The organism is Streptomyces sp. Je 1-369, assembly GCF_026810505.1.
Taxonomy (GTDB): domain Bacteria; phylum Actinomycetota; class Actinomycetes; order Streptomycetales; family Streptomycetaceae; genus Streptomyces.
The window spans coordinates 5,807,379-5,922,721 of the sequence record NZ_CP101750.1 but is presented as its reverse complement, the minus strand read 5'-3'; the positions used below and the strand labels follow the sequence as shown (position 1 = coordinate 5,922,721).

At 71.1% G+C, this 115,343-nt stretch carries 84 protein-coding genes, 1 pseudogene and 1 riboswitch (2 of these 86 cut by a window edge); of the genes and pseudogenes, 40 read left to right on the top strand and 45 right to left on the bottom strand.

The window, feature by feature from the left end:
* A protein-coding gene (locus NOO62_RS27010; protein ID WP_268773430.1) for a multifunctional oxoglutarate decarboxylase/oxoglutarate dehydrogenase thiamine pyrophosphate-binding subunit/dihydrolipoyllysine-residue succinyltransferase subunit crosses the window boundary here: on the top strand, nt 1-2,555 show its 3' portion. It extends 1,279 nt beyond the left edge of the window; the window shows 2,555 of its 3,834 coding nt (coding positions 1,280-3,834); its start codon lies off the left edge, out of view; it ends in the stop codon at nt 2,553-2,555.
* Between the two features lie 130 nt (nt 2,556-2,685).
* Entirely contained in the window at nt 2,686-2,868 is a 183-nt protein-coding gene (locus tag NOO62_RS27005; RefSeq protein ID WP_003961784.1) for a DUF6104 family protein, read from the top strand.
* A gap of 39 nt (nt 2,869-2,907) precedes the next feature.
* Here the strand turns inward: NOO62_RS27005 and NOO62_RS27000 are convergent, their stop codons facing one another.
* Nucleotides 2,908-3,717 carry a hypothetical protein gene (locus NOO62_RS27000; protein WP_268773429.1) on the bottom strand — a complete coding sequence of 270 codons (810 nt, stop codon included), beginning with the start codon at nt 3,715-3,717 and terminating at the stop codon, nt 2,908-2,910.
* Between the two features lie 169 nt (nt 3,718-3,886).
* On the opposite strand from NOO62_RS27000, the gene NOO62_RS26995 reads away from it, so the two are divergent.
* On the top strand, nt 3,887-4,795 hold the full coding sequence (locus NOO62_RS26995; RefSeq protein ID WP_268773428.1) for a DUF4097 family beta strand repeat-containing protein: 909 nt from the start codon (nt 3,887-3,889) through the stop codon (nt 4,793-4,795).
* A gap of 1 nt (nt 4,796) precedes the next feature.
* On the top strand, nt 4,797-5,867 hold the full coding sequence (locus tag NOO62_RS26990) for a helix-turn-helix transcriptional regulator (protein ID WP_268773427.1): 1,071 nt from the start codon (nt 4,797-4,799) through the stop codon (nt 5,865-5,867).
* A 28-nt stretch (nt 5,868-5,895) separates the two neighbouring features.
* On the opposite strand, the gene NOO62_RS26985 is transcribed toward NOO62_RS26990, so the two are convergent.
* Nucleotides 5,896-6,858 (bottom strand): zinc-binding dehydrogenase, encoded by a 963-nt coding sequence (locus tag NOO62_RS26985; RefSeq protein WP_268773426.1) that lies wholly within the window; start codon nt 6,856-6,858, stop codon nt 5,896-5,898.
* Nucleotides 6,859-6,983: 125 nt separating this feature from the next.
* Nucleotides 6,984-8,198, bottom strand: a complete 1,215-nt coding sequence (locus NOO62_RS26980; protein ID WP_268773425.1) for an NADP-dependent malic enzyme — start codon at nt 8,196-8,198, stop codon at nt 6,984-6,986.
* Between the two features lie 555 nt (nt 8,199-8,753).
* On the opposite strand from NOO62_RS26980, the gene NOO62_RS26975 reads away from it, so the two are divergent.
* The 5 genes from NOO62_RS26975 to NOO62_RS26955 all read left to right on the top strand — a co-directional run bounded on the left by NOO62_RS26975 (nt 8,754) and on the right by NOO62_RS26955 (nt 13,196).
* On the top strand, nt 8,754-9,716 hold the full coding sequence (locus NOO62_RS26975) for an ABC transporter substrate-binding protein (protein WP_268773424.1): 963 nt from the start codon (nt 8,754-8,756) through the stop codon (nt 9,714-9,716).
* Nucleotides 9,717-9,745: 29 nt separating this feature from the next.
* Nucleotides 9,746-10,753 (top strand): amino acid ABC transporter permease, encoded by a 1,008-nt coding sequence (locus NOO62_RS26970; protein ID WP_414930892.1) that lies wholly within the window; start codon nt 9,746-9,748, stop codon nt 10,751-10,753.
* Complete coding sequence (locus NOO62_RS26965) at nt 10,750-11,511, top strand: amino acid ABC transporter ATP-binding protein (protein ID WP_321170608.1); 762 nt, start codon at nt 10,750-10,752, stop codon at nt 11,509-11,511. The genes NOO62_RS26970 and NOO62_RS26965 overlap by 4 nt, the downstream gene beginning before the upstream one ends.
* 112 nt (nt 11,512-11,623) lie before the next feature.
* Complete coding sequence (locus NOO62_RS26960) at nt 11,624-12,280, top strand: hypothetical protein (RefSeq protein WP_268773423.1); 657 nt, start codon at nt 11,624-11,626, stop codon at nt 12,278-12,280.
* 229 nt (nt 12,281-12,509) lie between these two features.
* Nucleotides 12,510-13,196, top strand: coding sequence for an AfsR/SARP family transcriptional regulator (locus NOO62_RS26955; protein ID WP_414930891.1), 687 nt, complete (start codon nt 12,510-12,512; stop codon nt 13,194-13,196).
* 28 nt (nt 13,197-13,224) lie between these two features.
* Here NOO62_RS26955 and NOO62_RS26950 read toward each other — a convergent pair whose 3' ends face one another.
* Nucleotides 13,225-14,022 (bottom strand): class I SAM-dependent methyltransferase, encoded by a 798-nt coding sequence (locus tag NOO62_RS26950; protein ID WP_268773421.1) that lies wholly within the window; start codon nt 14,020-14,022, stop codon nt 13,225-13,227.
* A 91-nt stretch (nt 14,023-14,113) separates the two neighbouring features.
* Here NOO62_RS26950 and NOO62_RS26945 point away from each other — a divergent pair, with 91 nt between their 5' ends.
* Nucleotides 14,114-14,764, top strand: a complete 651-nt coding sequence (locus NOO62_RS26945) for a CGNR zinc finger domain-containing protein (RefSeq protein WP_268773420.1) — start codon at nt 14,114-14,116, stop codon at nt 14,762-14,764.
* Here the strand turns inward: NOO62_RS26945 and sodX are convergent.
* Nucleotides 14,647-15,081, bottom strand: a complete 435-nt coding sequence (gene sodX / locus NOO62_RS26940) for a nickel-type superoxide dismutase maturation protease (RefSeq protein WP_268775794.1) — start codon at nt 15,079-15,081, stop codon at nt 14,647-14,649. The genes NOO62_RS26945 and sodX overlap by 118 nt on opposite strands.
* Before the next feature lie 144 nt (nt 15,082-15,225).
* Between sodX and sodN the strand changes: the two genes are divergently transcribed.
* A complete protein-coding gene (gene sodN / locus NOO62_RS26935; protein WP_055564736.1) occupies nt 15,226-15,621 on the top strand; it encodes a superoxide dismutase, Ni in 396 nt (131 codons plus the stop codon).
* A gap of 83 nt (nt 15,622-15,704) precedes the next feature.
* On the opposite strand, the gene NOO62_RS26930 is transcribed toward sodN, so the two are convergent.
* A complete protein-coding gene (locus NOO62_RS26930; RefSeq protein WP_268775793.1) occupies nt 15,705-16,379 on the bottom strand; it encodes a response regulator in 675 nt (224 codons plus the stop codon).
* 29 nt (nt 16,380-16,408) lie between these two features.
* Nucleotides 16,409-18,532, bottom strand: a complete 2,124-nt coding sequence (locus tag NOO62_RS26925) for a histidine kinase (RefSeq protein WP_268773419.1) — start codon at nt 18,530-18,532, stop codon at nt 16,409-16,411.
* A gap of 119 nt (nt 18,533-18,651) precedes the next feature.
* Between NOO62_RS26925 and NOO62_RS26920 the strand changes: the two genes are divergently transcribed.
* Nucleotides 18,652-19,656: a CPBP family intramembrane glutamic endopeptidase gene (locus NOO62_RS26920; protein ID WP_268773418.1), complete on the top strand. Its 1,005-nt coding sequence runs from the start codon at nt 18,652-18,654 to the stop codon at nt 19,654-19,656.
* A 173-nt stretch (nt 19,657-19,829) separates the two neighbouring features.
* Nucleotides 19,830-21,875, top strand: a complete 2,046-nt coding sequence (locus NOO62_RS26915; protein WP_268773417.1) for an elongation factor G — start codon at nt 19,830-19,832, stop codon at nt 21,873-21,875.
* Between the two features lie 12 nt (nt 21,876-21,887).
* Here NOO62_RS26915 and NOO62_RS26910 read toward each other — a convergent pair whose 3' ends face one another.
* The 11 genes and pseudogenes from NOO62_RS26910 to NOO62_RS26860 form a co-directional block, all read right to left on the bottom strand.
* On the bottom strand, nt 21,888-22,820 hold the full coding sequence (locus NOO62_RS26910; RefSeq protein WP_268773416.1) for a sigma-70 family RNA polymerase sigma factor: 933 nt from the start codon (nt 22,818-22,820) through the stop codon (nt 21,888-21,890).
* A gap of 20 nt (nt 22,821-22,840) precedes the next feature.
* Nucleotides 22,841-24,280 carry an MFS transporter gene (locus NOO62_RS26905; RefSeq protein ID WP_268773415.1) on the bottom strand — a complete coding sequence of 480 codons (1,440 nt, stop codon included), beginning with the start codon at nt 24,278-24,280 and terminating at the stop codon, nt 22,841-22,843.
* A complete protein-coding gene (locus NOO62_RS26900; RefSeq protein ID WP_268773414.1) occupies nt 24,264-25,367 on the bottom strand; it encodes an alpha/beta fold hydrolase in 1,104 nt (367 codons plus the stop codon). Before NOO62_RS26900 ends, NOO62_RS26905 begins: the two co-directional genes overlap by 17 nt.
* On the bottom strand, nt 25,364-28,201 hold the full coding sequence (locus NOO62_RS26895; RefSeq protein ID WP_268773413.1) for a thioester reductase domain-containing protein: 2,838 nt from the start codon (nt 28,199-28,201) through the stop codon (nt 25,364-25,366). Before NOO62_RS26895 ends, NOO62_RS26900 begins: the two co-directional genes overlap by 4 nt.
* Nucleotides 28,194-36,515: pseudogene (locus tag NOO62_RS26890) on the bottom strand (HAD-IIIC family phosphatase); the annotation flags it as partial. The gene NOO62_RS26895 and the pseudogene NOO62_RS26890, both read right to left, overlap by 8 nt.
* A gap of 109 nt (nt 36,516-36,624) precedes the next feature.
* On the bottom strand, nt 36,625-57,291 hold the full coding sequence (locus NOO62_RS26885) for a type I polyketide synthase (RefSeq protein WP_268773411.1): 20,667 nt from the start codon (nt 57,289-57,291) through the stop codon (nt 36,625-36,627).
* Nucleotides 57,292-57,499: 208 nt separating this feature from the next.
* On the bottom strand, nt 57,500-58,141 hold the full coding sequence (locus NOO62_RS26880) for a LuxR C-terminal-related transcriptional regulator (RefSeq protein WP_268773410.1): 642 nt from the start codon (nt 58,139-58,141) through the stop codon (nt 57,500-57,502).
* 283 nt (nt 58,142-58,424) lie between these two features.
* Nucleotides 58,425-58,643, bottom strand: a complete 219-nt coding sequence (locus NOO62_RS26875) for a ferredoxin (protein ID WP_268773409.1) — start codon at nt 58,641-58,643, stop codon at nt 58,425-58,427.
* Nucleotides 58,644-58,647: 4 nt separating this feature from the next.
* Nucleotides 58,648-59,880 (bottom strand): cytochrome P450, encoded by a 1,233-nt coding sequence (locus NOO62_RS26870; protein WP_268773408.1) that lies wholly within the window; start codon nt 59,878-59,880, stop codon nt 58,648-58,650.
* Nucleotides 59,881-60,026: 146 nt separating this feature from the next.
* Entirely contained in the window at nt 60,027-60,794 is a 768-nt protein-coding gene (locus NOO62_RS26865) for a thioesterase II family protein (RefSeq protein ID WP_268773407.1), read from the bottom strand.
* 75 nt (nt 60,795-60,869) lie between these two features.
* Nucleotides 60,870-61,808 carry an oxidoreductase gene (locus tag NOO62_RS26860; protein ID WP_268773406.1) on the bottom strand — a complete coding sequence of 313 codons (939 nt, stop codon included), beginning with the start codon at nt 61,806-61,808 and terminating at the stop codon, nt 60,870-60,872.
* A gap of 86 nt (nt 61,809-61,894) precedes the next feature.
* On the opposite strand from NOO62_RS26860, the gene NOO62_RS26855 reads away from it, so the two are divergent.
* Complete coding sequence (locus NOO62_RS26855; RefSeq protein ID WP_414930890.1) at nt 61,895-62,524, top strand: TetR family transcriptional regulator; 630 nt, start codon at nt 61,895-61,897, stop codon at nt 62,522-62,524.
* 60 nt (nt 62,525-62,584) lie between these two features.
* Here the strand turns inward: NOO62_RS26855 and NOO62_RS26850 are convergent, their stop codons facing one another.
* Nucleotides 62,585-62,899 (bottom strand): HGxxPAAW family protein, encoded by a 315-nt coding sequence (locus tag NOO62_RS26850; protein ID WP_268773404.1) that lies wholly within the window; start codon nt 62,897-62,899, stop codon nt 62,585-62,587.
* A gap of 104 nt (nt 62,900-63,003) precedes the next feature.
* Between NOO62_RS26850 and NOO62_RS26845 the strand changes: the two genes are divergently transcribed.
* Complete coding sequence (locus NOO62_RS26845; RefSeq protein WP_268773403.1) at nt 63,004-63,525, top strand: MarR family winged helix-turn-helix transcriptional regulator; 522 nt, start codon at nt 63,004-63,006, stop codon at nt 63,523-63,525.
* Between the two features lie 25 nt (nt 63,526-63,550).
* Here the strand turns inward: NOO62_RS26845 and NOO62_RS26840 are convergent, their stop codons facing one another.
* The 6 genes from NOO62_RS26840 to NOO62_RS26815 all read right to left on the bottom strand — a co-directional run bounded on the left by NOO62_RS26840 (nt 63,551) and on the right by NOO62_RS26815 (nt 69,760).
* Nucleotides 63,551-64,180: an HAD-IA family hydrolase gene (locus NOO62_RS26840; RefSeq protein ID WP_268773402.1), complete on the bottom strand. Its 630-nt coding sequence runs from the start codon at nt 64,178-64,180 to the stop codon at nt 63,551-63,553.
* A 66-nt stretch (nt 64,181-64,246) separates the two neighbouring features.
* Complete coding sequence (locus NOO62_RS26835; RefSeq protein ID WP_268773401.1) at nt 64,247-64,684, bottom strand: hypothetical protein; 438 nt, start codon at nt 64,682-64,684, stop codon at nt 64,247-64,249.
* A 193-nt stretch (nt 64,685-64,877) separates the two neighbouring features.
* On the bottom strand, nt 64,878-65,858 hold the full coding sequence (locus tag NOO62_RS26830; RefSeq protein WP_268773400.1) for a hypothetical protein: 981 nt from the start codon (nt 65,856-65,858) through the stop codon (nt 64,878-64,880).
* A 480-nt stretch (nt 65,859-66,338) separates the two neighbouring features.
* On the bottom strand, nt 66,339-67,007 hold the full coding sequence (locus NOO62_RS26825) for a GNAT family N-acetyltransferase (RefSeq protein ID WP_268773399.1): 669 nt from the start codon (nt 67,005-67,007) through the stop codon (nt 66,339-66,341).
* Between the two features lie 119 nt (nt 67,008-67,126).
* Nucleotides 67,127-68,242, bottom strand: a complete 1,116-nt coding sequence (locus NOO62_RS26820; protein WP_268775792.1) for a family 2 encapsulin nanocompartment cargo protein polyprenyl transferase — start codon at nt 68,240-68,242, stop codon at nt 67,127-67,129.
* Between the two features lie 111 nt (nt 68,243-68,353).
* Entirely contained in the window at nt 68,354-69,760 is a 1,407-nt protein-coding gene (locus NOO62_RS26815; protein ID WP_268773398.1) for a family 2B encapsulin nanocompartment shell protein, read from the bottom strand.
* 262 nt (nt 69,761-70,022) lie between these two features.
* Between NOO62_RS26815 and NOO62_RS26810 the strand changes: the two genes are divergently transcribed.
* The 3 genes from NOO62_RS26810 to NOO62_RS26800 all read left to right on the top strand — a co-directional run bounded on the left by NOO62_RS26810 (nt 70,023) and on the right by NOO62_RS26800 (nt 71,932).
* Nucleotides 70,023-70,259 (top strand): hypothetical protein, encoded by a 237-nt coding sequence (locus NOO62_RS26810; RefSeq protein WP_268773397.1) that lies wholly within the window; start codon nt 70,023-70,025, stop codon nt 70,257-70,259.
* 139 nt (nt 70,260-70,398) lie between these two features.
* On the top strand, nt 70,399-70,989 hold the full coding sequence (locus NOO62_RS26805) for an N-acetylmuramoyl-L-alanine amidase (RefSeq protein WP_268773396.1): 591 nt from the start codon (nt 70,399-70,401) through the stop codon (nt 70,987-70,989).
* 10 nt (nt 70,990-70,999) lie between these two features.
* Complete coding sequence (locus NOO62_RS26800) at nt 71,000-71,932, top strand: 1-aminocyclopropane-1-carboxylate deaminase/D-cysteine desulfhydrase (protein WP_268773395.1); 933 nt, start codon at nt 71,000-71,002, stop codon at nt 71,930-71,932.
* Nucleotides 71,933-71,945: 13 nt separating this feature from the next.
* On the opposite strand, the gene NOO62_RS26795 is transcribed toward NOO62_RS26800, so the two are convergent.
* On the bottom strand, nt 71,946-73,544 hold the full coding sequence (locus tag NOO62_RS26795) for a Na+/H+ antiporter (RefSeq protein WP_268773394.1): 1,599 nt from the start codon (nt 73,542-73,544) through the stop codon (nt 71,946-71,948).
* A 46-nt stretch (nt 73,545-73,590) separates the two neighbouring features.
* Here NOO62_RS26795 and NOO62_RS26790 point away from each other — a divergent pair, with 46 nt between their 5' ends.
* The 3 genes from NOO62_RS26790 to NOO62_RS26780 all read left to right on the top strand — a co-directional run bounded on the left by NOO62_RS26790 (nt 73,591) and on the right by NOO62_RS26780 (nt 75,534).
* Nucleotides 73,591-73,851, top strand: a complete 261-nt coding sequence (locus NOO62_RS26790; protein WP_268773393.1) for a UBP-type zinc finger domain-containing protein — start codon at nt 73,591-73,593, stop codon at nt 73,849-73,851.
* A 247-nt stretch (nt 73,852-74,098) separates the two neighbouring features.
* Complete coding sequence (locus NOO62_RS26785; RefSeq protein ID WP_030780840.1) at nt 74,099-74,512, top strand: anti-sigma regulatory factor; 414 nt, start codon at nt 74,099-74,101, stop codon at nt 74,510-74,512.
* Nucleotides 74,509-75,534, top strand: a complete 1,026-nt coding sequence (locus NOO62_RS26780) for an RNA polymerase sigma factor SigF (protein ID WP_268773392.1) — start codon at nt 74,509-74,511, stop codon at nt 75,532-75,534. Before NOO62_RS26785 ends, NOO62_RS26780 begins: the two co-directional genes overlap by 4 nt.
* 39 nt (nt 75,535-75,573) lie before the next feature.
* On the opposite strand, the gene NOO62_RS26775 is transcribed toward NOO62_RS26780, so the two are convergent.
* Nucleotides 75,574-76,032, bottom strand: coding sequence for a hypothetical protein (locus tag NOO62_RS26775; protein ID WP_268773391.1), 459 nt, complete (start codon nt 76,030-76,032; stop codon nt 75,574-75,576).
* An 80-nt stretch (nt 76,033-76,112) separates the two neighbouring features.
* Here NOO62_RS26775 and NOO62_RS26770 point away from each other — a divergent pair, with 80 nt between their 5' ends.
* Both NOO62_RS26770 and NOO62_RS26765 read left to right on the top strand, forming a co-directional pair.
* Nucleotides 76,113-77,081 (top strand): diacylglycerol/lipid kinase family protein, encoded by a 969-nt coding sequence (locus tag NOO62_RS26770; RefSeq protein ID WP_268773390.1) that lies wholly within the window; start codon nt 76,113-76,115, stop codon nt 77,079-77,081.
* Between the two features lie 316 nt (nt 77,082-77,397).
* On the top strand, nt 77,398-77,655 hold the full coding sequence (locus tag NOO62_RS26765) for a WhiB family transcriptional regulator (RefSeq protein ID WP_016639615.1): 258 nt from the start codon (nt 77,398-77,400) through the stop codon (nt 77,653-77,655).
* A gap of 209 nt (nt 77,656-77,864) precedes the next feature.
* Here the strand turns inward: NOO62_RS26765 and NOO62_RS26760 are convergent, their stop codons facing one another.
* Nucleotides 77,865-79,331, bottom strand: a complete 1,467-nt coding sequence (locus NOO62_RS26760; RefSeq protein WP_268775791.1) for a sensor histidine kinase — start codon at nt 79,329-79,331, stop codon at nt 77,865-77,867.
* Nucleotides 79,332-79,644: 313 nt separating this feature from the next.
* A complete protein-coding gene (locus tag NOO62_RS26755) occupies nt 79,645-80,283 on the bottom strand; it encodes a TetR/AcrR family transcriptional regulator (protein WP_268773389.1) in 639 nt (212 codons plus the stop codon).
* Between the two features lie 94 nt (nt 80,284-80,377).
* Between NOO62_RS26755 and NOO62_RS26750 the strand changes: the two genes are divergently transcribed.
* Complete coding sequence (locus tag NOO62_RS26750) at nt 80,378-81,142, top strand: SDR family oxidoreductase (RefSeq protein WP_268773388.1); 765 nt, start codon at nt 80,378-80,380, stop codon at nt 81,140-81,142.
* A 233-nt stretch (nt 81,143-81,375) separates the two neighbouring features.
* Nucleotides 81,376-82,161, top strand: a complete 786-nt coding sequence (nagB, locus tag NOO62_RS26745; RefSeq protein ID WP_268773387.1) for a glucosamine-6-phosphate deaminase — start codon at nt 81,376-81,378, stop codon at nt 82,159-82,161.
* Between the two features lie 116 nt (nt 82,162-82,277).
* Here nagB and NOO62_RS26740 read toward each other — a convergent pair whose 3' ends face one another.
* The 4 genes from NOO62_RS26740 to NOO62_RS26725 form a co-directional block, all read right to left on the bottom strand.
* Nucleotides 82,278-83,774: a glycoside hydrolase family 3 protein gene (locus tag NOO62_RS26740; RefSeq protein ID WP_268773386.1), complete on the bottom strand. Its 1,497-nt coding sequence runs from the start codon at nt 83,772-83,774 to the stop codon at nt 82,278-82,280.
* Nucleotides 83,775-83,782: 8 nt separating this feature from the next.
* A complete protein-coding gene (locus tag NOO62_RS26735) occupies nt 83,783-84,613 on the bottom strand; it encodes a carbohydrate ABC transporter permease (RefSeq protein ID WP_268773385.1) in 831 nt (276 codons plus the stop codon).
* Nucleotides 84,610-85,599: a carbohydrate ABC transporter permease gene (locus tag NOO62_RS26730; RefSeq protein ID WP_268773384.1), complete on the bottom strand. Its 990-nt coding sequence runs from the start codon at nt 85,597-85,599 to the stop codon at nt 84,610-84,612. The genes NOO62_RS26735 and NOO62_RS26730 overlap by 4 nt, the downstream gene beginning before the upstream one ends.
* A 95-nt stretch (nt 85,600-85,694) precedes the next feature.
* Nucleotides 85,695-86,969, bottom strand: coding sequence for an extracellular solute-binding protein (locus NOO62_RS26725; RefSeq protein ID WP_268773383.1), 1,275 nt, complete (start codon nt 86,967-86,969; stop codon nt 85,695-85,697).
* 325 nt (nt 86,970-87,294) lie between these two features.
* On the opposite strand from NOO62_RS26725, the gene NOO62_RS26720 reads away from it, so the two are divergent.
* The 7 genes from NOO62_RS26720 to NOO62_RS26690 all read left to right on the top strand — a co-directional run bounded on the left by NOO62_RS26720 (nt 87,295) and on the right by NOO62_RS26690 (nt 96,351).
* Nucleotides 87,295-88,077 (top strand): GntR family transcriptional regulator, encoded by a 783-nt coding sequence (locus NOO62_RS26720; protein ID WP_268775790.1) that lies wholly within the window; start codon nt 87,295-87,297, stop codon nt 88,075-88,077.
* Nucleotides 88,078-88,192: 115 nt separating this feature from the next.
* Nucleotides 88,193-90,331 (top strand): carbon starvation CstA family protein, encoded by a 2,139-nt coding sequence (locus NOO62_RS26715; protein WP_268773382.1) that lies wholly within the window; start codon nt 88,193-88,195, stop codon nt 90,329-90,331.
* Between the two features lie 17 nt (nt 90,332-90,348).
* Nucleotides 90,349-90,525: a YbdD/YjiX family protein gene (locus NOO62_RS26710; protein ID WP_268775789.1), complete on the top strand. Its 177-nt coding sequence runs from the start codon at nt 90,349-90,351 to the stop codon at nt 90,523-90,525.
* Nucleotides 90,526-90,635: 110 nt separating this feature from the next.
* The gene (locus NOO62_RS26705; RefSeq protein ID WP_150186131.1) at nt 90,636-90,905 is read left to right on the top strand and encodes a DUF3311 domain-containing protein; all 270 of its coding nucleotides are present in this window, start codon (nt 90,636-90,638) and stop codon (nt 90,903-90,905) included.
* Nucleotides 90,902-92,548 (top strand): monocarboxylate uptake permease MctP, encoded by a 1,647-nt coding sequence (gene mctP / locus NOO62_RS26700; protein ID WP_414930889.1) that lies wholly within the window; start codon nt 90,902-90,904, stop codon nt 92,546-92,548. The genes NOO62_RS26705 and mctP overlap by 4 nt, the downstream gene beginning before the upstream one ends.
* Before the next feature lie 93 nt (nt 92,549-92,641).
* A riboswitch (cobalamin riboswitch) is annotated at nt 92,642-92,778 on the top strand.
* 130 nt (nt 92,779-92,908) lie between these two features.
* The gene (locus NOO62_RS26695; RefSeq protein WP_268773381.1) at nt 92,909-95,329 is read left to right on the top strand and encodes a ribonucleoside-diphosphate reductase subunit alpha; all 2,421 of its coding nucleotides are present in this window, start codon (nt 92,909-92,911) and stop codon (nt 95,327-95,329) included.
* A complete protein-coding gene (locus tag NOO62_RS26690; protein ID WP_268773380.1) occupies nt 95,329-96,351 on the top strand; it encodes a ribonucleotide-diphosphate reductase subunit beta in 1,023 nt (340 codons plus the stop codon). The genes NOO62_RS26695 and NOO62_RS26690 overlap by 1 nt, the downstream gene beginning before the upstream one ends.
* Before the next feature lie 57 nt (nt 96,352-96,408).
* On the opposite strand, the gene NOO62_RS26685 is transcribed toward NOO62_RS26690, so the two are convergent.
* From NOO62_RS26685 to NOO62_RS26640, 10 genes are all read right to left on the bottom strand, one after another.
* Entirely contained in the window at nt 96,409-97,785 is a 1,377-nt protein-coding gene (locus tag NOO62_RS26685) for a cytochrome P450 (RefSeq protein WP_268773379.1), read from the bottom strand.
* Complete coding sequence (locus tag NOO62_RS26680; RefSeq protein ID WP_414930888.1) at nt 97,782-98,846, bottom strand: terpene synthase family protein; 1,065 nt, start codon at nt 98,844-98,846, stop codon at nt 97,782-97,784. Before NOO62_RS26680 ends, NOO62_RS26685 begins: the two co-directional genes overlap by 4 nt.
* A gap of 362 nt (nt 98,847-99,208) precedes the next feature.
* Entirely contained in the window at nt 99,209-99,865 is a 657-nt protein-coding gene (def, locus tag NOO62_RS26675) for a peptide deformylase (RefSeq protein WP_268773377.1), read from the bottom strand.
* 63 nt (nt 99,866-99,928) lie between these two features.
* On the bottom strand, nt 99,929-100,909 hold the full coding sequence (locus NOO62_RS26670; RefSeq protein WP_055563704.1) for a tetratricopeptide repeat protein: 981 nt from the start codon (nt 100,907-100,909) through the stop codon (nt 99,929-99,931).
* A 148-nt stretch (nt 100,910-101,057) separates the two neighbouring features.
* Nucleotides 101,058-102,329, bottom strand: a complete 1,272-nt coding sequence (locus NOO62_RS26665) for an HD-GYP domain-containing protein (protein WP_268773376.1) — start codon at nt 102,327-102,329, stop codon at nt 101,058-101,060.
* Nucleotides 102,326-103,708 carry an HD-GYP domain-containing protein gene (locus tag NOO62_RS26660; protein ID WP_268773375.1) on the bottom strand — a complete coding sequence of 461 codons (1,383 nt, stop codon included), beginning with the start codon at nt 103,706-103,708 and terminating at the stop codon, nt 102,326-102,328. The genes NOO62_RS26665 and NOO62_RS26660 overlap by 4 nt, the downstream gene beginning before the upstream one ends.
* A gap of 129 nt (nt 103,709-103,837) precedes the next feature.
* Nucleotides 103,838-104,149 (bottom strand): mycothiol system anti-sigma-R factor, encoded by a 312-nt coding sequence (gene rsrA / locus NOO62_RS26655; RefSeq protein WP_150216284.1) that lies wholly within the window; start codon nt 104,147-104,149, stop codon nt 103,838-103,840.
* A complete protein-coding gene (locus tag NOO62_RS26650; RefSeq protein ID WP_055563701.1) occupies nt 104,146-104,829 on the bottom strand; it encodes a sigma-70 family RNA polymerase sigma factor in 684 nt (227 codons plus the stop codon). Before NOO62_RS26650 ends, rsrA begins: the two co-directional genes overlap by 4 nt.
* A 231-nt stretch (nt 104,830-105,060) precedes the next feature.
* Entirely contained in the window at nt 105,061-105,714 is a 654-nt protein-coding gene (locus NOO62_RS26645; protein ID WP_268773374.1) for an alpha/beta family hydrolase, read from the bottom strand.
* A 1-nt stretch (nt 105,715) separates the two neighbouring features.
* Nucleotides 105,716-106,534: an SOS response-associated peptidase gene (locus NOO62_RS26640; protein ID WP_268773373.1), complete on the bottom strand. Its 819-nt coding sequence runs from the start codon at nt 106,532-106,534 to the stop codon at nt 105,716-105,718.
* Between the two features lie 49 nt (nt 106,535-106,583).
* On the opposite strand from NOO62_RS26640, the gene NOO62_RS26635 reads away from it, so the two are divergent.
* The 4 genes from NOO62_RS26635 to NOO62_RS26620 all read left to right on the top strand — a co-directional run bounded on the left by NOO62_RS26635 (nt 106,584) and on the right by NOO62_RS26620 (nt 110,151).
* Nucleotides 106,584-107,306: a M50 family metallopeptidase gene (locus NOO62_RS26635; protein ID WP_268773372.1), complete on the top strand. Its 723-nt coding sequence runs from the start codon at nt 106,584-106,586 to the stop codon at nt 107,304-107,306.
* 32 nt (nt 107,307-107,338) lie between these two features.
* Nucleotides 107,339-108,688 carry a 3-phosphoshikimate 1-carboxyvinyltransferase gene (gene aroA, locus NOO62_RS26630; protein ID WP_268773371.1) on the top strand — a complete coding sequence of 450 codons (1,350 nt, stop codon included), beginning with the start codon at nt 107,339-107,341 and terminating at the stop codon, nt 108,686-108,688.
* Between the two features lie 17 nt (nt 108,689-108,705).
* Nucleotides 108,706-109,716, top strand: coding sequence for a ribosome small subunit-dependent GTPase A (rsgA, locus tag NOO62_RS26625; RefSeq protein ID WP_268773370.1), 1,011 nt, complete (start codon nt 108,706-108,708; stop codon nt 109,714-109,716).
* 111 nt (nt 109,717-109,827) lie between these two features.
* On the top strand, nt 109,828-110,151 hold the full coding sequence (locus NOO62_RS26620) for a DMT family transporter (protein WP_150186121.1): 324 nt from the start codon (nt 109,828-109,830) through the stop codon (nt 110,149-110,151).
* A 37-nt stretch (nt 110,152-110,188) separates the two neighbouring features.
* Here NOO62_RS26620 and NOO62_RS26615 read toward each other — a convergent pair whose 3' ends face one another.
* Nucleotides 110,189-110,794 carry a TetR/AcrR family transcriptional regulator gene (locus NOO62_RS26615; protein WP_268773369.1) on the bottom strand — a complete coding sequence of 202 codons (606 nt, stop codon included), beginning with the start codon at nt 110,792-110,794 and terminating at the stop codon, nt 110,189-110,191.
* Nucleotides 110,795-110,932: 138 nt separating this feature from the next.
* Here NOO62_RS26615 and hisN point away from each other — a divergent pair, with 138 nt between their 5' ends.
* Together hisN and NOO62_RS26605 are read left to right on the top strand one after the other, a co-directional pair.
* Nucleotides 110,933-111,733 carry a histidinol-phosphatase gene (gene hisN / locus NOO62_RS26610; RefSeq protein ID WP_268773368.1) on the top strand — a complete coding sequence of 267 codons (801 nt, stop codon included), beginning with the start codon at nt 110,933-110,935 and terminating at the stop codon, nt 111,731-111,733.
* A 179-nt stretch (nt 111,734-111,912) separates the two neighbouring features.
* Nucleotides 111,913-112,314: a cyclic nucleotide-binding/CBS domain-containing protein gene (locus NOO62_RS26605; protein WP_268773367.1), complete on the top strand. Its 402-nt coding sequence runs from the start codon at nt 111,913-111,915 to the stop codon at nt 112,312-112,314.
* A gap of 69 nt (nt 112,315-112,383) precedes the next feature.
* Here NOO62_RS26605 and NOO62_RS26600 read toward each other — a convergent pair whose 3' ends face one another.
* Nucleotides 112,384-113,853 carry a catalase gene (locus NOO62_RS26600; protein ID WP_321170604.1) on the bottom strand — a complete coding sequence of 490 codons (1,470 nt, stop codon included), beginning with the start codon at nt 113,851-113,853 and terminating at the stop codon, nt 112,384-112,386.
* Between the two features lie 152 nt (nt 113,854-114,005).
* Between NOO62_RS26600 and NOO62_RS26595 the strand changes: the two genes are divergently transcribed.
* Together NOO62_RS26595 and NOO62_RS26590 are read left to right on the top strand one after the other, a co-directional pair.
* Nucleotides 114,006-114,422 carry a Fur family transcriptional regulator gene (locus NOO62_RS26595; protein ID WP_268773365.1) on the top strand — a complete coding sequence of 139 codons (417 nt, stop codon included), beginning with the start codon at nt 114,006-114,008 and terminating at the stop codon, nt 114,420-114,422.
* A gap of 201 nt (nt 114,423-114,623) precedes the next feature.
* On the top strand, nt 114,624-115,343 hold the 5' portion of the coding sequence (locus tag NOO62_RS26590; RefSeq protein ID WP_268773364.1) for an ABC transporter ATP-binding protein. 57 nt of this gene lie beyond the right edge of the window; only the first 720 of its 777 coding nucleotides appear in the window; the start codon lies at nt 114,624-114,626; its stop codon lies off the right edge, out of view.

Genomic DNA, 115,343 nt, shown 5'->3' with positions numbered 1-115,343 from the left:
AGGCCGCCCGCGTCTTCGAGCTGATCCACTCCTACCGCGTCCGCGGCCACGTCATGGCCGACACGGACCCGCTGGAGTACAAGCAGCGCAAGCACCCCGACCTGGACATCACCGAGCACGGCCTCACCCTGTGGGACCTGGAGCGGGAGTTCGCGGTCGGCGGCTTCGCCGGCAAGTCGATGATGAAGCTGCGCGACGTCCTCGGCGTGCTGCGCGACTCGTACTGCCGCACCACCGGCGTCGAGTTCATGCACATCCAGGACCCGAAGCAGCGCAAGTGGCTGCAGGACCGCATCGAGCGGACCCACGCCACCAAGCCCGAGCGCGAGGAGCAGCTGCGCATCCTGCGCCGGCTGAACTCCGCGGAGGCCTTCGAGACGTTCCTCCAGACGAAGTACGTCGGCCAGAAGCGCTTCTCCCTGGAGGGCGGCGAGTCCGTCATCCCGCTGCTCGACGCCGTGCTCGACAGCGCCGCCGAGTCGCGCCTGGACGAGGTCGTCATCGGCATGGCCCACCGCGGCCGCCTGAACGTCCTCGCCAACATCGTCGGCAAGTCGTACGCCCAGATCTTCCGCGAGTTCGAGGGCAACATGGACCCCAAGTCCATGCACGGCTCCGGCGACGTGAAGTACCACCTGGGCGCCGAGGGCACCTTCACCGGCCTGGACGGCGAGCAGATCAAGGTCTCGCTGGCCGCCAACCCGTCCCACCTGGAGACGGTCGACCCGGTCATCGAGGGCATCGTCCGCGCCAAGCAGGACATCATCAACAAGGGCGGCACGGACTTCACGGTCCTGCCCGTCGCCCTGCACGGTGACGCGGCCTTCGCGGGCCAGGGTGTCGTGGCCGAGACCCTGAACATGTCGCAGCTGCGCGGCTACCGCACGGGCGGCACGGTCCACATCGTCATCAACAACCAGGTCGGCTTCACCGCCGCCCCGGAGTCGTCGCGCTCCTCCATGTACGCCACCGACGTGGCCCGCATGATCGAGGCGCCGATCTTCCACGTGAACGGCGACGACCCCGAGGCCGTCGTCCGCGTGGCCCGTCTCGCCTTCGAGTTCCGCCAGGCGTTCAACAAGGATGTGGTCATCGACCTCATCTGCTACCGCCGCCGCGGACACAACGAGTCGGACAACCCGGCGTTCACGCAGCCGCTGATGTACGACCTGATCGACAAGAAGCGCTCGGTGCGCAAGCTCTACACCGAGTCCCTCATCGGTCGCGGCGACATCACCCTGGAAGAGGCCGAGCAGGCGCTGCAGGACTTCCAGGGCCAGCTGGAGAAGGTCTTCACCGAGGTCCGCGAGGCCGTCTCGCAGCCCGCGCAGGCCGACGTGCCCGCGCCGCAGGCCGAGTTCCCCGTGCACGTCGAGACCGCGATCTCCCAGGAGGTCGTCAAGCGGATCGCCGAGTCCCAGGTCAACATCCCCGACCGGGTCACCGTCCACCCGCGCCTGCTGCCGCAGCTGCAGCGCCGCGCGACGATGGTCGAAGAGGGCACGATCGACTGGGGCATGGGCGAGACCCTCGCCATCGGCTCGCTGCTCCTGGAGGGCACCCCGGTCCGCCTGTCGGGCCAGGACTCCCGCCGCGGCACGTTCGGCCAGCGCCACGCGGTCCTCATCGACCGCGCGACGGGCGAGGACTACACGCCGCTGATGTACCTCTCCGAGGAGCAGGCGCGCTACAACGTCTACGACTCGCTGCTCTCCGAGTACGCGGTGATGGGCTTCGAGTACGGCTACTCGCTGGCCCGCCCCGAGTCGCTCGTCATGTGGGAAGCGCAGTTCGGTGACTTCGTCAACGGCGCGCAGACGGTGGTGGACGAGTACATCTCCGCCGCCGAGCAGAAGTGGAACCAGCACTCCGGTGTCACTCTGCTCCTGCCGCACGGTTACGAGGGCCAGGGCCCGGACCACTCGTCCGCCCGCATCGAGCGCTTCCTCCAGCTGTGCGCGCAGAACAACATGACGGTCGCGATGCCGACCCTCCCGTCGAACTACTTCCACCTCCTGCGGTGGCAGGTGCACAACCCGCACCACAAGCCGCTGGTGGTCTTCACCCCGAAGTCGATGCTGCGCCTCAAGGCGGCGGCCTCGAAGACGGAGGAGTTCACGACGGGCGGCTTCCGCCCGGTCATCGGCGACAGCCACGTCGACCCGTCGGCGGTCCGCAAGGTCGTCTTCTGCGCGGGCAAGCTGTACTACGACCTGGAGGCCGAGCGCCAGAAGCGCGGCGTCACGGACACGGCCATCATCCGCATCGAGCGCCTGTACCCGCTGCCGGGTGCCGAGCTCCAGGCGGAGATCGCCAAGTACCCGAACGCCGAGAAATACCTGTGGGCGCAGGAGGAGCCGGCGAACCAGGGCGCATGGCCCTTCATCGCCCTCAACCTCATCGACCACCTGGATCTGGCGGTCGGCGCGGACATCCCGCACGGCGAGCGCCTGCGCCGCATCTCGCGGCCGCACGGCTCGTCCCCGGCGGTCGGTTCGGCCAAGCGTCACCAGGCCGAGCAGGAGCAGCTGATCAGCGAGGTCTTCGAGGCGTAGCCCTCGACGGTTGTACGGCGGATGGGCCCGGCCCCGAGTTCCACGACTCGGGGCCGGGCCCTCCGGCGTTCCGGGACCCGCCCGGCGCCTATCCTGAGGTGGAACGATCCGTCCGCATCAGGAGCATGAGTTGTACTTCACCGACCGTGGCATCGAGGAGCTGGAGAAGCGGCGCGGCGAGGAAGAGGTCACCTTCGAGTGGCTCGCCGAGCAGCTCCGCACGTTCGTGGACCTCAACCCGGACTTCGAGGTCCCGGTCGAGCGCCTGGCCACGTGGCTGGCGCGGCTGGACGACGAGGACGAGGACGAATAGTCGCGTCCGGTCGCGCTCCAGGGACGGGGCGCCGAGGCCTCAGGCGCTCCGCACGCGGTCGTACGCGAGTCCTGCCGCCCCCTGCGCCATCAGGAGCGCCGCTGCCGCGCCCCAGCCTCCGCTGCGGCGCTGTACGGCCCAGACCGCCAGCGGGAGGCCCGTGGCGAGCTGAGCGGCCGCCAGGGCCCTTGCCCGGGGGCCGCGCACCCAGGGACCCAGCGGGCCCTTGTCGACCGCTCCGAACTCGGCTCTGACCGCGTCCCGCCATCCGGGCCACTCGACCTGCCGCACGCCCTGCTGGACGCGGGCCACCTCGCGCAGCCGGTCCGCCGGTTCACCGGGGCCGAGACCCGACGGGAGCGTGAGGCCCGCGCGCGTGAGGACGGCGAGGAGTCCGAGCATCCTGGCCCGCGCGTCCGCCTCCGTGTCGGGGCGGGCCAGCGCCTCCAGGGACTGCATGTCCAGGACGGGGTCGAGGGCGAGCCGCGCCGCGAACGTGCGCATCGCCTCGTCCTCCCCCACGGGCGTCCCGTTGGCCAGCCACTCGTACCCGACCGTCCGCCGGAACCCCGAGGCGAGGGTGTAGCCGGAGCGGTCGCCGTCCCACCACAGGGCGAGCACGGGCCACGCCGAGCCGACGGCGAGTGCGGTGGCCCATCCCGTCAGGACACGGTCGACGGGCTCTTCGCCGTGCAGCCACGGCTTGCCCTCGGGCACGAGCACGCTCCAGTCGCGGCCGGCCTCCGCGAGGAGCATCCGCTCGCGGAGCAGCTGGGCCGCGATCTCCACGACGTCGGGTTCGGCCCGGCAGAGCAGCAGTGCGCCTGCGGAGGAAGCATCGGACGACATGACCCCACGCTAGGACAGATCTCCTCAATAGGTGCAATCAGCCCACAGGGCACCGCATGCGCTCACTCGTACGAGTTCTTGACTTCACGCCACCGCGATATATCGTGAATAACAGGAGACGCGATATGGCGCGTCGTCGCATTCGGTCCGCCGCCCAGGAGGTCAGCTCATGTCGGAGTGGTCCGTCGCCGAGCCCGTGAAGCTCACGTTCGACGCCCCCGTGACCGCACTCCACGTCCGCGTCGTCAACGGGACGGTGAACGTGGTGGGCACGGACGAGGGTGCTGCCCGTCTGGAGGTCACCGAGATAGAGGGGCCACCACTCCGGGTGACCCATGAGGACGGCACGCTGACGGTTGCCTACGAGGACCTGCCCTGGAAGGGCTTCCTCAAGTGGCTCGACCGCAAGGGCTGGCGCCGCAGCGCGGTCGTCTCCCTCGCCGTGCCCGCCGCCACCCGCGTCGAGGTGGGCGTGGTCGGCGCGGGCGCCGTGGTCTCCGGCATGGAGGGCCGCGCCGAGGTCAAGGGCGTCACCGGCGACACGACGCTGCTCGGCCTCGCGGGCCCGGTCCGCGCGGACACCGTCTCCGGCAACGTCGAGGCGCAGGGCGTGACCGGCGACCTCCGCTTCAACTCCGTGTCCGGCGGCCTCACGGTCGTCGAGGCGGCGGGCCCCTCCGTCCGTGCCGACTCCGTGAGCGGCTCGATGATCGTCGACCTCGATCCGGCGGGCACCCCGACCGACGTCGCCCTGACGAGCGTCTCCGGCGAGATAGCCATCCGGCTCCCCCACCCCGCGGACGCGGAGGTCGAGGTCGACACGGCGAGCGGATCCGTGTCGAACGCCTTCGAGGACCTGCGGGTCGGCGGCCAGTGGGGCGCCAAGCGCATCACGGGACGGCTCGGCGCGGGGCGGGGACGGCTCAGGGCGACGACGGTCTCCGGATCCATCGCGCTCCTGCGCAGGCCACAGATGGAGGAAGATCCGTACGACGCCGAGAACGACGAGAACCACGGCCCGACCAACGGCGCCGCCGATGGACCCACCGGCGGCCCGAACGACAAGAAGGTGCTCTGAGATGCCCCCCGTGTTCGCCCACGGCCGCCTGCGCCTGTACCTGCTCAAGCTGCTCGACGAGGCCCCCCGCCATGGCTACGAGGTGATAAGGCTCCTGGAGGAGCGGTTCCACGGGCTGTACGCGCCGTCCGCCGGCACCGTCTACCCCCGCCTCGCGAAGCTGGAGGCCGAGGGTCTCGTCACGCACACCACCGAGGGCGGCCGCAAGGTCTACGCCATCACGGACGCGGGCCGCGCCGAACTGGCCGGCCGCAGCGGTGAGCTGGCCGACCTGGAGCTGGAGATCCGCGAGTCGGTCGCCGAGCTCGCCGCCGAGATCCGCGACGGGGTGCAGGGCGCCGCGGGCGACCTGCGCCGCGAGATGCGGGCCGCCGCCAAGGAGGCGCTCAGCCCCGACGGTGCGGAGAGCTGGCAGCAGACCAAGGAAGAGTTCAAGCGCGCCAAGCAGGGCTGGAAGGAGCAGGCTCGGCGCGCGAAGGACGAGAGCCGCCGCGCCCGCGAAGAGGCGCAGCGTGCCCGCAGCCAGGCGAAGGACGCACAGGACCGGGCCCACGCCCAGGCGCGGCTGGCTCAGGCGGAGGCGCAGCGTATCGTCCGGCACGTGCAGGAGCAGGTGCAGGACCACTTCACGCGGGGTGACTGGCCGACGGGCGTACGGGAAGGCCTGACCGAACTGGCGAAGGAGTTCGGCGACTTCGGGACGCGGCTCGGCAAGGACTTCGGCAAGGGCTTCGGCACCCGCACCGACCCCGGCGCCACCCCCGGGGCCTCCACCACCGGGGCCTCCACCACCCGCAACGAGCCCACGTTCAGCGTCGCCCGCGAGGACCTCCCCGTGGAGTACGCGCCCGACTGGGCCAAGGAGGACACCACCGGCGACCCCGGCCGCGACCTCGACCGGCTCCTCGACCGCTTCCGCGACGACATCCGCGACGCGGCCCGCGACCACGGCGTGACGGAGTCCCAGCTCCGGGAGGCGCGCCGCCACCTGTCGCAGGCGGCGGCACACATCGGCGCGGCACTCCGCGCTCCGGCCGCGGAGGAGGCGGCGGAGGAGGCGGCGGAGAGCTGAGGGAGCCTCGCGGAGGCGAGCGCCCGGCTCAGACCTCCAGCACGATCTTCCCGAACTGCTCGCCCGACTCCAGGCGCTGGAAGCCCTCCCTGGCCCGGTCCAGGGGCAGGATCTCGTCGACCACGGGCCGCACGCCCGTGGTCGCGCAGAAGGCCAGCAGGTCCTCCAGCTCGTCCTTGGTGCCCATGGTCGAGCCGACGATCTTCAGCTCCAGGAAGAAGATGCGGGTGAGCTCCGCGTGCGAGGGGCGGTCGCCGCTGGTCGCTCCGGAGATGACCAGTGAGCCGCCCGGCTTCAGGGACTTGACCGAGTGGGACCAGGTCGCCGCGCCCACCGTCTCGATGACCGCGTCCACCCGCTGCGGGAGGCGCGCGCCCGCCTCCACCGCCTCCACCGCGCCCAGTTCCAGCGCCCGCTTCCGCTTGGCCTCGTCCCGGCTGGTCGCGAAGACCCGCAGGCCCGCCGCCTTGCCGAGCACGATCGCGGCCGTGGCGACGCCGCCGCCCGCGCCCTGCACGAGGACCGAGTCGCCGGGCCGTACACCGGCGTTGGTGAAGAGCATGCGGTAGGCGGTCAGCCACGCGGTCGGCAGGCAGGCCGCCTCCGCGAAGGAGAGCTCCTTCGGCTTGGGCAGCACGTTCCAGGTGGGGACGGCCACGCGCTCGGCGAAGGTGCCCTGGTACTTCTCGGTGAGGATGGAGCGGCCCTCGCGCGGCCCGACGCCGTGCCCCGACTGGCCGATGACGGAGTGGAGCACCACCTCGTTCCCGTCCTCGTCGATCCCCGCGGCGTCGCAGCCAAGGATCATGGGCAGCTTGTCCTCGGCGAGGCCGACGCCGCGCAGCGACCACAGGTCGTGGTGGTTGAGGGAGGCGGCCTTGACGTTCACGGTCGACCAGCCGGGGCGCGCCTCGGGGGCGGGCCGCTCCCCCAACTCGAGGCCATTGAGCGGCTGGTCACGGTCGATACGGGCAGCGTAGGCAGCGAACATGAGGCGACCCTAGGCGGGCGGGGCGCCCCGGCGGAACCACGTACGGCTGTGACACGCACCGCGCCCCCCGCCGCGTGGTGTGGCACGGCAGGGGGCGCGATCGACTGCGAACGGTGGACGTGACGTCAGCTGCGGGCGACGCCCTCCGCGCGGGCCGCGGCGGCGACCGCCGCGGTCACGGCCGGGGCGACGCGCTCGTCGAACGGCGACGGGATCACGTACTCCGCGGAGAGCTCGTCGCCGACGACGTCCGCGAGGGCGTCCGCCGCGGCGATCTTCATGCCCTCGGTGATGCGGGAGGCCCGCACCTGGAGCGCGCCCGCGAAGATGCCGGGGAAGGCCAGCACGTTGTTGATCTGATTCGGGTAGTCCGAGCGGCCGGTCGCCACCACGGCCGCGTACTTGTGCGCGACGTCCGGGTGGACCTCGGGGTTCGGGTTGGCCATGGCGAACACGAACGCGTTCGGCGCCATCGACGCGACGGCCGGCTCCGGCACGGTGCCGCCGGAGACGCCGATGAAAACGTCGGCGCCCTTCAGGGCCGTCTCCAGCGAGCCGCTGATCCCGGCCTTGTTCGTCAGCTCGGCGAGCTCACGCTTGACCGGGGTGAGGTCCTCCCGGTCGCGGCTCACGATGCCCTTGCGGTCCGCGACCGCCACGTCGCCGAGCCCCGCCGCCAGGAGGAACTTGGCGATGGCGACACCGGCCGCACCGGAACCGGAGATGACGGCCCGCAGGTCGCCGAGGGTGCGACCGGTCAGCTTCGCCGCGTTGCGCAGCGCCGCCAGCGTCACGACGGCCGTGCCGTGCTGGTCGTCGTGGAAGACGGGGATGTCGAGCCGCTCCTGGAGCTTGCGCTCGATCTCGAAGCACCGCGGCGCCGAGATGTCCTCCAGGTTGACGCCGCCGAAGGACGGGGCGAGCCGCACCACGGTCTCGACGATCTCGTCGGCGTCCGTCGTCGCGAGCGCGATCGGCACCGCGTCCACGCCGCCGAACTGCTTGAACAGGATGGCCTTGCCCTCCATCACGGGGAGGGAGGCCTCGGCGCCGATGTCGCCGAGACCGAGCACGGCGGTCCCGTCGGTCACCACGGCGACGACATTGGATTTCCACGTGTAGTCGTGGACGAGCTCCGGCCGCTCGGCGATCGCGCTGCACACTTTCGCGACGCCGGGCGTGTACGCCAGGGACAGGTCGTCCTTGTCGCGGACCGGCACGGTGGCCTGCACGGCCATCTTGCCGCCGCGGTGCAGCGCAAACGCCGGATCGAAGGGCTCGTCTGCGCCCTCGTGACCCGTACTGCTGTCGCTGCGAGGATTGACGATCTCCGCTGCCACTTGTCTGACCCCTTAAGTCTTATTCATCAGTTGAGGGTGTCCACTCCCGGTTGGGAAGTGGGCGGGCACCGCGTCCGTTCCCCGCCTGTCGGCGGAGGGAGGTACGGACACGCGAGCGCGCCGCACACGCGCCCTGGGCCCCGGATGAGGGGTGTAGCCAACCTTTGTACCCGAAGGCGGTGGGCACGGGCGAGTGACATTGGTTGCAGCATGCTCAGCAGAAGTCCCTGGAGGCCGGGACGAGCGTCACTGGGGAATGCCCGAATCATGCAGATTCTCCGAATAGGGCATTTCGCGGCCCACTGATGGGCCAATCGTCCACATCGCGAGATACGCCGGGTACCGATTGGTTAACGGTGATTCGCTCCCACCCCTTTCCCCCCTTGCCGTACCGGGATGTTGTGTTTCGCGGCGCGCCCGTTATCCGATTTTGATATCTCCGGCACCCAGAATCGGACGGTCCGAATGGCAAGATGCGGTCATCACACGAGGTCGCGACACCCGAAGGTGTGTGCCCGACCGCTCGGCAACTCCCTCATCCGCCGGAGGACCCTCATGACCGCACGCTCCATTTGTCGTACCACCGCCGGTAAGTCCGCGAAGTCCCGGATGGCCACGGTCGGCGCGATCGCGGTCGCCGGCGCGCTGCTGCTGACCGGCTGCGGTGACCAGACCGACTCCGCGAACGAGGGCGGCGGCAAGAAGAACAACGCCCCGCTCTTCGACAAGTTGCCGAAGAAGATCCAGAACAAGGGCGTCATCAAGGTCGGCACGGACGCCCAGTACGCCCCGATGGAGTTCGAGGAGGGCGGCAAGATCGTCGGTATCGACCCCGATCTCGCCGCCGCCCTCGGCAAGGAGCTCGGCGTCGAGTTCACGTTCACCTCCGGCACCTTCGACGGACTGGTCACCTCGCTGAACTCGGGCCGCCAGGACGTCGTCATGTCCGCCATGTCCGACACCAAGAAGCGTCAGCAGGGTCTCGACGACAAGGGAAAGAAGGTCGGCACGGGCGTCGACTTCGTCGACTACTTCATGTCGGGCGTCTCGCTCCTCGTGAAGAAGGGCAACCCCGAGGGCATCGAGTCCATGGACGACCTGTGCGGCGAGAAGGTCGCCGTGCAGCGGGGCACGATCTACGAGGACACGTTCAAGGCGCAGTCCACGAAGTGCAAGAAGGACGGCAAGAAGGCCATCGACATCGGCGCGTTCGAAAACGACGCCGAGGCCCAGACCCGCGTCAAGTCCGGCGGTGCGGTCGCCGACCTGAACGACTCTCCCGTCTCCCAACACATCGCCAAGACGGCCGGCGGCGGCAAGGAGTTCGAGGTCACGGGCGGCATCACGGACGCGGGCCCGTTCGGCATCGCCGTCAGCAAGAAGAACCCGGAGCTCCGTGACGCCCTCAAGGCGGCGCTCGACGCGATCATCAAGAACGGCGAGTACGAGAAGGTCCTGGCCAAGTGGCAGGTCAAGGACAGCGCCGTCAAGAAGGCCACCGTCAATGCCGGCAAGTGAGCGTCGAGCACCATTGAAGGGCAGTCACCGTGACTGACAAGTTCGACAAGGCGGCCGACGACACCGTCGGCAAGACGGCCGACGACAAGACGGTGGAAGACACTCCGCCGAAGGCGGCACCGGCCACCACGGTCGTCGACAAAGCACCCCGGCCCGAGGCCATTCGCGCCATCCCCGTCCGCCACTACGGCCGCTGGGTCAGCGGCGTCATCGTGGTCGCTCTCCTCGCCATGCTGATTTACGCGTTCTCGCAGGGCGACGTGAAGTGGGACACCGTCGGAGACATGCTCTTCGACGACCGCATCGTGGAGGGTGCGGGCAACACGCTGCTGATCAGCGTCCTTTCGATGATCATCGGCCTGGTCCTCGGCCTCGTCTTCGCCGTCATGCGGATGTCGAAGAACCCGGTGACGAGCGGCGTCGCCTGGCTCTACATCTGGTTCTTCCGCGGCACGCCCGTCTACGTGCAGCTGCTGCTCTGGTTCAACCTGGCGCTGATCTTCCCCGTCCTCAACATCCCGTTCATCTACAAGGACGAGATGACGGACGTCATGACGCCGTTCGTGGTCGCCCTGCTGGGACTCGGCCTCAACGAGGGCGCGTACATGGCGGAGATCGTCCGGGCCGGCATCCAGTCCGTCGACCACGGGCAGACCGAGGCGGCCCACGCGCTGGGCATGACCAGCACGAAGACCACCCGCAGGATCGTGCTGCCGCAGGCCATGCGCGTGATCCTCCCGCCGACCGGCAACGAGTTCATCAACCTGCTGAAGACGTCCTCGCTGGTCACGGTGGTCACCTACGTGGATCTGCTGCGGTCGGCGACGGTGATCGGCTCCACGTCGTTCGCGGTCATGGAGATGCTCTTCGTCGCATCGGTCTGGTACCTCGCGCTGACGAGCGTGTTCAGCGTCGGCCAGTTCTACCTCGAACGTCGTTACGCGAAGGGGGCGTTGCGTCAGCTTCCTGACACCCCCTGGCAGAAGGTGAAGGCGAACATGCTGTCTCTGGGCCGCCCGCAGGGAGGCGCGGCATGAACGCCATGGTGAAGGCCGAGGCCGTCCACAAGTCGTTCGGTCACGTCGACGTCCTCAAGGGCATCGACCTGGAGGTCGCCCCCCGTGAGGTGTTCTGCCTCATCGGCCCCTCCGGCTCCGGGAAGTCGACCTTCCTGCGCTGCATCAACCACCTGGAGCAGATCAACGCCGGACGGCTCTACGTCGACGGCCAGCTGGTCGGCTACCGGCAGAAGGGCGACAAGCTCTACGAGCTGAAGGACAGCGAGGTAGCCCTGCAGCGCCGGGACATCGGCATGGTCTTCCAGCGCTTCAACCTGTTCCCGCACATGACGGCCCTGGAGAACGTCATGGAGGCGCCGGTCCAGGTGAAGAAGGAGTCCAAGGCGACCGCGCGAGCGCGCGCCGAGCGGCTTCTCGACCGGGTCGGCCTCAGCGACAAGGCGGGCAACTACCCGTCGCAGCTCTCCGGCGGCCAGCAGCAGCGGGTGGCGATCGCCCGGGCCCTGGCCATGGAGCCGAAACTGATGCTCTTCGACGAGCCGACGTCGGCGCTCGACCCCGAGCTGGTCGGCGAGGTCCTCGAGGTGATGGGCGACCTGGCGGAGTCCGGCATGACGATGATCGTCGTCACGCACGAGATGGGCTTCGCGCGGGAGGTCGGCGACAACCTCGTCTTCATGGACGACGGCGTGGTCGTCGAGTCCGGTCACCCCAGGGACGTACTCACGAATCCCCAGCACGAGCGCACCAAGGGATTCCTGTCCAAGGTTCTCTGACATTGAGCCGTGTATGGCGCCGTGTATGCAGGGCGGCCCGATCATCGTTGCGGCGGTGATCGGGCCGCCCTGTTGTTTCCCCCCACCCCACTCCCCCCACGGAGGCCCACGTATGAAAGCCATGCGGAAGGCGCTGATCGTCCTGCCCCTCGCGCTGGCGCTCCAGTTCGCCGCGACCGTCGACGCCGGCGCGGTCACCAGGCACTGGACGAGCAAGAACTACTACTCCACCACCTCGCACTACTCGCAGGCCCTGAAGCGGTGCATCACCGTCCACCTCACCGGCAAGATGGAGTACCGCTGGTGGCGGAAGGTGCCCAACTCGGACCGCAAGGACATCTGGATCGACCGGGTGCGCCTGTCGAAGCCGCGCATGGGCATCATCGCCCGCACCAACTGCCACCGTGACGGGCGTCCGGCGAAGCTGACCAAGGCGACGCTGTCGCAGCGGTTCTACGACTCGAAGTGCGAGCGGACCACCGCCATCGCCGTCAGCGCGCCCTTCGCCGTGGGCGTCTCGTCCACGAAGAAGTGCGGCAGGTTCCGGGTCGCGAAGCGCTCGTCGACGTACGGCGCCAACAGCAGTGACTACTGGCAGAACAACAGCGGCCGGCCGGTCACCTTCAAGCCGGACGGGCTGAGCGCCAAGCCGTACGCCGGGCACAAGAACGTCTGCGTGCGGGCCGACGCGCTCGTCGTCGCGTACCGGAGCAACGAGTCGGACTCGTTCACCCGGCACGACAAGCTCTGCGTCGCGGCGTTCCGTTAGCCCGTTTCGTGTAGCAAACGGGTGCCTTGACGGTCACTGACGCGTGAAACAGTCCGTGAACAGGCAACCGTTCACCGGCCTCCCCCCTCTTCAGTGGGAACTGGACACTGATCATGGGGGACGCCATATGAGGTTCTTGTACCTGGGGCCTGCTCGCGTGGAAGTCGAGGCGGGCAGGCCCGCGGTATTCCGGCGCCAAAAGCCTCAACTGCTGCTGGCAGTGCTGTTGATGCGCCGTGAGCGCGCCGTCCCGACCCAAGAACTCGTCCGCGAGCTCTGGGGGGACGCCCCGCCGCGGTCGGCGCGCGCGAATCTGCACTCGTACCTGTCCAGCCTCCGCACGCTCCTCGCGGACCCCGGCGCCGCGCGCCTCAGTTCGGGGCCCGAGGGCTACCGCGTCGAACTGTGCGGGGGCGAACTCGACGTGGCGGACTTCGAAGGGCACACCGCGCGGGCCAGGGAGGCCGCGTGCCAGGGGCGTCCCGGGCAGGCCGCGGAGCTGTACACGCGGGCGCTCGGCCTGTGGCGCGGTGACGCGTTCGCCTCCATGGCGACCTCCAGGCTGCTGCGGGCCGAGACGGACCGGCTGGAGGAGCTGCGGCTCACGGTGGAGGACGAGGCCATGGACGCCCACCTCGCCGCCGGGGCCCACGCCCAGGCCGTCGGGGAGTTCCGGGAGCGGGTGAAGGAGCAGCCCTTCCGCGAGCACCGCTGGGGCGCTCTGATGCTGGCCCTGTACAGGTCGGGCCGGACCAAGGAGGCCCTGGACGCCTACCGCGCGCTGCACGCGCTGCTCGACACCGAGTTGGGGGTGACGCCCACCGGCGAGCTGCGGCGGCTGCACCAGGCCGTGCTGTCCCGCGATCCGGCGATCGCGGGGGCGCACCGTCCGCGCCGCAGCGCTGTTCCCGTGTGACACGGGTGCCTGCCGCGGGGCCTCGCGGTTACTTCAGGCCGAGGACCACCGCGTCCGACGGCGAGGCCCATACCGGCCGTGCCTCCGCGAACCCCGCCTCGCGGAGCGTGCGCGCGTGCCATTCCGCGGAGGGTGCGTCGCCGTCCGCGTGCTCGCCGTAGATCTCGAACCGCTTGGCGGTCGGGCCCGCGAGGACCGGGTCCTGGGCGGCGAGCTGCCACCACTCCTTCCAGTCCAGGACGCCCTCCGCCTTGGCGCGGTCCATCCGCCGGTGGCGGAGGGCGCTCTCCGCCGCGTTGATGCGCGGCGTCGCGGGGTCGATCATGTGGTCGGCGTTCATGAAGACGCCGCCGTCGCGGACGAGCCCGGCGACCTGGCCGTAGAGCGCGGCCAGGGGCTCGCTGAAGAGCCAGTGCAGGGCGGTGGCGGTCAGCACGGCGTCGTACGAGTCGTGCGGCAGCGCCGCGGTCCAGTCCGGGTCCTTCAGGTCGGCGGTGACGAAGGTGACCCGGTCGTCCCCGGCGAAGGTGCCCTCGGCGATGGTGAGCAGCGCGGGGTCGAGGTCGACGCCGACGCTCGTCGCGTCCGGGAACCTCTGGAGCAGCCGGTCCGTAATACTTCCCGTACCGCACGCCAGATCGAGGATGCGCGGCGCGGTTCCGACCACGGCCTCGACCATGTCGAGCATGATCCGGAAACGCTCCTCGCGGTCGGGCAGGTACCACTGCTGCTGCCGGTCCCAGCTGTCCTGCCAGGCGCGCCAGTCGGTGCCGAGCGCGGCGCCGGACTCGGTGCCGGACTCGGTGCCCGTCCCTGTTTCCGTCATCAGAACCCCTCCACTACGTAATACCCTGGTACCGAAATCGGTCATTACCGGCCGACGAGATGACCCTAGCCCGCCCTCGTAAGGACTACAAGTGGAACTGGCCTATTACTCGGACTACGCCGTACGCCTGGTCAACAGCGAGGAGCCGGGCCGCAACAAGGACGCGCTGACGTCCGTCGAGGCGATCAGGGAGCTGTTCGGACCGAGCACGCAGATGGCCCGCCGCGCCACGGACTCCGACGTCACGCGCTTCCGCTCCGTGCGGGCCAGGCTCCGGGCCGTCTTCGAGGCGGCCGACGGCGGCGACGAGACCCTCGCGGTCGACCTGCTGAACTCGCTGCTCCTGGAGTTCCCCGTCAGCCCGCAGATCTCCGGCCACGACCACCGGGACGACGACGACCGCCCGCTCTGGCACCTGCACCTGGCGGACCACCCCTCCAACGCGACGGCCGGGTACGCCGCGATCGCCGCGATGGGCCTCGCCTTCCACCTCACCGAGCACGGCGTGGACCGCCTGGGCCTGTGCGAGGCGGCGCCGTGCCGCAACGCCTACCTCGACACGTCGACGAACCGCTCCCGGCGCTACTGCTCGGACCGCTGCGCGACCCGCGCCAACGTCGCCGCCTACCGCGCCCGCAAGCGCCTGGAGACGGAACGTTCCGCGAGTACGGGGCGCACCGCGCCCAGCGCCCAGCGCGCCAGCGCGAACGGCGAGCGGCGGCCCGGCGCCGGCGGACGGTAGCGGAACCGGACCTTCCCGAGGACGAGTTCCTCGGGAACGACTCCGTAGTCCGTGCTGTCACCGCCCGCGAACGCGTTGTCGCCGAGCACCCACCAGCCGCCCCCGCGCCGCTCCTTGGCCCGCTTGACCACCAGGAGGTCCTGCTGGAAGGGGTGACACAGGACCACCACGTCACCCGGACGCACCCGCGCGCCCCACTGCACGAGCAGCCGGTCCCCGTGGTGCAGCGTCGGCACCATCGAAGGGCCCGTCACCTCCGCGGCGCCCCACGGCACGAGGGCCCTCCCGCGCTCGCTCTCCTGCGACAGCTCCGGCATCACCGGCACCTCCCCGGTCCTATCCTCCACCAGTCCCAGTCTGACCCTGGACTTTTGTCCTAAGCCCATGGGGGCCCCCGCGAAAACCCGTCTCTCACGGAGTAATGTCCCACCTGAGAAGACGATCACGAGGAGGACAGCAACATGCTTACCCGCCTGTTTGCCCCCAAGGTGAAGGTCAGCGCGCACTGCGACCTGCCCTGCGGCGTGTACGACCCGGCCCAGGCCCGCATCGAGGCGGAGTCGGTGAAGGCCGTGCAGGAGAAGATGGCCGCCAACGACGACGCGCACTTCCAGGCGCGCGCCGTGGTCATCAAGGAGCAGCGTGCCGAGCTCGCCAAGCACCACGTCTCGGTGCTGTGGAGCGACTACTTCAAGCCCCCGCACTTCGAGAAGTACCCGGAGCTGCACCAGCTGGTCAACGACACCCTGAAGGCCCTCTCGGCCGCCAAGGGTTCGACCGACCCGGCCACGGGCCAGAAGGCGCTCGACTACATCGCCCAGATCGACAAGATCTTCTGGGAGACGAAGAAGGCCTGACGCGCGGCGTCGCTTCGTTTCGCGTCGCTTCCACGTTCACTGACAGCACCCGGCATCCGCGCGGAGCCGGGTGCTGTCGGCGTTCATCGACGTCGCGCTTGTGCGGTCCGTGGTCGGGCCAGGCCCAGGTCGTACGCGAGGATCGTGGCCTGGACGCGGTCGCGCAGGCCCAGTTTGCCGAGGACCGCGTTGACGTGGGACTTCACCGTGCCCGTGGTGACGCCGAGCGCGTCGGCGATCTCCGCGTTCGTGTGGCCCGCGGCCACCAGGGTCAGGACCTCGCGCTCGCGGGGCGTGAGGGACTCCAGGAGTTCGGGGTCCGGGGCGGCCGTCGGGGACGGGGCCGTGCCGGCGAAGGCGTCGATGAGGCGGCGCGTGACCGTGGGCGCGAGCATCGCCTCGCCGGAGGCCACGATGCGGATGCCCGTGAGGAGTTCCTCGGGCAGCGCGTCCTTGAGGAGGAACCCGGAGGCGCCCGCGCGCAGGGCATCGTGGACGTAGGAGTCCTGGTCGAAGGTGGTCAGGACGAGGACGCGCGGGGCCTTCGTGACGGGCGCGGTCGTGAGCAGACGGGTCGCCGTGAGTCCGTCCATGCCGGGCATGCGGATGTCCATGAGGACGACGTCCGGGGCGAGCTCGGCCGCGAGCTGCACGGCGTGGGCTCCGTCCGCCGCCTCGGCCACCACCTGGAGGTCCGGTTCCGCGTCGACGATCGCGGCGAATCCGGCCCGGACGACGGCCTGGTCGTCGACGACCATCACCCGGATGGGGGCAGGGCTGGGGTCGGTCACAGGAGAGCTCCTTGAGGGGGTGTCTTCGACTCCATCGTGACGGCACCCTCGACTGCCGCACCGCCGGGGACCGTCACCTCTCTCAGCGCGGCCAGCAGGTCGCGCATCGCCGACAGGCCTGCCCGCGCCTCCGCCGCGACGCCGCTCAGGTCACCCGCCTCGGCCCGCGCGACCACCGCGTCGGCGTGCCGCAGGACTTGGCCGCGCAACTCCACGGCGATGCGGCGCCGCTCCTCGTGCGCCTCGGCGACCGCCGACCACACCGTGGCCGTCAGCGCGTGGTCCTCCCAGGCCCTGACACGTTCGCGCCGGGTCCGTACGGCTGCGCCGAAGCCCCAGAGCGCGGCCATCGGCGGCAGGAACAAGGTGCCGACGACGGCACCGAGGAACAGCAGGAGCCCGACGCCACCGCCGTCCTCTTCCAGCTCCGTCATGCCGTCGGCCGCCGCGAGGGCGAGGCAGGACAGGCACAGGCCGGCCGCCGCCACGGCCATGACGGGCCAGGTGACCCGCGCCGGTCCCGCGAACGCGCCGACGGCGTACACGGCGACGCACTCCGCGACGGCCCCCGCCACCACAAGGCACAGGGCCACGTCGGGCGAGAGCACCCCGAACGCGAGGCCGAGCGGCGCGAGCCAGGCCATGGCGAGGACGGCGCAGAGCACCGCCCAGGGCGCGCGGCGCCGCCACAGCAGCGGCAGCGCGTGCGCGACGGCGGGAACGCAGGCCAGGGCAGCGGCAGCAGGCTCCTCAACGACGACCGCGAAGACGGGCAGCGCGGCGGCGGTAAGGGCAACGGCCCCATCGGAGAGGTCGAGGCCGCGCAGGACACGGTGGCGCATGGCCAGGTGGTGCAGGGGGCCGGAGTGTTGTGCGGCCTCCTGGGGCCGCCGGGGGCTGTGGGGCGCGGTGGGCCAAGAGCGCTGCTGCGCGGTGGGCCAGGAGCTGTGGGGGGCGGTCTGTTGGTGGAGGGGGCTCGTGCCCGGCAGGTGGGCGCGGACCCTCCACCCGGCGCCGTCCGGGCGCGGTCCCGCCGCGAACGTGCCGTCGAGCGCGGTGGCACGCTCCCGCATCCCGAGGGTGCCCCGCCCGCCCCCGAGCCGCTGCCGCCCGGCAGGCACGCCGTCCGCCGCCCCGTCGTCCTCCACCGTGACGTCCACCGTGCCGTCGGCGGTCTTGGACAGGATGTGGATGCGTACCGTCGAACCCGGGGCGTAGCGCAGGGCGTTCGTGAGGGCCTCGCGGATGATGGCGAAGGCGGCCTCCGCCGTCGGGCCCGTCAGGGGGGTCGCCTCCGGGTCCACCCGTACGGCGGGGCGCAGGCCCAGGCGGGTGAAGCCGGCGGAGAGTTCCGTGACGCGTTCGCCGAGGGGGCTCTCCTCGTCCGCCGCCGACGTCCGCATCAGGGCGACCAGACGGTGCAGCGCCGCCGCCGTCTCGCGGCCCGTGTCCGCCGCGAAGTCGAGCGCCTCCGCCTTCAGTTCGGGCTTGCGGTCGCCCAGCCGCAGCGCGGCGTCCGCCGTGACGACCACCGACGTGAGGTGGTGGGCGCTCACGTCGTGGAGTTCTCGGGCGAGCCGCTCGCGTTCGGTGAGGGCGGCCCGGGCCCGCTCGGACTCGGCCCGCGCCAGGTCCCGCGCGGCGGTCCGCCGCCCGGCGAGCCAGCGGCGGCGGCTGCGGCCGAGGCCCGCGACGGTCAGGAAGAGCACGCAGTTGATCGCGGCCTCGCCCGCGGCCTCGCCCGCCGAGTCGAGCACCAGCCACGACCGGACCGCTTCGCAGAGCGCGAGGACGGGGCCGACCACGGCCACCGTCCGCCCGGGGCTCCGCACGGCGACGGAGTACAACGCGACCAGCACACCCAGCGCGTGCACGAGCGTCGCGTCCGCCGGGAGCGGCAGGCAGGCGAACAGGACGGCCTCGACCGTGAGCGCCGCGCCGACGGGGCGCCCGCGGCGTACGGCGAGCGCCGCGGGGAGCGCGGCCGCGGCGACGACCGCCGCCGCCACCTGGACCGCACCGGCCACCGCGGCGTCCTCGCGCAGGGCGCGGCCCGGCCAGTAGGCCAGTTGCAGGACCGCCAGCAGGACGGGCAGCAGCCAGTTACGTATTCGCTCCATATCGGGCTCGATGATACGGAGGGGGTGCGTTCTCCTTGGCGCTCTCTATCCCTGGTTGGAGTGCGTGATCGTGCGGGCGGCGGACGCGTCGGGCTGTCGCCGCGGGAATGCTTGTGTTCATGACCGCGACGCCTTTTCCCGATGCTCCGCTTCCTCCGCCGCTCCCCTACCACCGCCTCGCCCACGCCACCGGCCGCCACCAGTGGTGGCGGCCCCTGGCCGGGACCGGTCTGGTCCTTGCCGGTGCGGTCGTCGCGGCGATGGCGGTGCTGCTGGTCGGCGAGATCGTGGGCGCGGTCCTGAACCGGCCCGTCGACAAGGACGGCTTTCACGTCTGGGGCGGCATCGCGGAGACGGGCAGCGCGCTGCTCTCGCTCGCCGTGCTCACGCCGGTCGTGTTCCTCGCCGCGCGCTGGGCGCAGCGACGTCCGGCGGGCACGCTCTCGTCGGTGACGGGCGGGCTCCGGTGGGACTGGCTGGGGCGGTGCCTCACGGTCGCGCTGCCGTTGGTCGTCGCGTCGCTGGGCGTCATGCTGCTGCTGCCCGAGTCCGCGGGCGGTGGCGCGGACGGCACCGGTGGCGGTACCGAGTGGGCCGGGTGGCCGGACTTCCTGCTCGGCCTCGCGGTGGTGTGCGTGCTGGTGCCGTTCCAGGCGTCGGCGGAGGAGTACGTGTTCCGGGGCTGGCTCGTGCAGGCGGTCGGGGCGTGGTGGCGTACGCCGTGGGTGGCGCTCGTGCCGCAGGCGCTGCTGTTCGCGGCGGCGCACGGCTGGGGCACGCCGTGGGGCTTCGCGGACCTCGTGGTGTTCGGTCTGGTGGCGGGGGTGCTGACGGTACGTACGGGTGGCCTGGAGGCGGCGATCGGGCTGCACGTGGTCAACAACCTGCTGGCGATGGGCGTCTCCGCGGCGATCGCCGGTGCGCTCGCCTCCGAGGAGACGGCGGCGGACATGGGGTGGATGGCGGTGGGCGTCGACGTGGTGATGCTCTGCGGGTACGCGACACTCGTCCTGCGTCTGGCGAACCGCCGCGGGGTGGAGACGGTCGCCGAGCCGATGCCCGTCCTCGCCCCCTCCCCGACACCGGCCCCCGTCCCTGCCGGGCCCGTCTGGGGTCCACGCTGATCACCGCCCACGCACTGGCGCGGAGTTAATCGGTTGCAGGTGAGTGGCGGCTGTTGTTGGACTAGGGCCCGTCGGCGGAAGGTCGGCGTCGTCCATGGAGGAGAAGGAAATGCGGCGTTCGTGCATGTCCCACGCGAATGGAATTCCCACTCCCCCAAAGGACATGGACGTACGTGCAATCACTCCTTCCGCACACCCTGAACCTGGGCATCCTCGCCCACATCGACGCCGGTAAGACCAGCCTGACCGAGCGGCTCCTGCATGCCGCCGGTGTCATCGACGAGGTCGGCCGCGTCGACGACGGGAACACACAGACCGATTCGCTCGCCCTGGAGCGGAAGCGCGGCATCACCATCAAGTCCGCCGTCGTCTCCTTCGCCATCGACGGTACGGCCGTCAACCTGATCGACACCCCCGGCCACCCGGACTTCATCGCCGAGGTGGAGCGCGTGCTCAGCGTGCTCGACGGGGCCGTGCTCGTGGTCTCCGCCGTGGAGGGCGTCCAGGCGCAGACCCGCGTCCTGCTGCGGACGCTGCGGCGGCTCCGCATCCCCACGCTGGTCTTCGTCAACAAGACCGACCGCGGCGGCGCCCGGTACGACGGGGTGCTGCGGCACATCGCCGAGCGTCTGACCCCCGATGTCGTCGCGATGGGGTCCGTTCCCGGCGTCGGCACGCGCGACGCGCGCTTCGCCCCGTTCACCGGCGAGGACGGGGCCTTCACCGCACGGCTCACCGAGCTGCTCGCCGAGCACGACGACGCGGTCCTCGCCACATACGTCGACGCCCCGGCGTCCCTCCCGTACGACCGGCTCCGCGCCGAGCTCGCCCGGCAGACCCGGCGCGCCCTCGTGCACCCGGTGTTCTTCGGCTCCGCGGCCACCGGCGTGGGGGTGCCCGAACTGATGCGTGGCATCGCGGAGTTGCTGCCCGCTCCGCGCGGGGACGCCGACGGCCCCGTCTCCGGCAGCGTGTTCAAGGTCGAGCGCGGTGCCGCCGGGGAGAAGATCGCCTACGTACGCGTGTTCTCGGGCACCGTCCGCGTCCGCGACCGCCTCCGGGAAGGCAAGGTCACCGGCGTCAGCGTCTTCGAGCAGGGCGCCGACGTTCAGCGCGCCGAGGTCCGCGCGGGGCAGATCGGCAAGGTGCGGGGGCTCGGGGACGTACGGATCGGGGATGTCATCGGCGTACCGCGAGAAGGGGCCCGAGCCGGTGCGCGGCATTTCGCGCCGCCCACCCTGGAGACCGTCGTCACCCCGCTGCGGGACACCGACCGCGGCGCCCTGCACCTCGCGCTCGGCCAGCTCGCCGAGCAGGACCCGCTGATCGACCTGCGGCAGGACGACGTCCGTCAGGAGGTCTCCGTCTCGCTCTACGGAGAGGTGCAGAAGGAGGTCATCCAGGCGACGCTCGCCGAGGAGTACGGGCTCGACGTGGCGTTCCGTGAGACCACGACGATCTGTGTGGAGCGGGTCGTCGGCACCGGTGCGGCGTACGAGATCATCGACACGGACCCCAATCCGTTCCTTGCCACGGTCGGGCTGCGGGTGGCGCCCGCGCCGGTCGGGGCGGGGGTGGAGTTCCGGCTGGGGGTCGAGCTCGGGTCCATGCCGTACGCGTTCTTCCGTGCCGTCGAGGAGACGGTCAGGGAGACGCTTCAGCAGGGCATTCACGGCTGGCGCGTCCCCGACTGCACGGTGACGATGACGCACTCCGGCTACTGGCCCCGGCAGAGCCACGCCCACGGCACGTTCGACAAGAGCATGTCGAGCACCGCGGGGGACTTCCGGAACCTGACACCGCTGGTCCTGATGGACGCGCTGCGGGCGGCGGGCACGGCGGTGCACGAGCCGATGCACCGCTTCCGGCTCGACGTGCCGGCCGACACGGTCGGCGCGGTCCTGCCCGTCCTCGCCCGGCTGCGCGCCGTCCCGCACACGCAGACGACGGGCGGGGCCGGGGCGCCGTACCGGCTGGAGGGGGACATCCCCGCGCAGCGGGTGCACGCGCTGGAGCAGCTGCTGCCCGGACTCACGCGTGGCGAGGGCGAGTTGGAGTCCGCCTTCGACCACTACCGGGCCGTGCGCGGCGGCACGGTCCCGACGCGTGAGCGGACCGATCATGATCCGCTCCACCGCAAGGACTATCTGCTGCGCGTGGTGCGCCGGACCGGGGGCAGCGGACGGGAGGGCGCCGCCACCGCCCCCGCCGCCCGGTGACCCCGCGGAGGCTCAGGCCTCCCGCAGCGGGCGCGTCAGGAACTCCAGCCGCTCGCGGTCCGCGATGATGTCGATCTCCACGATGCGGCCGTCCACGACCGTGAGCGCGCCGAGCGAGACCGGCACGCCGCCCGGGAGGGCGACCAGGCCCGGCATGCCGTTGATGAACACCAGTTGCTGGTCCGCGGCGACCCGCGCGAACATCGCGGCCTGCCCGGCCACCGCCGCGGCACCCCGCACCACCTTGGAGAGGCCGGAGGACAGTTCGCCGGTGTCGGCGCGCAACACGACGTCCGGGTCGAGGAGTTCGAGGAGCGCGTCGAAGTCGCCTGCGCGCGTGGCGGCCATCCACGCCTCGACGACCTCGCGCTGCTTGGCGACGTCGGTCTCCGCCGCGGGCGTCGAACCCTGCACGCGGCGGCGGGCCCGGCTGGCCAGCTGCCGGGTCGTGGCCGCCGAACGCTCCACGATGGGCGCGATGTCGTCGAAGGGCACGGCGAACATGTCGTGCAGCACGAACGCGAGGCGCTCGGCGGGCGCCAGCGTCTCCAGTACGACGAGGAGCGCGAGGCCCACCGAGTCGGCGAGCAGCACTTCCTGTTCGGGGTCGGCGAGGTCGGCGCGGGTCACGACCGGGTCCGGGACGTGCGTCTCGCCGTGGCCCTGCACGGACGCGTCGAGGGAGTCCTCGCGCCGGGACTGCCGGGTGCGCAGCAGGTCGAGGCAGATGCGGCCGACGACGGTGGTCAGCCAGCCGCCGAGGTTGCGCACCTCCCCCGCGTCCGGCCCCGCTTCGGTGCGGCTCAGCCGGAACCACGCCTCCTGCACCGCGTCCTCGGACTCGCTCAGCGAGCCGAGCATGCGGTACGCCACCGCGTTCAGGCGGGGCCTGTGCTCCTCGAACCGCGCGGCGAGGGCGACTTGAGCCGATCCGTTCTCGTTCATCCTTCAATTGAACAGGAGGGTCAGGCGACGCGGTCCGCCGCCCTGGGCTCGTCGGCGGGGGCCGTCGGTCCCGGGCGTCGCATGAGGAGGACCGAGACGACGCCGAGCACCGCCGCGCAGAGCGTGGAGCCGATCGTGATGGCGGCGAAGCCGCTGCGCGACGCGTCGTCGGCGTCGCCCGCGAAGCTGGCGAACAGCGAGCCGAAGAGCGACACCGCGATGGCCTCGCTGCCGAGCCGGACCGTGTTGATCCAGCCCGCCCCCATGCCCGCCTCGTCGGCCGGTACGTGCGCGAGCGCCTCGCCGTCGACGAGCCCCGCCTGCAGCCCGAACCCGATGCCGACGACGACCATCGGCAGCGCCATCCAGACGAGCCCGGGAGCGGCGGTCGCGCCCGCGAGCACGAGTCCTGCGACCAGCAGACCGATGCTCCACGTGAAGATGGTGTGGGCGGGTGTGCCGCGGGCGGTCAGGCGGGCGGCGATCAGCGGGGCGACCAGGACGGGCAGCGTCAGGAACATCAGGTACGCGCCGCTGGCGCCCGCCGAAGCGTCGTACGCGCCCTGGAAGAACACCGGCAGATAGGCGACCGCGTTGGTGAAGGTGAACGACGCCACCGCGACCACCAGCGTGATGCCGGAGAAGCGCCTGCTGCGCAGGGTGCGCAGGCTCAGGAGCGGGTTGGGTGCGGTGGACTCGCGCCACGCGAACAGGCCGTAGCAGCCGATGCCGACGGCCGTGCAGAGCAGGAAGGGCGGCGACGCCCAGCCCGTCGCCGAGCCGAGGGCGAGGCCGCCGAGCGTGACGGTGGTCGCCGTGCAGAAGAGCGCGGCGCCCGGCCAGTCGATGCGGGCCGCGCGCCGCTTCTCGTGGGCGGCGGCACGGCGGATCAGCGGCATGCCCGCGCAGGCGACGACCAGACAGGCGAGCTGGAAGCCGTAGACGAGGCGCCAGCCGGAGAGCTGGGTGAGCAGCCCGCACAGGGACGGGCCGAACGCGAGCGAGAGGCCCGCGACCGACCCGAGGAGGGCGAAGGCGCGGGTGCGCCGTTCGCCCTCGAAGTTCGACGACACGACGGCCGACCCCACCGAGAAGACCGCCCCGGCCCCCGCCCCCGCCACCAGCCGGGCCCCGTCCAGGACCCAGTAGTTGCCCGCGAAGAGGCTGAGCGCGGAGCCCGCGCCGAACGTGAGCAGCCCGAAGAGCAGCGCCTGCCAGCGCCCGATGATGTCGGCCACCGAGCCCCAGACGAGGGTCGAGCAGGCGAACGTCAGGTTGTAGCCGTTGAGGACCCACTGCTCGCCCACCGACGAGCTGCCCAGGTCGTCGGAGATGTCGCCGAGGGACACGGCGGTGCCGGACACCGACAGCGGGACCGTGAAGATGGCGAGCAGGATGACGGGCATGAGCAGGCGCGTGCCGGGCGCCGGAGCGCCCGGCCGGTCAGGCGCGGACGTCATCGGAGACCCGGCACTCGTCGAGGAAGTCGACGATGTGGCCGAACACGTCGAGCGCGGCGTTGCGGCCGATGAACGCGTCGAGGTGACCGTAGCCGGGCACCTCCACGTACCGGACGTCCAGCTCGGGATGGCGGCGCTTCAACACGTCGTGGCAGATCTCGTTCGAGTCGTACCAGAAGCGGTTGTCGCTGCCGGAGAGCAGCATGAGCGGGGTGTCGAAGGAGCCCGCCTCGTCGAGGGCGTTCTTCGGCAGTGCGTCGTAGCGGCCGTCGCCGTCGTTGTACCGCATCATCGTGTGCGCCAGTTCGATGCTGCGCAGGTGCGGCAGTATCCACATCGGCACCGTGCCGTACAGGTCGGCGAGGCGGTCGTGGGTGACCTCGTGAAGGTTGTCGTGCTCGAAGAGCGATCCGCCGACCCCCCACGAGTCGTTGTGCAGGATCTGGCAGTTGGGGTCCTTGCACTCGGCTCCCAGCGACACCTCGGCGAAGATCAGCGAGTGCTTGGACCACATGCCGACCTTCTTGAAGTCGGTGGGGATGTTGACGAAGCGGGAGCGCAGCAGCTCCCCGCCGAAGTGCAGACGGGCCCGCGTCTTCCAGGACATCTTCGGGGTGAGGAACACGCCCTGGGCGACGACGCCGGACAGACCGGGCACGAGTCCCGCGGCCATGCTCAGGGACAGGCACATCGCGCCGATGCAGTGCGCCACGACGAGGAGTTCACGCCCGCCGATACGTTCCTTGATCAGCGAAACGGCCTCGGGAATGTCGTACAGCGCGACGTCGTCGAAGGTGTAGCGGACCCGGCCCTCGTTGTACGGCAGGCGGCAGCTGCCCCGCCAGTCGAGCAGCCACGGTTCGTAGCCCGCGTCGAGCAGGACGTCGACGAGGTTGCGGGTCTCGGGCAGCGTGAACATGTCGGCCGACGCGGTCAGTCCGTGCAGGATCAGGACGACCGGGCGGTCGGTGGAGCCGTCCTCGGGGGCGACGCGGGTGAGGCCGAGCCGGGTGCCGTCGGAGGCGGTGAAGGGGATGTCCTCGACGCGGGCGCCGAATGCGTGGTGGAGGGGCCTCAGCGGCGTCATCGGGTCTGCTCCCTTTTGATCATCAGCTTCCTGATCTTGCGTTGCAGCTTGTCCTGGTCCCGGTCGATGGCGTCCTTGCGCAGGTCCAGGAGTTCGGCGACGGCACGCAGGGACGGCTCGGCGAGGCCCATGCCGACCTGCACGAAGAACCAGGAGAGCCAGGCGAGTTTGGCGAGGCGCCGCTCCTGCGAGGTGAGGCGCGGGTCGACCTCGATGCCGTCGATCTGGTCGGGCACGTAGCTCTTGGCCGGGACCTTGACGACACCGGCGAGGCTCGCCGGTTCGTTCTCGCGGCCGATGGTGACGTCGATGGTGCGGGTCTGCTTCCAGAAGTCGCGGCTCGCGCGGGCCGTCTTCCAGCCCTCGAGCCACCAGCGTCCGCCGTCGCGGTCCACCAGGACGAGCCGGTAGCGCAGCAGCGGGTGGTCGCTGCCGTGCTGCAACGGCACGCCCTCGTCCGGGCGGACCCAGATCTCGCCCGCCTCCACGGTCAGCGGCTCCGCGTGCAGCCGCTCGCAGAACACCTCACCGCGGACGTCGATCTTCCGGTGGCGTACGACCTGGTACATGCTGGCGATCGAAAGGGTCAGCGCCATCCTGCACCTGGAGTCCCGCTCCCCGCCGACGGGACCGATCCGGCCCTTGGTCCGCTCACGGAACTGCAGGTAGGGCGGGTCCTCGCGGCTGGGAAGCCGGGCGACGCCGTCCTTCGCCATCCGCTCGAACGCCTTCAACTGCGCCTGAGATCCATACCGTTCGGCCTCCGGCAGCTTGTGCCGCGCGACGAAGCGGTCGGTGCGCTCCGAGCCCGCCTCCGGGCCGAACATCAGCGCCTCGAAGAGCTTCATGGCGGTGGGGCTGCGCAGGATGCGGATCAGGAAGTCCAGCTCGGGCACGGGGTCGGCGGCGTGCCGCTCGATCAGGTCGTCCCGCCACTCCCGCCAGTTGGCCACGCGGACGTTCATCCCGGCCAGCTTCATGTCCTTCACCAGCTGCGGCAGGGTCTCGGCGCGGCCGGTGACGTTGTAGTTCTGGCCCCACGCGGCGGGGTCGAAGACCACGGCGGCCGTCACCCTGCTGATCCAGTCGACCGGCGCGAGGTTCATGAACTTGAAGGCCGGTACGGTCCGGTACCGGGAGAACGCGCCGATCAGCCCGGTGCTGAGGTCATGCGGGTTGTACACGCCGGTACGGGTGTGCCCGCCGATCGCGCCGGGCCGCAGGAACGTGACGGTCAGACCGTGCTCACGGGCGCGCCGCAGGACCGCCTCCGCGGCCCACTTCGACTTGTCGTAACCGGCGAAGAGCCGGTCGATGTGGGCGACCGGGTCGTCCTCGCCCATCTTCTCGATGCCGACCTCGTTGAAGACGGCGACCGAGGAAATGTGGTGCAGCGGCTTGGCCCGCCCCGTCATCGCCAGCTCGGCGAGGGCCAGCGGGCCCAGCACGTTGGTCTGGCGCAGGGAGGGGTAGCCGCGCAGGAAGTCGACGGCGGCGGCGACGTTGACGATCGAGTCGAGGTCCTGGGCGAGCCCCTCCCACACGTCCCGCGCGAGCCCGAGCAACGGCTGCCTGAGGTCGGCCGCGAGAACGGTGACCCGGCGCCGCACCTCGGCGGTCCACGGCTGGTCGAACCCGGCGAGCGCGTCGGCGAGACGGCGTTCCGCGGCGGCGTCGTCGGTGGCGCGTACGAGACACACGACGTGGGCGTCGCCCTGCCGCAGCAGATCGAGGAGCAGGTGACTGCCGAGGTAGCCGGTGGCCCCGGTCAACAGAATGCGACGCGGCGCGACGGCCTCGGCCTGCCGACTGAACGGCAGCCGGTCGGCGAGGGCAAGGTCCTCAAGGATCACCTCCAGGTCTTCGTGGGCGTCGGGGTGGGTGGGGTGGGTGGGGGTGCGGATTATTACGGGGGTTATGGAGGGGGTGGGGGTGGGAGTGGCGGTCGGGATGGTGGCCGTGGGGGTGTGGGGGGTGGGGGTGGGGACGGTGGCCCTGGGGGGCGTGGGGGTGGGGACGGTGGCCCTGGGGGGCGTGGGGGCCGCGGGTGCGGGGGTCCCGGGCGCGGGGGTCCCGGGCGCTGCGGCCGCAGACGCGGGGAGCCCGGCCGTGGGGAACTCGGGCGCTGGCATCACAGGTGCTGAGGCCGCAGGCGCGGGGGTCCCGGCCACTGGGGTCCCGGGCGTTGGGGCCGCAGGCGCGGGAAGCCCGGCCGTGGAGAACTCGGGCGCTGGGGTCCCGGGCGTGGGGGTCCCGGGCGCTGAGGCCGCAGGCGCGGGAAGCCCGGTCGTGGGGAACTCGGGCGCTGGGGTCCCGGGCGTGGGGGTCCCGGGCGCCGGGGATGTCGTCGTGGGCAGGCCCAGGGACTTGGCCCAGCGTTGGGCCAGGCGGCGCGGGCGGGCGTCGGCGAAGACGTCGTCCAGCGTCAGCTGTACGTCGAGCTCCCGCGCCATCAGGGCGACGAGCTCGACAGCGTCGACGGAGGACAGACCGGCGTCGAACAGGTCCGTCTCGGAGTCGGGCGCGCCGCCGGGCAGGAAGCGGGCGGCGCGGGCCGCGATGTCGGCGGCGACCTCGGCGACGGTCCGCGCGGGGTGGCCGGCGGCGGGCTCGGGGGCCGGTGCGGTCGGTGCCGTCTGCGCGGGCTCCGCAGGACTCGCGGGCCGGGCGTCGGCGGGCCCCTGCCCCGCGGCAGGTCCGGTCGGCGGCTTCCGGAAGTGCGCGAGGAGATCCGCCGCCGCGCTCCGTCCGGGGCCCCGCCGCTCGATCGCCTCCTCCTCGGGTCGCCGGTTGACACTGCGGTTGCGACTCGTGCCGCTGGCCGCCTCAGGCATTGCTGTCCTCCGCTGCATGATCGGATGCGGGGTCCCAGGAACGGAACTCCCGAAGGTGTGCGAGGCCCACCGCCGCCTCCAGGCGGGGCGCGTCGACGTCGCCGCCGCCGAGGCGGGACACGAGGCGTCGGGCGGGAATGTTGCGGGGCGTGTTCTCGGCGATCAGACGCACCGTCGTGCAGCCGTGGGCTTCGGCCCGGTCGGCGAGCCACTGCAGCAGCCGGTCCTCGACGCCCCTGCCGAGCACGCGGCAGCTCATCATCCAGGCGACGACTTCGAGCGCGTCGCCGTCGACGGTGACGGCCAGGACGCCGATCTGCCCGTACGCGCCGAAGCGGTCCCGCGCGGTCGCCGTCCACACCTCCCCGCTCTCCCGCAGCCGCGCCAGTTCGGCGTCGTCGAGGGGGCGGGGCCGCAGGTTGAACTGGTTGGTGCGCCTGCTGAGCTGGACCGTGCGCTCGGCGGTCTCCTCGTTCACCGGCTCGATGTCGAGTTCGAGCCGGAGGTTCTCCAGGAACTCGGCGAAGCCGAGCTGTGCCCTGGCCTCGTCGCGCACCTGCTCCTGCCGGTAGAAGTCGGCCCGTGCGGAGTCCTCCGCCGTCGCGGCCCGCGGCACCATCGGCCACAGCCGGGTGATGAACTCGGCGAGTTCGTCGGCGCTCGGGCAGGTCAGGCAGAGCACTTCCGGCAACTGGGCACGGACTCCGGCGATTTCGACGGGGTTGTCGTCGAGGAAGAGGAAACTGTCGAGGCCGAGCCGCAGCTCGTCGGCGATCTTGACGATCCGGGTCCACTTGGGTTCCCAGGCGGCACTGATCGCGGCGAAGTGTTCGCGGCGCAGCGGGCTGTCGGGCCGGTCGAGGATGCGGTGCACGGTCTCCTCGTCGTTGTTGGAGACCATGGCGAGCAGCACGCCCGCCTCCCGCCACCGCAACAGCCGAGCGGCGAGCAGCGCACGGGCCCCGCTGAAGTCGACGTTCTCCGGGCCGACTTCGCCCGCGATGCCGCTCCACAGCGTCTCGTCGCCGTCGACGACGATCACCTTGGGCGCCCGCCGGCGTACCTGCTGGAGTACGTCGGCCAGGCGCAGCGCCACCAGTGCCTGGAACTCGTCCTGGAACGGCAGGTGGGCCATCGCGTCGGTGTGGGCGTCGAACACGTCCGCCACCGGGTAGTCGTCACCGGCCCACGTGTCCGAGGACAGGACGGCGATGCCGGGGACGTCCGCGAGGCGCCGCGTCACCTGCTGCTCCCAGTCGCGGAGGCGTGCGTCGTCGGCGCTCTCGGGGAGGAAGGCGACGACGAGGGGCTTACGGGTGCGCTCGGCGAGGGAGCGCAGCGCGGCCGGGTACTCGTCGGCGAGCTGGTCGAGCAGCGCGTGCTCCGGCCCGCTCGCGTCGTCCGTGAAGCGGGTGAGGTCGCCCGCCCTCAGCAGGACGAGCCCGACGGCCGTCGCACCCTGGACGAACACGCTGCCCGGGTCGTGCAGACTCGCGAGGACCTGGTGGTACGGCGCCTCCACCACGTCGAACGGTCCGCCCTCGACCCCGGCGTCCCGCACGGCGAACGACAGCATGGCCGGGAGATTGCCGAGGGCGAAGGTCGCGGCGAGGGCGAGTTGGGGGGTGGGGGCGGGAGCGGGTTCGGGGGCGGGCGCGGGTGCGGGAGTTGCTTCGGGGGTGGGCACGGATTCGAGGGCGGGAGCGGGTTCGGGGGCGGGCGCGAGTTCGGGGGCGGGGGCGAGGGGGGCTTCCGGCGTGGATGTGGCCCGGGCCTGCGTCGCGGCCGGGGCCCGCCTCGCCGGTGTCGTCGCGTCCGTCGCGAACTGTTCGGCGAGGCGCAGGAAGTCCTCGGCGAGCGACGCGCAGGACGCGTCGTCCAATACGTCCGCGTTGTACTCCAGGCCGACCTTCCCGAGGCCCGGCATCACCGTGACCATCAGGTCGAGGTCGGAGTAGCCGGTGCCCGCCGGGACGATGTGCAGGCCCTCCGCCGCTCCGGCCTGCGGCGGCATGTAGTTGAAGTAGACCTCGACGAGCGGCGCGTCCTTGCGGTACAGGCCCTCCTGGACCAGCGCGGACATCGCGTCGAAGAACGTGACGCCACGCTCAAGGACCCGGCTGAGCCGACTGTCGGTGCGCCGCAGGACGTCCTCGGCGGTGTCCTCGGCGTCGACCTGCGCGGCGTACGGGATGGGCAGCCCGAAGTAGCCGACGGCGTCGAGCGCCGACACATGCATACGGGTGTCCACGGGGACGGCCAGGACGAACCGGTCCCGGTCGCGTACCCGCGCGAGGTGCGCGGTCAGCGCGCCGAGCCAGAACGCGGCGGGCGTGATGCCGAGCCCCCTGGCCCGGCTCTCCACCCGCTCCTGGAGCTCCCGCGGCAGGTCCGTGAGGTGCATGGCCGAGCGGTACGACCGCTGCGCGGGGCGCGGCGCGGCCAGTTCGAGGTCGAGGCGCCCGGCGCCCGCGAAGTCCGCGCGCCAGTCGTCAGCCCCCGACGGCGCCCCGGACCGCGCGGCGGACCCGCTCTGGGCCTTCAGCAGCAGGTCGATGTCGCGGTTGGTGACCGCCGCGGGCGGCTCCGACCCCGCGAGCCCGGCGCCCAGGCCGTGCGCCACGAGCATCAGCGACGCCAGGTCGGACACGGCGTGGTGCGCGCCGAACACGAGGACCTGCTCGCCGGACGGGCGCGCGAGCAGCTCGAACCGCCACAGCGGTGCCGTGGCCAGGTCGAACGGCGGCTCCATCAGCGCGCACAGCCGCTCGTCCACGTCGGTGTCCTCGGCGACGTCCGACCACCGCACCAGGTCGCCGTCGAGTGAGCGGCGTACCTCCAACTGCTGGGCGCCGTCCGCGTCCTGGACGATCGCGGTGCGCAGCGCGGCGTGCCGGGCGGCGAGCGAGGCGACGACCTCGGCGAGCCGCTCCGGTGTCGTCGGCGTGGTGAGGCGCACGGCGAGTCCGATGTGGTGGGTGACGCCGGGCGTGCCGTGCTGTTCGGCGCGGAGGAGTCGTACGACGTCGCGGGTGGCGGGGTGGCGTACGACGTCGTGGACGATCTCGGCCTCTTCCTCGGCGTCGGCGTCCGCGTCGGCGTCGGCACCGTCCGACGATGCCCCTCCCCCGGCCCCTTCCATCAGCTGGTCGGCGATGGAGTCCACGCTGGCGCCGTTGAACAGTGAGGCGATCGGCAGGGACTGGCCGAAGTCCGCCTCGATCAGGCTGCGGATCTGCATGGCCATCACGGAGTCGAGGCCCTGGCCGACGAGGGCCGCGCCGGCGTCGAGTTCGTCGGTGCCGAAGCCCATCGTCGCGGCGAACCGGTACCGCAGCCGGTCCACGACCGCGTCCCGCGAGTCGAGGGAGAGCCGTCCTCCGGCGTCCGCCGGGCGTCCCTTGCGGGACGCAGCGAGGCGGCGGCGCGGCGGGTGGAGGCCCGCGAGGAGCGGGGGCAGCAGCGCGGGTTCGGTGGTGCGCAGGACGGGCTCGTTGAGGGCGGCCGCCAGGAGCAGCGCGTCGTCCGCGTCGCGGGTGAGCGCCGCGTCCAGGAGCGCGAGCCCCTGTTCGGTGGTGAGCGCGGCGATGCCGCCCCGGTTGATCCGCTCCAGGTCGGCGTCGCCGAGGTGTCCGGTCATGCCGGTGGCCTCGGCCCACAGGCCCCAGGCCAGGGAGAGTCCGGGCAGTCCGGCGCGTCGGCGCTGCTGCATCAGCGCGTCGAGGAACGCGTTGGCTGCGGCGTAACCGCCCTGCCCCGCGCCGCCGAGGACACCGGCGAGCGAGGAGAACACGACGAAGGCGGAGAGCTCCGTGCCCTCGGTCAGCGTGTGCAGGTTCCAGACGGCGTCGGACTTCGGCCGCAGTACCGCGTGCAGGCCGTCCGTGTCGATGGACTCGACGACGGCGTCACGGAGTATGCCCGCGGCGTGGATGACGGCGGTCAGCGGGTACTCCTGCGGCAGGTGGCGCAGGACGCGGGCCAGCTGCTCGCGGTCGGCGGCGTCGCAGGCGACGACAGTGACCCGGGCTCCCGCGGCGGTGAGTTCGTCGCTCAGGGCCGCCACGCCTTCGCCCGCGGGTCCGCGCCGGGACAGCAGGAGGAGGTGCCGGGCGCCGAGCCGCGCTGCGTGCCGGGCGACCTGCGCGCCGAGGCCGCTCGTGCCGCCGGTGATGAGGACGGTGCCCGTGCCGAGGGCGGTGGCGGGGGTGGTGCCGGGGGTGGTTCGGGCGTCCTCGACGCGGAGGGACGGGACGTACAACTCGCCGTTTCTGAGGGCTATTTCGGGGGCGCCGGAACGCAGTACGTCGGTGACAGTGTCCTGGCCGAGCCCGTCGGTGCTGGGCTCGGTGTCGGTGTCGGTGTCGGTGTCGGTGTCCACCAGGATCACGCGGCCCGGGTTCTCCGCGCGTGCGGCCCTGGCGAGGCCCCAGACGGAGGCCTGGGCGAGGTCGAGCGCGGCGTCGGGCGCCTCGGCTCCGGTGAGTACGGCGTGCCGGGTCAGGACGACCAGACGGGCCGACGCGGGCCGGTCCCGCGCCAGCCACTCCTGCATCCGGACCAGGGTGTCCTGGAGGACGGCCCGGGCGCGGGCGGCGTCGGTCTCACCGGCGGCGGGGGCGGCGGTGAGAGAGGTGACGGCGGCGGTGACGTCGAGGACCGTGACGTCCGAGGTGTCCGCCGCCGAGGTCTTCGCCGCCGAGGTCACCCCCGCCTCATCCACCGCGTACGGCGCCCACGTGAGGGACAGCAGTGACTGCGTACTGCCGTCCGAGGCGGCGAGATCGCCTGCGGCCACCGGGCGTACGAGGAGGGAGTCGATGCGCGCGACCGGCGTACCGGACGGGTCGGCCGCCTCCACCGTGAACGTGTCGTCGCCGGTGGGCACGATGCGTACGCGCACCTCGTCCGCGCCCCGGCCGTGCAGGGTGACCGACCCGAAGGAGAACGGCAGCGGCGTGGCGCCGTCGAGGCCGTCCACGGCCGCGGCCTGCAGTGCGGCGTCGAGGAGGGCGGGGTGCGCGCCGAAGCGCCGCGCCTCCTCCGCCTGCCGCCCCGGCAGGGCGACCTGCGCGAGGATCTCGCCGTCGAGCCGCCATACGTCGGACAGGCCCTGGAACGCGGGCCCGTACTCCAGGCCCGCGTCCGCCATCGTGTCGTAGTGCGCGGCGGCGTCCAGGCGTTCGGCGCCCGCGGGTGGCCAGGCGGCACCGTACAGCGGGTTGTCGGCGGTGCCGGGCGCTGTACCGCCGGTGGCCGGAACGCCGGTCGTCGAGGCAGTGGTGGTTGTCAGGACGGCGGACGCGTGCCGGGTCCACGGCTCGGAGCCGTCGGACCTGCGGGGCCTGGCGTAGATGTCGAGGGGCCGCCCGGCGCCGTCCGCGCCCTCCGCGCCGCCGATCTGCACCTGGACGTCGACCTCGCCCTGCTCGGGCAGCCGCAGCGGCGCGGTCAGCGTCAGGTCCCGCACCGTGTCGCAGCCCACCTCGTCGGCGGCGCGCAGGGCCAGCTCGACGAAGGCGGTGCCGGGCAGGATGACCGTGCCGAAGACCGCGTGGTCCGCGAGCCAGGGCTGCGCGGCGCGGGACAGGCGCCCGGTGAGGACGACGTCGTCGCTGTCGGCGAGCCGGACGGACGCGCCGAGCAGCGGGTGCCGTACGGCTTCCAGGCCCGCGGAGCCGACGTCGGCGGAGGCGGCCGCGGCGGGCTGCCAGTACCGGCGGCGCTGGAAGGCGTACGTCGGCAGCTCGACGAGTTCCCCGCCCACCAGCCACGGCGACCAGTCCACGTCGACGCCCGCGACGAACACCTCGGCCAGACCGCGGAGCAGCTGGGCCTTCTCGTCCTCGTTGCGCCGGAGCGTGCCGACGGCGGTCACGCCCTTCGTACGGAGGTGATCGGCGTTCTGCACGACAGCGCCGAGGACCACGGGGTGCGGGCTGGACTCGACGAAGACGCGATGCCCGGCTTCCAGCAGATTCCGCAGGGCGGCATCGAAGCGAACGGTCTGCCGCAGATTCGTGAACCAGTACTCCGCACCCATCACCGCCGTGTCGATCACATCACCCGTGACGGTCGAGAACAGCGGAACCTGACCACTGCGAGGCTCAATAGCCCCCAGCACATCCAGCAGCTCATCCCGCAAATCCTCGACCTGCGGCGAGTGCGAGGCGTAATCCACGGCGATCCGCCGCACCTGCACACCGTCGGCCTCACACGCAGCCATGAACGCATCCAGCTCACCGGGCGAACCCGACACCACCACCTGCTCCGGGCCATTGACCACAGCCACCTGCAAGCCCGCAGTCAACCGCCCCACAACCTGCGACTCAGGCGCCAGAACAGACACCATCCCGCCCCTGCCCGCAAGCCGCACAATCGCCCGCGACCGCAACGCAACCACACGCGCCGCATCACCCAACGACAACGCCCCCGCGACACACGCAGCAGCAATCTCGCCCTGCGAATGCCCCACCACAGCAGCAGGCCGCACACCCAGCGAACGCCACAACTCCGCCAGCGACACCATCACCGCAAACAACACCGGCTGCACCACATCAACCCGGCGCAGCACCTCCTCATCGCCCTCCCGGACCACATCCAGCAAAGACCAGCCATCCACGAACGGCTCAAGCGCCGCACCACACTCGGCCATCCGCGCCGCGAACACCGGCGAGAACTCCAACAACTCCCGAGCCATCCCGACCCACTGCGAACCCTGCCCCGGGAACACAAACACCGCGCCACCGGAGGCGTTGTTCGTCCGGGCGCGCCCCGAGACGACACCCGAAGCCTCACGCCCCGCCGCCAACTCGGTGAGTGCAGCCGTGAGTTCATCGATGTCGCTGCCGAGCACGACCGCACGGTGCTCCAGCACCGCGCGCCCCGCCGCCAGCGTGTGGCCCACATCCCGCAGCCCCGGCAGCCCGCCCTCGTCGAGCCGGGCCAGCAGCCTCTCCGCCTGCTCCGCGAGCGCCGCCTCGCTCCGCGCCGACAGCACCCACGGCAGGACCGGGGCCCCGTCGCCGGACGGGTCCAACTCGGCGACGCGCGGCGATGCTTGTAGCGCTGGGGCGGCTTCCAGGATGACGTGTGCGTTCGTGCCGCTGTAGCCGAAGGACGACACCCCGGCCCGGCGCGGGCGGTCGCCATCGGGCCACGGGCGGTTCTCCGTGAGGAGCCTGACCTGCCCCTCGGTCCAGTCGACGTGGCTGGAGGGCTCGTCCACGTGCAGCGTGCTCGGCATGACGCCGTGCCGCATCGCCTGCACCATCTTGATGATGCCCGCGACACCCGCCGCGGCCTGCGTGTGCCCGATGTTGGACTTGACCGAGCCGAGCCACAACGGCCGTTCCAGGGGCCGCCCTTGGCCGTACGTCGCCAGGAGCGCCTGCGCCTCGATCGGGTCGCCGAGGGTCGTGCCCGTGCCGTGGCCCTCGACGACGTCGACGTCCGCGGTCGTCAGCCGGGCGGAGGCGAGGGCGTCCTCGATGACGCGCTGCTGGGCGGGACCGTTGGGTGCGGTCTGGCCGTTGGACGCACCGTCCTGGTTCACCGCGCTGCCCCGTACGACGGCGAGGACCCGGTGGCCGTTGCGTTCCGCGTCGGACAGGCGCTCCAGGGCCAGTACGGCCACGCCCTCGCCCCAGCCGGTGCCGTCGGCGGCGGTGGCGTAGGACTTGCAGCGGCCGTCGGCGGCGAGGCCGCGCTGGCGGGAGAACTCGATGAAGACGCCGGGCGTGGACAGCACGGTCACGCCGCCCGCGAGGGCGAGGGTGCACTCGCCGTCGCGCAGCGACTGCACGGCCTGGTGCAGGGCCACCAGCGACGAGGAGCAGGCGGTGTCGACGGTGACGGCGGGTCCCTGGAGCCCGAGCGCGTAGGAGACGCGTCCGGACACGAGGCTGCCGACGCTGCCGCCGCCGGGGTCGTAGTCGTGGTGGAAGGACCCGGCGAAGACGCCGGTGGCGGTGTCCTTGAGGGTCTGCGGGTTGATGCCCGCGCTCTCCAGGGCCTGCCACGACGCCTCCAGCATGAGGCGGTGCTGCGGGTCCATGCCGTGGGCCTCGCGGGGCGTGATGCCGAAGAAGGCCGGGTCGAAGTCCGCCGCGTCGTGCAGGAAGCCGCCGGAACGGGTGTAGGTCTTGCCGGGGTTACCGGGCTCCGGGTCGTAGAGGGCGTCGATGTCCCAGCCGCGGTCGGCGGGGAAGTTGCCGATCATGTCCTCGCCCTTGAGGACGACGTCCCACAGGTGGTCCGGCGAGGACACTCCGCCGGGCAGCCGGCAGCTCATCCCGACGATCGCCACGGGCTCGCTGCGACGGTCCTCGAGGCTCTGCAACCGCCCCCGTGTGGCGTGCAGTTCCTGCGAGACCGCCTTGAGGTATTGGAGCAGTTCGTTCTCGGTGGGCATGAACTCACTCTCAACTCTGGTCGGTGGCGGGCGTGGCGTATGTATCGGGCGTGGCGTATGTATCGGGCGTGGTGTCGGCGGTGATATCCCCAGTGATGGAGATGCCGAGGTTGTTGGTCACAAAGGCGAGGACCTCCGCCGCCGTGGCGGCCTCCAGGTCCGCGGGCGGCTCCGCGGGCGCCGGTTCGTCGTCGGCCGGGACGGGGTGCCCGTGCGCCGGCGGTTCGGTCAGGCAGCGGACGGTCTCGGCGAGGGCGGCGCGCTGGACGCCGGTGAGCCGCAGCCCGTTCAGCCGGGCGCCGATCCGGGCGAGGTCGGCCATGACTCCTTCGTAGCCGGGCTGCTGCTCGCCGTCCGATGCCAATGGCGATGCCGGTGCCGGTGCCGGTGCCGATGGCGATGGCGGTACCGGCGCCGCCGGGGTGAGCTTCGTGGCGAGGTGGTCGACCAGGGCGCGCGGGCTCGGGTGGTCGAACACCGCCGTCGCGCTGAGCTTCACACCGACCCGGTTGGCAATCTTGTTACGGAGTTCCACCGCGGTCAGCGAGTCGAACCCGAGGTCGCGGAACGCCCCGTCGGCGGAGATGCCGCGCGGATCGCCGTGCCCGAGCACCTGGGCGACGTCCGCCAGGACGAGATCGAGCAGGAGCGCGGTGCGCTGCTCGGCGGGGAGGCCGCGCAGCTTGCTCTCCAGGGAGGCGGAGGCGGCGGGTGTCGTCGACGTACCCGACGCGTTCGACGCATCCGACGCGCCCGCCGCGGTCCGGCGCTGCTGTGCGGGCGCCAGATCCCGGAGCAGCGGCGGCACAGTGTCAGCCGTCCGCAGGGCTGCGGTGTCGACGCGTACCGGGACGAGGTGCGGCGTGGCCGCGGTGAGCGCCAGATCGAAGGCGGCGAGGCCCTCCTCGGTGGTCGTGGGGAGCAGTCCGGTGCGGGCGATCCGGCCGAGGTCGGCGGCGCCGAGACCGGCCGTCATCGAGCTGGTCTCCTGCCACAGGCCCCAGGCCACGGAGACCGCAGGGGCGCCCGCCGCGCGCCGACGGGCGGCGTACGCGTCCAGGTAGGCGTTGGCGGCGGCGTAGTTGGCCTGCCCCGCCGAGCCGAGGACTCCGGCGACCGAGGAGAACACGACGAAGGCGGCGAGGTCCGCGTCGGCGGTCGCGTCGTGCAGGGCGCGTACGGCGTCCGCCTTCGGGCGCAGCACGGTGGCGAGGCGCTCCGGGGTGAGGGACGCGAGGATCCCGTCGTCCAGGACGCCCGCCGTGTGCACCACCGCGGTCGGCGGATGCTCCGCGGGGATGCCGGAGAGCGCCGTGGCGAGTTGCTCGCGGTCGGCCACGTCGCAGGCCACGGAGCGGATCCGGAGGCCGTCGTCGCGTACGTCCAGAGTGTCGAGGACGTCGAGGAGGTCGCCGGGGGCTTCGGTGCCGCTGCGGCTGAGCAACAGGACGTGGCGTACGCCGTGTTCGGCGACCAGGCGGCGCAGGACGAGCCGCCCGAGGGTGCCGCTCGCGCCGGTGAGGACGACTGTGCCGTTGGGGTCGATGGGGCGGGGGACGGTCAGGACGGTACGGCCAAGAGCCGGGGTCGCGGTGGCAGTGGCGGTGGCGGTGGCGGCGTCGCGGAATGCCGCCGTGGCCGACCGTATGTCGTAGGCCGTGAACGGCAGCGCGCGCAGTGCGCCGGAGTCGAGCAGTCCGGAGAGTTCGGCGAGGATCGCCTGCCGTCGCCCGGCGTCGGGGGCGGTGGCGGTGGCCGCGGCGGTGGCGGCGTCGGTGGCGGCATCGGTGGCGGTGACCGCTGCGCGCGCGTCGGCGGTCACGTATCGACCGTCGGCGGTGAGCAGCAGGGCCGCCGACACCTCGGCGCCGGTGGTGCGGTGCGGGTCGAGGACGAGGTCGAGTCCGGCCGGTACGCGCTGGGCGATGTCGCCGGGCTCGGGACCGGTGAGGTGGGTGCCGTCGAGGCCGGCGTCGCGCAGGGCGTCGTGGGCGGCGGGCGGCGCGGCCGCGTAGACCTCGGCACCCAGGTGCCGGGCGATCCGGACCGCGGCGAGGCCGACGGGGTCCGCGGCCGCGTGGATCAGCACCCGCTGCCCCGCCCGTAGCCCGCCCTCGTCCACCAGGGCGTGCCAGGCGGCGAGGTACGGGGTCGCTGCCGCCGCTGCCGCCGCGAAGGTCAGGGCCTTCGGCAGGGGGGCGACGGAGCGGTGGTCGGTGACGGCGGTGCGAGCGGCCGCGCCGCCCTCGGGGAAGACGCCCCAGACACGGTCGCCCACGGCGGGTGCCGTGACCTCCGCGCCGACCTCGGTCACGATTCCGGCCCCTTCGATGCCGGGGGTTCGGCTGCTGAGGGTTCCGGTGGCCGCGTCGGTCAGGTCGGCGGGCGCGATGCCCGCGGCGCGGATGGCGACCCGGATCTCCTGCGGGGCGAGGGGGGTCGTGGATACGACGGGTACGAGGGCGAGGTTGTGGCCGTCCGCGGTACCTGCGGAAGCTGCGGAAGCGCCCGAAGCTGCGGAAGCTGCGGAGTCGGTGCCCTCGCCGGTCGTCGTCCCCAGGCGCCACTCGGACGCGCCGTCCGGCAGTACGAGCAGGTCAGGAGCCGTGCGGCTGAGCCGCGGCACGTACGCCTGCCCGTCGCGCCAGGCGAGCTCGGGTTCGCCCGTGGCGACGGCCGCCGCGACGGCGTCGGCGGAACGGGCGGTGCGGGCGTCGACGTCGACGAGCAGCAGGCGTCCGGGGTGCTCAGCCCTGGCGGCCCGGATGAGACCCCATACGGCGGCGGTCGTCGGGTCGGGGCGGCCCATCATGTCGCCGCGGGTGACGATGACGAGCCGTTCGTCACCGCCTCCTGGGGCAGTGTCGGACGTTGCGGCGGCCTCAGCTGTTTCAGCCGTACCGGCCGTACCGGTCATATCGGCCGTCTCGGCGGTCTCGGCAGTCTCGGCAGTCTCGGCAGTCTCGGCAGTCTCGGCGAGGAAGCGCTGCACGCGCCCAAGCACCTCGGAAAGCCGTGCATGTACGTAGCCGTCGCCACGGCCGTCGCCATAGCCCTCGCCATCGCTCTCGCCATAGCCCTCGCCATAGCCCTCGCCCCCGGGCGCGACCTCTGTGACCGTGACGCCGGGAACGGGCGCCCCGATGCTCTCCGGTACGGGTACCGGACGCCAGCGCAGGTGCAGTCCGCTGTCCCCGCCGGGCGCCGTCGCCGCGGACATCGGCCGCAGCAGCAGCGCGTCCACGGTGACGACGGGCTGACCCGCGGAGTCGACAGCCGTCAGGGAGACCGCGCCGTCGGCGGTGGCGGTGAGCCGGACCCGTACCGCACCGGCCCCGGACGCGTGCAGGGTGACGCCCGTCCAGGAGAACGGGAGCAGCGGTCGCGGCCCGTCGGTGCCGGGCAGCGACGGCACGCCGAGTGTGACGGCGTGCAGGGCGGCGTCGAGGAGCGCCGGGTGGATGCCGAACGCGCCGGGCTGCGCGGGCAGTTCCGCCTCGGCGTAGAGGGCGTCGGCCGTACGCCATGCGGTGCGCAGGCCCTGGAAGATGGGGCCGTAGCCGTAGCCGCGGGCGGCGAGGTCGGCGTAGAGGCCGTCGACCGGTATGCGCTCGGCGTCCGGTATGCGCTCGGCGTCGGTACCGGCGGGCTCCAGGTCCGCCGTGTCGCCGGGCTGGGCGGGTGTGTCGGTCAGGGTGCCCGTCGCGTGCTGGACCTGCGGCTCGGTGCCGGAGGCCGGGGCGGACGAGGAGTGGACGGCGACCGTACGGCGGCCTGACGCGTCCGGGGCGCCGACGACCACCTGGAGGTAGACGGCGGTGTCGGTGGGCAGCAACAGCGGGGCCTGCAGCGTCAGTTCCTCGACGACGGGGCAGCCCGTCTCGGCGCCCGCGTGCAGGGCCAGGTCGAGGAAGGCGGTGCCGGGCAGCAGCACCGTGCCGCCGATCGCGTGGTCGGCGAGCCAGGGGTGGGCGCCGGGCAGGATGCGCCCGGTCAGCACCGTCTGTCCGTCGGGCAGGTGGACGGCGGCGCCGAGCAGCGGGTGCCGGGTGCCGGTGAGGCCTGCGGCGCGGATGCCGACCGTGGAGCTGGCGGCGTCCTGCCAGTAGCGCTGACCGGCGAAGGGGTAGCCGGGCAGTTCGGTGGGGCGGCCGCCCGGCCGCAACAGCCGGTGCCACTGCACGGGCGTGCCGGTCACGTACGTCTCGGCGAGGGCCCGCGTCAGGGCGAGGGCCTCGTCCTGCCCTGACTTGAGGGTGGCGACGGCGACGTATCCGGCGTCCCCGAGGTACTCGTCGAGCGTGGCGTGCGCCATCGGGGTCACGGCGGCGTCGGCGCCGACCTCCAGGAAGGCGCGGACGCCGTGCTCGGCGAGGGCGCGCACGCCGTCGGCGAAGCGGACGGCACTGCGGACGTGGTCCACCCAGTACTGGACGGTGCACAGGCGCTCGGCGTCGACCGGTCCGCCGGTGACGTTCGAGATGACGGGTATGCGCGGCGCGTTGAAGGACAGCCCCGAGAGCGCGTCGGCGAACTCGTCCAGCATGGCTTCCATGCGGTGCGAGTGGAACGCGTGCGAGACCGCGAGGCGGTGCACGCGGTGGCCCGCGGCCCGGAAGTGGTCCGCGACGGCGAGCGCGGCGGGCTCGTCGCCGGAGACGACGACGGCCTGCGGGCCGTTGACGGCGGCGATCCCGACGGCGTCGGCGAGCCCCGCCTCCGCGATGTACGCGCGGGTCTCCTCCTCGCCCGCCGCGACGGCCACCATCGCCCCGCCCTCCGGCAGGGCCTGCATGAGGCGTCCGCGCGCGGCGACGAGGGCGCAGGCGTCGGGCAGCGAGAGGACGTCCGCGGCGTAGGCCGCGGTGATCTCGCCGAGGGAGTGGCCCATGACGTGCCCGGGGGTCACTCCCCAGTCCCTGAGCAGTTCCAGGAGGCCGACTTCGAGGGCGAACAGGCCGGTCTGGGTGTACATGCTCTGCTGCAGCAGCGGCGCGAGCGGGGAGTCCTCGGGCGCGAACACGACGTCGCGCAGCGGATGTTCGGCGTACCCGTCGAGGTGCGCGTCGACCGCGGCGCACACGGCGTCGAAGGCCTCGGCGAAGACGGGGTACCGCCCGTACAGCTCCTGTCCCATACCGGCGCGCTGGGAGCCCTGCCCGGAGAAGACGAGGGCGAGCCCGCCCGCCCCGACGGCCGGGACGGCGCCGATGACGGCGGCGGGGTCGTCCTCGCCGCGGGCGACGGCGGCGAGGGCCTCGGTGAGGGCATCGCGTCCGGTGCCGAGGACGACGGCCCGGTGGTCCATCAACGCCCGGCCGGTGGCCAGGGTGTGGGACACGTCGCGCGGGTCGAGGGCGGTGTCCTCGGCGAGGTGGTCGAGGAGACGCGCCGCCTGCCGCCGCAGCCCGTCGGCCGTCCTGGCGGACAGGGGCCAGGGGGTCATGGGAGCGGCGGGGGCGGAGTCAGGAGCGGAGTCGGAGTCGGGGGCGAGAGCGGAGTCGGAGGCGAGAGCGGCGTCCCGGGTCGGGGCGTCCTGGATCGAGGCGTTCCGGGTCGAGGCGTCCGTCGGAACCGGAACCGCGGTGTCGCCGGGCGCCGACGCGGGCACGCCCGCCGACTCGCGCTCGGCCTCGTTCTCGCCCTCGGGCGCCGCCTCAAGAATCACGTGCGCGTTCGTCCCGCTGATGCCGAAGGACGACACACCGGAGCGGCGCGGGCGGTCGAGCTCGGGCCACTCCTGCTGGGCCGCCAGCACGCTGACCGCACCGGACTCCCAGTCCACATGACGGGAGGGCGTGTCGGCGTGGAGTGTGCGCGGCATGACGCCGTGCCGCATCGCCTGCACCATCTTGATGATGCCCGCGACACCGGCCGCCGCCTGCGTGTGCCCGATGTTGGACTTGACGGAACCGAGCCACAACGGCCGTTCCGCATCACGCCCTTGTCCGTACGTGGCCAGCAGCGCCTGCGCCTCGATCGGGTCACCCAACGACGTACCCGTACCGTGCGCCTCCACCACGTCCACATCCGCAGACGACAGCCGCGCACTGGCCAGCGCGTCACGGATGACGCGCTGCTGCGACGGACCGTTCGGCGCCGTCATGCCGTTGCTGCCGCCGTCCTGGTTCACCGCGGAACCCCGTACGACCGCGTGGACCCGGTGCCCGTGCCGACGCGCCTCGGAGAGCCGCTCGACGACCAGCAGTCCGACACCCTCGGCCCAGCCCGCCCCGTCCGCGTCGTCCGAGAACGCCTTGCAGCGGCCGTCCACGGACATCGCCCGTTGCCGCGAGAACTCCACGAACGTCGTCGGCGTCGACATGACCGTCACGCCACCCGCCAGAGCGAGCGAGCACTCACCGTTCCTGATCGCCTGCACCGCCAGATGCAGCGCCACCAAGGAGGAAGAGCAGGCCGTGTCGATCGTCATCGCCGGGCCTTCGAGCCCGAGCTGGTACGAGATGCGCCCCGACGCCACGCTGGACGCGCTGCCCAGCATACGGAAGCCGTCCATGCCCTCGACGGGCTCGTGCAGCGGCGGACCGTACTCCATCGGCATCAGTCCGGTGAAGACACCGGTCCTGCTGCCGCGCAGCGAGTCCGGGGCGATACCGGTTCGCTCCAGGGCCTCCCACGCGGTCTCCAGGAGCAGCCGCTGCTGCGGATCCATCGCCGCGGCCTCACGCGGGCTGATCCCGAAGAACTCGGGCTCGAACACCGCGGCGTCGTGCAGGAAGCCGCCGCGTCGGGTGTACGTCTTGCCGGCCCGGTCGGGGTCGGGGTCGTAGAGGTCGGCGATGTCCCAGCCGCGGTCGTCCGGGAAGTCGGTGATCGCGTCGATCCCGTCGAGGGCCGCCTGCCACAGCTCCTGCGGCGACCGGATCCCGCCCGGGAAACGGCACGCCATGCCGACGATGACGATCGGGTCGTCGTCGGCGTCGGCGGCAGCCCCGCCGACGGGCGTCAGGGCCGACGCGGCCTCCGGAGCGGCGTCCGTCCCGCCGACCTCCTCCTGGAGGAAGTCGGCCAGGGCGGTCGGCGTCGGGTAGTCGAAGACGAGCGTCGACGGCAGCCGCAGTCCCGTCACCGTCTGGAGCCGCTGTCGCAGCTCCAGGCCGGTGAGGGAGTCGAGGCCCAGTTCACGGAAGGCCCGGTCCGCCTCGACGGAGGCACCCGAACCGAGTCCGAGCACCAACGACACCTGCCCACGGACGAGTTCGAGCAGGGCGGCCTGCCGTCCGTCTCCGTCCAGCGCCGCCATCTCGGCGACCCACGACGAGGCCTGCCCGGCCCCTACGGCGGCCGCCGCACGACGCGCAGGCGCACGGACGAGCGACTTGAACACGGCGGGCAGCCGGTCCTGCGCCGCCTGGTTGCGCAGCGCGAGCAGGTCCAGACGGGCCGGGAAGAGGGTGGCGCGGTCGGCGGCGAGGGCGGCGTCGAACAGGTCGAGGCCCTGCGCGGGGGACATCAGGGCGAGCCCGCCCCGGGTGAGCCGGGCGATGTCCGTCTCGTCGAGGTGTGCGGTCATGGCGCTGTCGCCACCGGCCCACAGGCCCCAGGCCAGCGAGGTCGCGGGGAGCCCGTCGGCTCGGCGGGCGAGGGCGAGGGCGTCCAAGTAGGTGTTGGCGGCGGCGTAGTTGCCCTGTCCCGCGGTGCCCATCACACCGGCGGCGGACGAGAACAGTACGAACGCGGCGAGGTCGGCGTCCCGCGTCAGCTCGTCCAGGTGCCGGGCGCCGTCGACCTTCGGGCGCATGACGGTGTCGATGCGGTCGGGGGTCAGCGCGGTGACGATGCCGTCGTCGAGTACGCCCGCGGCGTGGATCACGGCGGTCAGCGGGTGGTCGTCCGGGATCCCCGCCAGGGCGGCCGCGAGCCCCTCCCGGTCGGCGACGTCGCAGGCCGCGAACGTCACAGTCGCGCCGGCCCCGGACAGTTCGGCGGCCAGCTCCTCGGCGCCCTCGGCGCCGCGACGGCTGACGAGGAGCAGGTGTCGTACGCCGTACTCGGCCACGACATGTCGTGCGACGAGCCGTCCGAGGGAACCGCCGGCGCCGGTGATGAGGACCGTGCCGTCGGGGGTCCACTCGGGGGCGGAGGGGGAGGCGGCGGGGGCGGCGTCGACGTTGACGCTTACCAGTCGGGGTGCGGACAACACGCCGTCACGCAGCGAGAGTTGAGGCTCAGTGGACGCGAGAGCGGCGAGCACCGCTGACTGCGCGTCATTGTTGGCGCTGGCATCCTGCTCGGGTACGTCGACTGCGGGTACGTCGACCATGGGTACGTCGACGACCACGATGCGCCCGGGATGCTCGGTCTGCGCCGAGCGCAGCAGGCCCCACACGGCCGCGGTGGCGGGGTCGGGCAGCGCGCCCGCGATGCCGCCACGGGTGACGACGGCGAGCCGGGAGCTCTCGTCGTCGGCCGACGCGGCGAGGAAGTCCTGAACCGTTGCCAGTACGTCGGCCACGCTCGTCCGGACGTCCCCGCCGGGCTCGACGTGCGCGACGACGACGTCGGCCGGAAGCCCACCACCGGAACCGTCGGAAGCACCCGAAGCCCCCGAAGCCCCCGGCAGCGCCGCCGGTACCGGTACGTCGACCCACCGCACCTCGAACAACGGGTCACCGGCACCGCCCGTCACCGCCGCACCCAGCTGCTCCCGCGACATCTTCTGCAACCGGAGCTCGTCCACCGAAACCACCGGCAGACCCGCACCATCGAACGCCGCCAACCGCACAGCACCGTCACCGCTACCGGCATCCCGCGACAACCGCACCCGCAACGAGGACGCCCCCACCGAGTGCAGCCGCACCCCGCTCCACGAGAACGGCACCCACAGGTCGCCCGAGGGCAGCGGATGCAGGGCCGCGTCGAGTAGCGCCGGGTGAATGCCGAACTCATCGGCGTCCACGGGCAATTGGACGTCGGCGAAGAGCTCGTCGCCGTCGCGCCACAGTGCGCGCAGCCCCTGGAAGACGGGCCCGTAGCCGTAACCAAGACCGGCGAGCGTCTCGTAGGCGTCCGCGACGTCCACGCGCTCGGCACCGGCGGGCGGCCACTGCCCCTCCAGCCGCTCCTCCGACGCAGCGGAACCGGCGTCAACAAGCACGCCCACGGCATGCCGCACCCAGTCCGCTCCCCCGGCCATATCGGCACCGGTGTCAGCACCCTGCACCTGGGAGTGCACGCTCACGGTCCGGCGCCCGGCACCGTCCGGAGCCCCCACCGACACCTGCACCGACACCTGGGCGTCCTCAGCCAGTACGAGCGGCCGCTCCAGCGTCAGCTCCTCGATGACACCGCAGCCCACCTCGTCGGCGGCGCGGAGCGTCATCTCGATGAACGCCGTACCCGGCAACAGGACGGTGCCGAAGACGCCGTGATCGTCGAGCCACGGATGAGTAGAACGGGACAGCCGCCCAGTGAGGACGACCTCGTCACCACCGGCGATCCGGACGGCGGCGCCGAGCAGGGGGTGCCCGGCGGGCCGCAGCCCGAGCCCGGCGGCATCCACCACAGCCCGCCCTGCGGGCAGCCAGTGACGACGACGCTGGAAGGCATACGTAGGCAACTCCACCAGCCGACCACCCACAACCCACGGCGACCAGTCCACGTCAACACCCGCAACGAACACCTCGGCCAGACTCTGCAACAGCCGAGCCGAACCACCCTCGTTCCGCCGCAGCGTCCCCACAGCCGTCACACCCGCAACGCCATCACCCTCGGCGGCCTGAGACACGGCCCCCACCAGCACCGGATGCGGGCTGGACTCGACGAAGACGCGGTGCCCGGCTTCCAGCAGATTCCGCAGGGCGGCATCGAAGCGAACGGTCTGACGCAGGTTGGTGAACCAGTACTCCGCACCCATCACGGCTGTGTCGATCACATCACCCGTGACGGTCGAGAACAGCGGAACCTGACCACTGCGAGGCTCAATAGCCCCCAGCACATCCAGCAGCTCATCCCGCAGTTCCTCGACCTGCGGCGAGTGCGAGGCGTAATCCACAGCGATCCGCCGCACCTGCACACCATCGGCCTCACACGCAGCCATGAACGCATCCAGCTCACCGGGAGCCCCCGACACCACGACCTGCTCGGGCCCATTGACCACAGCCACCTGCAAGCCCGCAGTCAACCGACCCACAACCTGAGCCTCAGGCGCCAGAACAGACACCATCCCGCCCTTGCCCGCAAGCCGCACAATCGCCCGCGACCGCAACGCAACCACACGCGCCGCATCACCCAACGACAATGCCCCAGCCACACAAGCCGCAGCAATCTCGCCTTGCGAATGCCCCACCACAGCAGCAGGCCGCACCCCCAGCGAACGCCACAACTCCGCCAGCGACACCATCACCGCGAACAACACCGGCTGCACCACATCAACCCGGCGCAGCACCTCCTCATCGCCCTCCCGGACCACATCCAGCAAGGACCAGCCGCCCACGAACGGCTCAAGCGCCGCACCACACTCGGCCATCCGCGCCGCGAACACCGGCGAGAACTCCAACAACTCCCGAGCCATCCCGACCCACTGCGAACCCTGCCCCGGGAACACGAACACCGCGCCACCGTCAGCGGCACCCGCCCCCACACGCCCCGAGACGACACCCGAAGCCTCACGCCCCGCCGCCAACTCACCCAAAGCAGTGGTCAGTTCATGCGCATCATCACCGAGCACCACGGCCCGGTGCTCAAGCCCCGCACGCCCACGCACCAACGTGTGCGCCACATCCCGCAACCCCAGCAGCCCGCCCTCACCCTCACCGAGCCGGGCCGCCAACCGCCCCGCCTGCTCAGCAAGCGCCGCCCCACTGCGCGCGGACAACACCAACGGCACCACCGAGACAGGCACATCACCCGCCGGGACCAACGCCCCGCCGTCCGCACCCTCCTCAACCGGCGCCGCCTCCAAAATCACGTGCGCGTTCGTCCCGCCGATACCGAAGGAGGACACACCGGTACGACGCGGACGGTCGAGCTCCGGCCACTCCTGGTTCTCGGTGAGCAGCCTGACCTGCCCGGACTCCCAGTCGACGTGGTGGGAGGGCGTGTCGGCGTGGAGTGTGCGCGGCATGATGCCGTGCCGCATGGCCTGCACCATCTTGATGATGCCCGCGACACCGGCGGCCGCCTGCGTGTGCCCGATGTTGGACTTGACCGAACCGAGCCACAACGGACGTTCCGCATCACGCCCCTGGCCATACGTGGCCAGCAGCGCCTGCGCCTCGATGGGATCGCCGAGTGCGGTACCGGTGCCGTGCGCCTCGACGGCGTCGACGTCGGCCGTGGTCAGCCGTGCGCCGGCCAGCGCGTCACGGATGACGCGCTGCTGCGAGGGACCGTTCGGCGCCGTCAGCCCATTGCTGCCGCCGTCCTGGTTCACCGCACTGCCCCGCACCACCGCCAACACCTGATGCCCGAGCCGACGCGCCTCCGAAAGACGCTCGACGACCAGCAGACCCACACCCTCAGCCCAGCCCGCCCCGTCCGCGTCGTCCGAGAACGCCTTGCACCGGCCGTCCACGGACATCGCCCGTTGCCGCGAGAACTCCACGAACGTCGTCGGCGTCGACATCACCGTCACGCCACCCGCCAGGGCCAGCGAGCACTCACCGTTCCTGATCGCCTGCACCGCCAGATGCAGCGCCACCAACGACGACGAGCACGCCGTGTCCACCGTCAGCGCCGGACCCTCAAGACCCAACTGGTACGAGATGCGCCCCGACGCCACACCACCGCTGTTGCCGGTGATCATCAGGCCTTCGACGTCCTCGGTCGCCTCGCCGAGCCACGTCCCGTAGTCGTGGTACATGAGCCCTGTGAAGACACCGGTCCTGCTGCCGCGCAGCGAGTCCGGGTCGATACCGGTCCGCTCCAAGGCCTCCCACGCGGTCTCCAGGAGCAGCCGCTGCTGCGGATCCATCGCCGCGGCCTCACGCGGACTGATCCCGAAGAACTCCGCGTCGAAGTCCCCGGCACCGGACAGGAATCCGCCACGGCGGGAGTAGCTCGTACCGATGTGGCTCGGGTCCGGGTCGAAGAGGTTCGCCAGGTCCCAGTCGCGGTCCTCGGGGAAGTCGGTGATCGCGTCGACCCCTTCGAGGGTGGCCTGCCACAGCTCCTGGGGCGACCGGATCCCGCCCGGGAAACGGCACGCCATCCCCACGATCACGATCGGGTCGTCACCACCGGCGGCTCCGCCACCCGCCACCAGGACCGGCTCCACCGAAGCCGCACCCGTCTCCGTGCCCCCGACCTCCTCCTGGAGGAAGCCGACCAGCGCGGCCGGCGTCGGGTAGTCGAAGACGAGCGTCGACGGCAGCCGCAGTCCCGTCACCGTCTGCAGCCGCTGCCGCAGCTCCAACCCCGTCAGCGAGTCGAAGCCCAGGTCGCGGAAGGCCCGGTCCGCCTCCACCGACGCACCCGAACCCGAACCGGGACTCGAACCCGCACCCGCACCCAGTCCGAGCACCAACGACACCTGCGCACGCACGAGTTCGAGCAGCGCGTCGCGCCGCTCCCCTTCGTCCAGCGCCGCCATTCCGGCGGCCCACGACGAGGCCTCCTCCGCGGTGGGCGCCACAGCCCGGCGTACGGGCGCACGCACCACCGACTTGAACACGGCGGGCAGCCGCCCCTGCGCCGCCTGATTGCGCAGCGCGGGCATGTCGAAGCGGGCCGGGACGATGGTGGCGCGGTCGGCCGCCATGGCGGCGTCGAACAGGGCGAGGCCCTGGGACGTCGACATGGACCCGAGGCCACTGCGGGAGAGCCGGGCGATGTCGGCCTCGTCGAGGTGCGCGGTCATCGCACTGTCGCCCGCCCACAGACCCCACGCCAACGACGTCGCCGCAAGCCCGTCGGCACGGCGGGCGAGGGCGAGCGCGTCCAAGTAGGCATTGGCGGCGGCGTAGTTGCCCTGACCCGCCGTGCCCATCACACCGGCGGCGGACGAGAACAGTACGAACGCGGCGAGGTCGGCATCCCGCGTCAGCTCGTCGAGGAGCCTGGCGCCCTCGGCCTTCGGACGCCACACGGTGTCGATCCGCTCGGCGGTCAGCGCGGTGACGATGCCGTCGTCCAGTACGCCCGCCGCATGGATCACGGCCGTCAGCGGACGGTCCTCCGGGACCCCCGCCAGTACCGCCGCGAGCCCCTCCCGGTCGGCGACGTCACAGGCCGCGAAGGCCACCGTCGCTCCGGCCTCGGTCAGCTCGGCCGCGAGCTCCTCGGAACCCTCGGCGCCACGACGGCTGACGAGCAGCAGATGACGTACGCCGTACTCGGCCACGAGGTGCCGTGCGAAGAGCTGCCCCAGCGCGCCACTGGCCCCCGTGATCAGGACCGTGCCGTCCGGGTCCCACGTCGGCGCGGAACCCACCTCCGTGACACCCACCTCCGTGACACGATCCTCCGTGACACGAGCCTCCGCGGAGACGGTCACCACCCGAGGCGCCGCCACCCTGCCTGCAGCGAAGCCCAGTTGAGGCTCGCCACTGGCCAGTGCCGACACGACAACTGTCTCCGTGTCCGTGGCTGTGTCCGCACCCCCAGGTACGTCGACGACCACGATCCGCCCGGGCTGCTCGGCCTGCGCCGAACGCAGCAGTCCCCACACCGCGGCCGTCGCCGGGTCCGGCGTGTCCGTCATCCCGCCGCGCGTGACCACGACCAGCCGGGCCTCCTCCGCCGACTCGGCGAAGAAGCGCTGCACGGTCTCCAGCACTTCCGCGACCCGCGCACCCGCGTCCCCGCCGGGCTCGACGTGCGCGACGACGACGTCGGCCGGAAGCCCACCATCGGAACCGTCGGAAACGCCCGAAGCACCCGAAGCACCCTGCAGCGCCGCCGGTACCGGCACGTCGACCCACCGCACCTCGAACAACGGGTCACCGGCACCGCCCGCCACCGCCGCACCCAGCTGCTCCCGCGACATCTTCTGCAACCGCAGCTCGTCCACCGAGACGACCGGCAGACCCGCACCATCGAACGCCGCCAACCGCACAGCACCGTCACCGCTACCGGCATCCCGCGACAACCGCACCCGCAGCGCGGACGCCCCCACCGAGTGCAGCCGCACCCCGCTCCACGAGAAGGGGACCACGATCTCCCCGGCGAGCAGCGGATGCAGCGCGGCATCCAGCAGCGCCGGATGCACACCGAACTCATCGGCCTCCACCGGAAGCTGCACGTCGGCGAAGAGCTCGTCGCCGTCGCGCCACACCCCACGCAACCCCTGGAACACGGGTCCGTAGCCGTAACCAAGATCGGCGAGCGTCTCATAGGCACCCGCGACGTCCACGCGCTCGGCACCGGCGGGCGGCCACTGCCCCTCCAGCCGCTCCTCCGACGACGCGACGGAACCAACATCCGCGAGCACGCCCACGGCATGCCGTACCCACTCGGCCCCCGACTCCGGCCCCGCGTCCCGACCGGCGGAGGCCCCGGCGTCCTGGACGCGCGAGTGCACGGATATGGACCGGCGTCCCGCCTCGTCCGGAGCCCCCACCGACACCTGCACGGACGTCGACACGCCCCGCGTCAGCACGAGCGGCCGCTCCAGCGTCAGCTCATCGACGACACCGCAGCCGACCTCGCTTCCAGCGTGCAGCGCCAGCTCGACGAAGGCGGTACCGGGCAGGATGACGGTCCCGTAGACGGCGTGGTCCTCCAGCCACGGGTACGTGTTCAGCGACAGCTGCCCCGTGAGGACGAGGCCTTCTTGCGGCGCGAGGGCAACGGCGGCGCCGAGCAGGGGGTGCCCGGCGGGCCGCAGCCCGAGCCCGGCGGCATCCACCACAGCCCGCCCTGCGGGCAGCCAGTGACGACGACGCTGGAAGGCATACGTAGGCAACTCCACCAGCCGACCACCCACAACCCACGGCGACCAGTCCACGTCAACGCCCGCGACGAACACCTCAGCCAGACTCTGCAACAGCCGAGCCGAACCACCCTCGTTGCGCCGCAGCGTCCCCACAGCCGTCACACCCGCAACGCCATCACCCTCGGCGGCCTGAGACACGGCCCCCACGAGCACGGGGTGCGGGCTGGACTCGACGAAGACGCGGTGCCCGGCTTCCAGCAAGCTCTTCAGCGCAGCGTCAAAGCGAACGGTCTGCCGCAGGTTGGTGAACCAGTACTCCGCATCCATCACGGCTGTGTCGATCACATCACCCGTGACGGTCGAGAACAGCGGAACCTGACCACTGCGAGGCTCGATCTCCCCGAGTACGTCGAGGAGTTCAGCCCGCAGTTCCTCGACCTGCGGCGAGTGCGAGGCGTAATCCACGGCGATCCGCCGCACCTGCACACCATCAGCCTCACACGCGGCCATGAACGCATCCAGCTCACCGGGCGAACCCGACACCACCACCTGCTCAGGACCATTGACCACAGCCACCTGCAAGCCCGCAGTCAACCGCCCCACAACCTGCAGCTCAGGCGCCAGAACAGACACCATCCCGCCCTTGCCCGCAAGCCGCACAATCGCCCGCGACCGCACCGCAACCACACGCGCCGCGTCCGAAAGCGACAACGCCCCAGCCACACAAGCCGCAGCAATCTCGCCTTGCGAATGCCCCACCACAGCAGCAGGCCGCACCCCCAGCGAACGCCACAACTCCGCCAGCGACACCATCACCGCGAACAACACCGGCTGCACCACATCAACGCGGCGCAGCACCTCCTCATCGCCTTCCCGGACCACATCCAGCAAGGACCAGCCGTCCACGAACGGCTCAAGCGCCGCACCACACTCGGCCATCCGCGCCGCGAACACCGGCGAGAACTCCAACAACTCCCGAGCCATCCCGACCCACTGCGAACCCTGCCCCGGGAACACGAACACCGCGCCACCGTCAGCGGCACCCGCCCCCACACGCCCCGAGACGACACCCGAAGCCTCACGCCCCGCCGCCAACTCACCCAAAGCAGTGGTCAGTTCACCCGCATCACCACCAAGCACCACGGCCCGGTGCTCAAGCCCCGCACGCCCACGCACCAACGTGTGCGCCACATCCCGCAACCCCAACGGGCCACCCTCACCCACACCCTCACCAAGCCGGGCCGCCAACCGCCCCGCCTGCTCAGCAAGCGCCGCCGCACTCCGCGCAGACAACACCAACGGCACCACCGAGACGGGCGCCTCACCCGCCGGGACCAACGCCCCGCCGTCCGCACCCTCCTCAACCGGCGCCGCCTCCAAAATCACGTGCGCGTTCGTCCCACTGATCCCGAACGAAGACACGGCAGAGCGACGCGGGCGGTCGAGCTCCGGCCACTCCTGCTGGGACGCCAGCACGCTCACCGCACCGGACTCCCAGTCCACGTGACGGGACGGAACGGAGACGTTCAGGGAGCGCGGCATGACGCCGTTGCGCATCGCCTGCACCATCTTGATGACGCCCGCGACACCGGCGGCCGCCTGCGTGTGCCCGATGTTGGACTTGACCGAGCCAAGCCACAACGGACGTTCAGCATCACGCCCCTGGCCATACGTGGCCAGCAACGCCTGCGCCTCGATCGGGTCACCCAACGACGTACCCGTACCGTGCGCCTCCACCACGTCCACATCCGCCGACGACAGCCGCGCACTGGCCAGCGCGTCACGGATGACGCGCTGCTGCGACGGACCGTTCGGCGCCGTCAGCCCATTGCTGCCGCCGTCCTGGTTCACCGCACTGCCCCGCACCACCGCCAACACCTGATGCCCGAGCCGACGCGCCTCCGAAAGACGCTCGACGACCAGCAGACCCACACCCTCAGCCCAGCCGGTGCCGTCCGCGTCGTCGGAGAACGGCTTGCAGCGGCCGTCGGCTGCGAGGCCGCGCTGGCGGGAGAACTCGACGAACATGCCCGGCGTAGACAGCACCGTCACACCGCCCGCCAGAGCCAGCGAGCACTCACCGTTCCTGATCGCCTGCACCGCCAGATGCAGCGCCACCAACGACGACGAGCACGCCGTGTCCACCGTCAGCGCCGGACCCTCAAGACCCAACTGGTACGAGATACGTCCCGACGCCACACTGCTCGTGTTGCCGGTGAGCCGGAAGCCTTCGGTGCCGTCGGTCGGGGCGTCGAGATGCGGTCCGTACTCCATGTTCGTGGCGCCGACGAAGACACCCGTCCTGCTGCGGCGCAGCGAGTCCGGGTCGATACCGGCCCGCTCCAGCGCCTCCCACGCCGTCTCCAGGAGCAGCCGCTGCTGCGGATCCATCGCCGCGGCCTCACGCGGACTGATCCCGAAGAACTCCGCGTCGAAGTCCCCGACACCAGCACCGCCACCCGCACCAGCACCCGTCAGGAAGCCGCCCCTGCGCGTGTACGTCGTGCCGGGGTTGGCCGGGTCCGGGTCGTACAGGCTGGCCAGGTCCCAGCCGCGGTCCTCGGGGAAGTCGGACGTGGCGTCCACACCGGCGGCGAGCGCCTCCCACAGCTGCTGCGGCGAGTCGATGCCACCGGGCAGTCGGCAGGCCATACCGACGATCACGACAGGATCGCCATCGCCATCGGCAGCCACCGCCACCGCTCCCGTCCCCGCAATCGACGTGCCCACGGCCGCGTCGAGCGTGCCGACGATGCGTTCGTGCAGGTGGTCGGCGAGATCGCGGAGTGTCGGGTAGTCGAAGAGGATGCTCGCGGGCATCCGCAGCCCCGTCGCCGAGACGAGGCGGTTGCGCAGCTCGACGGAGAGGACGGAGTCCAGGCCGAGGTCGCGGAAGGTCGCGTCGGGGTCGACGGCCGCGGTGCCGGTGAGGTGCGCCATGTGGTCGGAGAGCCAGCGGACCAGGTAACCGTCGGGCTCGCTCCGGATGCTGTCGCGCAGGGCGAGCGTCGCGGAGCTGAGGTGCTCCTCGGCCCCCAGCGCCCCTCGTGCTCCCTGAGCTCCCTGAACTCCCTGTGCTCCCTGTGACCCCTCCGTCCCCTCTGCGGCGGGACGCTCGTCGAGCCAGTGGCGGCGGCGCTGGAAGGCGTACGTGGGAAGGTCCACGGTCCGTGCCGTGCCGACGGCCGCCGCCCAGTCGACGGGCGTGCCCGCGGTCCAGGCCGTGGCGAGGCCGGTCAGGAGGGCCTGCGGTTCGGCGTGGTCGCGGTGCTGGAGGGCGACCGCGGTCTCCGTCTCGGTCGGCGCGACGAGCGGGGTGAGCACGCTGCCCGGGCCGAGCTCGACGAACCGGGTCACGCCCTGCGCGCGGCATTCGGCGAGCGCGTCGTGGAAGCGGACGGTGGCACTGAGGTGCCCGACCCAGTACTCCTCCGTGAGCGCGGAACCGACCCGGCCGGTGACGGTGGAGACGATGGGAACGGCGGGCTCGGAGACGTCGAGTCCGTGGATGCGGCGGGCGAACTCGTCCAGCATGGGGGCCATCAGCGGCGAGTGCGCGGCGTTCTTGACCCGGAGGCGGCTCGTGCGGTGGCCGTCGGCGGCGAGCGCCTCGGCGATCCGGGTGACCGACTCGTCGGCGCCGGAGAGCACGACGGCGCGGGGGCCGTTGATGACGCCGACCGAGACGTCGTCGACGCCGTCGAGCGCGGCCAGCAGCTCCTCCTCGGTCGCCTCGACCGCGATCATCGCGCCGCCGGGCGGCAGCTGCTCCATGAGTTCACCGCGGGCGGCGACGAGCGCGGCGGCGTGGGCGAGCGGCAGGGCGCCGGAGACGTGGGCGGCGACGATCTCGCCGAAGGAGTGGCCGACCAGCAGGTCCGGGGTGACGCCCCACGACGTGACCAGTCGGTACAGGGCGACCTGGAAGGCGAACAGCGCGGGCTGCATGTACCGCATGCCGTCGAGCGCCTCGGCGGCCGCGTCGTCATCGTCGCCGAGCAGTACCGCGCGCAGGTCGAGGCCGGGGACGAAGTGGTCGAGCACCTCGTCGAGGGCGGCCGCGAACACGGGGTACGTCTCGTACAGTTCACGCCCCATGCCGACGCGGTGCGAGCCGACGCCGGAGAACAGGAACGCGGTCCCGCCCGGCTCGGCGATGCCGCTGACGGCCTGTTCGTGGAGGTGCGCGAGGCCTGCCTTGAGGTCGTCCCGGTCCTTGCCGACGATGACGGCGCGGTGCTCCCACGTCGAACGCCCGGCGGCAAGCGAATAGGCGACGTCAGCGACCTCGGCAACCTCGGCAACCTCGGCGGGAGTGTCGGCGACGGCGTCGGCGTACGGGTGCTGCTCGATGTGGGCGAGCAGCCGCGCGGCCTGCGCATCGAGCGCCCCGCCGGTGCGGGCCGACAGGACCCAGGGCAGGGTACGACCGGCCGCGGGACGAGGATTGTCGTCGTAGGCCTCACCGGTCTCACCGGTCTCGGCGGTCTCGGGCGCCTCCGCCAGAACGACATGGCAGTTCGTGCCGCCGATCCCGAACGAGCTGACGCCCGCGACGAGTTGTTCGTCGGGCGCGGGCCAGACGCCCGGCTCGGTCTGCATCCGGAGATTCAGGTCGTCCAGGGGGATCGCCGGGTTGGGAGCGTTGAAGTGCAGGCTGGGCGGCAGCTGCCGGTGGCGCAGGGACAGCGCGGCCTTCAGGAGGCCGACGATGCCCGCGGCGGCCTCCAGGTGCCCGAGGTTCGTCTTGACGGATCCGACCCGCAACGGCTCCCGGCTCGTACCTCGGCCCGCAATCTCACCGCCACGGCCACGGCCACCGCCGTCACCCGCACCGCCCCCCGCGATGACATCGGCGACGGCCGCCGCCTCGACCGGGTCGCCGACCGGCGTACCGGTGCCGTGGAGTTCGACGTACTGGACGGCGTCGGGGCTGATCCCGGCGTCGGCGTAGGCCCGGCGCAGCACGTCGCGCTGGCCGTCGGCGTCGGGGTCGGTGAGGCGCTCGCCGCCGCCGTCGTTGTTGACGGCACTGCCCTCGATGACGCAGTAGACGCGGTCACCGTCCGCCAGCGCGCGGTCCAGCGGCTTGAGGAGGACGACTCCCCCGCCCTCCCCGCGCACGAACCCGTCGGCGTTCTCGTCGAACGTGGCGCAGCGCCCCTTCGCGGACAGCGCGCCGAGGCTCGCGGTGGAGCGCATGCTCTCCGGCGAGAGGATCAGGTTCACGCCGGCCGCGAAGGCGAGGTCGGCGTCGCCGCTGCGGATGCTCTCGCAGGCCAGGTGGACGGCGACCAGCGACGAGGCCTGTGCGGCGTCGACGGCGAGGCTGGGGCCGCGCAGGCCCAGGTGCCAGGAGACGCGGTTGGCGATGACGGCACGGTGACGGCCCGTGAAGTCGTGCGGCCCGCCGGGGCCAGGAGTCTGCGTCTCGCCGCGGGCGGCGAGGCCCGCGTAGTCGTCGGAGGAGACGCCGACGAAGACGCCGGTACGGGAACCGCGCAGCCGGTCGTCGCGGACACCGGCGTCCTCCATGGCCTCCCACACCAGTTCCAGCGCGAGGCGCTGCTGGGGGTCCATCGCGGCCGCCTCGTCGGGGGTGATGCCGAAGAAGGCGGCGTCGAAGGAGGCGACGTCGTCGAGGAAGCCGCCGCGCCAGGACGGGCTGCCGTCACCGCGCTCCCGCGGCCAGGCCGAGACGGCGTCGGTGCCCTCCATGAGGAGGCTCCACAACTCCGCCGGAGTCGACGCCGAGGGCACTCGGCAGGAGGCCCCGATCACTGCGATGGCGGTGTCGCGGGCGTCGCCCGTCCTCTGCTCGTCTGACCTGGATGCCTTCATACGGCGAGTATCTGGTTCGGACCCGGGTATGGACTTCGGCCAGAGGACGGTGCTCGTCGGCCGGGCTTAGGTGCAGGTACGGGCGCCGGAACCTGGACTTTCGGCCAGGTTCCCACCCCGTACGACGACGGGGGTGCCCGCACGTTCGAACCGTGCGGGCACCCCCGTCTTCACGTACTTCTCTTCTACGACTCTTCTACGACCGTCGTCACATCGCGGGCGCCAAGGCGATCAGCTGTGCCCGGGAAGCCACATGGGCCTTGGCGAGCACATTCGAGACATGGAATTTGATCGTCTTCTCACTCAGGCCGAGTCGCCGGGCGATCTCTTTGTTCGCGAGCCCCCTGCGCACCAGTTGCAGCACCTCGGACTCGCGGGAGGTGAGCGGCGCGTGCGTGGGCACCGCCGAGAGGTGGCGCGGAACCATGGCCCGGGTGAGCTTGAGCAGCGCCCCGCTGAGGCCGGGCGACACGTAACCCGTCCCGTCGACCGCCTTGCGTACCGCCACGACGAGGTCCTCCACGGGGTCGTAGCAGTGCACCAGCGCACCCACGTTCACCTGCGTGAGGCTGATCCAGCGCGTGGCCGAATCCGTGTCCCCGACGACGACCAGTGCGGCGTCGACACCGGCGAGTTCCCGGGCGTGGTCGAGGTGCAGTTGTCCGTCGAGCACCACGGCATCCGGATCGTACAATTCCGCCGCGGAAAGGAGCTCCGAGAGCTCGGCCACCTCGGCGACGACGGACAGTCCGGGATCCTTTTCCAGTGATCTTCGAATCCCGAGACGCGCATAAGGATGCGGATCACAAATAATGACTCGCGCCTTGATTCCCCGGTCCAACTGGTCCATCTGGTCCAACTGAAAGACCCCCCGTTGATCGGCCCGTCTTTCCGCTGCGCATATTTCACACACCGAAAAAGAACGCACCGGCCTATTTAGATTTTCCGAGCGTGTGGCGGCGTCCGCGTCGCACCGGCGGTACTGGTCTTAAGTCCTGACCGCCCTGCCGAACACGACGGTCCTCACCGTCCTGACCCTCCTGCCGAACACGACGCGAACGTCACCCCGCCACCCCGCCACCCGTCACCCGTCACCCGTCACCCGTCACCCGTCACCCGTCACCCGTCACCCGTCACGACGACGCAGGCACACGCTCCTCGATCTCGATCGCGCCCACCGGGCACATCTGCGCGGCCGTCTCGACCAGTTCGTACAGGTCCTGGGGCGGCTCCGCGAGCTGCAGCAGCACGAGCCCCTCCTTCTCGTCCTGGTCGAACACCTCCGAGACCGTCGCCACGCAGTTGCCCGCGCCCGCGCACAGCTCCCTGTCCACCGTGATCCGCATCGTCATCACGTCACCACGTCACGGGCAGCTCGGCCACACCGAACGTCACCGCCATGGGGCGCTGCGGGACGTCGGAGAGGGAGAGTTCGGAGCGCAGCTTCGGGAAGCGGCGGGCCAGCTCGACGAGTGCCACGCGCAGCTCGGCGCGGGCCAGCGGCTGGCCGATGCACTGGTGGAGGCCGAAGCCGAACGCCATGTGACGGTGCGCCTCGCGCCGCTGCGGGTCGAACAGGTCCGGGTCGGAGAACACCGACTGGTCGCGGTTGGACATCGCGAGCATGGCGACGACGCCCTCACCGGCACGGATCCGCCGGCCCCCGATCTCCGCGTCCTCCATGGCCAGGCGCGGCAGCCCGGTGCGTACGACGGTGAGGTAGCGCAGCAGCTCCTCGACCATGCCCGGCGCCAGGGCCGGGTCCTCGCGCAGGGCCTCTAGGTGCTCGGGGTGCTGCAGGAGCACGAGCGCCGAGAGGCCGATCATGTTCGCGGTGGTCTCGTGGCCGGCCACGAGCAGGAGCATGGCCAGGCTGACGAGTTCGTCCTTGCGCAGCTCGCCGGTGTCCACGCGCTCCAGCGTGAGGCGGCTGAGGAGGTCCTCGCCGGGGTCCTTCCGCTTGGCGTCGACGAGGTCGCCGAGGAGCCCGGCCAGGGCGCCGAGCGCCGCCTCGACCTCCGCGGGGCCCGAGTTCCTGTCCATGATCACGCGGCTGTGGTCCTGGAAGAAGTCGTGGTCGGCGTACGGCACACCCAGCAGGTGGCAGATCGTCATCGACGGTACGGGGAGCGCGAACTCCGCCATCAGGTCGGCGGGCGCGCCGAGGTCCCGCATGCGGTCCAGCGCCTCGGTGACCGTCTCCTCGATGAGCGGCTCGATCCGCCGGATGTTCTTGATCATGAACTCGGCGGTCAGCATCTTGCGGAACCGGCTGTGCGCGTCGCCGTCCATGAAGATGAACAGGCCCGACGCGTCGTCCTGCTTCGGCGGGATCGGGTTCAGCACCGGGAACCCGGGCTTGTACTGATCGGAGCTGAAGCCCGGGTGCCGCAGCAGTTGTCGTACGTCCTCGTGGCGGGTGACGAGCCACGCCCATCCCCCGAACGGAAGCCTCACCTTCCCCACGGGCCCTTCGAGCCGTTCCAGGTCCGATCCCGTGACCGGGATGAACGGATTGTCGTCCGGCCCGATGAACGGGTATGCCGGCAGACCGGCAATGTCTATCTCGGCCACGTCCACGTCCCCCATGTTTTTCCAACACCTCGCACGACTCGCATCCGAAAGAGGAATTCAGCCTAACAAGGTGGTTGGCTCAAACAAGGTGGTTTACCGGAACACATTCTGCCGTGATCAGGGTCACACCGTAAATGCAATTCCGCAATAGTGACGCTGGATTACGGCAATAGTTCCGCTAGAATCCGGCTCGATACCGTTTCGGCGACACTTGACATCTGTTCCGTGAGATAGAAATGCCCGCCGGGTCGGGTCTCCATTCCGAAACCGCCCTCCGTGTGGTCGGCCCAGGCGCGCGCCTCGTCCGGCGTGACCCGGCCGTCGTCGGCGCCGACGATGACGTGGATGGGCGCCGTAAGCCGGGGACGGGGGACGTAGCGGTAGGTTTCGGCCGCCTTGTAGTCGCTGCGGATCGCGGGCAGCGCCCTGCGCAGCAGCTCCTCGTCCTCGAAGACGCGGGCGTCGGTGCCGCTGAGCGCCCGCAGTTCGTCGATCAGGCCGCGGTCGTCGCGCAGATGGATGGGCGAGGGGTTGTCGCGCAGCCGGGAGGGCGCACGCCTGCCGGAGGCGAACACGGCCAGCGGCGGCGAGCCCGCGCGCTCCAGGCGTACGGCCAGTTCGTAGCCGACCATCGCGCCCATGCTGTGCCCGAACAGCGCGAGCGGGCGATCGGCCCACGGCAGCACCTCGTCGAGCAACGCGTCGGCGAGACCGGTGACGGAGTCCACGCACGGCTCGTCCCAACGGTCCTGCCGCCCCGGGTACTGCACGGTCAGTACGTCGATGTCGGGCCCGAACGCGCGGGCGAACGGAAGGTAGAACGACGCGGAGCCGCCGGCGTGCGGCAGACACAGCAGCCTCGCGCGCGCCTCGTCGGCCGGCCGGTACCGGCGGATCCAGGCACTGACCCCAGCGGTCTTCGCAGTCATCCTCGCTCGCCCTTCACAGTCATCTTCGCCCACCCTTCACAGCCACCCCGGCCGCCCTCCTACGCCGACCACCGATCAGGCGGCCGCGCGGAACGCGAAGCGTACGGCGGTGAGTTCCTCCGACAAGGCCCACAGCTTGCGACCGCTCTCCGCGTCCGAGGCACGGGGCGCCAGCTCCACCGTCTTCGGCGCACCGCGCAGCTCGGCCATCCCGTCGGGGCCGATGAACTGGCCACCCGTCACGCTCGGGTCGGCCGCCGCGAACAGCGTCGGCAGCGCGCCCTGGTCCGGAGTCTGGGCGAGCGGCAGCAGCAGCCGCCCGAACAGGAACTTCACCATGCCCGCGGGTGAGCTCGTCTGCAGGTTGGTCGAGGTGTAGCCGGGGTGGGCGAGCAGGCTGCGCACCCGGCTCCCGGCCGCGGTCAGCTTCTGGTGGAGCTGCCAGCCGAAGACGGCGTTCGCGAGCTTCGACTGGTTGTAGTAGCCCATCGGCGAATACTTGCGCTCGCCGTTGATGTCGTCGAAGAACAGGTCCGCCTGGCGGTGGTTGGGCGAGCTCACGGTCACCACGCGGGGGTCCTCCCCGGCCTCCAGGAGGTCGAGCAGCAGCCCGGTGAGCGCGAAGTGGCCGAGGTGGTTCGCGGCGAACTGCACCTCGTGACCCTGGGGGCTGAGGAGTCGCTTCGGCGGCGCCATGAGGCCCGCGTTGTTGATGAGCACGTCCAGGCGGGCATGATCCGCGTGCAGCTTGTCGGAGAAGGCGCGCACGGAGTCCAGGTCCGCCAGGTCGACCCGCCGCACCTCAAGGGCGGCGCCCGGGATCTCGGCGGAGAGCCGGTCGGCCGCGGCGCGGCCCTTCGCCTCGTCGCGCACGGCGAGGATCACGTGCGCGCCCTTGCGCGCCAAGGCACGGGTGGTCGCGAAGCCCAGGCCGCTGTTGGCCCCGGTGACGACGACGACGCGGTTGCTCTGGTCAGGGATCTGCTCGGCGGTCCAGCCACGCTGATTACTCATACGACACAAGCTGCCCTACGTGACACTCGGTGTCAAGATGTTCCCTCAATGCCTTACTGAACTCTTGATGCCGCGCAGGGCACGAAATGTACACTGAGGCAGTGAGTACCCACCCGGAAGTGAGCCTGGCCCAACGCAAACGCCAACTCGTCTCGGACGAGCTGACGTCGGCCGCGCTGCGGCTGCTGGCCCGGAGGGGGTTCGACGCGGTCACGGCCGACGAGATCGCGGCCGTCGCAGGGGTGTCCAAGCGGACCTTTTTCCGGTATTTCGCGTCCAAGGAGGACGTGGTCATCCACCTGCTGGCCGACGTGGGCACCGACATGCGCGCGGAGCTGGCGTCCCGCCCGGCCGACGAACCGCCGTCGGTGGCGCTGCGCCACACCGTCTGGGTCTCCGTGAACGCCTGCGCGGGCCCGGGTCAACAGGCGCTGCGCGTCACCCAGTTGATACTCGAAAGCCCCGCCCTGCACGCCCGCTTCCTGGAGCGCCAGGCACAGTGGGGCGGCGAACTCGCCGAGGAACTCGCCCACCGCCTCGGCCTCGACCCCCGCACGGACCTCTATCCGCAACTGGCGGCCCGTATCGCCCTGTCCGCCTTCGGGGCCGTACTGCAGAGGTGGAGCGCGGGGGACGGGGCGGAGGACCCGGCCGCACTGACGGACCGGGTCTTCGCCGTCATCGCACCGGCGCTGGACGCGGTGCGCAGAAGATGAGACGCGCCCGAAACGGGCATCGCCCCGGCGCCGTCAGGACGCCTCGGCGCCCCGGCCTCGTCAGGACGCCTCGGCGCCCCGGACCGACCGCCCGGCCAGCCGACAACCGACGCAGTTCGCGTGTCCGGCGCGCGCGGTGAGGTCCCGTGCCGAGAATCCCCGCTGGTCGAGGCCGCGCGGTATCGGCGGCTTGCCCCAGCCCGCCAGGTGCAGGAACCAGGTGGCGAGCACCGCCACCACCAGGAGGGCTCCCCCCAGCCAGATCCCGGGGCGCCAGCCGACGACACCCACACCCATGGACACGGTCCCTAGCATCGCGATGAGGGAGCCCGTCCACCCCGCGACAGTGTGACCCTCGTCGTGGAGTCCACTCACGTTCCTGCCTCCTTCTCGTACAGCACACACGCACACACGCACACACGCACGCCGTAGGATGTCTTAGCAGGTAAGGAATTTATCTTAGACAGTAAGGGAGTTCAATGCGGGAAGTGCAGGAAGTGCACGGAGCGCAGGAAGTGCACGGAACCCAGGGGAAGCAGGGGGAGCCCCGGCCCGCCTCCGCCTCCGCGGCGGACGCCATCGGCGCGTTGGACGACCTCGTCGCCACGAACCTCATCGGCCGTCAGGAACTCGCGAGGAACCTGGACCTGAGCGTCAAGGACCTGGTCTGCTTCGCGCACGTCCTGGAGGCGGACGCGCCGGTCACCGCGGGAGACCTGGCCGGCCGCGCCCACGTCACGACAGGCGCCGTCACCGGCATCCTGAACCGCCTCGAGCGCGGCGGCTTCGTGGAGCGCAGGCCCGACCCCACCGACCGGCGCCGGGTGCACGTCACCCCGGTCCCGGCCGCCGCCGAGCGCGTACAGGCTGTCTACGGCCCGTACGCCGAGCTGCTCACCGAGCTCTGCGCGCGGTACTCGGCGGACGAGCTTGCGGTGATCACCGACTGGCTCACCGGCGCGGCGGCCCTGGCCCGCACCTATCTGGAGGACTCCTGCTGAGCCCGGGCCGCAGTGGCCGCCGCGGTCAGACCAGCGGGGCCAACGCCGCACGCAGGTCGGCCGGTTCACGGTAGAGCAGGCCGGACATGCCGAGCGCGACGGCGGCGTCCACGTTCTCCTGCCGGTCGTCCACGAAGAGGCAGCGGGCGGGGGCGACACCGGCACGCTCGGCGGCCGTTTCGTAGATGCGCCGGTCCGGCTTGGTGATGCCGAGGTCGGCGCTGCTGATCACGTCGTCGAGACAGCCGTCCGGCCCGGTGAGACCGAGCAGGGCGAGATCGTCGGCGAGCCAGGGCGTCGCGTTCGTGACGAGCAGAACGGGCAGACCGGCCACACGCACCTGCCGCAGCAGCCCCACCACGACATCGTCGGCCCGGAACTTGGTCTCGGCGAGCGTCGTCCCGAGCTCGCGTCCGCGCGCCCACGGCACCCGGTCGGCGAGCCCGTCGGCGATCGACGCGATCCACCGCTCCTTGGTGATCTCACCGCGCATCAGCGGCATGTCGGTCTCGGGCCGGAAGGCGATCTCCGCGGTACTGCCCGACGGCAGGCCGACCGACCGCTCCAACTGCTCCAGTTCCGCCATCTCGTAGAAGCGGATCACGCCGTCGAGGTCAGTCAGTACGGCGTCGAACGTCCGGCCGCGGCTCATCATCCCCCGTGTCTATCACGCAGCCACGCCCCCCCTTACCGCACGTGCCCCTTGACCGCACATGCCCCCTTACCGCACGTGCCCTCCCCCGACATCCGCGCCCCACGCCACCAGCCGCTCAGCCAGCGGCCCCGTCCCGTCCAGCACGTTCCGCACGTAGGCGTGCCGCTCGTGCGCGAGCACCGCCGCCTCCCAGACGCACGGCGCAAGCCCGACCCTCCCGGGGCGCAGCTCGTCCGGCCTGCCCGCGGGCCCGATGAACACGGCGAGGTCCGACATGGACGCCTCGATCCAGCTCTGTACGACGACGTAGTCCCCGTCACCGCCCGCGTGGACGATCAACACACCGAGCCCGAGCGAGCCCCGGGCCCGGCCGAGCTCCAGGTGGGGGCCCGCGACGCGGAGCGCCGACGCCTCCTCACGTTCCGTGACGACCCGTCCCGGCGCCTCGACCGCGTACACCTTCACGAGGTGCCCGGCGATCTCGCGCGTGCCCAACGCCCGCACGGCCCGGTCATGGTGCGTCTCGGCGAGAGCGGTCAGAGCACGGACGTCGACGGCACCAGGAACGGAAACGGCGCCAGCACCAGCACCAGCACCAGCACCAGCACCAGCACCAGCACCAGCACCAGCACCAGAAACGGCGCCAGCACTAGCACCGGCACACTCCAGGGACCCCTCGGGTTCACTCATGCGCCCATCATCCCGCCTCGCCGAGCACCTCGCGGACCGCTGCCCGCAACCGGTCCTGGTCCTTGCGCACCGCTTCGTAGCGGGACTTGTTGCGGCGCAGGTCGTCACGCTGCTTCTCGGCGGTGACCGCCCACCACACCCCGGTGACGTTCAGCCCGCGGTTGCACTCGACGTCGGCGACGGCCGTGGCCAACTCCCGCTCCGTACGCCGGGTGTTGCCGTCCTCCAGTCCCTTCCGCCACGCCTTGTCGGTGAAGGCCCGCGCAGGACTCCCGTACCGCTTGAATCCTCGGTCCGCGACGCAGCGCGACCAGTCACGGAACGCCCTGCGGACCCGCTCGTCCCTGGCGACGGCCTTTCCGATCTCCTCGGTCCGCTGAGGGACGTAGTCCCGCATGCGCGTCGGGTCGGCCACGGCCACCTCCGTGCGCCGCTCCGCCTCCGCGGAGCATCCGCCTTTCGGGATCTTCCGGCCGTTCACGACCGGACGGCCGCCCTCCCCCGCCTCGGGCCCGTTCAGCACCGGTTCCTCCCGCCGGGTCACCTTCCGCCCCTTCGGCAAGAACTCCGCTTTCTGACGCTCGGCACGGGCGGGGTCGGGGTCGAAGCCGTAGCCCCAGCGGCGGGCGTGCTCGAGGTCGAGCGTCCCGTACGGGGAAACGGCCACCAGCGTCGACTCGTAGTGGGACGCCATCCGGATCCCGCCCCACGTGTCGGGGTCGAGCGGGAAGTCCTTGAACCCGAACGACCGCATGCACTGCCGCTGCAGCCGATTTTGCGCCTCACTCAACCGCTTGCTGTCGTCGACGCTGAACTCGTAGCGCGCGAAGGGGAGTTCGGGGATGTCGGCTTCACTCTTCACACGCGGTACGCCGGGCTCCCTCGCGTAACCGGGCGGCGAGGGGTCGTCCGCCTCCGTGCCGGATCCGCCTCCGCACCCCGCCAACACCGCACCCACCAGGGCGAGTACGCCCCACCGCACCTTCATCGGGTCCCCTCCCGGACGGCCGCATCACCGCACCGAGGGACCCTACTCGCACCCGTCACTCGCCCCGGACACCGGACTGCGTCGCGCCACTAACTCCGGCTACCGGACTCGCCCCCGCTCCCGCTGTCGCCACCGGATTCGCCCCCACCACCGGGCGGCGCATGCCTCCTGCCGTGCCGTGAACGCGAGCGCGACCGTGAGCGCGACCGCTTGGCACTCCCGCGCCCGCCCGCCCCCGACTCCTCGTCCGCCTCGACGACGCACGCCTCGCACTCCGCGTTGCGGCACGGCCCGGGGCCCCACACGGGGACGAACACCCCGAGCACCTTGCGCCGCCGGATCGCCGTACCCACCGGCCCTCCGCAGGCGACGCAGACCGGCTCGTCCTGCGGGGCCGGGCCGGGCCGTAGCCCTTCGCTGCCCATGGCTCCAGGTTATTCCGGTCCTGGCGGCCTGGGCAGCCCTACGACCACCGCTCCTTCAGCTCCGCGGTTCCCGCCACATCGGCCACATGGGCGGCCCGTCCGGCAGGTCGAGCGTCGTCCCCATGAAGGCGAAGCCGAGGCGCGCGTACAGGTCGCGGCTGCGCGCGTTGCTGGCCTCCAGATACGCGTGCAGGCCGTCGCGGTCGCACCGGTCGAGCACGGCGGTGACGAGTGCCGTGCCGAGCCCTTCGCCCTGGCGGTCGGGGTGCACGGCTATGAGGTGCAGGTATTCGTGCGCGCGGTCCGTCGGATGGATCGCCTCGGTCAGTCGGCCGATTACCTCGACCCGCTCGTTGTCCGGGTCGACGGCCCGGCGCAGCAAGGCGGGCCCGTCCTCCGCACCCGCCGCGCCCCCGACACCGGCCCCATTCGCGCCGTCACCGTCACCGCCGCCGTCACCGTCACCGTCGCCGTCGCCGTCATGCGGGCCGACCGGCACGGACCACCACAGCGCCACAGCCGCACCGTCCTCGGTGACGTCGACGTACCCCTCGTCGAGCGCGATGTCGAGGAAGGCGCCCATCAGAGCCCGGTGCGTGCGCAGGCGGTGCCCCTCGTCGGGGAAGACCCAACTGCTCACCGGGTCGTGCACCAACGCCGCGTCGAGCAGCCGGATCACGTCCTCCCGGTCGTCCGCCCCGGCTCTCCGGATCGCCACTCCCACAGCCCGCCCCTGTCCGTTCGTCCGCCCACGACCGCACGCGCCCGCCAGCTCCGCGCCGTGCGTACGCGCCTACGCGCCTACGCGCCGGTCGCAGCGTACGCGGTGTGATCCCCCTTCAGTCAGTACGTACGTCGCGTCACGAACTCCGCGAGCGCCAGCAGGCCGCCCGCCGCCTCCGGGTCCGGCACCGCCCCGGCGAGCTGGCCGATCGCGCGCGACATCCGGTCGGCGGCGTGCACCTGCGCCCAGTCGCGGCCGCCCGCCCGCTCCACGGCACCGGCCGCGCGCGCCGCGTGCTCCGCGCGCTCGGGCGCGCTCTCCGTGCCGGTGGGCGGCCTGTCGTACAGCTCGGCGAGTTCGGCCGCGGCCGGTGTGCCCGACGCCAGGGCTGCGACGACAGGGAGGGACTTCTTGCGGGCGGCGAGGTCGGCACCCGCCGGTTTGCCGGTGCGGCGCGGGTCGCCCCAGATGCCGATGACGTCGTCGATGAGCTGGAAGGCGAGGCCCGCCTCCCGGCCGAAGCCGTCGAGCGAGTCGACCTCGTCGAGGTCCGCGCCCGCGTACACCGCGCCGAGCGCACAGGCACAGCCGAGCAGCGCCCCCGTCTTGGCCTCGGCCGTGGCGAGGCACTCGTCGAGCGTGACCTCGTCCGGGCCGCGGCGCTCCAGCGCGCAGTCCGCGTGCTGGCCCGCGCAGAGCTCCATGACGCAGGTGGCGAGGCGGGCGGCTGCCGCCGGGGCCCCCGGGTGGGGGTCCTCGGCGAGCATCCGCTGCGCCAGCGCTTGCAGGGCGTCGCCGGTGAGGATCGCGTCGGCGTCGCCGAACACGGTCCAGGCGGTGGGCCGGTGCCTGCGCGTCGTGTCGCGGTCCATCACGTCGTCGTGCAGGAGCGTGAAGTTGTGCACCAGCTCCACGGCGGCGGCCGCCCGCACCGCCGCCGCGGGGTCCCCGCCGAGGGCCCGCGCCGCGGTGAGCACGAGCGCGGGCCTGATGGCCTTGCCCGCGCTCCCCGCGGCCGGTGTGCCGTCCGCGTGCTCCCACCCGAAGTGGTAGAGCGCGACCCTGCGCAGGGATCCGGGCAGCGTCTCGATCGCCCTGCGCAGCTCCGGGTCGACGAGCGTCCGGGCCGACGCCAGGATGTCCGCGGCCTCCAGCCCCTCACCGGGCTCTCCCGGCCGACCGGGTTCCGCGGTGTGCCCCTCCACGTGCACCGTGCCTGCCGTGTCCGTCGTCATGTCCGTCATGGACTCACCCCGGGAAGGATGCGGACGGTGGCTGTTCCTCGGCGTGTGGGCGCGTACGGAGGGGGTGTACCCCGTGCCGCGGCCGGGGACACGGCCCCGGGGTCAACTCCAGCGGCCGATCTCCACGTTCTCCAGGACGCCGAGCGCGTCGGGCACGAGCACCGCGGCGGAGTAGTAGGTCGACACCAGGTACGAGATGATCGCCTGCTCGCTGATGCCCATGAACCGGACGGACAGGCTGGGCTCGATCTCGTCCGGGATGCCGGTCTGGTGCAGGCCGACGACGCCTTGTTCCTCCTCACCCGTACGCATGCAGATGATGGATGTCGTGCTGGCGTCGGTGACCGGGATCTTGTTGCACGGGAAGATCGGCACACCGCGCCAGGTGGGAATCCTGGTGCCGCTCATGTCGATGGTCTCGGGGACGAGTCCGCGCTTGTTGAGCTCACGGCCGAACGCGGCGATCGCGCGCGGGTGGGCGAGGAAGAGCTTGGATCCGCGCCTGCGGCTGAGCAGTTCGTCCAGGTCGTCCGGGCTGGGCACGCCCGCGTGCGGCTGCATCCGCTGGTCGTACTCGCAGTTGTTGAGGAGGCCGAACTCGCGGTTGTTGATGAGCTCGTGCTCCTGGCGCTCCTTGAGCGCCTCGACCGTCAGCCGCAGCTGCTGCTCGGTCTGGTTCATCGGCTGGTTGTAGAGGTCGGCCACGCGCGTGTGGACGCGCAGGACGGTCTGGGCGACGCTCAGTTCGTACTCGCGCGGCGACGATTCGTAGTCCACGAAGGTGCCGGGCAGCACGGCTTCGCCGACGTGGCCCGCCGACAGGTCGATGGGCGACTCGCCGAACGAGTTGGTGCGCTGCGCCGGCAGTGCGCGCAGGCGCTCCAGGTGGCCGCGGAGGGATTCGCTGCGCTCGGCGACCTGCTCGACGTCCTGGCGGGGCAGGGCGAGGACCGTGCACGCCGTCACCGCGCGCGCGGTGTACTCCCAGATCGTCTCGGAGTCGACGAGTGCCTGGTCGCCGAAGTGGGCGCCGTCGGCGAGGGTTTCGAGGACGGTGTCGTCCCCGTACGGCCCCGTGCCGATCTTCTCGACGCGGCCGTGCGCGAGCAGGAACACCTCGTTCGCCGGACTGCCGAAGGAGGTCAGGACCTCCCCCGGGGCGAACTCCCGCTGCTGGCAGCGCTGCGCGAGCTCGCCGAGGACGTCCTGGTCCTCGAAGTCCCGCAGCACGGACAGCTCACCGAGCTCCGCGGGGATGACCTGCACGCGGTCGCCCGTCTTCACGAAGGTCACCCGACCGTCACCGACCGAGTAGCTCAGCCTTCGGTTCACCCGGTACGTACCACCCTGCACCTGGACCCAGGGCAGCATCCGCAGCAGCCAGCGCGAGCTGATCTCCTGCATCTGTGGCGCGGACTTGGTGGTGGTGGCCAGATTCCGTGCGGCGGATGTGCCGAGACTCTGCTGCGGCTGCTCCGACTCGGAACGGATCTCTTCGCCTACCGACATTGGCTATGCCCTCCCGGATACCTGCGGTCATCTGCTGTCTGCGGTCATCTGCGCGCCCCACCCTTCCAGCACGGAACGTGCTCGCGCCATTACACAAACGAGCGGGAATGGATCACCCTGCGACGGGGCAGGAGGGACTTTCCCACCCGATTGGCCCAAATCGGGAGGTGTCGGGCTGACCGGACGCCCGGGGGAACCCCAAGATCCGTACAACCGTTGAATCCCATACCACACCACCCGTACCGACCGGCAGGAGAAAGCAATGGCAGGCTTCCTGGATCGCGCCAAAGAGCAGGCCCAGCGGGGCCTCACCCAGGGCAAGCAGAAGATCGACGAGGTCCAGGAGAAGCGTGCGGGCGACGCACTCCTGAAGAAGCTCGGCGCGGCGTACTACGCGGAGCGCCGGGGCACCGGCTCCTCGCAGGACACCCAGCAGGCGCTGCAGGCCCTGGAGTCCCACATCGCGACGCACGGAGACGGTTTCCTGCACGCCAATTGACCGGATCGGCTCGCACGGTGCCCGAACAGGCCCCGGATCGCTTCCGAACAGCTGGTCCGGGCACCGTACTTCCGGTACAAGCAGGGCGTACGAGGCGGCCCGCGACAGGCGGCCGTCGCGCCTTGCAAAGGAGACGGTCATGGCCCCACCCATGTCCGCAGGCCGGTTCCTCGACATCCTGCGAGACGAAGGCGTGACCGTCGTCGAAGTCGGCGACTGGGAGCACCACAACCGCAACCACAAAGGCCCCTGGGGGCCCGTTCACGGTGTGGTGATCCACCACACCGTGACGCGGGGCAGCGAGCACACGGTGGAGATCTGCCGCGACGGTTCCGCCTCCCTCCCCGGGCCGCTCTGCCACGGCGTCATCACCAAGGACGGCCGCGTCCACCTCGTCGGGTACGGCCGCGCCAACCACGCGGGCCTCGGCGACGACGACGTGCTCCGCGCGGTCATCGCCGAGAAGCGCCTCCCCCCGGACAACGAGCGGAACACCGACGGCAACCGCCACTTCTACGGCTTCGAGTGCGAGAACATGGGCGACGGCGAGGACCCGTGGCCCGACGAGCAGCTGGAGGCCATCGAGAAGGTGTCGGCGGCGATCTGCCGCCACCACGGCTGGACGGAGCGTTCGGTCATCGGCCACCTGGAGTGGCAGCCGGGCAAGGTCGACCCGCGCGGCTTCACGATGGACTGGATGCGGGAGCGCATCGAGGAACGCCTCAAGTGACAATGGCGGGGTGCACCACACCCCGCCCGACCCGCTCGGCCCGTCCCCGCGGCTGCCGTCGCCGCTGCAACGCATCGTGGACGACCGCTTCGGCCGCCGTGGCGTGGAGCTTTCGCTCAAGCGGGACGACCTGATCCACCCGGACCTGCCGGGCAACAAGTACCGCAAGCTCGTCCTGAACCTGCGATCGGCCGCCGACGCGGGCCACGGCACCCTGCTCACGTTCGGCGGCGCCTACTCCAACCACCTGCGGGCCACCGCCGCGGCGGGCCGCCTCCTCGGCCTCGCCACGGTCGGCGTCGTCCGCGGCGACGAGCTCGCCGGGCGCCCGCTGAACCCCTCCCTGGCCCGCTGCGCGGCCGACGGCATGCGGCTGCACTTCGTGGACCGGTCGACGTACCGGAAGAAGGCGGAGCCCGGGACGCTGGACGTGCTGCTGCGCGAGACGGGCTGCCAGGACGCGTACGTGATCCCGGAGGGCGGCAGCAACCCCCTCGCCGTGCGGGGCTGCACGGCCCTCGGGGAGGAGCTGCGCGAGCACACCGACGTGGCGGCCGTGGCGTGCGGCACCGGCGGCACCCTGGCGGGTCTCGCCGCGGGCCTCGGACCCGACCGGCGTGCCCTCGGCATACCGGTCCTCAAAGGCGGCTTCCTGGGCGACGGCATAGCCGCCCTGCAACGGCGGACGTTCGGCGAACCGACCGCCAACTGGCACCTGGACGAGCGCTTCCACTGGGGCGGCTACGCCCGCACCCCGCCGGAACTCATCGCCTTCGCCGAGGACTTCGAGCGCCGGCACGGGGGCCCGACCGGCCTCTCCGTGGAGCACCTCTACGTCGCCAAGCTGCTGTACGCCCTGACCGTCCTCTCCGAAGAGGGCGCTTTCCCGCCCGGTACCCGGCTCACCGCGGTCATCACCGGCACGCGCGAGACCCCCGGATAGGCGCGTCGGCGCCTCAGTCCTCGATCTCGCGGTGGGCGGCCGCCTCCTCCAGGTCGAGCTTGCGCAGCAGCGTCCGCATCATCTCGTCGTCGATGCGCCGCTCGTCCCGCATCTTCACGAACACCTCGCGCTCCGCGGCGATCGCCTCACGCGCCAGGCGCCGGTAGGTGCCGTCCGCCGACTCCCCCGTCACCGGGTTCGCCTGACCGAGCCGCTCCCACACGGAGTTGCGGCGGCGCTCCAGAACGGTGCGCAGGCGGTCCTGGAGGGGCTGTGGAAGGCTGTTGCGCTCATCCTGCATGAGTTCCTCGAGCCGGGCCTCCGCGGCCTGCGAGGCGGCGTTCTGCGCCTGCGCCTCCGCGAGTGTCTGCGCCTGCGCGTCACGGCCCGGCAGTTTCAGGACGCGGATCAGCCACGGCAGCGAGAGGCCCTGCACGACGAGCGTTCCGATCACCGTGGTGAACGTCAGAAACAGGACAAGATTGCGCGCGGGGAACGGCTCGCCCTCGTCCGTGACGAGCGGGATCGAGAACGCGATGGCGAGCGACACCACACCTCGCATGCCGGCCCAGCTGACGATCAGCGGTCTGCGCCAGTCCATGTCGTCCTCGCGCTCCTTGATCCGCGACGACAGACCGCGCGGCAGGTACGTCGCCGGATACGACCACACGAAGCGGGCCACCACGACGAAGACGAAGACCCCGATCGCGTACCAGACGGCCTGCCCCACGCTGTACTCGCCGAGCCCCTTCAGCACGACGGGCAGCTGCAGCCCGATCAGTGCGAAGACCGCCGACTCCAGGATGAACGCGACGACTTTCCACACCGCGGCCTCCTGGAGCCGCGTCTCGAAGTCGACCTGCCATGACCGGTGCCCCAGGTAGAGCGCGACGACGACCACGGCGAGCACCCCGGAGGCGCCGACCTGCTCCGCGGCGGCGTACGCCACGAAGGGGATGAGCAGCGACAGCGTGTTCTGCAGCATCGTCTCCTTCAGGTGGGTGCGCAGCCAGTGGATCGGCACCATGAGGAGCAGCCCGACGCCGACGCCGCCGACCGCGGCCACCAGGAACTCCCGGACGCCGCCCGACCAGCTCGCGCCCTCGCCGACGGCTGCCGCGATGGCCACCTTGAAGGCGGTGATCGCGGTCGCGTCGTTCACCAGGGACTCGCCCTGGAGGATCGTGGTGATCCGCGAAGGGAGACCCACCCTGCGTGCGATGGCGGTGGCGGCGACCGCGTCGGGCGGCGCGATCACGGCACCGAGGACGAGTGCGGCGGTCAGCGGCAGGTCGGGGATGAGCAGATACGCGAGCCATCCGACGGCGACCGTGGCGAACAGGACGTAACCGACCGACAGGAGCGCGACGGGCCTGATGTTGGCCCGCAGGTCCAGGTAGGAGCTCTCCAGGGCGGCGGTGTGCAGCAGTGGGGGCAGGATCAGCGGCAGCACGATGTGCGGGTCGAGGTGGTAGTCGGGCACGCCCGGCAGGTACGAGGCGGCGAGCCCCACGGCGACCAGGAGCAGCGGCGCGGGCACCGGTGTCCTGCGCGCCGCCCCCGCCACCACGGCGCTCGCCGCGATCAGCGCCACCAGTGGCAATGCGTCCATCGGCAGACCCCTCCGCCCTCCGTGTTCCCGTCGTAACCTGGCAATCATGAACGAGTGCCCGCACGTCGCAGCGCTGCCGCACCCCGAGCCTGCCCCGCTGAGCGAAACGTGTCTCGAGTGCCGGGCGGCCGGCAGCCACCCCGTCCAGTTGCGGCTGTGCCTGGAGTGCGGGCACGTGGGCTGTTGCGACTCGTCGCCCTTCCAGCACGCGACGGCGCACTTCAAGGAGACCTCACACCCTGTGATGAGGACCTTCGAGCCGGGCGAGAGCTGGCGCTGGTGCTTCGTGGACGGTTCGATCGTCTGACGTTTGGGTACGTCAACCCGGCGCCCGTTCTTTCCAATTGGGCCTGCGCGACCCCTAGCCACTGTCCGTACTCATAGGCTTACTATGAGTGACAGCATCAGGCCGGGGTCCCCGGGACACGGAGCTGGGGAGCGCGGTAGCGTCACCGCAGAACGACGTGGGGCGTTACCCGTGTGACGCAGTCCGGACCACCGCTCGACGGCGGTCCCGGAACCCCGAAAGTGCTTGTACCACCTTGGAGGTGAGGGTGTCCCAGATCGCAGGCGAGCCCGGGAATCAGGACTTCGTGGAGGTCCGCCTTCCGGCTGCGGGTGCCTACCTGTCCGTGCTGCGGACGGCCACGGCCGGTCTGGCAGCGCGCTTGGACTTCACACTCGACGAGATCGAGGACCTCCGCATCGCGGTCGACGAGGCCTGCGCGATCCTGCTCCAGCAGGCCGTGCCCGGCTCGGTGCTCAGCTGCGTCTTCCGGCTCGTCGACGACTCATTGGAGGTGACGGTTTCGGCGCCCACGACCGACGGCCGGGCCCCGGAGCGGGACACCTTCGCCTGGACGGTGCTGTCGGCCCTCGCGGGCCAGGTGGACTCGACCGTCGCCGAGGACAACACCGTCTCGATCAGCCTCTACAAGAAGCGCGGCGCGGGACCCGGGCCGGCGTGAGGGACGGGGACGGGCCGGTGCGGGACGAAGAGCGCGGCACACGAGGTATGCCCGCCGGCGGCAGGGAGGGGTTGCGCCGTATGACCACCGGAATCCCCGAACAGCAGGCCAAACCGCACCCGGAGGAGTCGGACCAGTCGGGTCCGCCGAGGGTGGCCGATGTGTCGGAGCAGGCAGAGCCGACCGCCAGGGACGAGCTCAAGCAGCTCTCCGGCCGGGGCGGCGGGCGACGGGCGGGAAACATGAGCGAGCACGTTCGGCACGATCCGCAGGACCGCAGCGGCGCACGCGCGATGTTCATCGAGCTGCGCACCCTGGACGGTGGCAGTCGGGAGTACGCGGAGCTGCGCAACCAGCTGGTCCGCATGCACCTGCCGCTCGTCGAGCACCTGGCCCGCCGCTTCCGCAACCGCGGCGAGCCCCTGGACGACCTCACCCAGGTCGCCACGATCGGCCTGATCAAGTCCGTGGACCGCTTCGACCCGGAGCGCGGCGTGGAGTTCTCCACGTACGCGACGCCGACGGTCGTCGGTGAGATCAAGCGGCACTTCCGCGACAAGGGGTGGGCGGTCCGCGTCCCGCGGCGTCTCCAGGAGCTGCGTCTCGCGCTGACGACGGCGACGGCGGAGCTGTCCCAGCTGCACGGCCGCTCCCCCACGGTGCACGAGCTGGCCGAGAAGCTGGCCATCTCCGAAGAGGAGGTCCTGGAGGGCCTGGAGTCCGCGAACGCGTACTCGACGCTGTCCCTGGACGTCCCCGACACGGACGACGAGTCCCCGGCCGTCGCGGACACCCTCGGCGCCGAGGACGAGGCGCTGGAGGGCGTCGAGTACCGCGAGTCCCTCAAGCCGCTTCTGGAGGACCTGCCCCCGCGCGAGAAGCGCATCCTGCTGCTGCGTTTCTTCGGCAACATGACCCAGTCGCAGATCGCGCAGGAGGTCGGCATCTCGCAGATGCACGTATCCCGCCTGCTGGCGCGCACGCTGGCGCAGCTGCGGGAGAAGCTCCTCGTCGAGGAGTAGTCACTCTCCGTAGCTGACGCTTCCGGCCGCCCTGAGTCGCTACTTCTGATCCTGGACGTTGCCGGGGCCCTGGATTCCGAGGGCCTCGGTCGTCGCCGGGTTGATCAGGAAGACCAGCGAGGCGACGGCGCAGAGCCCGAGCACGATGCCGGCCGGGATCGCCAGGCTGTCGGCCTGCAGCATCTGCCAGGCCACCGGCAGCGCCATGATCTGCGTGATGATCGCGGGCCCCCTGGCCCACCGGCGCAGCTTCAGGAGCCCTCGCGCGGCGAGCAGCGGAAGCAGCGCGAGGACGATCAGCGTGATGCCACCCGTCCAGGCCTGCCGGGAGTCGTCGGACGATCCGGTGACGCCCAGCGCGAGCATGTAGACGCCCCCGGCGACGAGGGCGAGGCCCTCCAGTGCGACCAGGGCCGCGGCGGCGGTCACCCGCGCGGGCCGCTGCCCCGGCTCGGGCGACTCCGGGGCTTCGGGGGTGGTTTTCCGCTGATTACTCACCCCTGCAGGGTAGCCCTGGGGGCGTCCGCCCCGGCACCTCGGTCTAGGCCGGGTAAAGAGCGCTAGGTAGTCTGCTTCGCATGCGTGCACTTCTCGTGGTCAACCCGGCGGCAACCACCACCAGCGCGCGTACGCGTGATGTGCTGGTCCACGCGCTGGCGAGCGAGATGAAGCTCGACGCGGTCACCACCGAGTACCGCGGGCACGCCAGGGACCTCGGCCGGCAGGCCGCGGAGAGCAAGGACATCGAGCTGGTCGTCGCCCTCGGCGGCGACGGCACCGTCAACGAGGTCGTCAACGGTCTGCTGCACCACGGCCCCGATCCGGACCGCCTCCCCCGCCTCGCCGTCGTGCCCGGCGGCTCCACCAACGTCTTCGCGCGCGCCCTCGGGCTGCCCAATGACGCCGTGGAGGCCACCGGCGCCCTCCTGGACGCCTTGCGCGAGGGGAGTGAGCGCACGGTGGGTCTGGGCATCGCGGGCGGCACACCGGGCACTGAGGACGAGGCGGTGCCCTCGCGCTGGTTCACGTTCTGCGCGGGCCTCGGCTTCGACGGCGGCGTGGTGGGCAGGGTCGAACAGCAGCGCGAGCTCGGCCGCCGGTCGACTCATGCGCTCTACGTGCGTCAGGTGCTGCGCCAGTTCATCGACGAGCCCCACCGCAGGCGCGGAATGATCACCCTGGAGCGGCCCGGCGAGGACCCGGTGACGGACCTGGTGATGTCGATAGTCTGCAACACCTCTCCGTACTCCTACCTGGGCAATCGCCCTCTGTACGCGTCACCGCGGGCTTCCTTCGACACGGCCCTCGACGTGCTGGGTCTGAAGAAGCTCTCCACGGCCGCGGTGGCCCGATACGGCACCCAGCTCCTGACGTCGACGCCGGAGCGGGGACCGCACGGTAAGCACGCAGTTACGCTCCACGACCTCACGGACTTCACCTTGCATTCAAAGGTTCCTCTGCCCCTCCAGATGGACGGTGACCACTTGGGGCTACGGACGAGCGTGACGTTCACAGGCGTACGCCGTGCACTGCGTGTGATTGTGTGAGTAGAAGGGCCTAAAGTCCTTTCACTCGAACGTTTAAACCAGGGTCCACCCCATGGAAGTACGGCTGTGACCCAGCCGACACTGAGGAATCAAAAAAAACTTTCCTGAAGGGGTTGTATCCGCCGCCGAGGTTTGCGAATCTCTACATGGCGATCGGGACGGCCCGCAACATCGGCCCCACAGAGAGCCAGAACCCCTCCTCCACCACAGGTCCACACCAGGCAACTGGGCGTCGGCCCTTCCCGTGCGGGGGGATTCGTGAAAGCGTTCACATTCACAAGCAACCTGCATGTAATACCAAGGAGAGGTAGCAGCCATGGACTGGCGTCACAACGCCGTTTGCCGCGAGGAAGACCCCGAGCTCTTCTTCCCCATCGGCAACACCGGTCCTGCGCTGCTGCAGATCGAGGAAGCCAAGGCCGTCTGCCGCCGCTGCCCCGTCATGGAGCAGTGCCTGCAGTGGGCGCTCGAGTCCGGCCAGGACTCCGGCGTCTGGGGTGGCCTCAGCGAGGACGAGCGCCGCGCAATGAAGCGCCGCGCCGCTCGCAACCGTGCACGCCAGGCCAGCGCCTGACGCCCACACCCCACACGAGCCTGAGCTTGGCGGCGCGTACAGCGTGTACGCAACTCCCGCCCCCGAGCCGCAGCCGCGCAGTACCCCCGATGCGCAACGCAACGTGAGCAGTGAGCCCCGGACCCTTCGGTCCGGGGCTCACTGCTTTCGTGCGCTGCTCGTACGTGCTTTCCGTCCGCTACTTGTATGCGCCTCGCGTCTTGCGTCCGCTACTTGTCGCCGCGGACCGGGATGTCCAGGAGCACCTGCGTGCCGCGCTCCGGCGCCGGGACCATGTCGAAGGTGCCGCCGAGCTCCCCCTCGACCAGGGTGCGGACGATCTGCAGACCGAGATTGCCCGAGCGGTGGGGGTCGAAGCCCTCGGGCAGACCGATGCCGTCGTCGTGGACGGTGATGAGCAGCCGCGCGTCCTTGGTGGTGCCGCCGCGCACCGCCGACACCTCGACCATGCCGGTGTCCCCCTCGCGGAAACCGTGCTCCAGCGCGTTCTGCAGGATCTCCGTGAGCACCATCGACAGCGGCGTCGCGACCTCCGCGTCGAGAATCCCGAAGCGGCCGGTGCGTCGGCCCGTGACCTTGCCGGGTGAGATCTCGGCGACCATCGCGAGCACCCGGTCGGCGATCTCGTCGAACTCCACGCGCTCGTCGAGGTTCTGGGAGAGCGTCTCGTGGACGATGGCGATGGAACCCACGCGTCGCACGGCTTCTTCGAGCGCCTCGCGGCCCTTGGCGGAGTCGATGCGGCGGGCCTGCAGCCGCAGCAGCGCGGCGACCGTCTGCAGGTTGTTCTTCACCCGGTGGTGGATTTCCCGGATGGTCGCGTCCTTGGTGATCAACTCCCGCTCGCGGCGACGCAGTTCGGTCACGTCGCGCAGGAGGACCAGTGAACCGATGCGCGGTCCCTTGGGTTTGAGCGGGATCGCGCGGAGCTGGATCACGCCGTCGCCGCCCTCGATCTCGAACTCGCGCGGCGCCCAGCCGCTCGCGACCTTGGCGAGCGCTTCGTCCACCGGGCCGCGGGACGGGGCGAGTTCGGCCGTCGCCGTCCCCAGGTGGTGGCCGACGAGGTCGGATGCGAGACCCAGACGGTGGTACGCGGAGAGGGCGTTCGGCGACGCGTACTGCACCACGCCGTCCGCGTCGAGCCGCAGCAGACCGTCCCCCACGCGCGGGGAGGCGTCCATGTCCACCTGCTGTCCCGGGAACGGGAACGACCCGGCCGCGATCATCTGTGCGAGGTCGGACGCCGACTGGAGGTAGGTCAGCTCCAGGCGGGACGGCGTGCGGACCGTCAGGAGGTTGGTGTTGCGGGCGATGACGCCGAGGACGCGTCCCTCCCTGCGTACGGGGATGGACTCGACGCGCACCGGCACCTCCTCGCGCCACTCCGGGTCGCCCTCGCGCACGATGCGCCCCTCGTCCAGGGCGGCGTCCAGGAGGGGCCGACGGCCGCGCGGGACGAGGTGGCCGACCATGTCGTCCTGGTAGGAGGTGGGCCCGGTGTTGGGCCGCATCTGTGCCACGGAGACATAGCGGGTGCCGTCGAGGGTGGGGACCCAGAGGACCAGATCGGCGAAGGAGAGGTCGGAGAGCAGCTGCCACTCCGAGACCAGCAGATGCAGCCACTCGAGATCGGAGTCACCGAGAGCGGTGTGCTGGCGTACGAGGTCGTTCATGGAGGGCACGTGTGGAGCGTACCTTTCGCGTCCGGCGACCCCCGTCGAGCCGCGGCGCCAGGGCGGGACCCTCAGCCCGCCCACGGCACCGCAGCCCTTCAGGTGCATCGGCCGTCAGAATGTGCGGTACTGAACGGCCGATCTTGAGGATCCGACGCGGTCAGGGCAGAGAGCGCCGGTTCCTCGGTCCGCTCTCCTGTGCGGGGAGGGCGGAGGCTTTACCCACGCATTGTGGACTAGACCATTCTCCTATGTCTATGCGTCGGCAGATGTTTGTTGTTGTCTCTTTCTCCGACAATCGGAGCCGACTTTCTCACATTGTCGGTGCCGACGCGCGGTCTTCGCCGACGACCGCCCGGGACCGCGGCCACGCCGCCATGGCGAGATCGGCCACCGCCTCCAGATCCTCCCTGGTGGCGCCGTCCCTGGCCTGTTGCGACATCCCCTGGAAGACCGCCGCCGTGTAACGGGCGAGGCCTGCGGGGTCGGTGCGGTCGGGCAGCTCCCCGGCCGCGACGGATGCGCGGATGCGGGACTCGATGTCCGCCACATTCGCGTTCCTGCGCTCCCGCAGGGCCCCCTCCACCTCCGGCGTCGTGCAGTTGGTGGCCGCGGTGACGACGAGGCAGCCGCGGGGGTGGCCGGGGTCGGTGAACTCCGCCGCAGCCTCGCGCAGCATCCGCGACACCGCGTCGCGCACGGTCGGCTCCTCCTCGAAGGCGCGTCCGCCGAAGGCGCCGTGCGTCGCCCCGTACCGCACCACGACCTCGTCGAAAAGGGTGCGCTTGTCGCCGAAGGCCGCGTAGAGACTCGGGGCGCCGATGCCCATGACCCGGGTGAGGTCGGAGACGGAGGTCCCCTCGTACCCGTTCTCCCAGAACGTGCGGATCGCGTGTTCCAGGGCCGTCTCGCGGTCGAAGGAGCGGGGGCGGCCGCGCTGTTTCGTCGCCATGGAGTGAATTGTATAGCGGGCACTAGAAAAAGAGGACGGGCGTGGGGTAGCGTTCTTTCTGTAGTGACCACTAGAGAAAGAGGGGGCGTCCGTCATGGGTGCACACACGGGCACGAGCAGGCTTGCGGGGAAGACCGCGCTGGTCACGGGCGGCAGCCGGGGCATCGGGCGGGGGATCGCCGAGCGCCTGGGCCGGGACGGGGCGCGGGTCGCGGTGCACTACGGCAGCAATGAGGTGGCCGCGAAGGAGACGGTGGCGGCGATCGAGGCGGCGGGCGGCTCCGCCTTCGCGTTCGGCGCCGAGCTGGGGGTGCCCGGGGACGCCGAGGCGCTCTGGGCGGAGTTCGACCGGCACGCGGACGGCTTGGACATCCTGGTGAACAACGCCGGCATCGGGCTGTACAGCCATGTGGGAGAAGTCCAGGAAGAGGATTTCGACCGCGTGTTCGCGGTCAATACGAAGGCGCTGTTCTTCGTGGTCCAGAAAGGCCTGGACCGGCTGCGCGACGGCGGCCGGATCATCAACATCTCGTCGGGCGTCACGCGCATCGCGTTCCCGGTCACCGTGGCGTATTCGATGACGAAGGGCGCGGTGAACGTGCTGACGCACACGCTCGCGCAGGAGCTCGGCCCCCGCGGGATCACGGTGAACGCGGTCGCGCCCGGCATCATCCAGACCGAAATGATGGACGCGATGCCCGAGGCCCAGCGCACGGACCTGGCGAAGTACTCGACCTTCGACCGGATAGGCCAGCCCGCGGACGTGGCGGACATCGTCTCCTTCGTGGCCTCGGAGGACGCACGCTGGATCACCGGCCAGTACATCGACGCGACGGGAGGTTCCGTGCTGGGCGTATGACCGGGCGCTTACGCCTACCGGCCCCCGTGCACGGCTCCTGCGCACGGCTCCTGCGCACCGGCCCCGTGCACGGTTCGACGGGCGGAGGCGGGGTGGAGAGTCGAGCATGGACCGAAGAGCGGCGGAATCGGCTGTTCTGGCGGTGCAGCACTGCTGTTCCAGCGGCGCAGCTCTGCTAGATTGGTCTATACCACCAGCACTTTCGAGCCCCTCTCCAGATCGGCAGGCCCAGCGTGGAAGTTGTCATCGTCCCGGACGCCACGGCAGGCGGCGAGCTCATCGCGGAGGCCATGGCCGCCCTGGTGCGTCGTAAGCCTGACGCCCTGCTCGGTGTCGCCACCGGCTCCACTCCCCTGCCCATCTACGAAGCCCTGGCGGCCAAGGTCGCGGCCGGTTCCGTGGATGCCTCGCGGGCCCGCATCTGCCAGCTCGACGAGTACGTGGGGCTGCCCGCCGGGCACCCGGAGTCGTACCGTTCCGTGGTCCTGCGTGAGGTCGTCGAGCCGCTCGGGCTGAGCGAGAGCTCCTTCATGGGGCCCGACGGCAGCGCCGAGGACGTGCAGGCGGCGTGCGTGGCGTACGACAAGGCGCTCGCCGAGGCCGGAGGTGTCGACCTCCAGCTGCTCGGCATCGGCACGGACGGGCACATCGGCTTCAACGAGCCGTGCTCGTCGATCGCGTCCCGTACGCGGATCAAGACGCTGACGGAGCAGACGCGGGTGGACAACGCGCGCTTCTTCGACGGGGACATCGAGCAGGTCCCGCACCACGTCATCACTCAGGGGATCGGGACGATCCTGGAGGCGCGGCACCTGGTGCTGCTCGCCACGGGTGAGGGCAAGGCGGACGCGGTGGCCGCGACGGTGGAGGGCCCTGTCGCCTCGGTCGTGCCCGCCTCCGCGCTGCAGCTGCACCCGCACGCCACGGTCGTCGTGGACGAGGCTGCCGCGTCGAAGCTGAAGCTGGCGGACTACTTCCGGCACACGTACGCGAACAAGCCGGAGTGGCAGGGGCTGTAGGAGCGACGGCCGGTCGCCGTAGGCACAGCGACAACAGCAGGCACAGCAGAAGGGGCGCCCCGGTCGGGGCGCCCCTTCTGCGCGCGGTGGGCGGGGTGAGGTCCGCCCGGCGCGGGTCAGCCCGCGACGATGACCTCTGCCGCCGCCTCGCCGCACACGCGGGCCGCGCCGCGCGTCGCGATGTGGAGGGCGCCGATGGGGGCGGACTGGGGGACGCCCATCTCGACGACGACCGTGTCGGGCCGGGCCGCGACGAGGGTCCGGAGGGCGTCGGCCATCCAGGCGTGGCGGTGGGCGTCGCGGACGACGGCCACGATGCGGCGCGTGCCCGCCGCCGCGAGGGCCTGGCTGCCCGCGCCATCGCCGGAGTACGTGGCGGACCCGGTGCCGGGGAGGCGGCGCTCCAGCTCGGCGGTGACGCCCCAGGGGGTCTCGTCGCCGACGGCGATGTTGGGGAGCGGGGAGAACGTGGCGACGAAGGGGGCCTCGGTGACCGGGGCCGTGTACGTCTCGCCGCGGGTGACCGTCAGCGCGCGGCGGGCCCCGATCAGGCCGATTCCGGTGTCGGGCGCGCCCCCCGAACGCTCGGCCGCGCCCGACACCGAAGCCCAGTCGGCCAGCGCCCGCACGCGGTCCGCCGCGTCGGCGAGCCGCTCCTCGGGCAGCTCGCCCGAGCGTACGGCCGCGACGAAGGCGTCCCGCAGTCGCAGCACGGTCCCCTCGTCCGAGGGGCCGCCGCCCGTGCAGATCGCGTCGGCGCCGGCGGCGATGGCGAGGACACAGCCCCGCTCAAAGCCGTACGTACCGGCGATGGCCTGCATGTCCATGCCGTCGGTGACGATGAGGCCCTCGTAGCCGAACTCCTCGCGGAGCAGCCCGGTCAGGATGCGGCGGGAGAGCGTGCCGGGGTTGTCCGGGTCCAGGGCCGGGGCCAGGACGTGGGCGCTCATCACGGCGCGCGTGCCGGCGGCGAGGGCGGCGCGGAACGGCGCGAGGTCACGGGAGTTCAGGACGTCCCGGTCGACGTCGATGACCGGCACGGAGTGGTGCGAGTCGATCGCCGTGTCGCCGTGCCCCGGGAAGTGCTTGGCGGAGGTGGCGACGCCCGACGACTGCATGCCCTCGACGTAGGCGGCGGTGTGCCGGGCCACCAGGTCGGGGCCCGAGCCGAAGGAGCGTACGCCGATGACGGGGTTGTCGGGGTTGGCGTTGACGTCGGCCGACGGCGCCCAGTTGAAGTTGATGCCGCAGGCGGCGAGGCGGCGGCCGAGGTCGGCGGCGACCTCGCGGGTCAGCGTGGTGTCGTCGACGGCGCCGAGGGCGTGGTTGCCCGGGTAGGAGGAGCCGGTGCGCACCTCGAGGCGGGTGACGTCGCCGCTCTCCTCGTCGATGGCGATCAGCAGGTCGCCGCGTTCGGCGCGCAGCTGTGCGGTGAGCGCGGCGACCTGCTCCGCGGTCTGCACGTTGCGGCCGAAGAGACTGACGGAGGCGAGGCCCTCGTCGATGCGGTGGCGTACCCAGTCCGGCACGGTGGTGGTGCCGTCGAAGCCGGGCTGGAGGACGGCGAGGGCGTTGCGGGTGAGGGTGTCACCGGCGTGCGTGAGTGTCGTCATGTGCGGAGTTATCCCTTCACTGCGCCGTCGGTCAGGCCGCTGACGGCCCTGCGCTGCAGGAAGACGAAGAGGATCAGGATCGGGATGGCGAAGAGCGAGGCGGCCGCCATGGTGGCACCCCAGTCGTCGCCGAAGGCGGTCTGGAAGCTGGACAGCCAGATCGGCAGGGTCTTGGCGTCCGCTTCCTTGTTGAGCACGAGGGCCAGCGGGAACTCGTTCCAGGCGGTGATGAAGCCGAAGAGCGAGGTCGACATCAGGCCCGGCGCGAGCAGCGGCAGGATCACCCGGCGGAACGCCTGCATACGGGTGCAGCCGTCGACCATGGCGGACTCCTCCAGCTCCTTGGGCACGGCGGCGACGAAGCCGCGGAGCGTGAGGAGCGTGAAGGGCAGGATCATCACCATGTAGAAGAGGGTCAGCGGGATCAGGCTGTTCAGCATGTCCGCGTCGCGCACGATGATGTAGATCGAGATGACCATGACTTCCCACGGCGCCATCTGCGCCAGCATGAAGCCGATGATGAAGCCGCGCCGGCCCTTGAAGCGCATGCGGGCAAGGGCGAATGCCGCGGTCACCCCGATGATGAGGGAGAAGACGACCGCGAGGACCGTCACGATGACCGAGTTGCCGACCATGGTCCAGAAGTGGTCGGCGTCGATCGCCTTCTTGAAGTGCTCGAGGGTGGCGTCGGTCGGGAACCAGACCGGGTCCTCGGCGATGATGTCGCCGGACGGCTTGAAGGCCGTCGCGAACATCCAGTACACGGGGAAGACGCAGAAGACGAAGATGACGACCGCGACCAGGTTGGGCCACATGCGGCCCATCAGCGAGCGCTTCACAGCTCGTCCTCCTCTTGCTTGAGCACGATCCGCAGGTAGAACGAGGTGATGGCCAGCAGGATGATGATGGTGAGCAGCGCGATCGCGGCGCCCATGCCGAAGTGCTGGTTGCCCATGCCCTCGATGTAGGCGTAGACGGGCAGGATCTCGGTGAGCCGGTCGGGGCCGCCCTCGTTGATGGTGAAGACCTGCACGAACGCCTTGAAGACCCAGATGATCTCCAGGAACGTCGTGGCGTAGAGGAAAGGCTTCAGATACGGCAGCGTCACCTGGGTGAACTGCTTCCAGGCCCCCGCGCCGTCCAGCGCCGCGGCCTCGTACAGCTCCTTGGGGATGGTGGTCGTGGCGGCGTACAGGTTGATCGCCACGAAGGGGATCGACATCCAGACGATGAGCAGCAGCACGACGAAGAAGGTCGAGTACTGCGTGGCCAGCCAGTCGTGGTCGGCCATCGACTCGAAGCCGACCTTCGCGAGCACCCAGTTGATGACGCCGAAGCGCTGCGCGAACAGCCACTGGTAGACCGTGCTCGCCGCGACGACGGGCATCGCCCAGGCGAGCACGAGGCCGAGCAGGAGGAACGTGCGCATCTTCCGGCCGAGGCGCGCGAGGAGCAGTCCGACCAGCGTGCCGAGGATCATGATCAGCACGACGTTGACGGCGGTGAAGGCGACCGAGCGGCCGGTGACCCGCCAGAAGTCCTCGCCGGTGAGGACTTCCTTGTAGTTGTCGAATCCGGTCCACTCGGTCAAGTGCAGAATGAACTGCCGCATGTTGAGGTTCTGGAACGACAGGACCCCGTTTTTGACCAGTGGCCAGCCGAGCAGCAGCAGGGTGACGATGATCGCGGGGGCAAGAAGCAGATAGGGCGTCACCCCGGCGAGACGCCCGGACTCCTTGCGCGGGGCGTTCGGCCGTGGCCCGCCTTCCGGTGTCTGCACCTCCGTCGGGCCGGAGGGCGGCCGTTCGGTCTTCTGCACGGTCATGCTCGCCATCTCTTTCGTGGGCATCGCGGTACGCAGAGGTATGCCGGGGGCGGCGAGGACGGTTCACCCGCCGCCCCCGGCAAGAGGGGGCGTTCTTACTGCTTCTGCGACAGGCGCTTGTTGAGCTCGCCCTCGACCTGCTTGGCGGCGTCGGCAGGCGCCTTACCGTTGAGCACCGCGGTCATGTAGTTCTTGATCGGGTTCGGCGGGTTCTCCACCGCGCCCCACTCCGGGATCAGCGGGGTGATGCCGCCGCCGGGGGTGGCGGGCGTCATGGCCTTGGCGGCCGGGTTGCCCGCGAGGGAGGACTCCAGCGACTCCTTGTTCGGGATGACGCCGCCTTCCTTGGCGAACTGACCCTCGAACTTGTCGGACAGCGCGATCTTCAGGAACTCCTTGGCGAGCTCCTGCTTCTTGCTGGTCGCGGCGATGGCGAGGTTGGAGCCGCCGAGGAAGACGCCCTCGGGCTTCTCCGCCGTGGCGCCCGGGATCGTGAAGTAGCCGATGTCCTTCTCGATCTTCTTGTCCGTCTTGATGGCCAGGGCGGCCTCCCACGGCATGGCGATCATCGCGGCCGTCTTGCCCTTGCCGAAGACCTCGCCCTGCTGCGGCGTGGCCTCGTCCTTGTTCTTGGGGGCCTTGGAGAGGTCCGCGAACTCCTTGTACGTCTTCATGGCCTTGGTGACCTTCGGGTCACCAAGGTTGGAGACGTACTTGTCGCCGTCCTTCTTGACCAGCTCGGCGCCCTCGCCGATGGTCAGGCCGACGAAGTGGTACCAGAACTGGCCCGGCATGTAGAGCGGCTCGGCGTCGGTCTTCGCGCCGATCTGCTTGAGGTCCTTGAGGAACTCGTCACGGGTCTTCGGGGTGTCCTTGATCCCGGCGTCGGCCCAGATCTTCTTGTTGTAGATCACGACGCGGTTGAGGACGAACCACGGGGCGGCGTACTGCTTGCCGTCGATGACCGAGGCCTTGTTCATCGACTCGGTCCAGTCCGCGCCGATGGACTCCTTGAGGTCGCCGAGCTCGGCGAGGCCGCCGGTCTTGGCGTACGCGGCGGTCTGGGTGTTGCCGATCTCGAAGACGTCCGGCGGGTTCTCCTCGGAGAGGGCGGTGGTCAGCTTCTGCTGGATACCGTTCCACTGCTGGACTTCGAACTTCAGTTTCGCGCCGGTCTTCTTCTCGAAGGCGGCCGTGACGTCCTTCTGCCACTTGTCGGGCGTCGAACCGTCCATCGCCCAGAGCGTCAGGGTCTCGCCCTTGAAGCTGTCGGCTCCCCCGGCCTTCTTGTCGTCGTCGTCACTGCCACACGCCGCGACAGAGACCAACATGCCCGCGACACCGATGGCCGCAATGAGCTTGCGCTTCACGTCACCCTCCTCAAGGGATGCCAGTCAACCCCCCACCCGCAGCGACCGAATGGACCGAGATCTGCCCGTGGGACTGGAACCTGGTCTTTAATGGTGTAGACCAGTACGGGGAGCTTGGCCTAGACCTTTAGGGGTGTCAAGGGTGTATAAGAAGGGCTGTCGCGTCCGTTATCGGACCGACACCTGAGCGGGCGGAGTCTTCTCCAAAGCTCTCGACTTCGCTCGCCCAGGGGGCGCCCCCATGGCCCGGTACGTGCCACGATGTGAGCCGCGACAGACGGAGGAGCCGGTGACGGCAGCAGCACAGGAGCCGGGAAGGTCGATCATGGGCAGCGAGGCGGGCAGCACCGCGGGCGAGATCGACGTGTCCCCCGAGGGCCCGAGCATCGGCCGCACCGCGCGCGTGCCCAAGTACTACCGCCTGAAGCGGCACTTGCTGGACATCACCGAGACGCTGCCGCCGGGCACCCCGGTCCCCCCGGAGCGCACCCTCGCCGCCGAGTTCGACACCTCCCGCACGACGGTGCGCCAGGCCCTCCAGGAGCTGGTCGTCGAGGGCCGTCTGGAGCGCATCCAGGGCAAGGGCACGTTCGTCGCGAAGCCGAAGGTGTCGCAGGCGCTGCAACTCACCTCGTACACGGAGGACATGCGGGCCCAGGGCCTCGAGCCCACCTCGCAGCTCCTGGACATCGGGTACATCACCGCCGACGACCGCCTCGCCGGCCTGCTCGACATCACCGCGGGCGGCCGGGTGCTCCGCATCGAGCGGCTCCGGCTCGCCAACGGCGAGGCGATGGCCATAGAGACCACGCACCTGTCGGCGAAGCGCTTCCCCGCCCTGCGCCGCTCCCTGGTCAAGTACACCTCGCTCTACACGGCGCTCGCCGAGGTGTACGACGTGCATCTCGCGGAGGCCGAGGAGACCATCGAGACCTCCCTGGCGACCCCGCGCGAGGCGGGCCTGCTCGGCACCGACGTGGGCCTGCCGATGCTGCTCCTGTCCCGCCACTCGCTGGACGGCAACGGCCAGCCGGTGGAGTGGGTGCGCTCCGTCTACCGCGGCGACCGCTACAAGTTCGTGGCCCGCCTCAAGCGGCCCACGGACTGACACCCGTCCGAGGTCTGGCGCGGGGCACCGCGCTGCTCTAGGTTCCTCCCGTCACCGCACGACGCAGCTCATCGCACGATGAATCTCATCGCATGGTGAACGGGAGGACGACCCGGTGCGCAGAGCGAACCGCCGATCCATCGTCATCTGGTCCCTCGTCGCGCTGGTCGGCGCCGCGGGCTGGACCGTCCTGGCCCTCGCGCGCGACGAGGAGGTGTCGGCCGCCTGGATGGTGGCGGCGGCACTCGGCTCGTACGCCGTCGCGTACCGCTTCTACTCGAAGTTCATCGCGTACAACGTCCTGAAGGTCGACAAGAAGCGGGCCACCCCGGCCGAGCGGCTCGACAACGGCATCGACTTCCACCCGACCGACCGCCGGGTGCTGCTGGGTCACCACTTCGCGGCGATCGCGGGCGCGGGACCGCTGGTCGGACCGGTGCTCGCGGCGCAGATGGGGTACCTGCCCGGCACCATCTGGATCATCGTCGGCGTGATCTTCGCGGGCGCCGTGCAGGACATGGTCGTGCTGTTCTTCTCGACGCGGCGCGACGGCAAGTCGCTCGGGCAGATGGCGCGCGAGGAGATCGGCCCGGTCGGCGGCGCCGCCGCGCTGCTCGCCACCTTCGCCATCATGATCATCCTGCTCGGGGTGCTCGCGCTGGTCATCGTCAACGCGCTCGCCGAGTCGCCGTGGGGCACCTTCTCCATCGCGATGACCATCCCGATCGCGCTGCTGATGGGCTTCTACCTGCGGGTGCTGCGGCCTGGACGGGTCAGTGAGGTCTCGCTGATCGGCATCGCGCTGCTGCTGCTCGCGCTCGTCGGCGGGCGCTGGGTCGCCGAGTCGTCCCTCGCGGACACGTTCACGCTGGCGCCGTCGACGCTGGTCATCTGGCTGGTGGCGTACGGGTTCATCGCCTCGATCCTGCCGGTGTGGATGCTGCTCGCGCCCCGCGACTACCTCTCCACCTTCATGAAGATCGGCACCATCGTGCTGCTCGCCGTCGGCGTCGTCGTCACCCTGCCGACGCTGAAGATGGACCCGGTGACCGACTTCGCCTCGCGCGGCGACGGACCCGTCTTCGCGGGCTCGCTCTTCCCGTTCGTCTTCATCACCATCGCCTGCGGCGCCCTGTCCGGCTTCCACGCGCTGATCTCCTCGGGCACGACGCCGAAGATGATCCAGAAGGAGACGCAGGTCCGGATGATCGGCTACGGCTCCATGCTGATGGAGTCGTCGGTCGCGGTGATGGCGCTGGTCGCGGCGTCGATCATCGACCCCGGCCTGTACTTCGCGATGAACGCGCCGGCGGGAGTCGTCGGCGACACCGTGCAGGAGGCGTCGAAGGCCGTCGCCGGCTTCGGGTACTCCATCTCACCGGCCGATCTGGCGCAGGCCGCGAAGAACGTCGAGGAGTCCTCGCTGCTCTCGCGCACCGGCGGCGCGCCCACGCTCGCGGTCGGCGTGTCCGAGATCTTCTCGAAGGTCACGGGCGGCTCGATGCGGGCCTTCTGGTACCACTTCGCGATCATGTTCGAGGCGCTGTTCATCCTGACCGCGCTCGACGCGGGCACGCGCGTGGGCCGGTTCATGCTGCAGGACATGCTCGGGAACATCTACAAACCGTTCCGTCGGATGAGCTGGAAGCCGGGGCTCGTGTTCACCAGCGCCGTCGTCACCGGCCTCTGGGGTTACTTCCTGTGGGTCGGCGTGCACGAGCCGCTCGGCGGGATCAACCAGCTCTTCCCGATCTTCGGCATCGCCAACCAGCTCCTCGCCGCCGTCGCCCTCGCCGTCTGCACCACGCTGCTCGTGAAGTCCGGGCGCCTCAAGTGGGCCTGGATCACGGGGATTCCGCTCGCCTGGGACGCGACGGTGACGCTCACCGCGAGCTGGCAGAAGGTGTTCTCCAGCGATCCGCGCGTCGGCTTCTTCCAGCAGCGCGCCAACTACCAGGACGCCATCGACGAGGGCAAGATCCTGCCGCCCGCCAAGACCATGGACGACATGCACACCGTCGTCACCAACTCCACGGTGGACGGTGTCCTTTCGGCGGCGCTCGCGCTGCTCATCGTCGTCGTCATCCTGGACGCGGCACGGATCTGCATCAAGCACGTCCGCAACCCCGTGGCCTCGCGGCTGAGCGAAGCGCCGTACGTGGAGTCGAAGTTGACCGCTCCGGCCGGGCTCTTCGCGACCCGGGAGGAGAAGCAGGAGGAGAGGCGGACGGAGCGACGGGAGGTGGCGCCGTGACCTGGGTGCTGCGCGGGATGCGGTGGATGCGGTGGTACGTCCATGAGCTGACCGACGAGTCGGCGTACGACCGGTATGTGGCGCACGTGCGCAAGGAGCATCCGGCGGCAACTGTTCCCAGCCGCCGCGCATTTGAACGCATGCGGACAGACCGGGCGGAGTCAGACCCCCGCCAAGGGTTCCGCTGCTGCTGAACAGGCAACTTGTCACGTCCGTTATCCGGACGGGGGTTCCATACAGCGAGACTGTGGCTTAGATTTCCCGCACGTTAAGCATGGGATAAGTGAGGGAACGGAGCCGCGATATGTCAGATGCGCCTGAAGTGAACAGACCGGTGGTGACGCCGGTCCGTGTGGTCATCGCAGCCTGCCTCGTCGCGCCCTTCGTGGCAATGCTCTGGGTGGGGTCGTACGCGAAGATCGACCCGACCTTCATCGGCATCCCGTTCTTCTACTGGTACCAGATGCTCTGGGTGCTCATCTCGACGGCGCTCACGATGATCGCGTACCAGCTGTGGCAGCGTGACCAGCGCGCCCGCAAGGCCGAGCAGGCCCATGGGGGTGCCGGAAAGTGACCACACTCGCATCGGGCGGCGTCAACGGCGTCGCACTCGGCGTCTTCATCTTCTTCTTCCTCGCCGTCACCGTCATGGGCTTCCTCGCCGCCAACTGGCGCAAGGCGGAGAACGAGCAGAGCCTCGACGAATGGGGCCTCGGCGGCCGCTCGTTCGGCACCTGGGTCACCTGGTTCCTGCTCGGCGGCGACCTGTACACCGCCTACACGTTCGTGGCCGTCCCGGCGGCGATCTACGCGGCGGGCGCGGCCGGCTTCTTCGCCGTGCCGTACACGATCCTCGTCTACCCGCTGATCTTCACCTTCCTGCCGCGCCTGTGGTCGGTCTCGCACAAGCACGGCTACGTGACCACCTCCGACTTCGTGCGCGGGCGCTTCGGCTCCAAGGGGCTCTCGCTGGCGGTCGCCGTCACCGGCATCCTCGCCACGATGCCGTACATCGCGCTCCAGCTGGTGGGCATCCAGGCCGTCCTCGACGTCATGGGGGTCGGCGGCGGTCCCGACACCAACTGGTTCATCAAGGACCTGCCGCTGCTGATCGCGTTCGCGGTGCTCGCCGCGTACACCTACTCGTCGGGTCTGCGCGCGCCCGCGCTGATCGCGTTCGTGAAGGACGGTCTGATCTATCTCGTCATCGCCGTCGCGATCATCTACATCCCGATCAAGCTCGGTGGCTTCGACGAGATCTTCCAGGCGGCGAACGATAAGTTCTCGGCGGCGAACGACGCCGCGGGCAAGCCCGTCGCGGGGCTCGCACCCGGTGAGGCCGGGCAGTGGACGTACGCCACGCTCGCGCTCGGCTCCGCGCTCGCGCTGTTCATGTACCCGCACTCGATCACGGCGACGCTCTCCTCCAAGAGCCGCAACGTGATCCGCAAGAACACCACGATCCTGCCGCTCTACTCGCTGATGCTGGGCCTGCTCGCACTGCTCGGCTTCATGGCGATCGCGGCCGGGGTCAAGGTCGAGAACGGCCAGCTGGCCATCCCCCAGCTGTTCGAGAACATGTTCCCCGACTGGTTCACCGGCGTCGCCTTCGCCGCCATCGGCATCGGCGCGCTCGTGCCCGCGGCGATCATGTCGATCGCGGCCGCGAATCTCTTCACGAGGAACATCTACAAGGACTTCATCAAGCCGGACGCGACACCCGCGCAGGAGACCAGGGTCTCCAAGCTGGTCTCGCTCCTGGTGAAGGTGGGCGCGCTCGCCTTCGTCCTGACCATGGACAAAACGGTCGCGATCAACTTCCAGCTGCTCGGCGGCATCTGGATCCTGCAGACGATGCCCGCGCTGGTCGGCGGCCTGTTCACGCGGTGGTTCCACCGCTGGGCGCTGCTCGCGGGCTGGGCGGTCGGCATGGTCTACGGAACGGTCGCCGCGTACGGCGTCGCCTCGCCGACGCAGAAGCACTTCGGCGGCTCGTCCGACGAGATCCCCGGCATCGGCGAGATCGGCTACATCGGCCTCACCGCGTTCGTCCTGAACGTCGTCGTGACCGTGGTCATGACCTTCGTCCTGAAGGCCCTGAAGGCCCCCGAGGGCATCGACGAGACGTCGCCCGGGGACTACACGGCGGACGCGGGCGACCCCGGCGTCATCGAGGAACTGCCCCCGGCCACCGTGGGGGCGCCGGGCGGGCACTGACCCTTCCCTGCGTACGACCTACGGGCCGCCGGAGGAATCCGGCGGCCCGTTCTCGTGCTCTCCGACACAAGATATGGGGCTGCCACCCAGAGCCAGCACAAGATGTATGCTCGTGCTCGCTGTCGCCGCAGGGGAATCCGGTGCAAGTCCGGAACTGTCCCGCAACGGTAGACGTGTACGCATTTGTCGTACGCGGAGTCCGAAGACCTGCCGGCAGTGCACCCGTGCCGTCCGGCCCGGGTGCCGACCGTCCGGGCCTCGTGGAATGGGCCGGTGGACGCGGTACGCCGCCCTGCCCGGGTGCGCCCGTGTGTGCCATCCCCTCCTCCAGGCCCAGAGCCGAGCGAGGGAGAGCCCCACGTGACCATCGCGCCTGCCGAACCTGCGACAGCGCTGGCACCGCAGCCCACCGAAAGCGCTGAGGGTACCGACGCGCCGGGGACCGCGCTGCTGCGCACCCTGACCGACCTCACCGCCGACCTCCCCGACGCCGACCCCGGCCGGGTGGCCGCCGCCGCGCTGCGCGGCCGTTCGGCCCGGGCCGACGAGGCGGAGCTGCGGACCCTCGCCACCGAGGCGGCCGCGGGGCTCATCTCCGAGGACCCCGCGTACTCGAAGCTCGCCGCCAGGCTGCTCTCGCTCTCCATCGCCGCCGAGGCCGCCTCGCAGGGCGTGCGCTCCTTCACCGAGTCGATCGCCGTCGGCCACCGCGAGGGCCTGATCGCCGACCGCACCGCCGACTTCGTGGGCGCCCACGCGGCCCGCCTCGACGCGCTCGTGGACACCGCGCTCGCCGACGGCGCCGACTTCCGCTTCGGCTACTTCGGGCTGCGCACCCTGCACAGCCGCTACCTGCTGCGCCACCCGATCACCCGCCAGGTCATCGAGACCCCGCAGCACTTCATGCTGCGCGTGGCCGGCGGTCTCGCCGAGGACGAGAGTGCCCGCGCCGTCGACGAGGTCGCCGCGCTGTACGGCCTGATGAGCCGCCTCGACTACCTGCCGTCCTCGCCGACGCTCTTCAACTCCGGCACCCGCCACCCGCAGATGTCGTCCTGCTACCTCCTCGACTCCCCGCAGGACGAGCTCGACTCGATCTACGACCGCTACCACCAGGTCGCACGGCTCTCGAAGCACGCGGGCGGCATCGGACTCTCGTACTCCCGCATCCGCTCCCGCGGTTCGCTGATCCGCGGCACGAACGGGCACTCCAACGGCATCGTGCCGTTCCTGAAGACGCTGGACGCCTCCGTCGCCGCGGTGAACCAGGGCGGGCGGCGCAAGGGCGCGGCCGCGGTCTACCTGGAGACCTGGCACTCCGACATCGAGGAGTTCCTGGAGCTGCGCGACAACACCGGTGAGGACGCGCGCCGCACGCACAACCTCAACCTCGCGCACTGGATCCCCGACGAGTTCATGCGCCGGGTCGCCGCCGACCAGCCGTGGTCGCTGTTCTCGCCCTCCGACGTGCCGGAGCTCGTCGACCTGTGGGGCGACGCGTTCGACGCCGCCTACCGCAAGGCGGAGGCCGCCGGGCTCGCCAAGAAGAGCATGTCGGCCCGGGACCTGTACGGCCGCATGATGCGCACCCTCGCGCAGACCGGCAACGGCTGGATGACCTTCAAGGACGCCGCCAACCGCACCGCCAACCAGACGGCGGAGCCCGGCCACACCGTCCACTCCTCCAACCTGTGCACGGAGATCCTGGAGGTGACGGACGACGGGGAGACGGCCGTCTGCAACCTCGGCTCGGTCAACCTCGGCGCGTTCGTCGACCCGGCCGCGCAGGACATCGACTGGGAGCGGCTCGACGCCACCGTCCGCACCGCGGTGACCTTCCTCGACCGCGTCGTCGACATCAACTTCTACCCGACCGAGCAGGCCGGGCGCTCCAACGCCAAGTGGCGCCCCGTGGGCCTCGGCGCGATGGGCCTCCAGGACGTCTTCTTCCAGCTGAAGCTGGCTTTCGACTCCCCCGAGGCGCGCGCCCTGTCCACCCGCATCGCCGAGCGCATCATGCTCGCGTCGTACGAGGCCTCCGCCGACCTCGCCCAGCGCCACGGCCCGCTCCCCGCCTGGGAGAAGACCCGCACCGCGCGTGGCGTCCTGCACCCCGACCACTACGGCGTCGACCTGACATGGCCGGAGCGCTGGGCGGCGCTGCGGGAGCGCATCGCCGCGACCGGCATGCGCAACTCGCTGCTCCTCGCCATCGCACCGACCGCGACCATCGCGTCCATCGCCGGTGTCTACGAGTGCATCGAGCCGCAGGTCTCCAACCTCTTCAAGCGCGAGACGCTGTCAGGCGAGTTCCTCCAGGTCAACGGCTACCTGGTGGAGGAGCTGAAGCGGCACGGCCTGTGGGACGCGAAGACCCGTGAGGCGCTGCGCGAGTCCAACGGCTCGGTGCAGGGCTTCGACTGGGTGCCCGCGGACGTCCGCGCCCTGTACCGCACGGCGTGGGAGATCCCGCAGCGCGGCCTGATCGACATGGCCGCCGACCGCACCCCGTTCCTCGACCAAGCGCAGTCGCTGAACCTCTTCCTGGAGACGCCGACCATCGGCAAGCTCTCCTCGATGTACGCGTACGCCTGGCAGCGCGGCCTGAAGACCACGTACTACCTGCGCTCACGCCCCGCGACGCGCATCGCCCGCGCCGCCGGCGGTTCGAACGCCGCGCCCACCGCCCCCGCCCCCGTCCCCGTCCCCCAGCAGGTGACCGACCCCGACGCCGTCGCCTGCTCCCTGGAAAACCCCGAGTCCTGCGAGGCCTGCCAGTAATGAGCTCCACCACGAACAGCGAGAAGAACCTCCTCGACCCGGGCTTCGAGCTGACCCTGCGCCCCATGCGCTATCCCGACTTCTACGAGCGCTACCGGGACGCGATCAAGAACACCTGGACCGTCGAGGAGGTCGACCTCCACTCGGACGTCGCCGACCTCGCCAAGCTCAGCCCCGGCGAGCAGCACATGATCGGCCGCCTCGTCGCCTTCTTCGCGACCGGCGACTCGATCGTCTCGAACAACCTGGTGCTGACGCTCTACAAGCACATCAACTCCCCCGAGGCGCGGCTCTACCTGAGCCGTCAGCTCTTCGAGGAGGCCGTGCACGTCCAGTTCTATCTGACGCTGCTCGACACCTATCTGCCCGCCCCGGAGGACCGCGCGGCGGCCTTCGACGCGGTCGAGGAGATCCCCTCGATCCGTGAGAAGGCCGAGTTCTGCTTCCGGTGGATGGACTCGGTCGAGAAGCTGGACCGGCTGGAGACGCAGGCCGACCGCCGCCGCTTCCTGCTCAACCTGATCTGCTTCGCCGCGTGCATCGAGGGCCTCTTCTTCTACGGTGCCTTCGCGTACGTCTACTGGTTCCGCAGCCGGGGCCTGCTGCACGGCCTCGCCACCGGCACCAACTGGGTGTTCCGCGACGAGACGATGCACATGAGCTTCGCCTTCGACGTGGTCGACACGGTCCGCAAGGAGGAGCCGGAGCTCTTCGACGACGCGCTCAAGCAGCAGGTCACGGACATGCTGAAGGAGGCCGTCGAGGCCGAGCTGCAGTTCGCCCGCGACCTGTGCGGCGAGGGCCTGCCCGGCATGAACACGGACTCGATGCGCGAGTACCTGCAGTGCGTCGCCGACCAGCGTCTGCAGCGCCTCGGCTTCGCGCCGGTCTACGGCTCCGAGAACCCCTTCTCCTTCATGGAGCTGCAGGGCGTCCAGGAGCTGACCAACTTCTTCGAGCGGCGGCCCTCGGCCTATCAGGTCGCGGTGGAGGGCTCGGTCTCGTTCGACGACGAGTTCTAGACGCGCACGGTTGTGCCCGCCCCCGTCCTGCCGGACGGGGGCGGGCACCTTGGTGTGTCAACGCGGTGTGGCCCGCAGGACGAGCCGCTTGGGGTGCAGGGTGATGCCGACCTGGGTGCGGGTGTCGGTCTCCTTGACGGGCCGCAGACGCCACTTCGGGGCCACCGTCCCGAGGATGAGGGCGAGTTCCGCCAGGCTGAAGTGGTCGCCGGGGCACTTCCTGTTGCCGACGCTGAACGGCATCATCGCGAACTCCGGCACGTCACCGGCCCGTTCCGGATTCCACCGGTCGGGGTCGAACTCCAGGTTCCGCTCAAAGGAACGCGGGTCGCGCTGCATCGCGTACACGCTGTAGACGATGTCGGCGTCCGCCGGAATCGAAAAGCCGCCCAGATCGGTTTCGGCCACCGACCGGCGCGTGAATATCCAGGCGGCCGGCCGTATGCGCATCGCCTCGGTGACGACATTGCGGAGGTGCGGCAGGGCCTTGAGATCGGCGAATGTGATCGCGCGGTCCGGGGCCACGGCATTTACTTCTTCAACCAACCGCCTTTCGTGCTCCGGGTGTTCGGTCAGCAGATGGAACGCCCACGCGAGCGTCGACGCCACATTCTCCGCACCCGCCACCACGAGCGAGACCACGTTGTCGTGGATCTCCTGGTCGGTGATGGGCTCCCCGGCTTCGTCCCTGGCCCGCAGCAGTGCGGCGAGCAGGTCGTCCGGCGCGCCTGCTCCTGCCGCGCGGCGCTCGGCGATGATCTCGTCGACGAGGGCGTGCAGGTCGGCGAGCGCGCTCTCGAAGCGCCGGTTGGCGGGGGTCGGCACGCGGTGCAGCGGGCCGACCGAGAGCACCATCCTGCGGTAGAGCCCGTCGAAGACGGTGTGCAGCGAGTCGGCGATCCGGTCCGCCTTGTCGCGGATCGAGTCGACCTCCAGGAGCGAGCGCGAGACGATGCGCACGGCCGTGCGGAACATCTCGGCGCTCACGTCGACGGTGGTGTCCGGCTGCCAGCGGGCCGCCGTGGCGCGGGCCTCCTCCTCCATCACCTTGGCGTAGTCGGCGATCCGCTCGGGCCGGAACGCGGGCTGCATCATGCGGCGCTGGCGGCGGTGCAGCTTGCCGTTGCTGGTCGCCACGCCCTTGCCGAGGAGCACTTCCAGGGTGTCCCAGAGCGGTCCGCCGACGACGTACTCGGGGCTCTTGAGCATGGCGCCGACCAGTTCCGGGTCGCACACCACGTACGCCGTCCTCGGCCCCAGCCTGATCCGGACGAGATCGCCGTGGTCACGGAGCGCGGAGAGGAAACCGAGTGGGTCGCGCACCAGGTTCCATGCGTGGCCGAGGAGCGGGGCGCCGCCGCGGACGAGGGGCGGGGTGCGGAGCGGGTCGGGGCCCGACGTGGGGGGAGCGGGTATTGCGGATTCGACGCTCATTCCTCACCTACCAGTTCGTTTTCCGCCAGGGCTTCTTCCGTCACGTACGGGGGCATGGACCTGTCGTCCCAGCTGTCCACCCGATAGCGGCCGGATTCGTGATGGAACCAGTAGACGGAAGAGAACCAGTTCCGCATGTTGAAGACGCAGGATTTCACCGCGTCCGCGAGTTCCTTGCCGCCTTCACCACCGTCCGCCAATTCATCGGCGAACAACAGCACTTCCCGCTCTGCTTGCAGGAATTCCTTGACGCATTCGGTGACGCGCCTGTGCACTTCCCGCACCGCTTCTTCCAGCGTCATTCCTTCGTGCTGGATGAGGCTGATCCCGAGATTGTGCAGTTCGTCTCCCGCAAGTTCTTTCGGGAGGGAGCACAAGTCGTTGTACCAGGCCGAGAAATCCTGGGTCGCTCGTGCCGCACGCCGGTAGGCGGGGTGCTTGCGCACCGGGTCCGGCAGCTCGTACCGCGCGGTGGATTCCAGGAGGTCGATCCACGCCCAGTGCGCGAACGTGAGCCGGCGCAGCTCCACGTACGCCTCGACGGTCGGGACGGTGCCGCAGCGCCGGTTCCTGAACTCCTGGTCGTACGCGTCGATCACGGGGTGGAAGTGCCGGGCGAATCTGGCGTTCCAGCTGGGCCCGAGGAACGAGTACAGCCGCAGCACACAGTCCGCGAACCCGGCGACCAGCGGGTCCTCGTGGTGCCGGTACTGCCGGGGCTCGTTGAGCGTGCCGTGCAGGCCACGGCAGAGCCGCCGCCACTGGGCCGTCCTGCCGTGCACGGAGTCCCTGTCGTGCCGGTCGTCCCAGGCGAAGAACCAACTGCTGAGGTCCGCTATCGCGGTCAGCAACGCGTCGGGCGCGCCAATGTAGTACCCCGCCACCAGATCCGTGTAGCAGAGACTGTCCGCGTACCGCTCGACCTTGTCCGGGGGCATGAGCCGCATTTCGCGCAGCCAGGTCCTGGACTTCTCCTGAAGCTTTGGCCAATACGGATGCAGACGGCGAGGGAACGCTGCTTCGATCATCGGAACGGCCAGTGCCCGCGGTACCGACACCACGGGTGAACGTGGCCGTGCGTACGGATGTGTCTGTGAAGTGCTCCCGGAATATGCGCGCACGAACAATCCCCTTTCAGCCGCCTGAGGACACGCGCCCCTCCCGCCGTACCGGGCGCGCGCCGTTGCGTATCCCCGCGCTTTCCATTCAGCACCACAACTGACCGTTCAGGGAACAGATTTGCGCCATTCACTACCCCCGGGTGCCGAGAACCTCCCCTTACGTGACTGAATATGGATCACCGGCAGCTTGATTTGCTCGCACACGCGAGCGGCTACGCCAACGGCCCCTGGTCAGGGTTGAGTTCCTGTACCAGGGGCCGCACGCGTCACACGGTTCCCGCGCCTCACGGGCGCCTCGGGAGTCAGCCGTTGTCCACCACGGGGTAGCGCGGGGTGCCTTCCTCCATCTGGCGAAGCGCGTCCTTGCGCTCCCGCTTGGAGAGGCGGTCGATGTACAGGTACCCGTACAGGTGGTCTGTCTCGTGCTGCAGGCAGCGCGCGAAGTAACCGGTGCCGCGCACCTTGACGGGGTTGCCCTTCGCGTCCTGCCCGGTCACCTCGGCGTAGTCCGGGCGGGCCAGCGGGGCGTACGCCGTCGGGACCGAGAGGCAGCCCTCTCCCGAGTCGTCCAGGCTGCGCCTCTCGGCGGGCAGGTCCTGGAGCACCGGGTTGCAGATGACACCGACGTGGCGCACGCCGTCGTCATCCATGCAGTCGTAGACGAAGACCTTCAGGTCGACGCCGACCTGGTTGGCGGCCACGCCCACGCCCTGCGCGACGCGCTGGGTCGCGAACATGTCGTCGACCAGCTTGGCGAGCTCGTCGTCGAAGGCCGTGACGTCCTTGCACTCCTTGTGCAGCACCGGGTTGCCGACGACCGTGATCGGCCGGGACGTGCCGCGCTCGCGGTAGGCCGTCTCCCGCTCCTCGCAGTCCTCGGTGTCGATGACGAAGCCCTCGTCGTCGACGGGGAGCACCCCGTCCCCGTCGATGGCCTGCTGCTCAGTGTCCTGCGCCATGTCCGCCGTACGCCTTCCTTGAAACCCTCAAGAGTTTGTGCCGGTACAGCCTACGGCGAAGTGTCAGCAGACCTCTTCGAGATCCCGCCAGTCACGGGAATCCGGACTGTCCGCCACCCAGCCGTCCAGCAGACCGCGTACCAGCGCGGCGGGCGCCGCGAGGCCGCACTCGCGCTCCGGCACCCAGAGCGCGCCGGGGCTGCGGTGGCCCAGCGGGCCCGGGTGGCCCGGCTCGCTGTGGTCGTGCGGGTCCAGGTGCTCGCCGTCGCCCTCGTCGCTCGGCATCCGGGACTCGGAGCACATCCGGCAGAGCAGCCGCACGGACGACGACCAGTCCTCGGCGGCGAAGCCCGCGTCGGCCGCGAGCCGCTCCAGGGCGTCCCTGTCGTCCTCGGTGGCGGCCTCCAGGAGGACCACCCAGGTCGGCACGGGTGAGGGCGCCCACAGCTCGATCTCGTCGAAGACGGGGTACGAGTGCCCGTCGCCCGTCGTCCGCTCGCCGTGCGGGACGCCGTCGTGCAGCACGACCTCGCCCCAGCGGCGCCCGGAGGACGGCAGCGGAATGGACAGGACCTCCATACGGGCCGGGTCGAGCCGGCGGCCCCACACGACCTCGGCCTCACCCTCCGGGGAGAGCCGCACGGCCGCGCTGCCCAGCTCCATGCCCGTCGGCTCGCCGGAGGCGGCCACACCGCCGGGCACCCGCAGGCCGTACGCCTGCCAGGCGCGGCGGGCCAGGGGCCAGTCCTGGAGCGCGGTCGCCGCGATGCCGACGTTCCACCAGTCGGGGGCGCCCGCGGAACGGTCCAGGAGCGCGACGGCGCGCAGCCCCGCGGCCCGAGCCTGCTCCCAGTCGTGCCGGAACTTGTGCAGCAGCGCCAGGTTGAACCAGGACTCGGACAGCCAGGGTTCGAGATCCGCCGCACGCGTGAGCAGCGCTCCCGCGTCCTCGTACCGGCCGTCGCCGATCAGCGTGAACGCGCGGTCGGTCGCCTGCCGCCATGAGGCGGAGGGCCGGTGCCGTCCCTTGCCGAAGATCCTCACGATTCCCGCCTGATTCCCGCCTGCCACGTTTTCCGTAGGTCGCTTGTCGTCGGGGCGCGGCGTCGGGGGCCGTACCCCCGCGCGCCCCATTTCCTGTCTTCTTCGCATCCAACCACGGACGGTCGGACAGCCGCTCATTACCCATGGGTTACCCAGCCCGGCGCGAGGTAAGGCCACGGGTGAGGCCGTCCCTCGACAGGACGCGCGCCAAGGACTCCACGACCTCCGCCTGGTAGTCGTGGCCGGTGGCCAGGCGGAGCCGCTCCAAGGCCTTGAGCGGGCCGTCCAGCGCCCCTGATGGTCCTTCTCCCCGCGCCATCTCGTCGTACGCGTTCGCCGTCCGCACAATACGTGCGGTGAGGGGCTGTTCGCGGTACGGGTCGGCCTGCCGCTCCACGACGACGGCGACGGCGGCGTCCACCCCGGTCTGGCGGACGACGGCGCCGCCGAGCAGGGCTATTCGGCGCTGTTCCGCCTCGGAGAGCGCGGCGGTGGCGCCCGCGGGGACGGGGTCGACCAGGGAGAGCTGGCCGATGTCGTGCATGAGCGCCGCGTGCTCGAGGACGGTGAGGTCCGACTCGCAGAGACCGAGGTCACGCCCGACGGCCCGGCTCAGACCGGCCACGCGGTGCGCGTGGCCCTGCGGGGTGTATCCGGCGATCTCGGTGGCCCTGGCCAGGGAGGCGATGGTCTGCCGGTAGGTGGCCCGCACGGCCGCGTACCGCCGGAAGGAGAGCTGGGTGAGCAGCAGCGGGAGGCTGAACACGGGCAGTGCCCACAGCCCCGCCACGGCCACCGCGAGCGCCATCACGGCGCCGCTCGCGCAGACGGCGGAGCCGATGCCGAGCATCGCCCGCAGCTCCTCCCGCAGCAGCGGCCCGAACGGCCACCGGGTGCGGGCGTGCGCCGTCACGGCGGCCAGGACGGCGTCGCAGAGCGCGGTGAGGACGAGCAGGGCGACGATGACGAACGCGAAGTACGGCCCGTGTCCCACCCACTCCCCGAACTTGCCCGCGTTGTACAGGGGTTGGAAGCACGCGGCGGCGAACCCGACGGTCAGCACGCGCCGGGCCATCTGGTCGAGCGTGGGGCCTCGGCCGAGCGCGACGTTCGGCACCGCGCCGACGAGGGCGGCGGCGACGACCACGGCGAGCACCTGCAGCACTCCGTGGTGCGTGGCGTGCCCGGCGTCCTCGCCGAGCAGGGCGTACGCGAGGGCCCCCGCGGCGCCGAGCGGTGCGGGCTCCCTGTCCCCGCCGCTCCCCCACCGGGCCAGCTCGCCGAGGGCGATCAGGACGCCGAAGGCGAGGGCGGCCCGGCCCTCGGCGATGCCGTGCCAGAGGGTCCAGACGAGGGAGGCGCAGGCGAGCAGCCCGGCCAGGCAGACGACCGCACCGGGCAGCCGCGAGGGCGGCCTCACCGGGCCGCCGGTCGCACGGCGGCGGGGGCGGGGGCGGGCGCGGGCGCCGGTGCGGGCAGGGCTGCGGGCGGCACGGGTGCGTCCTGCTCCGGTCCGCCTTGTTCCGGTACGTCCGCCGTGACCTCGGGGTGCCATCCGTACCGGTCGAGGGCGCGGGTGAGCGCCCCGACCATCACGGGGTCGAAGTGGGCACCCGCGCACCGGGTGAGCTCGGCCACCGCGGCCTCGACGGGTCTGGCGCGTCGGTAGGAGCGGGTGGACGTCATGGCGTCGAAGGCGTCGGCGACCGCGACCACCCGCGCGCACTCGGGGATCTGCGGCCCGGTGAGCCCGTAGGGGTAGCCGCCGCCGTCCATGCGCTCGTGGTGGTGGAGGATCGCGGCGCGCGCCTCGCCGAGGAACCCGATGCCGCGCACCATCTCGTGGCCGTACTCGGGGTGGAGCTCGATGATGCGCCGCTCCTCGGGCGTCAGCGGTCCGTCCTTGCGCAACAGCCGGGTGGGGACGCCGAGTTTGCCGACGTCGTGCAGGATCCCGGCGAACCGGAGCACCTCGACGCGGTCGTCGTCCATGCCCAGTTCGCGTGCGATCAGCACGGAGGCGCGGCCGACGCGCTCGCTGTGCCCGCGGGTGTACTTGTCCTTGAGGTCGACGGCCTGCACGAGCGCCCGGATGGTGGCCTGGTGGGCGGCCCGCTCGCGGTGGTACTGCGCGAAGGCCCAGCAGGAGACGCCCATCGGCAGGAGTACGAGGAGCGCGGCCGCCGGGCCGTACGGACTGGTCCAGAGCACCGCCATCATCAGTCCCGCGAGTCCGTGCACGGTGACGGGCGCGAGCGAGCGCAGGAAGAGTCCCCGCCAGGCGGTCCGCGCGGGGACGCGTTCGGCGGTCACGAGGACGCCGCCGTCCAGCACGGTGAGCACGGCGGAGAAGGCGAGCACGGCCGCCCCCGCGGGTCCGAGGACGTACGGGAAGTCGGGGGCCGCGGTGGCCGCGGGCCCGCCGAGCGCCGCGTACACACGCGCCGACACCCAGGCGGCCAGGGCGAGTTGGGAGGCGCGCCACAGACGACGCACCCACCGCGGCTCCCGGTCGACCCGGGCGAACAGCGCGCCGGGCACCGCGACGAGCGCGGCGGCGGACGGCGGCAGCAGGAACACCCCGGCGAGCAGTACGGGGAAGAAGGTGCCGAGCCCGCGCGGGACGCGGCCGCCGACGACGCGGCACCTGGTGATCTGCTCGCATCCGGCGTAGAGGACGGCGAGCAGCGCGACGGCGGGCCAGGAGGGGCGCGCGCCGGGGGCGGGCGCGGCGCAGGCCACGCCGGCCAGGGCGACGCACAGGATGTAGACGCGGGCCCGCACCGGCACCGACCGCATGGAGTTCTCCTCCCCGTTCCGGTCCGGAGACTAGAACGGCGCTCTCCCTGCCAGCACCCGGCCGCCGTTAATTAGCACGTTCGAGTGACGGGAGGGGAGAGCGGGCCGCGCGGAGCCCGAGTGAGGCGCTCAGGCCTCGGAGGCGGCCGTGGTGTCCTGCGTGATGTCCTGCTCGGGCACGGCCTGCCCGGAGCGGATGAGGTCGATGCGGCCCATGACCTTGGCCCGCAGGTCGACGGGGACGTCGTCCTGACCGCAGCAGCGCTTCACCAGCTTCTTGACCGCCTGCTCGAGGCCGTACTTCTCCAGGCACGGAGAGCACTCCTCGAAGTGCGTCTCGAACTTGGTGCAGTCGCTGTCCGGCATCTCGTGGTCGAGGAACTCATAGAGATGGTCCAGGACTTCACTGCAGTCAGTCTCGTGCGGCTCTCCGCAGCTCATGAGCCCGAGCCTTTCGTTCCGTTCGACTCCCCGGCACCCGCCGGGACGAGCCCGCGCTCACGGGCGTAGTCCTCCAGCATGCCGCGCAGCTGGCGGCGGCCCCGGTGCAGTCGGGACATCACCGTACCGATGGGTGTCCCCATAATGTCCGCGATCTCCTTGTACGCAAAGCCCTCTACGTCGGCCAGATAGACGGCGATGCGGAATTCCTCGGGGATCGCCTGCAGCGCCCGCTTCACGTCCGTGTCGGGCAGGTGGTCCAGCGCCTGCGACTCGGCCGAGCGCAGACCGGTGGACATGTGCGACTCGGCGCGCGCAAGCTGCCAGTCCTCGATCTCCTCGGCGGCACTGCGCTGGGGCTCGCGCTGCTTCTTGCGGTACGAGTTGATGAACGTGTTGGTGAGGATGCGGTACAGCCACGCCTTGAGGTTCGTGCCCTCACGGAACTGGTGGAACGACGCGTACGCCTTCGCGTAGGTCTCCTGCACCAGGTCCTCCGCGTCCGCCGGGTTGCGCGTCATGCGCAGCGCCGCCGAGTACATCTGGTCGAGGAACGTCAGCGCGTCCCGCTCGAAGCGGGCCGTGCGCTCCGCGGCCGTCTCGGACTTCTCCGAACTCTCTCGGGGCTGCTCCGCCTGGCCGTGCTCGGTCCCTGCGTCGGTCCCAGTGACCGGACCCACCTCCTCCAACGACGTGGTGAGGCCGAAAGCAGCCCCACTCGAATCGGAGGATAGACGACGACCCGCACCCCGCGCCGCCCGAATAGATGCGGTTTTGGGTGCGCTCAGCACCGTCCACTCCAGGTCAGAGGCGCTGGAGCGGTTCGGGCAGATGGTCGAACCCATGCGGCGGACTCCCTCTCGTACGAACAGCTGTCGACGGCGTTTACCGTCTGTCCGCCACAACAGAGGTCACGCGTCCAGCATTCCCGCCCAGCGGGTGACTCCGTCCGTGATGCGCTTCACTGCCTCGTCCTGTCCGATGTCGGCGCGCTTGGGCACGGCGAATCCGTGGTCGCCGAACGGGATCTCCACCAGTTCGTACGTGCCCTCGGGGAACTCGGCGGGCTTCCCGAAGGGGTCGTTGCCGCCCTGCACGACGAGGGTGGGCACGCCGGCGCCGAGCAGTTCGTCGGCGCGGGACTTCTCGGGCTTGCCCGGGGGGTGCAGCGGGAAGCTGAGGGCGAGCACGGCGGCGGCGCCGAGTTCGGTGGCGGTGCGGCAGGCGACGCGGGCACCGGCGCTGCGGCCGCCCGAGATCACCGGCAGCCCCTTCTTCTCCAGTGCGGGCCAGATGCCGCGCCACCCCGTGTCGAGGGTCTTCGGCGCGGGTGCGAGCTTCTTGCCCGCGACGCGCCAGGGCTGCTCGACGAGGGCGACGCTCACGCCGTGCGCGGGCAGGGCGGCGGCGAGTGCCTGGAGGTCGCGGGCCTCGATGCCGCCGCCCGCGCCGTGGCTGACGGCGAGCAGCAGGCGGGCGGTCCCGGCGGGGGCCGGGTGCCAGGTGATGCGCGCCTCACCGGCGTCGGTCGGGATGAGCTCGCTCTTCGGTGCGTCCTTGGTCACGTCAGAAGAGTGTGCCCTCTTCGGGGCCGTCCAGCTCCTTCAGGAGCTCCGGACCGTTGTTGCGCACGTTGCTGACGGCGGTGGACACCGGGAAGGCCCGCATCAGTCCGTGCGGCGGCGGCTCCAGGAGGGTGCGCAGGTCCTCGACGTCCGTGCGGGACGGGTCGAGCCAGCCGTCCCAGCGATCCGGCGTCAGCATGAGCGGCATGCGCGGGTGGATGTCCGCGAGCGAGCGCGGGCCCTCGTCGGGGCCGTCGGCGAGGGGCGCGGTCTCCGCCTCCGTGGTGATCACCGTGCACGTCACCCACCAGGCGAGGGGGTGCTCGTCGGGGAGGGTCCTGTCCCGCCAGAACTCGTAGAGCCCCGCCATGGCGAAGACCGAGCCGTCGGCGGGCGTCACGAAGTAGGGCTGCTTGCGCGGCCGCTTCTTCTTGCCCTCGACCTCCAGCTGCCGCTCCTCGGGGGCGGTCACCCACTCGTAATAGCCGTCGGCGGGGATGACGCAGCGGCGGGAGGTGAAGGCACGCCTGTAGGAGGGCTTTTCGTGGACGGTCTCCGCGCGGGCGTTGATCATCCGGGCGCCGCCCTCGGGCGCCTTGGACCAGGAGGGGACGAGGCCCCACTTCAATGTGCGGAGCTGGCGAACCGGACGCGGGTCGTCGGCGTCTTTCAGGGGGCGGTCGAGGACCGCGTAGACCTCCTTCGTGGGCGCCACGTTGAAGTCGGGGGCGAACTCCTCCTGGGGCTCCTCCCACTTCTCCACCTCGAAGGTCGCCGCGAGATCCTCGGGCCTACGACTGGATGCAAACCGTCCGCACATACGTGCCAGACTGCCAGACCGCGCACGACCTGAGGGAGCCGTCCCAGTAATGGAAAGCACCGCCAACGCCAGTCTGACCGACCTCTGGGACCGCGTCTTCGGCACACAGGCCGCGCCCGAGCAGTGGCTGGTGATCGCGGCGGGCGTCGTCGCCCTCGCGGTCGTCGTCCCGCACAACGTGTGGCGCGTCGCCCGCAACGCGATCACCATCGCGCACGAGGGCGGCCACGGCCTGGTCGCGCTGCTCACCGGGCGCCGCCTCGACGGCATCCGGCTGCACTCGGACACCTCGGGCCTCACCGTCTCGCGCGGCAAGCCGACGGGCCTCGGCATGATCCTCACCGCGGCCGCCGGCTACACCGCTCCCCCGCTGCTCGGCCTCGGCGGCGCCGCGCTGCTCGACTCGGGACGCATCACGGCGTTCCTGTGGATCGCGACGGCCCTGCTCGTCGTGATGCTGGTGATGATCCGCAACGCGTACGGCGCCCTGACGGTGATCCTCACCGGCGGCACGTTCCTGGTCGTCTCCTGGCTGGCGAACACGGACGTGCAGGCGGCGTTCGCGTACGCGGTGGTGTGGTTCCTGCTCCTGGGAGGCGTACGTCCCGCCTTCGAGCTGCAGTCCAAGCGCAGACGCGGGGGCGCGGGCGACTCGGACGCGGATCAGCTCTCCCGGCTCACGCACGTCCCGGCGGGCCTGTGGCTCTTCCTCTTCCACGCCGTCTCGCTCTGCTCCCTGATGGGCGGCGCCCGCTGGCTCCTGGACGTCTGAGCGGCGTCCCTGCCAGCCACTAAAGTGAGGGCATGACCGAAACCCCGGCGCAGCACACCGCCCTCTGGCCCGCCCCGCACGCAAGCGGAGCCGTCACCGCGACGGTCCACGTCCCCGGTTCGAAATCGGTCACCAACCGTGCGTTGGTCCTGGCCGCGCTGGCCGCCGAGCCGGGCTGGCTGCGCCGCCCGCTGCGCTCCCGGGACACGCTGCTGATGGCGGGCGCGCTGCGCGCGATGGGCGTCGGCATCGAGGAGACCGTGTCGTCGAGCTCCTCCGTCGCGGGCGGCCAGGGCGGCACCGGCGAGGCGTGGCGCGTGATCCCCTCGGGCCTGCGCGGCCCGGCCACGGTCGACGTCGGCAACGCCGGCACGGTCATGCGCTTCCTGCCGCCGGTCGCCGCCCTCGCCGACGGCCCCATCCACTTCGACGGCGACCCCCGTTCGTACGAGCGCCCGCTGCACGGCGTCATCGACGCGCTGCGCGTGCTCGGCGCCCGCATCGACGACACGCGGGGAACGCCCGGCGCGCTGCCGCTGACCGTGCACGGCTGCGGCGCCCTGGAGGGCGGCCGGGTCGAGATCGACGCGTCGTCGTCCTCGCAGTTCGTGAGCGCCCTGCTGCTCTCGGGCCCGGGCTTCAACCAGGGCGTGGAGGTCCGGCACGTGGGCGGTGCGCTGCCGTCGATGCCGCACATCCGGATGACCGTCGACATGCTGCGCTCGGTCGGCGCGCAGGTCGACACCCCCGAGGCGGGCGGCGAGCCGAACGTGTGGCGGGTCACCCCGGGCGCCCTGCTCGGCCGCGACCTGACCGTCGAGCCCGACCTGTCGAACGCCCAGCCGTTCCTCGCCGCCGCCCTGATCACCGGCGGCACGGTCACGATCCCCGACTGGCCCGCGCACACCACGCAGCCCGGCGACGCGCTGCGCGAGATCTTCACCGAGATGGGCGGTTCCTGCGAGCTGACCGAGCAGGGTCTGGTCCTCACCGGCTCCGGGTCGGTCCACGGCATCGACGTGGACCTCAGCGAGGTCGGCGAGCTGACCCCCGGCATCGCGGCGGTCGCGGCCCTCGCGGACTCCCCCTCGACGCTGCGCGGCGTCGCCCACCTGCGCCTGCACGAGACGGACCGCCTGGCCGCGCTCACCAAGGAGATCAACGAGCTCGGCGGCGACGTCACGGAGACCGCCGACGGCCTGCACATCAAGCCGCGCCGACTGCACGGCGGCATCTTCCACACGTACGACGACCACCGCATGGCGACGGCGGGCGCGATCATCGGCCTCGCGGTGGACGGCGTACAGATCGAGAACGTCGCGACGACGGCGAAGACGCTCCCTGACTTCCCCGACCTCTGGACCGGGATGCTGGGGAACTGACGGGCGGATCGAGAACCATGCGCCGCTACGGCAAGAACCCCGACGAGGACGACATCCGCGTCCGCCCCAACCGCAAGGGCAACCGCCCCCGCACCCACATCAGGCCCAAGCACGAGGACGCCGCCGAGGGCATGGTCCTCACCGTCGACCGCGGAAGGCTCACCGTCCTGGTCGACGACCGCGTCGTGATGGCGATGAAGGCCCGCGAACTGGGCCGCAAGGCCGCCGTGGTGGGTGACAGGGTCGCGGTCGTCGGGGATCTCTCCGGCAAGAAGGACACACTCGCGCGGATCGTGCGGATCTCGGAGCGCAGCTCCGTCCTGCGGCGCACCGCGGACGACGACGACCCGTACGAGCGGGTGGTCGTCGCCAACGCCGACCAGCTGGCCATCGTCACGGCCCTCGCCGACCCCGAACCGCGGCCGCGGCTGATCGACCGGTGCGTCGTGGCGGCGTACGACGGCGGCCTGGAGCCGATCCTCGTGCTCACCAAGTCGGACCTGGCCTCCGCCGACAAGCTCCTGGAGACGTACGCCGCCCTCGACATCCCCTATGTCGTCACCAGCCGCGAGGAGTTCACCGACGGCGCGGAGCTCGCGCGCGTCCACGAGCTGCTCGACGGCAAGGTCACCGCTTTCGTCGGGCACTCCGGGGTCGGCAAGACGACGCTCGTCAACGCACTCGTACCGGAGGAGCGGCGGCGGACGACGGGGCACGTCAACGCGGTCACGGGCCGCGGCAGGCACACGACGACCTCCGCCCTCGCGCTCCCCCTGGAGGGCTCCGACGGCTGGGTGATCGACACGCCGGGCGTGCGGTCGTTCGGCCTCAACCACGTCGACCCGTCGCGCGTCATCCTCGCCTTCCCCGATCTGGAGCCGGGGACGGTGGAGTGCCCGCGCGGCTGCAGCCACGACGAGAAGGACTGCGCCCTGGACGCGTGGGTGGCCGCCGGGCACGCGGATCCGTCCCGCCTCTACTCCCTGCGCAGGCTGCTCGCCACACGGGAGCGGCGCGAAGACGACTGATCTCTGCGTTGTTCGCGCCCGGACGGCAAAGGTAAATGCATAATCGCACCAAGCCGGATTCAAGCCAGACGAAGCGGCCTCGGGACGCGGGCGAGTACGGGAGGCAAGGACATGGCGTGGCTGCTGGTCATCGTCGCGGGGATCCTCGAGACCGGCTTCGCGGTCTGTCTCAAGCTGTCCCACGGTTTCACCCGGCTCTGGCCCACGATCGCGTTCGCCTGCTTCGCCCTGGGCAGCTTCGGTCTGCTGACGCTCGCGCTGCGGAAGCTGGACGTGGGTCCCGCGTACGCGGTCTGGACGGGCATCGGCGCCGCGGGCACGGCCATCTACGGGATGATCTTCCTCGGTGACCTGGTCTCCACGCTGAAGATCGTCTCGATCTCCTTCGTCATCATCGGCGTGATCGGCCTGCAGCTGTCGGGCTCGGCGCACTGAGGTGAACCGGGGCGCACTGAATCCCGTGCGTGTACGCCTACTTGGCCCCCACCCAGCGCCCGATGGCCCCGCGGACCACTTCCGCGGGGTCGTCGTCGTTCCCGGCGGGCGCGATGACGTAGGACAGGGCGAGGCGGACGGCGCTCTCACAGGCGCGGGCGAGGTCGGGGTCCCTGACGCGGCCGCGGCCGCCGAGCGCGAGGACCGCGCGGTCCCGCACGAGGGCGAGCAGCTCCCCTGCGGAGGGCACTCCCGCGTCCGCGCGGCGCTGCGCGGGCACGGAGGACGTCGATCCGGCGGCGCGGCTCGGCGCGGGAAGGCGCTCGCTCCAGCAGCCGGTGAGGGCGGCGCGCACGAGGACGTTGGTGCGGGCGGCGCCCACCGTCCACGCGGCGACGGCGGCGAGCCGGTCGGCGGGTTCGCGCTCCTCGGCGAGTGCGCGTTCGACGCCGTGCAGATAGCCGTCCGTCTCGCGCCGCAGCAGGGCGCGGGCGAGGCCGTCCTTGCTGCCGAACTCGTTGTAGAGGGTCTGCCGGGAGACCCCGGCGGTCGCCGCCACATCGACCATGCGGACACCGGGCCACGGCCGTCGCGCGAGCGCTGTGTACGCCGCGTCCAGTAAGGATTCCCGTGCTGCAGGCATCGTCGCCTCCGGGTCAGAGCGGCTCCCGTGCCAGAGTTGACGCGCTCGGCGGCACTGTCAATAGCTCCGGCAGCATGTGCCCGGTGCGCGCGGCACGGCCCTGTGGATCGTGTCGATCGAGATCGATACTGTTCACCCATGCCCGACTACCACGATGATCTGCGTCTCGCCCACGTCCTCGCGGACGCCGCCGACGCCGTGACCATGGACCGGTTCAAGGCCCTCGACCTGAAGGTGGAGACCAAGCCGGACATGACGCCGGTGAGCGAGGCCGACAAGGCCGCCGAGGAGCTGATCCGTGGCCACCTCCAGCGGGCCAGGCCGCGCGACGCGATCCTCGGCGAGGAGTACGGCGTCGAGGGCACGGGACCGCGCCGCTGGGTGGTCGACCCGATCGACGGCACCAAGAACTACGTACGCGGCGTCCCGGTGTGGGCCACCCTCATCGCCCTGACGGAAGCGGGCGAGGGCGGCTACCAGCCGGTGGTCGGGGTCGTCTCGGCGCCCGCGCTCGGCCGCCGCTGGTGGGCCGCGAAGGGCGGCGGCGCCTACACGGGCCGCTCCCTCACCTCGGCGACGCCGCTGCGGGTCTCCAAGGTCTCGCGGCTCGCGGACGCCTCGCTGGCGTACTCCTCGCTCTCCGGCTGGGAGGAGCAGGGCCGCCTCGACGGGTTCCTCGACCTCACGCGGTCGGTCTGGCGCACGCGCGGATACGGCGACTTCTGGCCGTACATGATGGTCGCCGAGGGCTCGGTCGACATCTGCGCCGAACCGGAGCTCTCGCTCTGGGACATGGCGGCGACCGCGATCGTGGTGACGGAGGCGGGCGGCACCTTCACCGGCCTCGACGGCAGGCCCGGCCCCCACAGCGGCAACGCGGCGGCGTCGAACGGCCTGCTCCACGACGAACTGCTCGGCTACCTCAACCAGCGGTACTGACCGGCCCCCGACCGGAGGCAGCAACTGACCCCGCCCGGCCCCTTGCTGGCCCCCTGCGGGGCTGCGACTCTATGAGTCCCCCCACTTGTGAACTTGTGAATCCGTTCTCCAGCAGGTAGCGGAGGCAATCCTTCGCCCACCGGGAGGCCGCGGTTTCACCAAGGAGGTGGCTCACGCCCATGCTCGTCCGCGACGCCATGAGCACGGTGGTCCTGACCATCGGCCCCACCCACACCCTGCGCCAGGCGGCCAGGCTGATGTCAGCGCGCCACGTCGGAGCAGCTGTCGTCCTCGACCCCGACACCTACGGGCTCGGCATCCTGACCGAGCGCGACGTCCTCAACTCCCTCGCCCTCGGCCAGAGCCCGGACACCGAGATCGCCGGCACCCACACCACGACCGAAGTCGTCTTCGCCACCCCGGCATGGACCCTGGAGGAAGCGGCGGACGCCATGGCCCACGGCGGCTTCCGGCATCTGATCGTCATGGACGGGAACGAGCCCACGGGCATCGTCTCGGTGCGCGACATCATCCGCTGCTGGGCGCCCGACCGGCGCGCGGCGGCCCAGTTGACGGGGTGAGAGCACGGCGGCGGGCCGGTCCCCCGAGGGGAAACCGGCCCGCCGTCTCTCTACGACAAGTGGTGCTGGTCAGCCGCGCAGGGCCTGGACCGCGGCCTCCAGCCGCTTGCCGAAGTCTCCGTCGGCCTGACGGAAGTTGTTGATGCCGCGGTCCACGATGTCCTCGCGCGAGACCTTGGCGAGGAAGCCCGCCAGGTTGTCGACCAGGCGGTTCTTCTCGTCCTCGGACATCAGGCGGTAGAGGTTGCCCGCCTGCACGAAGTCGTTGTCCTCGGCGTGCCGGGGCGTCTCGTGGTTGCCCGTGGCGCCGGTGACGGGAACGGGCTGCCACAGCGCGCGGTCCGTCTGGAAGGGGCCGCCGAAGCTGTTCGGCTCGTAGTTCTTCGCGCCCTTGTGGCGGCCGTCGTACAGGAAGCCGTCACGGGAGTTGGTGCGCGCCTCGGTGGCGTGCGGGCGGTTCACCGGCAGGTGGTCGGCGTTGATGCCGACGCGGTAGCGGTGGGCGTCGCCGTAGGCGAAGAGGCGTCCCTGGAGCATCTTGTCGGGGGACGGGCCGATGCCGGGCACGAAGTGGGCGGGGCTGAAGATGGACTGCTCGACCTCGGCGAAGACGTTCTCCGGGTTGCGGTTGAGCTCCAGCTTGCCGATCTCGATCGGCGGGTAGTCCGCGTGCGGCCACACCTTGGTGAGGTCGAACGGGTTGAAGCGGTAGGTCGCCGCGTCCGCCGCCGGCATGATCTGCACCTGCACGGACCAGGACGGGAAGTCGCCGCGCTCGATCGACTCGCGCAGGTCGCGCTGGTGGGAGTCGGGGTCCTCACCGGCGAGCTTGTTGGCCTCGTCCTGCGTGAGGTTCTTGATGCCCTGGTCGGTCTTGAAGTGGTACTTGACCCAGAAGACCTCGCCGGCCTCGTTGTTCCACTGGAAGGTGTGCGAGCCGAAGCCGTCCATGTGGCGGTACGAGGCGGGGATGCCGCGGTCGCCGAAGAGCCAGGTCACCTGGTGGGTGCTCTCCGGGCTGAGGCCCCAGAAGTCCCAGACGTTGTCCGCCTCCTGCGAGCCCGTGTAGGGGTCCCGCTTCTGGGTGTGGATGAAGTCGGGGAACTTGATGGCGTCCCGGATGAAGAAGACCGGGGTGTTGTTGCCGACGAGGTCGTAGTTGCCCTCTTCGGTGTAGAACTTCAGCGCCCAGCCGCGCGGGTCGCGCACCGCGTCGGCCGCGCCGAGGTTGCCGGCGACGGTGGAGAAGCGCAGGAACGTCTCGGTCTGCTTGCCGACCTCGGAGAGGAACTTGGCGCGCGTCCACTGGGAGACGTCACGGGTGAGCGTGAACGTGCCGTAGGCACCCGCGCCACGGGCGTGCACCACGCGCTCCGGGATCCGCTCACGGTTGAAGTGGGCGAGCTTCTCCAGCAGGAGCTGGTCCTGCACGAGCACCGGACCGCCGAGGCCCGCGGTCTCGCTTTGCTGATTGTCGGCGACCGGCGCTCCGGCCTCCGTGGTGAGCGGTCCCTGCGTCACGTGCGCCTCCTGCGTCATACCTGCAAGTCCTGTCCTTGGCGTGCTGCCCATGGCGTGCGGTTCCCGCCTTCGCCGTACTAGATCCTACGATAGACTTTGTCTAAGTCAAGCGAGAATCCAAAGTCACACCCGTTCGGGATTTAGGTCCCCTGCCTGTTAGGCTGGTTTCCATGAGTGACCTGTTGGAACGACTGCGCGGACGCGGTTGGCGCATGACAGCGCAGCGACGCGTCGTGGCCGAGGTCCTCGACGGGGACCACGTCCACCTCACGGCGGACGAAGTGCACGCCCGCGCCGCGGACAAGCTGCCCGAGATCTCCCGCGCCACCGTCTACAACACGCTGGGCGAGCTGGTGACCCTCGGCGAGATCCTCGAGGTCTCGACCGACCGCCGCGCGAAGCGGTACGACCCGAACGCCCACCGCCCCCACCAGCACCTGGTCTGCGCCCGCTGCGGCGCGATCCGTGACGTGCACCCCACGGGCAACCCCCTGGCGAGCCTCCCCGACTCGGAGCGCTTCGGCTTCACGGTCGAGGACGTCGAGGTCACGTACCGAGGGGTCTGCCCCAACTGCGCGGGCGCGTAGCCACCCTCCCCCCTGCACACGCGAAGCCCCCGGCGCCCTCTGTGGCGCCGGGGGCTTCCGCGTACTCCGGGGAATATCGCGCGCTCTCGGGGCTTCCTCGCACTCCGGGGACTTCCGTGCGCTCTCGGGGCTTCCAGAAACTGACGGGCCGTCATATCGTCGGCGGGCCCATGTCCGTACGCCCTCCGCGAGGAGATCCCCGTGGGAGACCCGCACCCGAAACTAGAAGCCCACGAACTCACCCGAACGTTCGGCCGCGCCGCCGGGGCGGTGCACGCACTCGGCCCCCTGGACCTGACCATCGCACCCGGCGACTTCACCTGCGTGGTGGGCCCCTCCGGCTGCGGGAAGTCGACGCTCCTGCGCATCGCAGCCGGCCTGCTGCGACCCACCTCCGGCGAGCTGAGCATCCGCACGGCCGCGCGGCGCCCCGTCGCCATGATCTTCCAGGACTACGGCATCTACGACTGGAAGACGGTGCAGGCCAACGTCCGTTTCGGCCTCGACATCCAGAAGGTCCCGCGCCGCGAGGCGAACGCCCGCGCCACACGGTGGCTGACCCGCATGGGCCTCGCCGACGTCGCCGACGCCTACCCCGCCACCCTCTCCGGCGGCATGCGCCAGCGCGTCGCCATCGCCCGCGCCCTGGCGGTGGAGCCCGAGATCCTCCTGATGGATGAGCCCTTCGCGGCCCTCGACGCCCAACTCCGCACCATCCTTCAGGATGAGCTGCTGGCCCTCACGCAGACCACGGAAACCACCACCCTTTTCATCACGCACAGCCTCGAAGAGGCCATCGTTCTCGGCGACCGCGTCCTGGTGATGTCGGCCGGACCGGGACGCTTCATCGCCGAACGCCGCCCGCCGTTCCCCCGCCCCCGCAGCGGAGAGGTGCGGGCGGCACCGGAGTTCACCGCGCTC

What these genes read in the sequence shown, in the direction of transcription:
- NOO62_RS26760 (WP_268775791.1), bottom strand. Translation starts at nt 79,331, where the DNA reads ATGAACGACCTCGTACGCCAGCACACCGCTCTCGGTGACTCCGATCTC.
- NOO62_RS26615 (WP_268773369.1), bottom strand. Translation starts at nt 110,794, where the DNA reads ATGCCTGCAGCACGGGAATCCTTACTGGACGCGGCGTACACAGCGCTC.
- NOO62_RS26960 (WP_268773423.1), top strand. Translation starts at nt 11,624, where the DNA reads ATGAAAGCCATGCGGAAGGCGCTGATCGTCCTGCCCCTCGCGCTGGCG.
- NOO62_RS26605 (WP_268773367.1), top strand. Translation starts at nt 111,913, where the DNA reads ATGCTCGTCCGCGACGCCATGAGCACGGTGGTCCTGACCATCGGCCCC.
- NOO62_RS26845 (WP_268773403.1), top strand. Translation starts at nt 63,004, where the DNA reads ATGCGGGAAGTGCAGGAAGTGCACGGAGCGCAGGAAGTGCACGGAACC.
- NOO62_RS26620 (WP_150186121.1), top strand. Translation starts at nt 109,828, where the DNA reads ATGGCGTGGCTGCTGGTCATCGTCGCGGGGATCCTCGAGACCGGCTTC.
- rsgA (WP_268773370.1), top strand. Translation starts at nt 108,706, where the DNA reads ATGCGCCGCTACGGCAAGAACCCCGACGAGGACGACATCCGCGTCCGC.
- NOO62_RS26705 (WP_150186131.1), top strand. Translation starts at nt 90,636, where the DNA reads ATGTCAGATGCGCCTGAAGTGAACAGACCGGTGGTGACGCCGGTCCGT.
- sodX (WP_268775794.1), bottom strand. Translation starts at nt 15,081, where the DNA reads ATGCCGGAGCTGTCGCAGGAGAGCGAGCGCGGGAGGGCCCTCGTGCCG.
- NOO62_RS26635 (WP_268773372.1), top strand. Translation starts at nt 106,584, where the DNA reads ATGGAAAGCACCGCCAACGCCAGTCTGACCGACCTCTGGGACCGCGTC.
- NOO62_RS26995 (WP_268773428.1), top strand. Translation starts at nt 3,887, where the DNA reads ATGTCGGAGTGGTCCGTCGCCGAGCCCGTGAAGCTCACGTTCGACGCC.
- NOO62_RS26870 (WP_268773408.1), bottom strand. Translation starts at nt 59,880, where the DNA reads ATGGGGGACGTGGACGTGGCCGAGATAGACATTGCCGGTCTGCCGGCA.
- NOO62_RS26765 (WP_016639615.1), top strand. Translation starts at nt 77,398, where the DNA reads ATGGACTGGCGTCACAACGCCGTTTGCCGCGAGGAAGACCCCGAGCTC.
- NOO62_RS26730 (WP_268773384.1), bottom strand. Translation starts at nt 85,599, where the DNA reads ATGACCGTGCAGAAGACCGAACGGCCGCCCTCCGGCCCGACGGAGGTG.
- NOO62_RS26840 (WP_268773402.1), bottom strand. Translation starts at nt 64,180, where the DNA reads ATGATGAGCCGCGGCCGGACGTTCGACGCCGTACTGACTGACCTCGAC.
- NOO62_RS26770 (WP_268773390.1), top strand. Translation starts at nt 76,113, where the DNA reads ATGCGTGCACTTCTCGTGGTCAACCCGGCGGCAACCACCACCAGCGCG.
- rsrA (WP_150216284.1), bottom strand. Translation starts at nt 104,149, where the DNA reads ATGAGCTGCGGAGAGCCGCACGAGACTGACTGCAGTGAAGTCCTGGAC.
- NOO62_RS26860 (WP_268773406.1), bottom strand. Translation starts at nt 61,808, where the DNA reads ATGAGTAATCAGCGTGGCTGGACCGCCGAGCAGATCCCTGACCAGAGC.
- NOO62_RS26740 (WP_268773386.1), bottom strand. Translation starts at nt 83,774, where the DNA reads ATGACGACACTCACGCACGCCGGTGACACCCTCACCCGCAACGCCCTC.
- NOO62_RS26750 (WP_268773388.1), top strand. Translation starts at nt 80,378, where the DNA reads ATGGGTGCACACACGGGCACGAGCAGGCTTGCGGGGAAGACCGCGCTG.
- NOO62_RS26690 (WP_268773380.1), top strand. Translation starts at nt 95,329, where the DNA reads ATGAGCTCCACCACGAACAGCGAGAAGAACCTCCTCGACCCGGGCTTC.
- NOO62_RS26810 (WP_268773397.1), top strand. Translation starts at nt 70,023, where the DNA reads ATGGCAGGCTTCCTGGATCGCGCCAAAGAGCAGGCCCAGCGGGGCCTC.
- aroA (WP_268773371.1), top strand. Translation starts at nt 107,339, where the DNA reads ATGACCGAAACCCCGGCGCAGCACACCGCCCTCTGGCCCGCCCCGCAC.
- NOO62_RS26865 (WP_268773407.1), bottom strand. Translation starts at nt 60,794, where the DNA reads ATGACTGCGAAGACCGCTGGGGTCAGTGCCTGGATCCGCCGGTACCGG.
- NOO62_RS26975 (WP_268773424.1), top strand. Translation starts at nt 8,754, where the DNA reads ATGACCGCACGCTCCATTTGTCGTACCACCGCCGGTAAGTCCGCGAAG.
- NOO62_RS26905 (WP_268773415.1), bottom strand. Translation starts at nt 24,280, where the DNA reads ATGACGTCCGCGCCTGACCGGCCGGGCGCTCCGGCGCCCGGCACGCGC.
- NOO62_RS26925 (WP_268773419.1), bottom strand. Translation starts at nt 18,532, where the DNA reads ATGGAGCGAATACGTAACTGGCTGCTGCCCGTCCTGCTGGCGGTCCTG.
- NOO62_RS26600 (WP_321170604.1), bottom strand. Translation starts at nt 113,853, where the DNA reads ATGACGCAGGAGGCGCACGTGACGCAGGGACCGCTCACCACGGAGGCC.
- NOO62_RS26790 (WP_268773393.1), top strand. Translation starts at nt 73,591, where the DNA reads ATGAACGAGTGCCCGCACGTCGCAGCGCTGCCGCACCCCGAGCCTGCC.
- NOO62_RS26930 (WP_268775793.1), bottom strand. Translation starts at nt 16,379, where the DNA reads ATGGTCGTCGACGACCAGGCCGTCGTCCGGGCCGGATTCGCCGCGATC.
- NOO62_RS26875 (WP_268773409.1), bottom strand. Translation starts at nt 58,643, where the DNA reads ATGACGATGCGGATCACGGTGGACAGGGAGCTGTGCGCGGGCGCGGGC.
- NOO62_RS26910 (WP_268773416.1), bottom strand. Translation starts at nt 22,820, where the DNA reads ATGAACGAGAACGGATCGGCTCAAGTCGCCCTCGCCGCGCGGTTCGAG.
- NOO62_RS26985 (WP_268773426.1), bottom strand. Translation starts at nt 6,858, where the DNA reads ATGTTCGCTGCCTACGCTGCCCGTATCGACCGTGACCAGCCGCTCAAT.
- def (WP_268773377.1), bottom strand. Translation starts at nt 99,865, where the DNA reads ATGGCGCAGGACACTGAGCAGCAGGCCATCGACGGGGACGGGGTGCTC.
- NOO62_RS26900 (WP_268773414.1), bottom strand. Translation starts at nt 25,367, where the DNA reads ATGACGCCGCTGAGGCCCCTCCACCACGCATTCGGCGCCCGCGTCGAG.
- NOO62_RS26920 (WP_268773418.1), top strand. Translation starts at nt 18,652, where the DNA reads ATGACCGCGACGCCTTTTCCCGATGCTCCGCTTCCTCCGCCGCTCCCC.
- NOO62_RS27000 (WP_268773429.1), bottom strand. Translation starts at nt 3,717, where the DNA reads ATGTCGTCCGATGCTTCCTCCGCAGGCGCACTGCTGCTCTGCCGGGCC.
- NOO62_RS26815 (WP_268773398.1), bottom strand. Translation starts at nt 69,760, where the DNA reads ATGTCGGTAGGCGAAGAGATCCGTTCCGAGTCGGAGCAGCCGCAGCAG.
- NOO62_RS26885 (WP_268773411.1), bottom strand. Translation starts at nt 57,291, where the DNA reads ATGAAGGCATCCAGGTCAGACGAGCAGAGGACGGGCGACGCCCGCGAC.
- NOO62_RS26710 (WP_268775789.1), top strand. Translation starts at nt 90,349, where the DNA reads ATGCGGTGGATGCGGTGGTACGTCCATGAGCTGACCGACGAGTCGGCG.
- NOO62_RS26720 (WP_268775790.1), top strand. Translation starts at nt 87,295, where the DNA reads ATGGGCAGCGAGGCGGGCAGCACCGCGGGCGAGATCGACGTGTCCCCC.
- NOO62_RS26755 (WP_268773389.1), bottom strand. Translation starts at nt 80,283, where the DNA reads ATGGCGACGAAACAGCGCGGCCGCCCCCGCTCCTTCGACCGCGAGACG.
- NOO62_RS26820 (WP_268775792.1), bottom strand. Translation starts at nt 68,242, where the DNA reads ATGACGACGGACACGGCAGGCACGGTGCACGTGGAGGGGCACACCGCG.
- NOO62_RS26640 (WP_268773373.1), bottom strand. Translation starts at nt 106,534, where the DNA reads ATGTGCGGACGGTTTGCATCCAGTCGTAGGCCCGAGGATCTCGCGGCG.
- NOO62_RS26955 (WP_414930891.1), top strand. Translation starts at nt 12,510, where the DNA reads ATGCGCCGTGAGCGCGCCGTCCCGACCCAAGAACTCGTCCGCGAGCTC.
- NOO62_RS26595 (WP_268773365.1), top strand. Translation starts at nt 114,006, where the DNA reads ATGAGTGACCTGTTGGAACGACTGCGCGGACGCGGTTGGCGCATGACA.
- NOO62_RS26990 (WP_268773427.1), top strand. Translation starts at nt 4,797, where the DNA reads ATGCCCCCCGTGTTCGCCCACGGCCGCCTGCGCCTGTACCTGCTCAAG.
- NOO62_RS26795 (WP_268773394.1), bottom strand. Translation starts at nt 73,544, where the DNA reads ATGGACGCATTGCCACTGGTGGCGCTGATCGCGGCGAGCGCCGTGGTG.
- NOO62_RS26895 (WP_268773413.1), bottom strand. Translation starts at nt 28,201, where the DNA reads ATGCCTGAGGCGGCCAGCGGCACGAGTCGCAACCGCAGTGTCAACCGG.
- sodN (WP_055564736.1), top strand. Translation starts at nt 15,226, where the DNA reads ATGCTTACCCGCCTGTTTGCCCCCAAGGTGAAGGTCAGCGCGCACTGC.
- NOO62_RS26830 (WP_268773400.1), bottom strand. Translation starts at nt 65,858, where the DNA reads ATGAAGGTGCGGTGGGGCGTACTCGCCCTGGTGGGTGCGGTGTTGGCG.
- NOO62_RS26685 (WP_268773379.1), bottom strand. Translation starts at nt 97,785, where the DNA reads ATGAGCGTCGAATCCGCAATACCCGCTCCCCCCACGTCGGGCCCCGAC.
- NOO62_RS26855 (WP_414930890.1), top strand. Translation starts at nt 61,895, where the DNA reads ATGTACACTGAGGCAGTGAGTACCCACCCGGAAGTGAGCCTGGCCCAA.
- NOO62_RS26965 (WP_321170608.1), top strand. Translation starts at nt 10,750, where the DNA reads ATGAACGCCATGGTGAAGGCCGAGGCCGTCCACAAGTCGTTCGGTCAC.
- NOO62_RS26805 (WP_268773396.1), top strand. Translation starts at nt 70,399, where the DNA reads ATGGCCCCACCCATGTCCGCAGGCCGGTTCCTCGACATCCTGCGAGAC.
- NOO62_RS26950 (WP_268773421.1), bottom strand. Translation starts at nt 14,022, where the DNA reads ATGACGGAAACAGGGACGGGCACCGAGTCCGGCACCGAGTCCGGCGCC.
- hisN (WP_268773368.1), top strand. Translation starts at nt 110,933, where the DNA reads ATGCCCGACTACCACGATGATCTGCGTCTCGCCCACGTCCTCGCGGAC.
- NOO62_RS26880 (WP_268773410.1), bottom strand. Translation starts at nt 58,141, where the DNA reads ATGGACCAGTTGGACCGGGGAATCAAGGCGCGAGTCATTATTTGTGAT.
- NOO62_RS26660 (WP_268773375.1), bottom strand. Translation starts at nt 103,708, where the DNA reads ATGCGGTCGGTGCCGGTGCGGGCCCGCGTCTACATCCTGTGCGTCGCC.